The sequence below is a fragment of the Microbacterium sp. Root553 genome (genome assembly GCF_001426995.1).
Lineage (GTDB): Bacteria > Actinomycetota > Actinomycetes > Actinomycetales > Microbacteriaceae > Microbacterium.
On record NZ_LMFY01000001.1, the window covers coordinates 1,585,197 to 1,699,353 of the forward strand.

Annotated in this window: 100 protein-coding genes and 1 tRNA gene (2 of these 101 only partly in view); 60 read left to right on the top strand and 41 right to left on the bottom strand. The window is 67.7% G+C overall.

The window, feature by feature from the left end:
* Both ASD43_RS07345 and ASD43_RS07350 read left to right on the top strand, forming a co-directional pair.
* A protein-coding gene (locus tag ASD43_RS07345; protein ID WP_082539444.1) for a LacI family DNA-binding transcriptional regulator crosses the window boundary here: on the top strand, nt 1-1,012 show its 3' portion. Its footprint begins 47 nt before the window's first position; only the last 1,012 of its 1,059 coding nucleotides appear in the window; the start codon falls outside the window, past its left edge; the stop codon is at nt 1,010-1,012.
* Nucleotides 1,009-2,109 carry a glycerate kinase gene (locus tag ASD43_RS07350; protein WP_056415473.1) on the top strand — a complete coding sequence of 367 codons (1,101 nt, stop codon included), beginning with the start codon at nt 1,009-1,011 and terminating at the stop codon, nt 2,107-2,109. The genes ASD43_RS07345 and ASD43_RS07350 overlap by 4 nt, the downstream gene beginning before the upstream one ends.
* A 514-nt stretch (nt 2,110-2,623) precedes the next feature.
* Here the strand turns inward: ASD43_RS07350 and pgm are convergent.
* The gene (gene pgm, locus ASD43_RS07355; RefSeq protein WP_056415476.1) at nt 2,624-4,267 is read right to left on the bottom strand and encodes a phosphoglucomutase (alpha-D-glucose-1,6-bisphosphate-dependent); all 1,644 of its coding nucleotides are present in this window, start codon (nt 4,265-4,267) and stop codon (nt 2,624-2,626) included.
* 62 nt (nt 4,268-4,329) lie between these two features.
* On the opposite strand from pgm, the gene pheA reads away from it, so the two are divergent.
* The gene (gene pheA / locus ASD43_RS07360; RefSeq protein ID WP_056415479.1) at nt 4,330-5,280 is read left to right on the top strand and encodes a prephenate dehydratase; all 951 of its coding nucleotides are present in this window, start codon (nt 4,330-4,332) and stop codon (nt 5,278-5,280) included.
* 61 nt (nt 5,281-5,341) lie between these two features.
* Here pheA and ASD43_RS07365 read toward each other — a convergent pair whose 3' ends face one another.
* From ASD43_RS07365 to ASD43_RS07375, 3 genes are all read right to left on the bottom strand, one after another.
* Nucleotides 5,342-5,548, bottom strand: a complete 207-nt coding sequence (locus ASD43_RS07365; RefSeq protein WP_235564067.1) for a methyltransferase — start codon at nt 5,546-5,548, stop codon at nt 5,342-5,344.
* A 362-nt stretch (nt 5,549-5,910) separates the two neighbouring features.
* Nucleotides 5,911-6,831: an endonuclease domain-containing protein gene (locus ASD43_RS07370; RefSeq protein WP_056415487.1), complete on the bottom strand. Its 921-nt coding sequence runs from the start codon at nt 6,829-6,831 to the stop codon at nt 5,911-5,913.
* Between the two features lie 497 nt (nt 6,832-7,328).
* Nucleotides 7,329-8,363, bottom strand: a complete 1,035-nt coding sequence (locus tag ASD43_RS07375) for an LLM class flavin-dependent oxidoreductase (protein WP_056415490.1) — start codon at nt 8,361-8,363, stop codon at nt 7,329-7,331.
* Nucleotides 8,364-8,413: 50 nt separating this feature from the next.
* On the opposite strand from ASD43_RS07375, the gene ASD43_RS07380 reads away from it, so the two are divergent.
* Nucleotides 8,414-10,144 carry a cation:proton antiporter gene (locus ASD43_RS07380; protein WP_056415494.1) on the top strand — a complete coding sequence of 577 codons (1,731 nt, stop codon included), beginning with the start codon at nt 8,414-8,416 and terminating at the stop codon, nt 10,142-10,144.
* 87 nt (nt 10,145-10,231) lie between these two features.
* Here ASD43_RS07380 and ASD43_RS07385 read toward each other — a convergent pair whose 3' ends face one another.
* Both ASD43_RS07385 and ASD43_RS07390 read right to left on the bottom strand, forming a co-directional pair.
* Nucleotides 10,232-11,650, bottom strand: a complete 1,419-nt coding sequence (locus ASD43_RS07385; RefSeq protein WP_056415498.1) for a dicarboxylate/amino acid:cation symporter — start codon at nt 11,648-11,650, stop codon at nt 10,232-10,234.
* A 140-nt stretch (nt 11,651-11,790) separates the two neighbouring features.
* Complete coding sequence (locus tag ASD43_RS07390; RefSeq protein ID WP_056415500.1) at nt 11,791-12,135, bottom strand: hypothetical protein; 345 nt, start codon at nt 12,133-12,135, stop codon at nt 11,791-11,793.
* Nucleotides 12,136-12,243: 108 nt separating this feature from the next.
* Here ASD43_RS07390 and ASD43_RS07395 point away from each other — a divergent pair, with 108 nt between their 5' ends.
* Entirely contained in the window at nt 12,244-12,606 is a 363-nt protein-coding gene (locus ASD43_RS07395; protein ID WP_056415503.1) for a YbjQ family protein, read from the top strand.
* Between the two features lie 10 nt (nt 12,607-12,616).
* Here ASD43_RS07395 and ASD43_RS07400 read toward each other — a convergent pair whose 3' ends face one another.
* The 4 genes from ASD43_RS07400 to ASD43_RS07415 are packed head-to-tail and all read right to left on the bottom strand — an operon-like array spanning nt 12,617 to nt 14,881.
* Nucleotides 12,617-12,847, bottom strand: a complete 231-nt coding sequence (locus ASD43_RS07400) for a helix-turn-helix domain-containing protein (RefSeq protein ID WP_045253663.1) — start codon at nt 12,845-12,847, stop codon at nt 12,617-12,619.
* Nucleotides 12,844-13,620 carry a hypothetical protein gene (locus ASD43_RS07405; RefSeq protein WP_056415507.1) on the bottom strand — a complete coding sequence of 259 codons (777 nt, stop codon included), beginning with the start codon at nt 13,618-13,620 and terminating at the stop codon, nt 12,844-12,846. Before ASD43_RS07405 ends, ASD43_RS07400 begins: the two co-directional genes overlap by 4 nt.
* Nucleotides 13,620-14,261: a hypothetical protein gene (locus ASD43_RS07410; protein WP_056415510.1), complete on the bottom strand. Its 642-nt coding sequence runs from the start codon at nt 14,259-14,261 to the stop codon at nt 13,620-13,622. The genes ASD43_RS07405 and ASD43_RS07410 overlap by 1 nt, the downstream gene beginning before the upstream one ends.
* Entirely contained in the window at nt 14,261-14,881 is a 621-nt protein-coding gene (locus ASD43_RS07415; RefSeq protein WP_056415513.1) for a hypothetical protein, read from the bottom strand. Before ASD43_RS07415 ends, ASD43_RS07410 begins: the two co-directional genes overlap by 1 nt.
* Before the next feature lie 228 nt (nt 14,882-15,109).
* Between ASD43_RS07415 and ASD43_RS07420 the strand changes: the two genes are divergently transcribed.
* From ASD43_RS07420 to ASD43_RS07435, 4 genes are all read left to right on the top strand, one after another.
* Nucleotides 15,110-17,635, top strand: coding sequence for an ATP-dependent Clp protease ATP-binding subunit (locus tag ASD43_RS07420; protein ID WP_056415517.1), 2,526 nt, complete (start codon nt 15,110-15,112; stop codon nt 17,633-17,635).
* A 123-nt stretch (nt 17,636-17,758) separates the two neighbouring features.
* Nucleotides 17,759-18,262, top strand: a complete 504-nt coding sequence (locus ASD43_RS07425) for an amino-acid N-acetyltransferase (protein WP_056415520.1) — start codon at nt 17,759-17,761, stop codon at nt 18,260-18,262.
* Between the two features lie 9 nt (nt 18,263-18,271).
* The gene (locus ASD43_RS07430) at nt 18,272-18,928 is read left to right on the top strand and encodes a hypothetical protein (protein WP_056415523.1); all 657 of its coding nucleotides are present in this window, start codon (nt 18,272-18,274) and stop codon (nt 18,926-18,928) included.
* 380 nt (nt 18,929-19,308) lie between these two features.
* A complete protein-coding gene (locus ASD43_RS07435) occupies nt 19,309-19,728 on the top strand; it encodes a hypothetical protein (RefSeq protein WP_056415527.1) in 420 nt (139 codons plus the stop codon).
* An 813-nt stretch (nt 19,729-20,541) separates the two neighbouring features.
* On the opposite strand, the gene radA is transcribed toward ASD43_RS07435, so the two are convergent.
* A complete protein-coding gene (gene radA / locus ASD43_RS07440) occupies nt 20,542-21,909 on the bottom strand; it encodes a DNA repair protein RadA (protein WP_056415531.1) in 1,368 nt (455 codons plus the stop codon).
* Nucleotides 21,910-22,009: 100 nt separating this feature from the next.
* On the opposite strand from radA, the gene ASD43_RS07445 reads away from it, so the two are divergent.
* The 6 genes from ASD43_RS07445 (at nt 22,010) to ASD43_RS16985 (ending at nt 31,308) form a co-directional block, all read left to right on the top strand.
* Nucleotides 22,010-22,654, top strand: a complete 645-nt coding sequence (locus ASD43_RS07445; RefSeq protein ID WP_056415533.1) for a helix-turn-helix transcriptional regulator — start codon at nt 22,010-22,012, stop codon at nt 22,652-22,654.
* 92 nt (nt 22,655-22,746) lie between these two features.
* A complete protein-coding gene (locus ASD43_RS07450) occupies nt 22,747-24,162 on the top strand; it encodes a cytochrome ubiquinol oxidase subunit I (RefSeq protein WP_056415537.1) in 1,416 nt (471 codons plus the stop codon).
* A 16-nt stretch (nt 24,163-24,178) separates the two neighbouring features.
* The gene (cydB, locus tag ASD43_RS07455; RefSeq protein ID WP_056415540.1) at nt 24,179-25,201 is read left to right on the top strand and encodes a cytochrome d ubiquinol oxidase subunit II; all 1,023 of its coding nucleotides are present in this window, start codon (nt 24,179-24,181) and stop codon (nt 25,199-25,201) included.
* Between the two features lie 157 nt (nt 25,202-25,358).
* Nucleotides 25,359-27,026, top strand: a complete 1,668-nt coding sequence (gene cydD / locus ASD43_RS07460) for a thiol reductant ABC exporter subunit CydD (RefSeq protein ID WP_056415544.1) — start codon at nt 25,359-25,361, stop codon at nt 27,024-27,026.
* Nucleotides 27,023-28,714, top strand: coding sequence for a thiol reductant ABC exporter subunit CydC (cydC, locus tag ASD43_RS07465; RefSeq protein ID WP_056415547.1), 1,692 nt, complete (start codon nt 27,023-27,025; stop codon nt 28,712-28,714). Before cydD ends, cydC begins: the two co-directional genes overlap by 4 nt.
* Before the next feature lie 110 nt (nt 28,715-28,824).
* Nucleotides 28,825-31,308, top strand: a complete 2,484-nt coding sequence (locus ASD43_RS16985) for a P-loop NTPase (protein WP_082539304.1) — start codon at nt 28,825-28,827, stop codon at nt 31,306-31,308.
* 105 nt (nt 31,309-31,413) lie between these two features.
* On the opposite strand, the gene ASD43_RS07475 is transcribed toward ASD43_RS16985, so the two are convergent.
* Nucleotides 31,414-32,190: a hypothetical protein gene (locus ASD43_RS07475; RefSeq protein ID WP_056415553.1), complete on the bottom strand. Its 777-nt coding sequence runs from the start codon at nt 32,188-32,190 to the stop codon at nt 31,414-31,416.
* A gap of 128 nt (nt 32,191-32,318) precedes the next feature.
* On the opposite strand from ASD43_RS07475, the gene ASD43_RS07480 reads away from it, so the two are divergent.
* Nucleotides 32,319-32,409, top strand: a tRNA-Ser gene (locus ASD43_RS07480).
* A 157-nt stretch (nt 32,410-32,566) separates the two neighbouring features.
* Here the strand turns inward: ASD43_RS07480 and ASD43_RS07485 are convergent.
* Nucleotides 32,567-33,001, bottom strand: a complete 435-nt coding sequence (locus tag ASD43_RS07485) for a PaaI family thioesterase (protein ID WP_056415557.1) — start codon at nt 32,999-33,001, stop codon at nt 32,567-32,569.
* A 382-nt stretch (nt 33,002-33,383) separates the two neighbouring features.
* Nucleotides 33,384-34,646: an MFS transporter gene (locus ASD43_RS07490; protein WP_056415561.1), complete on the bottom strand. Its 1,263-nt coding sequence runs from the start codon at nt 34,644-34,646 to the stop codon at nt 33,384-33,386.
* A gap of 110 nt (nt 34,647-34,756) precedes the next feature.
* Here ASD43_RS07490 and ASD43_RS07495 point away from each other — a divergent pair, with 110 nt between their 5' ends.
* Nucleotides 34,757-37,684, top strand: coding sequence for a glycosyl hydrolase (locus tag ASD43_RS07495; protein WP_056415564.1), 2,928 nt, complete (start codon nt 34,757-34,759; stop codon nt 37,682-37,684).
* Between the two features lie 26 nt (nt 37,685-37,710).
* Nucleotides 37,711-38,223, top strand: coding sequence for a MarR family winged helix-turn-helix transcriptional regulator (locus tag ASD43_RS07500; protein ID WP_056415567.1), 513 nt, complete (start codon nt 37,711-37,713; stop codon nt 38,221-38,223).
* A gap of 105 nt (nt 38,224-38,328) precedes the next feature.
* On the opposite strand, the gene ASD43_RS07505 is transcribed toward ASD43_RS07500, so the two are convergent.
* A complete protein-coding gene (locus ASD43_RS07505; protein WP_162247491.1) occupies nt 38,329-39,354 on the bottom strand; it encodes a LacI family DNA-binding transcriptional regulator in 1,026 nt (341 codons plus the stop codon).
* 125 nt (nt 39,355-39,479) lie between these two features.
* On the opposite strand from ASD43_RS07505, the gene ASD43_RS07510 reads away from it, so the two are divergent.
* The 3 genes from ASD43_RS07510 to ASD43_RS07520 are packed head-to-tail and all read left to right on the top strand — an operon-like array spanning nt 39,480 to nt 44,436.
* Nucleotides 39,480-40,970, top strand: a complete 1,491-nt coding sequence (locus ASD43_RS07510; RefSeq protein WP_056415571.1) for an MFS transporter — start codon at nt 39,480-39,482, stop codon at nt 40,968-40,970.
* A 5-nt stretch (nt 40,971-40,975) separates the two neighbouring features.
* On the top strand, nt 40,976-41,992 hold the full coding sequence (locus tag ASD43_RS07515) for a Gfo/Idh/MocA family protein (RefSeq protein WP_056415574.1): 1,017 nt from the start codon (nt 40,976-40,978) through the stop codon (nt 41,990-41,992).
* A complete protein-coding gene (locus ASD43_RS07520; protein WP_056415577.1) occupies nt 41,989-44,436 on the top strand; it encodes a glycoside hydrolase family 2 TIM barrel-domain containing protein in 2,448 nt (815 codons plus the stop codon). Before ASD43_RS07515 ends, ASD43_RS07520 begins: the two co-directional genes overlap by 4 nt.
* A 194-nt stretch (nt 44,437-44,630) precedes the next feature.
* Here the strand turns inward: ASD43_RS07520 and ASD43_RS07525 are convergent, their stop codons facing one another.
* Complete coding sequence (locus ASD43_RS07525; protein WP_056415585.1) at nt 44,631-45,215, bottom strand: TetR/AcrR family transcriptional regulator; 585 nt, start codon at nt 45,213-45,215, stop codon at nt 44,631-44,633.
* 103 nt (nt 45,216-45,318) lie between these two features.
* Here ASD43_RS07525 and ASD43_RS07530 point away from each other — a divergent pair, with 103 nt between their 5' ends.
* Nucleotides 45,319-45,993 carry an SDR family NAD(P)-dependent oxidoreductase gene (locus tag ASD43_RS07530; RefSeq protein WP_056415588.1) on the top strand — a complete coding sequence of 225 codons (675 nt, stop codon included), beginning with the start codon at nt 45,319-45,321 and terminating at the stop codon, nt 45,991-45,993.
* Nucleotides 45,994-46,232: 239 nt separating this feature from the next.
* On the opposite strand, the gene ASD43_RS07535 is transcribed toward ASD43_RS07530, so the two are convergent.
* The 3 genes from ASD43_RS07535 to ASD43_RS07545 all read right to left on the bottom strand — a co-directional run bounded on the left by ASD43_RS07535 (nt 46,233) and on the right by ASD43_RS07545 (nt 48,659).
* A complete protein-coding gene (locus ASD43_RS07535) occupies nt 46,233-47,528 on the bottom strand; it encodes a HipA domain-containing protein (protein WP_056415592.1) in 1,296 nt (431 codons plus the stop codon).
* Nucleotides 47,525-48,133, bottom strand: a complete 609-nt coding sequence (locus ASD43_RS07540) for a helix-turn-helix transcriptional regulator (protein WP_162247492.1) — start codon at nt 48,131-48,133, stop codon at nt 47,525-47,527. The genes ASD43_RS07535 and ASD43_RS07540 overlap by 4 nt, the downstream gene beginning before the upstream one ends.
* A gap of 142 nt (nt 48,134-48,275) precedes the next feature.
* A complete protein-coding gene (locus ASD43_RS07545) occupies nt 48,276-48,659 on the bottom strand; it encodes a MerR family transcriptional regulator (protein WP_056415598.1) in 384 nt (127 codons plus the stop codon).
* Nucleotides 48,660-48,774: 115 nt separating this feature from the next.
* Here ASD43_RS07545 and ASD43_RS07550 point away from each other — a divergent pair, with 115 nt between their 5' ends.
* Nucleotides 48,775-49,716 (top strand): aromatic alcohol reductase, encoded by a 942-nt coding sequence (locus ASD43_RS07550; protein ID WP_056415601.1) that lies wholly within the window; start codon nt 48,775-48,777, stop codon nt 49,714-49,716.
* 260 nt (nt 49,717-49,976) lie between these two features.
* Here the strand turns inward: ASD43_RS07550 and ASD43_RS07555 are convergent, their stop codons facing one another.
* A complete protein-coding gene (locus ASD43_RS07555) occupies nt 49,977-50,609 on the bottom strand; it encodes a TetR/AcrR family transcriptional regulator (RefSeq protein ID WP_082068932.1) in 633 nt (210 codons plus the stop codon).
* A gap of 104 nt (nt 50,610-50,713) precedes the next feature.
* On the opposite strand from ASD43_RS07555, the gene ASD43_RS07560 reads away from it, so the two are divergent.
* The 5 genes from ASD43_RS07560 to ASD43_RS07575 are packed head-to-tail and all read left to right on the top strand — an operon-like array spanning nt 50,714 to nt 55,292.
* Nucleotides 50,714-51,052, top strand: coding sequence for a cupin domain-containing protein (locus ASD43_RS07560; RefSeq protein WP_045254177.1), 339 nt, complete (start codon nt 50,714-50,716; stop codon nt 51,050-51,052).
* Entirely contained in the window at nt 51,049-52,365 is a 1,317-nt protein-coding gene (locus ASD43_RS07565; protein ID WP_082068931.1) for a flavin monoamine oxidase family protein, read from the top strand. The genes ASD43_RS07560 and ASD43_RS07565 overlap by 4 nt, the downstream gene beginning before the upstream one ends.
* A 40-nt stretch (nt 52,366-52,405) precedes the next feature.
* Complete coding sequence (locus ASD43_RS17635; RefSeq protein ID WP_327043725.1) at nt 52,406-53,044, top strand: hypothetical protein; 639 nt, start codon at nt 52,406-52,408, stop codon at nt 53,042-53,044.
* On the top strand, nt 53,014-53,886 hold the full coding sequence (locus tag ASD43_RS17640; protein WP_327043727.1) for an APC family permease: 873 nt from the start codon (nt 53,014-53,016) through the stop codon (nt 53,884-53,886). Before ASD43_RS17635 ends, ASD43_RS17640 begins: the two co-directional genes overlap by 31 nt.
* Nucleotides 53,883-55,292, top strand: a complete 1,410-nt coding sequence (locus ASD43_RS07575) for an aldehyde dehydrogenase family protein (protein ID WP_056415604.1) — start codon at nt 53,883-53,885, stop codon at nt 55,290-55,292. Before ASD43_RS17640 ends, ASD43_RS07575 begins: the two co-directional genes overlap by 4 nt.
* 155 nt (nt 55,293-55,447) lie before the next feature.
* Here ASD43_RS07575 and ASD43_RS07580 read toward each other — a convergent pair whose 3' ends face one another.
* Both ASD43_RS07580 and ASD43_RS07585 read right to left on the bottom strand, forming a co-directional pair.
* Entirely contained in the window at nt 55,448-56,611 is a 1,164-nt protein-coding gene (locus tag ASD43_RS07580; protein ID WP_056415607.1) for a GDSL-type esterase/lipase family protein, read from the bottom strand.
* Nucleotides 56,612-56,717: 106 nt separating this feature from the next.
* Nucleotides 56,718-57,911, bottom strand: a complete 1,194-nt coding sequence (locus ASD43_RS07585; protein ID WP_056415610.1) for an MFS transporter — start codon at nt 57,909-57,911, stop codon at nt 56,718-56,720.
* Between the two features lie 292 nt (nt 57,912-58,203).
* Between ASD43_RS07585 and ASD43_RS07590 the strand changes: the two genes are divergently transcribed.
* Both ASD43_RS07590 and ASD43_RS16990 read left to right on the top strand, forming a co-directional pair.
* Nucleotides 58,204-58,776, top strand: a complete 573-nt coding sequence (locus tag ASD43_RS07590) for a TetR/AcrR family transcriptional regulator (RefSeq protein WP_045254175.1) — start codon at nt 58,204-58,206, stop codon at nt 58,774-58,776.
* Between the two features lie 104 nt (nt 58,777-58,880).
* Nucleotides 58,881-62,771, top strand: coding sequence for a carboxylesterase family protein (locus ASD43_RS16990; protein ID WP_162247493.1), 3,891 nt, complete (start codon nt 58,881-58,883; stop codon nt 62,769-62,771).
* Nucleotides 62,772-62,798: 27 nt separating this feature from the next.
* Here the strand turns inward: ASD43_RS16990 and ASD43_RS07600 are convergent, their stop codons facing one another.
* The 5 genes from ASD43_RS07600 to aztB form a co-directional block, all read right to left on the bottom strand.
* Nucleotides 62,799-64,958 (bottom strand): alpha-L-rhamnosidase-related protein, encoded by a 2,160-nt coding sequence (locus ASD43_RS07600; RefSeq protein ID WP_056415617.1) that lies wholly within the window; start codon nt 64,956-64,958, stop codon nt 62,799-62,801.
* 491 nt (nt 64,959-65,449) lie between these two features.
* The gene (gene aztD, locus ASD43_RS07605; protein ID WP_056415619.1) at nt 65,450-66,661 is read right to left on the bottom strand and encodes a zinc metallochaperone AztD; all 1,212 of its coding nucleotides are present in this window, start codon (nt 66,659-66,661) and stop codon (nt 65,450-65,452) included.
* Nucleotides 66,662-66,690: 29 nt separating this feature from the next.
* On the bottom strand, nt 66,691-67,611 hold the full coding sequence (aztC, locus tag ASD43_RS07610; RefSeq protein ID WP_056415622.1) for a zinc ABC transporter substrate-binding protein AztC: 921 nt from the start codon (nt 67,609-67,611) through the stop codon (nt 66,691-66,693).
* Between the two features lies 1 nt (nt 67,612).
* On the bottom strand, nt 67,613-68,836 hold the full coding sequence (locus ASD43_RS07615) for a hypothetical protein (protein ID WP_056415625.1): 1,224 nt from the start codon (nt 68,834-68,836) through the stop codon (nt 67,613-67,615).
* A 75-nt stretch (nt 68,837-68,911) separates the two neighbouring features.
* The gene (gene aztB, locus ASD43_RS07620; protein WP_268776156.1) at nt 68,912-69,763 is read right to left on the bottom strand and encodes a zinc ABC transporter permease AztB; all 852 of its coding nucleotides are present in this window, start codon (nt 69,761-69,763) and stop codon (nt 68,912-68,914) included.
* 55 nt (nt 69,764-69,818) lie between these two features.
* On the opposite strand from aztB, the gene aztA reads away from it, so the two are divergent.
* The gene (aztA, locus tag ASD43_RS07625) at nt 69,819-70,475 is read left to right on the top strand and encodes a zinc ABC transporter ATP-binding protein AztA (RefSeq protein WP_056415627.1); all 657 of its coding nucleotides are present in this window, start codon (nt 69,819-69,821) and stop codon (nt 70,473-70,475) included.
* A gap of 168 nt (nt 70,476-70,643) precedes the next feature.
* On the opposite strand, the gene ASD43_RS17600 is transcribed toward aztA, so the two are convergent.
* Complete coding sequence (locus ASD43_RS17600; protein ID WP_268776157.1) at nt 70,644-70,772, bottom strand: hypothetical protein; 129 nt, start codon at nt 70,770-70,772, stop codon at nt 70,644-70,646.
* Nucleotides 70,773-71,063: 291 nt separating this feature from the next.
* Between ASD43_RS17600 and ASD43_RS07635 the strand changes: the two genes are divergently transcribed.
* From ASD43_RS07635 to ASD43_RS07655, 5 genes are all read left to right on the top strand, one after another.
* Nucleotides 71,064-71,711 (top strand): TetR/AcrR family transcriptional regulator, encoded by a 648-nt coding sequence (locus ASD43_RS07635; RefSeq protein WP_056415632.1) that lies wholly within the window; start codon nt 71,064-71,066, stop codon nt 71,709-71,711.
* Nucleotides 71,712-71,897: 186 nt separating this feature from the next.
* Nucleotides 71,898-72,467: a hypothetical protein gene (locus tag ASD43_RS07640; protein ID WP_056415635.1), complete on the top strand. Its 570-nt coding sequence runs from the start codon at nt 71,898-71,900 to the stop codon at nt 72,465-72,467.
* 72 nt (nt 72,468-72,539) lie between these two features.
* Complete coding sequence (locus ASD43_RS07645) at nt 72,540-73,796, top strand: flavin-dependent oxidoreductase (RefSeq protein ID WP_056415638.1); 1,257 nt, start codon at nt 72,540-72,542, stop codon at nt 73,794-73,796.
* The gene (locus tag ASD43_RS07650; RefSeq protein ID WP_056415639.1) at nt 73,793-74,287 is read left to right on the top strand and encodes a MarR family winged helix-turn-helix transcriptional regulator; all 495 of its coding nucleotides are present in this window, start codon (nt 73,793-73,795) and stop codon (nt 74,285-74,287) included. Before ASD43_RS07645 ends, ASD43_RS07650 begins: the two co-directional genes overlap by 4 nt.
* On the top strand, nt 74,284-74,757 hold the full coding sequence (locus tag ASD43_RS07655) for a DUF3237 domain-containing protein (RefSeq protein ID WP_056415641.1): 474 nt from the start codon (nt 74,284-74,286) through the stop codon (nt 74,755-74,757). Before ASD43_RS07650 ends, ASD43_RS07655 begins: the two co-directional genes overlap by 4 nt.
* Before the next feature lie 25 nt (nt 74,758-74,782).
* Here ASD43_RS07655 and ASD43_RS07660 read toward each other — a convergent pair whose 3' ends face one another.
* Nucleotides 74,783-75,802, bottom strand: a complete 1,020-nt coding sequence (locus tag ASD43_RS07660; protein ID WP_056415642.1) for a LacI family DNA-binding transcriptional regulator — start codon at nt 75,800-75,802, stop codon at nt 74,783-74,785.
* A gap of 147 nt (nt 75,803-75,949) precedes the next feature.
* On the opposite strand from ASD43_RS07660, the gene ASD43_RS07665 reads away from it, so the two are divergent.
* Together ASD43_RS07665 and ASD43_RS07670 are read left to right on the top strand one after the other, a co-directional pair.
* A complete protein-coding gene (locus ASD43_RS07665; protein ID WP_056415643.1) occupies nt 75,950-77,422 on the top strand; it encodes an APC family permease in 1,473 nt (490 codons plus the stop codon).
* Nucleotides 77,419-79,077 (top strand): amidohydrolase, encoded by a 1,659-nt coding sequence (locus ASD43_RS07670; RefSeq protein WP_056415645.1) that lies wholly within the window; start codon nt 77,419-77,421, stop codon nt 79,075-79,077. Before ASD43_RS07665 ends, ASD43_RS07670 begins: the two co-directional genes overlap by 4 nt.
* Here the strand turns inward: ASD43_RS07670 and ASD43_RS07675 are convergent.
* The 5 genes from ASD43_RS07675 to ASD43_RS07695 are packed head-to-tail and all read right to left on the bottom strand — an operon-like array spanning nt 79,037 to nt 84,024.
* Nucleotides 79,037-79,264: a hypothetical protein gene (locus tag ASD43_RS07675; protein ID WP_056415647.1), complete on the bottom strand. Its 228-nt coding sequence runs from the start codon at nt 79,262-79,264 to the stop codon at nt 79,037-79,039. The two genes, ASD43_RS07670 and ASD43_RS07675, sit on opposite strands and share 41 nt — an antisense overlap.
* Nucleotides 79,265-79,314: 50 nt before the next feature.
* Complete coding sequence (locus ASD43_RS07680) at nt 79,315-80,826, bottom strand: glycoside hydrolase family 32 protein (protein WP_268776158.1); 1,512 nt, start codon at nt 80,824-80,826, stop codon at nt 79,315-79,317.
* A 36-nt stretch (nt 80,827-80,862) separates the two neighbouring features.
* Complete coding sequence (locus ASD43_RS07685; protein ID WP_056415652.1) at nt 80,863-81,696, bottom strand: carbohydrate ABC transporter permease; 834 nt, start codon at nt 81,694-81,696, stop codon at nt 80,863-80,865.
* A 7-nt stretch (nt 81,697-81,703) separates the two neighbouring features.
* Nucleotides 81,704-82,642, bottom strand: a complete 939-nt coding sequence (locus ASD43_RS07690) for a carbohydrate ABC transporter permease (RefSeq protein WP_374611378.1) — start codon at nt 82,640-82,642, stop codon at nt 81,704-81,706.
* Nucleotides 82,642-84,024 (bottom strand): ABC transporter substrate-binding protein, encoded by a 1,383-nt coding sequence (locus ASD43_RS07695; protein WP_056415654.1) that lies wholly within the window; start codon nt 84,022-84,024, stop codon nt 82,642-82,644. The genes ASD43_RS07690 and ASD43_RS07695 overlap by 1 nt, the downstream gene beginning before the upstream one ends.
* A 194-nt stretch (nt 84,025-84,218) precedes the next feature.
* Here ASD43_RS07695 and ASD43_RS07700 point away from each other — a divergent pair, with 194 nt between their 5' ends.
* The 9 genes from ASD43_RS07700 to ASD43_RS07740 all read left to right on the top strand — a co-directional run bounded on the left by ASD43_RS07700 (nt 84,219) and on the right by ASD43_RS07740 (nt 95,960).
* On the top strand, nt 84,219-85,244 hold the full coding sequence (locus tag ASD43_RS07700) for a LacI family DNA-binding transcriptional regulator (RefSeq protein ID WP_056419326.1): 1,026 nt from the start codon (nt 84,219-84,221) through the stop codon (nt 85,242-85,244).
* Nucleotides 85,245-85,341: 97 nt separating this feature from the next.
* Nucleotides 85,342-86,346, top strand: a complete 1,005-nt coding sequence (locus tag ASD43_RS07705; protein ID WP_082539313.1) for a LacI family DNA-binding transcriptional regulator — start codon at nt 85,342-85,344, stop codon at nt 86,344-86,346.
* An 84-nt stretch (nt 86,347-86,430) separates the two neighbouring features.
* The gene (locus tag ASD43_RS07710; protein WP_082539314.1) at nt 86,431-88,098 is read left to right on the top strand and encodes an ABC transporter substrate-binding protein; all 1,668 of its coding nucleotides are present in this window, start codon (nt 86,431-86,433) and stop codon (nt 88,096-88,098) included.
* A gap of 95 nt (nt 88,099-88,193) precedes the next feature.
* Entirely contained in the window at nt 88,194-89,168 is a 975-nt protein-coding gene (locus tag ASD43_RS07715) for an ABC transporter permease (RefSeq protein ID WP_056415664.1), read from the top strand.
* Nucleotides 89,169-89,170: 2 nt separating this feature from the next.
* Nucleotides 89,171-90,115, top strand: a complete 945-nt coding sequence (locus ASD43_RS07720) for an ABC transporter permease (protein ID WP_056415666.1) — start codon at nt 89,171-89,173, stop codon at nt 90,113-90,115.
* Entirely contained in the window at nt 90,112-91,941 is a 1,830-nt protein-coding gene (locus tag ASD43_RS07725) for a dipeptide ABC transporter ATP-binding protein (RefSeq protein WP_056415668.1), read from the top strand. Before ASD43_RS07720 ends, ASD43_RS07725 begins: the two co-directional genes overlap by 4 nt.
* A 69-nt stretch (nt 91,942-92,010) precedes the next feature.
* Complete coding sequence (locus ASD43_RS07730) at nt 92,011-93,390, top strand: glycoside hydrolase family 32 protein (protein WP_056415670.1); 1,380 nt, start codon at nt 92,011-92,013, stop codon at nt 93,388-93,390.
* A complete protein-coding gene (locus ASD43_RS07735; RefSeq protein WP_056415674.1) occupies nt 93,387-94,340 on the top strand; it encodes a carbohydrate kinase family protein in 954 nt (317 codons plus the stop codon). The genes ASD43_RS07730 and ASD43_RS07735 overlap by 4 nt, the downstream gene beginning before the upstream one ends.
* Nucleotides 94,341-94,376: 36 nt before the next feature.
* Nucleotides 94,377-95,960, top strand: a complete 1,584-nt coding sequence (locus tag ASD43_RS07740; protein ID WP_235564074.1) for a glycoside hydrolase family 32 protein — start codon at nt 94,377-94,379, stop codon at nt 95,958-95,960.
* A 24-nt stretch (nt 95,961-95,984) separates the two neighbouring features.
* Here ASD43_RS07740 and dinB read toward each other — a convergent pair whose 3' ends face one another.
* Nucleotides 95,985-97,181, bottom strand: coding sequence for a DNA polymerase IV (gene dinB, locus ASD43_RS07745; RefSeq protein ID WP_056415677.1), 1,197 nt, complete (start codon nt 97,179-97,181; stop codon nt 95,985-95,987).
* A gap of 49 nt (nt 97,182-97,230) precedes the next feature.
* Nucleotides 97,231-97,893: an arsenate reductase/protein-tyrosine-phosphatase family protein gene (locus ASD43_RS07750; RefSeq protein WP_082539445.1), complete on the bottom strand. Its 663-nt coding sequence runs from the start codon at nt 97,891-97,893 to the stop codon at nt 97,231-97,233.
* A gap of 116 nt (nt 97,894-98,009) precedes the next feature.
* Here ASD43_RS07750 and ASD43_RS07755 point away from each other — a divergent pair, with 116 nt between their 5' ends.
* The 11 genes from ASD43_RS07755 to ASD43_RS07805 all read left to right on the top strand — a co-directional run bounded on the left by ASD43_RS07755 (nt 98,010) and on the right by ASD43_RS07805 (nt 107,124).
* On the top strand, nt 98,010-98,270 hold the full coding sequence (locus ASD43_RS07755; protein ID WP_056415682.1) for a DUF6458 family protein: 261 nt from the start codon (nt 98,010-98,012) through the stop codon (nt 98,268-98,270).
* 6 nt (nt 98,271-98,276) lie between these two features.
* Nucleotides 98,277-98,948, top strand: coding sequence for a phosphatase PAP2 family protein (locus tag ASD43_RS07760; RefSeq protein WP_056415685.1), 672 nt, complete (start codon nt 98,277-98,279; stop codon nt 98,946-98,948).
* Nucleotides 98,945-99,757, top strand: a complete 813-nt coding sequence (locus ASD43_RS07765; RefSeq protein ID WP_056415688.1) for a DUF1206 domain-containing protein — start codon at nt 98,945-98,947, stop codon at nt 99,755-99,757. The genes ASD43_RS07760 and ASD43_RS07765 overlap by 4 nt, the downstream gene beginning before the upstream one ends.
* Before the next feature lie 119 nt (nt 99,758-99,876).
* Complete coding sequence (locus tag ASD43_RS07770; protein ID WP_082539315.1) at nt 99,877-101,613, top strand: MFS transporter; 1,737 nt, start codon at nt 99,877-99,879, stop codon at nt 101,611-101,613.
* Between the two features lies 1 nt (nt 101,614).
* Nucleotides 101,615-102,070: a MarR family winged helix-turn-helix transcriptional regulator gene (locus ASD43_RS07775; RefSeq protein ID WP_056415692.1), complete on the top strand. Its 456-nt coding sequence runs from the start codon at nt 101,615-101,617 to the stop codon at nt 102,068-102,070.
* Nucleotides 102,071-102,205: 135 nt separating this feature from the next.
* On the top strand, nt 102,206-102,943 hold the full coding sequence (locus ASD43_RS07780) for an ABC transporter permease (protein ID WP_082539316.1): 738 nt from the start codon (nt 102,206-102,208) through the stop codon (nt 102,941-102,943).
* Nucleotides 102,943-103,713 carry an ABC transporter permease gene (locus tag ASD43_RS07785; protein WP_056415695.1) on the top strand — a complete coding sequence of 257 codons (771 nt, stop codon included), beginning with the start codon at nt 102,943-102,945 and terminating at the stop codon, nt 103,711-103,713. The genes ASD43_RS07780 and ASD43_RS07785 overlap by 1 nt, the downstream gene beginning before the upstream one ends.
* Complete coding sequence (locus ASD43_RS07790) at nt 103,710-104,660, top strand: ABC transporter substrate-binding protein (protein WP_056415697.1); 951 nt, start codon at nt 103,710-103,712, stop codon at nt 104,658-104,660. Before ASD43_RS07785 ends, ASD43_RS07790 begins: the two co-directional genes overlap by 4 nt.
* A 100-nt stretch (nt 104,661-104,760) precedes the next feature.
* Nucleotides 104,761-105,294 (top strand): MarR family winged helix-turn-helix transcriptional regulator, encoded by a 534-nt coding sequence (locus tag ASD43_RS07795; RefSeq protein ID WP_056419334.1) that lies wholly within the window; start codon nt 104,761-104,763, stop codon nt 105,292-105,294.
* A gap of 39 nt (nt 105,295-105,333) precedes the next feature.
* Entirely contained in the window at nt 105,334-106,422 is a 1,089-nt protein-coding gene (locus ASD43_RS07800) for an alkene reductase (protein WP_056415701.1), read from the top strand.
* Between the two features lie 66 nt (nt 106,423-106,488).
* Complete coding sequence (locus ASD43_RS07805; RefSeq protein ID WP_056415704.1) at nt 106,489-107,124, top strand: DUF1684 domain-containing protein; 636 nt, start codon at nt 106,489-106,491, stop codon at nt 107,122-107,124.
* A gap of 9 nt (nt 107,125-107,133) precedes the next feature.
* Here ASD43_RS07805 and ASD43_RS07810 read toward each other — a convergent pair whose 3' ends face one another.
* The gene (locus tag ASD43_RS07810) at nt 107,134-108,534 is read right to left on the bottom strand and encodes a threonine/serine ThrE exporter family protein (RefSeq protein WP_056415706.1); all 1,401 of its coding nucleotides are present in this window, start codon (nt 108,532-108,534) and stop codon (nt 107,134-107,136) included.
* 73 nt (nt 108,535-108,607) lie between these two features.
* Nucleotides 108,608-108,952, bottom strand: a complete 345-nt coding sequence (locus ASD43_RS07815) for a DUF7882 family protein (RefSeq protein ID WP_056415709.1) — start codon at nt 108,950-108,952, stop codon at nt 108,608-108,610.
* Nucleotides 108,953-109,182: 230 nt separating this feature from the next.
* Here ASD43_RS07815 and ASD43_RS07820 point away from each other — a divergent pair, with 230 nt between their 5' ends.
* Nucleotides 109,183-110,367: a zinc-dependent alcohol dehydrogenase gene (locus ASD43_RS07820; RefSeq protein ID WP_056415712.1), complete on the top strand. Its 1,185-nt coding sequence runs from the start codon at nt 109,183-109,185 to the stop codon at nt 110,365-110,367.
* A 3-nt stretch (nt 110,368-110,370) separates the two neighbouring features.
* Here ASD43_RS07820 and ASD43_RS07825 read toward each other — a convergent pair whose 3' ends face one another.
* Both ASD43_RS07825 and ASD43_RS07830 read right to left on the bottom strand, forming a co-directional pair.
* A complete protein-coding gene (locus ASD43_RS07825) occupies nt 110,371-111,189 on the bottom strand; it encodes a CPBP family intramembrane glutamic endopeptidase (RefSeq protein ID WP_056415715.1) in 819 nt (272 codons plus the stop codon).
* Nucleotides 111,190-111,324: 135 nt separating this feature from the next.
* Nucleotides 111,325-111,762, bottom strand: a complete 438-nt coding sequence (locus tag ASD43_RS07830) for an SRPBCC family protein (protein ID WP_056415718.1) — start codon at nt 111,760-111,762, stop codon at nt 111,325-111,327.
* 226 nt (nt 111,763-111,988) lie between these two features.
* Between ASD43_RS07830 and ASD43_RS07835 the strand changes: the two genes are divergently transcribed.
* A complete protein-coding gene (locus ASD43_RS07835) occupies nt 111,989-113,284 on the top strand; it encodes a hypothetical protein (RefSeq protein WP_056415721.1) in 1,296 nt (431 codons plus the stop codon).
* 350 nt (nt 113,285-113,634) lie between these two features.
* Here the strand turns inward: ASD43_RS07835 and ASD43_RS07840 are convergent, their stop codons facing one another.
* On the bottom strand, nt 113,635-114,157 hold the 3' portion of the coding sequence (locus ASD43_RS07840) for a hypothetical protein (protein ID WP_056415724.1). The gene runs 35 nt beyond the window's last position; only the last 523 of its 558 coding nucleotides appear in the window; the start codon falls outside the window, past its right edge — the gene reads right to left on this strand; its stop codon occupies nt 113,635-113,637.

Below are 114,157 nucleotides of genomic sequence, written 5' to 3' on the forward strand. Positions count from 1 at the left end.
CCGAGGGGCGGCGCCGACCCTGCACGATGTGGCACGCGAGGCGGGAGTCTCGCTCGCGACGGCATCCCGCGTCCTCAACGGGTCGGAGCGCAAGGTCGCGGAGTCCTTCCGCGAGCGTGTGGAGCAGGCAGCCGCCGAACTCGGATACACCGCCAACGCCTCGGCGCAGGCGACCGCCCGCGGCAGCTCGCCGGTGATCGCCCTGCTCGTGGCCGACATCGCCGACCCGTACTTCGGTCTGATCGCCGCAGGAGTCGCGCGCGGCGCCGACGAGCAGGGACTGGTGGTGACGATCGCGATCACCGAACGCGACCCGGCCCGCGAGGCGCGCATCGTGCGTGCCCTGCGCGGACAGCGGCCCCAGGGACTGATCCTCGCCGCCTCCCGCACCGATGAGCCGACCGATTCCGACACCGCCCGTGAGCTCGCCGAGTATGCGCGCTTCGGCGGACGCGTCGTGACCTTCGGAGCGGGCAGCGCCGAGAACCGCCACGTCGAGATCGACAACCGCGCGGGCGCCGCAGCCCTCGGCCGGCGCATGGCGTCACTCGGCTACCGTTCGGCGATCGCGATCGGCGCCGCCGAGGGAGTGCTGACCTCCGACGAGCGTCTCGCCGGCTTCCGCGCCGGCTTCGAGTCGGGCGGCGGGAGCCTCGACCGCGTGCTCCGGGGCGACTTCCGACGGGAGTCGGGAGCCCGCGCGATGTCCGACGCCCTCGAGCAGGGCGTCGAGCCTGGCACCCTCGTGTTCGGCATGAGCGACGTCGTGGCCATCGGCGCGATGGCGGCGATCCGCGACGCAGGACGCGAGATCGGCTCCGACATCGCGGTGTGCGGTTTCGACGACGTGCCCTCCAGCAGCGACGTGAGCCCGGCGCTCACGACAGTGCGCGTGCCGCTCAGCGAGGTCGGATACCAGGCCTTCCGCGCGACGGTCGACGCCGACTGGGAGCAGGCGCCGCTGCCGCTCGAGGTCACCGTGCGCGCGAGCACCCCCGGCCTCACCCGATGACCCGAGTGGTCCTCGCGCCCGACAGCTTCAAGGGCACGATCACGGCGGCGGATGCTGCGGCATCCCTCGCCGAGGGGTGGGCGTCGGTCGATCCCTCCGCGACGTTCGTGCACCGGCCGATGGCCGACGGCGGCGAGGGCACCGTGGCGGCGTTCGCGGCTGCCGTACCGGGCGCTCGGAGGATGCCGGTCGCGGTCGACGGCCCCACGGGCCACGTCGTCGACACGGGCTGGCTGCTGCTGCCGCCCACCGGCGAGACGCCCGGCGGCAGCGCCGTCGTCGATCTGGCCTCGACCTCAGGGATCGAGCTGCTCGAGGAACTGCGGCCCTGGGACGCCGACACCACCGGTTTCGGGCAGGCGATCGTCGCCGCCCTCGATCACGGCGTCTCGCGCCTGGTGGTCGGCATCGGGTCCAGTGCGTCGACAGACGGCGGCACCGGGATGCTGACTGCCCTCGGCGCCCGATTCCTCGACGAGGGAGGGAGCCCGGTCGCCCGCGGCGCGAGGGGACTCGCCGACATCGCCTCCGTCGATCTGTCGGGGCTGCGCGCCGCACCCGAGGTGCGGGTGCTCACCGACGTGACCAACCCGTTCACCGGCGATCGCGGAGCCGCTGCCGTGTTCGGCCCGCAGAAGGGGCTCGCCGCCGACGACATCGCCGGAGTGGATGCCGCGCTCGCGCGCCTCGCGACCCTGCTCGGCCTCGATCCGGCTCTGCCCGGCACGGGAGCGGCCGGCGGAACCGGGGGAGCACTCGTCGTGTGGGGGGCGACCCTCGCTCCCGGTGCGGCCGAGGTGGCCGACCTGATCGGACTGGCGGATGCGATCGCCGACGCCGACGTGGTCATCACGGGGGAGGGGTCGTACGACGGGCAGTCCGGCGACGGCAAGGTGCCCTCGTTCATCGCGGGCATCGCGACCGAAGCCGGGGCGACGCCTCTGCTCGCTGCCGGACGCATCACCGCCGACGCCGACACGGCGGTCTTCGCGGCATCCGCCTCGTTGACCGACCTCGCGGGGTCGTCCGCCGCCGCGCTCGCCGAACCTGCGCGGTGGTTGCGCGAGGCCGGTGCCGTGCTCGCCCGCTCGCTCTGATCCGGCGCATCCGCATCCGGGCGCATCCGCCCACCAGGCGGGGTCGCCTGCGCATCGCGGATGCCGTGCGGGGTCACTTTCGCACCCCGGATGCCGGGCGGGGTCACTTTCGCACCGGGATCGGCCTATCGGGGTGTGTTTTTGACCCCGCGTGGAGTTCGACCCCGCCGGCGAGCTGTGCAGGAGCGTTTCGGCCCGGCGTTCGCCCCGCCCACCAGGCGGGGTCACCTGCGCATCGCGGATGCCGTGCGGGGCCACCTGCGCACCCCGGATGCCGGGCGGGGTCACTTTCGCACGGCGGATGCCAGGCGGGGTCACTTTCGCACGGGAATCGACCGACTCCGGTGCGAAAGCGACCCCGCACCCGTGGTGAGCGGGAAACCCGCGCCGCCCGCCCGCACGCACCCGCGCCGCCCGCACGCCCGCCGCCCAGAAACTGTTCCCGCCCCCGGATGCACTCTGCCCCCGCACGTGGTGACGTGCGGGGGCAGAGGCGGCGGGACGAGTGCGGGACTCAGCCTCCGAGAGCGGCCGACACCACGGCGCGGGCCTCAGCCTGCACCTCTGCGAGGTGCTCGGGTCCGCGCAGGCTCTCGGCGTACAGCTTGTAGACGTCTTCGGTGCCCGACGGGCGCGCGGCGAACCAGGCGTGCTCGGTCTGCACCTTCAGCCCGCCGATCGCGGCGCCGTTGCCCGGTGCGTGCGAGAGCTTGGCCGTGATGTCCTCGCCGGCGAGGGTCGTCGCCGAGACGGCATCCGGGGCCAGCTTGCCCAGCGTCGCCTTCTGCGCGGGCGTCGCCGGAGCGTCGACCCGCTGATAGGCCGACGATCCGAAGGCCTGCTCGAGTTCGGCGTACCGCTCCGACGGCGTCTTGCCCGTGACGGCGATGATCTCCGCCGCGAGCAGGCACAGCAGGATGCCGTCCTTGTCGGTAGACCACACCGATCCGTCGAACCGCAGGAACGACGCACCGGCCGACTCCTCGCCGCCGAAGGCCACCGACCCGTCGAGCAGTCCGGGAACGAACCACTTGAAGCCCACGGGGACCTCGAGCAGGCGCCGACCGAGCGACTCGGCCACCCGGTCGATGATCATCGACGACACGAGGGTCTTGCCGATCGCGGCGTCGCGGGGCCACTCGGAGCGGTGCGAGAACAGGTAGTCGATCGCGACGGCCAGGTAGTGGTTGGGGTTCATCAGCCCGGCGTCGGGGGTGACGATGCCGTGGCGGTCGGCGTCGGCGTCGTTGCCGGTCAGCACGTCGAAGTCGCCCTTCTTGGCGACGAGCGAGGCCATGGCCGAGGAGGAGGACGGATCCATGCGGATCTTCTCGTCCCAATCCAGCGTCATGAAACGCCAGGTGGGGTCGACCTCGGGGTTCACGACGGTGAGGTCGAGGTCGTACACCTCCTTGATGAGCGCCCAGTACTCCACGGACGCGCCGCCGAGGGGGTCGGCGCCGATGCGCACTCCGGCGTTGCGGATGGCATCCATGTCGATGATCGTCGCGAGGTCGCGCACGTAGGCATCGCGGAAGTCGTAGCCCGGAATCGCATCCCAGTCGACGTCGGCGAAGCGCTCGCGCTTCACATCGACCAGTCCGCCGGCGATCAGCTCGTTGGCGCGGTCGGCGATCCACCCGGTCGCGTCGGTGTCGGCCGGTCCACCGTGCGGCGGGTTGTACTTGAAGCCGCCGTCGCGCGGGGGGTTGTGGGAGGGGGTCACGACGATGCCGTCGGCACGGCCGGCGGCATCCGCGGGAAGGTCGCGATTGAAGGTGAGGATGGCGTGGCTGAGCGCAGGGGTCGGGACCCAGGCGTCGCGGGAGTCCACGCGGACGTCGACCCCGTTCGCGACCAGCACTTCGATGGCGCTGCGCTCGGCGGGCAGCGAGAGGGCGTGGGTGTCGCGACCGAGGAACAGGGGGCCGGTGATGCCCTGACCTGCGCGGTAGTCGACGATCGCCTGCGTCGTCGCGAGGATGTGGTTCTCGTTGAAGCTGCCCGTGAGCGACGAGCCGCGGTGGCCGCTCGTGCCGAACGCGACCCTCTCGGCGGCGACGCCGGGGTCGGGGATGCGATCGTAATAGGCGGCGATCAGTTCGTCGACATCGATGAGGTCAGTTTCCTCCGCGGGGAGGCCGGCACGGCTCGTCATGCAGACAGTCTGCCCCCATCCGGGTCTGCGCGCATCTTCTGGGCGTCTGCGGGTGCCCTAAGGTGAAACGCGTGACTGCACGCCGCTCCTACAGCTATCTCGGCCCCGCTGGAACGTTCACCGAAGCGGCACTCGATCAGGTCGCCGAGGCACGCGGTCAGGACCGGCGTGCCGTGCACAACGTGGGCGAGGCGCTGGCGGATGTGCTCGAGGGGCGCAGCGACGCGGCGATGATCGCGATCGAGAACTCGATCGAGGGCGGTGTCTCGACCACGCAGGATGCTCTGGCCACGCTGCCGGGCCTGCGGATCATCGGCGAATACCTGGTACCGGTGAACTTCGTGCTGGTCGCCCCGCGCGGCACCGTGCTGTCGGACGTGCAGGTCATCGCCGCACACCCCGTGGCTTACGCGCAGTGCCATGGCTGGCTCGGCGCTCACCTGCCGACCCATTCCCATGTGCCCGCCGCGAGCAACGTCGCCTCGGCGATCGGGATGCTCGACGGGAGCCTCCCCGTGCAGGCGGCCATCGCCGCACCCGGCGTCGTGAATCACCTCGACGTCGACGTCCTGGCGGAGGGGATCGGCGACAACGCGCAGGCCGTCACACGCTTCGTGCTCGTGACCCGCACCACCACGGCTCCCGCGCCGACCGGCGCCGACAAGACCTCGCTCATCGTCGAGCTCCCGAACGACCATCCCGGGTCGCTGCTCGAGATGCTCGAGCAGTTCTCGACGCGCGGCATCAACCTGTCGCTGATCCAGTCACGCCCGATCGGGGACGAACTCGGCCGCTACCGGTTCGTGATCGATGCCGACGGGCACATCGAGCACGAGCGCATGGCCGACGCGCTGCTCGGCATCCGTCGGTTCAGCCCGCGCGTGGTGTTCCTCGGGTCGTACCCGCGTGCCGATCGTCAGATCGTGCAGTACCCGGAGCGGTACTCCGACGAGATCTTCGTCGAGGCGCGCGACTGGCTGCGGGGGATCCTCTCGGGCGAGCCCGACGCCTGAGCCTCGGGGGTCGCCTCGCGTCGCTGCGCGCCCGCCTCGCGTCGCTGCGATCGTCCGGCCGTCAGTGCTCTTGGAACCTCGGCCAGGCGCTGCCCGGCCGCATCCGCGCGTGCAGCGCGCCCTTCGCCGACTCGAGGGTCGGGTACACGCCGGATGCGGCGTCGGATCCCGCCATCACGACCGTGTAGCCCTCGTCGTCGTGGCGGACGCTGCCGACCACGCCGTTCGTGCCGTAGGCCACCCAGAGTGCCAGGGTCTTGGTGCTCATCATCGAACCCCTTCCGTTGAGGCTGACGCTACGCCTCGGGGCACCGGAATACCAGCCCCGTGGGACGTGTCGCGCTCACCTCCGCCCGTGCCGGTGCGGGTTCTCACCGCGAGCCGCGACCTGCGCGGGGTCAGTTTCGCATCGGGATCTGCGCGGGGTCGATTTCGCATCGCGATCTGCGCGGGGTCAGTTTCGCATCGGAAAGGGCGCTTGGGGATGCGGAAGTGGCCCCGCACAGACAGCCGGGTGCGGAAGTGGCCCCGCTCGGACAGCCGGGTGCGGAGGCGGCTCCGCTCGGAGAGTCGGAGGGCGGCGGGACGGGGCAGGCAGGGGCGAGGACACGAGGGAGGAGAAGGCGGGAGTCAGCGGCGGGATGCCATCGCGTGCCGGATGCGCTCCAGCAGCGGCCGCGTGTCGGCGAGGTCGAGCTGGGTCACTCGGATGACGATCCATCCGAGACCCTCGAGTTCTCGCTGTCGCTGAATATCGCGCCGCCACTGGTCGCGGCTGGTGCGGTGGCCATCGCCCTCGTACTCGATCGCGATCCTGAGGTCGGGATAGGCGAGATCGCTTCGCGCGATGAGCACGCCGTTCTCGTGGATCTCGTGCTGTACGACGGGTTCAGGAAGACCGCCCGTGACGAGGGCCAGCCGCGTCTCGGTCTCTTTCGGCGATTCCACTCCGTCACGCGCGCGGGACAGCGCGTCTCGGATTCGTCGGGAACCGGGAAAGCGGGCCCAGGCCTGCAGACGCTGCTCGATATCGGTCGTGGTGAGCGTCGGACGCCCCACCCGCAGCCCGGGGTAGTTGTCCGCCGTGGTGATCATCGCGTCGAGCGCGATGACCACCTGATCGTCGGTCAGCGTCCCCGCGCACATGAACAGCGCCGTGACCGGATCGACGATCGGGATCACGCCGATTCGCCAAGGATCCGCGCGTCCCTCTGCCAGGCGTAGGCCGGTGACGCCGTGGCTGCGGACGCGGGCCGAACCGGTCGCCACGACCACGGTGATCGGTGCGTCGATGCTCCACATGCCGGGATGCGGGTATCCCCACACCCGCATCGCCGTCTCCCCGCCGATGAGCTGACCGCGTCGAAGCCGCGGTGCGAGCGCGGCCACGCGCTCGAGCGCCGTCTCCGCCGTCGTGATCGACCGGATCCCGCGGAACGGACGGTCGAGATCACGTGCGGCCAGACGACCACGGCCTACACCTGAGGCCGCAGCCTGCCGCACGGTGAAATGGCGGCCGAGTTCGTCGGGCAGGAGTATCCGATGGCGCATCCGACCAGGATGGACACCTGACGCAACGCTCGGGCATCCTCGTCGCCGGATCCCCGGGGAATGTGGACAAGTCGCGCCTGTGGACAGAATCCGCGGGCAGGGCGTGAGTCGATCGCTTCGGGGCCCGGTGCGGTGCGGGGTCACTTCCGCATCCGGCTGCGCGTGCGGGGCCATTTCCGCATCCGGCTATCGGCGCGGGGTCATTTCTGCATCCCCAAGCGACGTTTCGGGTGCGAAATCGACCCTGCCTGTGCGGGGCCGTTTCTGCATCCGGCCACCGGCGCGGGGCCACTTCTGCATCCAGCGATCGGTGCGGGGTCACTTCCGCATCCCCAATCGACGTTTCGGGTGCGAAATTGACCCCGCCTGGATACGGGCGGACGCCGGCTGGACGCCGTGCGGGCGCGCCGCGAGGGCGTCGGACGGGAGAGCGTCGGATCGGAGGACGCCGGACCGGCCGAGCCCTAGGCCGCCCTCCGGACCGGACCGGACGATCCCTACGCCGCGGCGGCGATGAGCTCGAGTGTCTGAGCGCGACCGGCGGCGCTGTCGCGCGGCTCGGACTCGTACGCCCCGGCGACCGGCGACAGCATGACCTCGTCGACGCCGTGCTTCGTGGCGAACTCTCGCACCTCGGCGGCGACCGAGTCGCCGGTGCCGACGAACCACCGCGAACGCGCAGCCTCGATGACCTGGTCGGTCGCGGCATCCGTCTCGGCGGCCAGTGCCTCTTCGACGGTCTCGAGCGCGACCAGCGGCTTGTTCAGGCGCAGCCTCGCCATCATGCGCAGCTGCGGCAGGGCGCGGGCCTCGGCCTCTTCCTGCGTGGGCGAGGCCACGGCGTTCACGGTGAGGAACGTCTGCGGCTCGGGGTGCTCCTCGCTCGGCTGGTAGCCGGTGCGGTAGAGGTCGAGGGCTCGCTCGAGACCCTGCCCCGAGAAGTGGTTCGCGAACACGTAGGGCAGTCCATGCGACGCGGCGAGCTGGGCCGAGTAGTCGCTCGATCCGAGAAGCCACACCACGGGGGCGCCGGTCGCAGCCGGGGTGGCCCGCACGGTGTATTCGCCGCCGGAGGTGAAACGCAGCGACGCGCCGTCGCCCGACACGAGGGCGCCGATGTCCTGCACGTGGCGGGGGAATTGCTCGACGTCGCTGGTGGTGCCCGATCCGCGCAGCAGCTGGGTGATCACGGGGTCGCTGCCGGGGGCTCGACCCAGGCCGAGGTCGATGCGTCCGGGGGCGATGGCCTCGAGCGCGGCGAACTGCTCGGCCACGATGAGCGGCGCATGATTGGGCAGCATGACGCCGCCGGATCCGAGACGGATCTTCGACGTGCGCATCGCCGCAGCCGCGATCAGCACCGGGGGAGTGGTGGATGCCACGGCGGGCATGTTGTGGTGCTCGGCGAACCAGAAGCGGCGATAGCCGAGTCGGTCGGCGACGGCCGCGAGGGACAGGGAGGCCGTGATGGCCTCGGCGCTGGTCTGCCCGGTACGCACCGGGACGAGGTCGAGAACGGAGAGAGCGGTCACCCCGGTCTCAACGCCGGGTGACAGCGGCGCATTCCCAGTAGCGTGAGGGCATGGATGCGGAGATCTTCTATGTGCTGGTCGGTGCTGTCATCGTGGCGGCCATCGCCCGATGGCGGGGGTGGCCGGCGCCGCTGCTCGTGACGGTGGTCGCGCTCGCGGCATCCTTCCTGCCGTTCGTGCCCGATGTCGAGATCGACGGGCATCTGCTGCTGAACCTCGTGCTGCCGCCGCTGCTGTACTCGGCGGCGCTCGACGTCTCGTTCGTCGGCTTCAAGCGCAGCCTGCCCCAGATCCGCCGACTCGGGATCACGCTCGTGCTGCTCACCTCGGTCGCCGTCGGGCTCGTCGCGTGGTGGATCCTGCCCTCGCTCACCCTGCCCGGCGCCCTGCTGCTCGGGGCGATCGTGGCTCCGCCCGATGCCGTCTCGGCGGCGGCGATCGGCCGCAAGCTCGGGCTTCCGCGTCGCATCATGACGGTGCTGTCGGGCGAGAGCCTGATCAACGACGCGACCTCGCTGACCCTGTACCGGGTGTTCGCGGCGATCATCGCCGGCGCCACGGTGGGCATCGTCGACGGCATCGGCCAGTTCCTGATGGCCGTCGGGGTCGGCGTCGCGATCGGTCTCGTGTTCGGCATCGTGCTGCACCAGCTGCGCATGCGCATCAATGACGCCGTCGTGATCGGCACGTTCGGGCTGCTCGCCCCCTTCGGTGCCTACGCGATCGCCGAGCACCTGCTGGGTTCGGGTGTGCTCGCGGTGGTCGCGATGGGCCTCTACGTCGGATACAACTCCCCCCGTACCGACTACACGACCCGCCAGCAGGAGAAGCCGTTGTGGCTGTCGGCGGACCTGCTGCTCGAGAGCTTCGTCTTCGCGTACATCGGTCTGCAGTTCCCCCGGGTGCTCAGCGACCTCGGTGGCGAGGAGGTGGGCCGCATCCTGCTGCTGTCGGGCGCCGTGCTGCTGGTCGTCCTCGTCATGCGACCCCTGTACGTCTACCCGGCGAACCTGTGGGCGAACCGGCAGGACCGGCGCCGGCTGGAACGCTGGGATCGCTCCGTCGCCTCGGGCGCCTTCGAAGCGCGTCGCCGTGAGTCGAAACGCTGGAAGCAGTACACCCCCGAAGAGCTGCGGTCCCAGATCGTGCGCGATCGCATGGCGGGACTCCAGCTGACGTGGAAGGACAATGCGGTGATCTCGTGGGCGGGGATGCGTGGCGTGGTCACGCTCGCGACCGCGCTCGCCGCGGCCGATCTCGCGGCCCTCGACACCGAGCCGTCGCACGCGATCGTCGTCGTCGCTTTCATCGTGACGGTCGGCACCCTGCTGCTGCAGGGCCTCACGCTGCCGCTGCTGATCCGCGGGCTCGGTATCGCCAGCGATGTCGAAGACGAGGACGACGAGAGGGCGATCGCCGACATCAGGGCCAAGAGCCGCGAGGCGGGTATGGCGTTCCTCGCCGAGAAGCGCGTCGAGTGGGAGGACAAGTACGGCGCGGTGGACCTCAGCGTGTTCGACGCCTTCACCAAGCGCATGACCCGGGTCGAGAAGGACACGGATGAGGCGCAGGAGGTCGAGGATGCGGCGGCGCGGCCCTCGTACGACGACCTCGTCGCCCTGTCTCGGGGGTGGTTGCAGGTGCGCCGCGACATCCTGCTGTCCGAGCGCGACGCCGGCAACCTCGACGAAGAGGTCATGCGCGAGCTGATGACCGCGATGGACGCCGAGGAACTCGCGCTCGACACCCGTGGTGCCACGCGTCAGCAGGGTCGCGCGTAGCGCAGGTCGCCGCATGCACGGACGCCCCGCCCGAGGTGGGCGGGGCGTCCGGTCGGTTCCGTGGTGCGGGCCGGCGAGCGGTGGGGGTCAGCGAGTGCCGACGGGCGCGTTCTCGGATGCCGCGGCATCCGCCTCGTCGTCGTCCGAGTCGTCTGCGAACGGCAGCCCCTCGCGCGGCGCGTTGTAGAGCTCCTCGTCGAGGATGCCCTCGCGCTTGGCGACGATCGCGGGGACGAGCGCCTGGCCTGCGACGTTGACCGCAGTGCGGCCCATGTCGAGGATCGGGTCGATCGCGAGCAGCAGACCGACACCTTCGAGCGGCAGACCGAGGGTCGATAGCGTGAGGGTGAGCATGACGGTCGCTCCGGTGGTGCCCGCCGTGGCGGCGGAGCCGACGACCGAGACCAGCACGATCAGCAGGTACTGCACGAAGTTCAGCTCGATGCCGAAGAACTGGGCGACGAAGATCGCGGCGATGGCCGGGTAGATCGCCGCGCATCCGTCCATCTTCGTGGTCGCGCCGAACGGCACGGCGAACGAGGCGTACGAGCGGGGCACGCCGAGGTTGCGCTCGGTCACGCGCTCGGTCAGGGGCAGTGTGCCGATCGAGGAGCGGCTCACGAAGCCGAGCTGCACGGCGGGCCACACGCCCGAGAAGTACTGCCTGATCGACAGCCCGTGCGTCTTGACGAGCACCGGGTAGACGACGAACAGCACGAGCGCGAGGCCGATGTAGACCGCGATGGCGAACCAGCCGAGGGCGGCGAGCTTCTCCCAGCCGTACTTGACGACCGCGGCGCCGATGAGTCCGAACGTGCCGATCGGGGCGATGCGGATGATCCACCACAGCACGCGCTGGATGACCTTGAGCAGCGACTCGGTGAAGGCGAGGAAGGGCTCGGCCTTCTTGCCCGCCTTGAGCGCGGCGATGCCGACCGCGACGGCGACGACGATGACCTGCAGGATGTTGAAGTTCACGCTCGAGCTGAACGTGCCGTCGGTGGCGCCGGGGTTGGTGCTCACGCTGAGACCGAGGAAGTTCTGCGGGATCAGACCCAGCAGGAAGTTCCACCACGTGCCGACCGTGTACGGGTCGCTGGGTTCGAGGCCCTCGCCGGCACGCGAACCGGGCTGCAGCACGAGGCCGAGCGTGATGCCGATGGTCACGGCGATGAACGCGGTGATCGCGAACCACAGCAGGGTCTGGCCCGCGAGGCGAGCGGCGTTCTGCACCCGACGCAGGTTCGAGATGCTGGCGACGATCGCAGTGAAGATCAGCGGTACGACGGCGGCGCGCAGCAGCGTGACGTACGAGCTGCCGATCGTGTCGAGGGTGGCGGACAGGCCGTTCGGGCTGTCGGCCGTGGCGCCGAGCTGGCGGGCGATCAGGCCTGCGGCGATGCCGAGGACGAGGGCGGCGAGGATCTGGAAGCCGAACGACGTCAGCAGCTTCCGGACGGGACCTCGGGTGTCTGGCGCCTTCGTGGGGCGGGCGGTGGTGCTCATGGGGTGGGGACTCCAGGATCGGTGCGCGCCGTGTGCACGCTATAACGCTCAACGCTATGAGGGCGTGCGAATTCCGAGGCCGACATGACGAAGGATGACGGATGCCGCGGCATCCGTCATCCTTCGTCAGCCGACGGACCTCACTGGGTGAAGCCGCACTCCTCCACGTTGTCAGTGAGGATCTTCGTGGTCAGATCCTTCTCCTTCTCGTTCGCCTGCTTGTCCTCACCGTTCGCGATGTAGCCGAGGGTCTCATTGCTGAGGTCGGAGTCGACGAGCTTCTCGGCGAAGCACTGGGCGACGTCGTCGGTCACGACATCGCCGAGGCCCTGGTCTTCGTACACCTGCTGGATGCCATCGGCGACGTCATCGGCAGAGGGGCGCGAGGCGCCACCGCAGGCGGCGAGCGAGAAGGCGAGGGCCGCGATGGGCAGGGCCATGAGGATGCGGGAAGAAGTGCGCTGGGTGCGGTCGTTGAGGGTCATGGTCACGACGCTAGCGGCCCACAGGCAATTCATAGTGGGGGTTGCATGGGGAGGAGTCCCCACCTGCTCGTGCTGTGCCCGGCGCCCTCGCTCTGCCACGATGGCCTCATGTTCATCGTGACGACCAACGACGTGCCGGGCTACCGCATCACCCAGGTGCTGGGCGAGGTGATGGGTCTGACCGTGCGGTCGACAGACTTCGGTCAGGGGTTCACCGCCGGATTCCGCTCGCTCGGCGGCGGCGAGATCCCCGAGTACACGCAGGTCATGTACGAGGCCCGCCAGGTGGTGATGCAGCGGATGTGGGATCAGTCCCTGCAGCGTGGCGGCAATGCGATTGTCGCGATGCGGTTCGATGCGGGATCGATCGCGAACTTCACCGAGATCTGCGCGTACGGCACCGCCGTCGTGGTCGAGCCCCTCGCGCCGGCGGCTTCCGCGCCGCAGCCGCCGCAGCCGCAGCAGGCCTGACGCCGGCCGGCTAGGCGAGCACCAGCAGGTCGCCGACCTCGCAGGCGAGCGCGTCGCAGATCGCCCGAAGCGTGGAATAGCGGATCGCCCGCGCCCTGTCGTTCTTCAGCACCGACAGGTTGACGATGCTGACGCCCACGCGGGTGCTCAGCTCGGTGAGCGTCATGCCGCGTTCCGCGAGCAGCTCGTCGAGTCGGCAGTGGATGCCGGTGAGCTCGTCGTCGTTCTCCGCCGGGCTCATACGAGGCCTCGGTTGTCGTCGGCGAGCATCTCGTTCTCTCGCTGCAGGGCGTCGCGTTCCTGCTGCAGGCGCAGCCCGTGGCGGAACACCGCGGCCAAGGCCGCGAGCATGAGCGCTCCCGCGAACGGCAGCGGAGTCACCGTCAGCTGGTAGACCGACGGATACCACGCGTAGTCGTCGGGTGCGAAGACCTCGCGCAGCGCCGTCGTCGCGGCGATGCCCTGGAGCAGATCCGAGGCGATCCCGAACACGAGCACGGCGATCGCGCCGCCCGTGAGCGCCCGGGTGATCGTGCGGGAGAATCCGCGGCCCCGCACGGTGTTGACGCAGATGAGCCACAGCATCACGACGGGAGTCGTCGCGAGCGCGAGACCGCTGATCCGCGCGGCTGCCGCGAGCAGTCGGAGTCCGAGCGAGGCGTTGGCGACCGTGAAGTCCGAGAGCGACTCTGATCCGCACCGGAGCATCGCGGACGTGCCGTTCTCGTCGTCGGAGCAGGGGAGGTCGGCGGGCCAGGGCACGGAGACGAGGGAGGTGCCGCCCAGCTCGGCCCAGTTCACCGTGAAGGCCTTGACGACGAAGATGACGAGGCTGACGGCTGAGAGGACGATCCACAGTCCCGTGATCGCGAGAGTGGCGTCGAGCGCGATGGTTTTGCTGCCACGCAGTCGGCCGACGAGCACGATCAGGCCGATGATCACGGCGAACACTCCGAGCGCGATGCCCATGTTCGCGAGGGATGAGTCGAGTGTCTCCGAACCGAACGTGAACATCAGACGAGTCCCTTCGTGTCGTTCGCGAGCGCGGTGTTCGTCTTCTGCAGGCGGATGCCCTGGCGGAACGCCGCGGCGATGAGACCCACGGCGACACCGGTCGCGAAGATCGGCACGATCGACCAGAACTCGATCGGGTGCACGGGTCCGCCGCCCTCCAGGCCCACGGCCGCCGACACTCCGTTGAGGCCGACGTTCTCGAGCATCACGATCAGCATCGGCGCGAGCACCAGAGTCCATCCGATCGTGTCGAAGGCCCGGGCGTTCGAGCGCACGAAGAAGCGTCCGCGGAGGAAGTTCCCGGCGACGACCATGATCCCGACGATGACGATCAGCGGAGCGATCGCCCAGAGCGCCAGCGAGCCGATGATCGCCGCCGTCGACGCGGCATCCACCCCGGTCGCGAACACCATCGCGTGCTGCGCGATCCCCTGCACGGAGACCGCTCCGGAGTCGACCGTGGCGTCGATCGGCTGCTCATCGATGGGGATCGACCAGGCGATGCCCTGGTCTCGGAAGGTCGAGAGGACGCGGAGGACCGTGCTGATCGCCGTGACGATCACGGCGGCGGCGCCGAAGAGGATGACGGTGATCGCGTCGGCGCTCTGCGACCTGGTGGGAGTCGTCGCGAGCCCGCTCATCAGACGAGGCCGTCCGTGTCGCGCTGCAGGCGGTCGCCGATCACGAAGACCGTGCTGATCAGGGCGAGCACGAAGCCCGCGAGCACGAAGGTGAAGGGCTCGACGCTGATCACCGCGTTCTCGACTCCGTTGCCGGTGATGCGGGCGACGGTCGCGTTGGCGAGCATGTTGTCGAAGAAGCGCACTGCGGCGAAGCCGAAGAGTCCGGTGACTCCGGCCGTCGCGACGAGGGCGGTGTTGCGACCGCTGAAGACGCGGCCGGCGAGCACGCTCCGAGCCAGCAGGATGAGGCATCCGATCACGATGACGATGGTCAGGATCTGCGCGATCTGCGCGATGATGCCGGGCACGATCGCGATCATCGGCAGCTCAGGCGCCGTGATGACGGCGCTGTCGAGGCCGACCGAGATGCTGTCCCCGGTGCTGAGCGGCAGGTCGACCGGCGTCTTCGAGCCGATGAACTCGACGAGGACGGGGACGTCGACGCCGCGGGCGAGTTCGATGATCCGGATGATCGAGAACACCGTGATGTAGGCGGCGATCGCGACGCCGGCGATGCAGAAGCCGATCAGCGCTCCCCTGTCGCCGAGGGAGATCGCGCGGGTCTTCGTCGAGGTCATCATCCACTCCTTATCGTTGATCGTTATTACCGATAATCGTTAACATATCGACTGTCGATATGTACGTCAACCCCGCCCGCATCCGCGGCGCTGCGAGGGGCCGTCACGCCGCTATGCCGACGGCGAACACGGGCATACTGCCTCCGCACGGTGGTTACTCTCGATGTACAGGCGCGGAGACCGTCGAGGGATCCTCGCTTCGCCCCAGTGCGAATAAGGAGTCACAGCATGTTCGAGAGATTCACGGACCGAGCCCGTCGAGTGGTCGTCCTCGCCCAAGAAGAGGCGAAGATGCTCAACCACAACTACATCGGCACCGAGCACATCCTGCTCGGCCTCATCCACGAGGGTGAGGGTGTCGCAGCCAAGGCACTCGAAAGCCTCGGCATCTCCCTTGACGCCGTCCGCGAGCAGGTTCAGGACATCATCGGACAGGGTCAGCAGCAGCCCACCGGTCACATCCCGTTCACGCCGCGCGCCAAGAAGGTGCTCGAGCTCAGCCTCCGCGAGGCTCTGCAGCTCGGTCACAACTACATCGGCACCGAGCACATCCTGCTCGGTCTCATCCGCGAGGGCGAGGGTGTCGCAGCCCAGGTCCTGGTCAAGCTCGGCGCCGACCTCAACAAGGTCCGCCAGCAGGTCATCCAGCTCCTCTCCGGAGCACCGGGACGCGAGCCCGCCGCCGTCGGTGCGCAGTCGAACGACACCCCGAGCGCCCAGGGCGGCTCGCAGGTGCTCGACCAGTTCGGCCGCAACCTCACGCAGGCCGCGCGCGACAACAAGCTCGACCCGGTGATCGGGCGCGAGAAGGAGATCGAGCGGGTCATGCAGATCCTGTCTCGTCGCTCCAAGAACAACCCCGTCCTCATCGGCGAGCCCGGCGTCGGCAAGACCGCCGTCGTCGAGGGCCTCGCTCAGGCGATCGTCAAGGGCGATGTGCCCGAGACGCTGAAGGACAAGCAGCTCTATTCGCTCGACCTCGGCTCGCTCATCGCCGGATCCCGCTACCGCGGTGACTTCGAGGAGCGCCTCAAGAAGGTCACCAAGGAGATCCGCACGCGCGGCGACATCATCGTCTTCATCGACGAGATCCACACCCTCGTGGGTGCGGGTGCCGCCGAAGGCGCGATCGACGCGGCGAGCATCCTCAAGCCGCTGCTCGCCCGTGGAGAGCTCCAGACCATCGGTGCCACCACGCTCGACGAGTACCGCAAGCACTTCGAGAAGGATGCCGCTCTCGAGCGCCGCTTCCAGTCGATCCAGGTGAACGAGCCGAGCCTCCCTCACACGATCAACATCCTCAAGGGACTGCGCGACCGGTACGAGGCGCACCACAAGGTGCAGATCACCGACGGCGCCATCGTCGCGGCCTCGAACCTCGCCGACCGTTACGTGTCGGACCGGTTCCTGCCCGACAAGGCCATCGACCTGATCGACGAGGCCGGCGCCCGCCTGCGACTGTCGATCCTGTCGTCGCCGCCGGAGCTGCGCGAGTTCGACGAGAAGATCGCCAAGGTCCGCGAGCAGAAGGAAGTCGCCTCCGAGGACCAGGACTTCGAGAAGGCCGCATCGCTGCGCGACGAGGAGAAGAGCCTCCTCGCGGAGCGCCTCCGCCTCGAGAAGCAGTGGCGCTCGGGTGACGTCGCGACCGCTGCGGTCGTCGACGAGGGTCTGATCGCCGAGGTGCTCGCACAGGCCACCGGCATCCCGGTCTTCAAGCTGACGGAAGAGGAGTCCTCGCGACTCGTCTTCATGGAGAAGGCGCTGCACCAGCGCGTCATCGGTCAGGAGGAGGCCATCGCGGCACTCTCCAAGACCATCCGTCGTCAGCGCGCCGGCCTCAAGGACCCGAAGCGTCCCTCGGGCTCGTTCATCTTCGCCGGCCCCACGGGCGTCGGAAAGACCGAGCTCGCCAAGGCGCTCGCCGAGTTCCTGTTCGACGACGAGGCCGCTCTCATCTCGCTCGACATGAGCGAGTTCGGTGAGAAGCACACCGTCTCCCGTCTGTTCGGTGCCCCTCCCGGGTTCGTCGGATTCGAAGAGGGTGGCCAGCTCACCGAGAAGGTGCGTCGTAAGCCGTTCAGCGTGGTGCTGTTCGACGAGATCGAGAAGGCCCACCCGGACATCTTCAACTCGCTCCTGCAGATCCTCGAAGAGGGTCGTCTGACCGACGGTCAGGGACGCATGATCGACTTCAAGAACACCGTCATCATCATGACCACCAACCTCGGTGCTCGTGACATCGCGGGCGGTCCGGTCGGCTTCCAGATCGAGGGCGTCAACTCGACCAGCTACGAGCGGATGAAGGGCAAGGTCAACGAGGAGCTCAAGCGCAACTTCAAGCCCGAGTTCCTCAACCGTGTCGACGACATCATCGTGTTCCCGCAGCTGTCGAAGAGCGAGCTCGTGCAGATCGTCGATCTGTTCACGAAGCGGCTCGGAGAGCGTCTGCTCGACCGTGACATGACGATCGAGCTCTCGCAGACGGCCAAGGAGCGTCTCATCGAGATCGGGTTCGATCCGGCACTCGGTGCCCGCCCGCTGCGTCGCGCGATGCAGCACGAGGTCGAGGACCGCCTGTCGGAGAAGATCCTGCACGGCGAGCTCAACCCCGGCGACCACGTGAAGGTCGATGCGAAGGACGGCGAGTTCCTGTTCGAGCACGGTCCCCGTGGCGAGAAGGTCGCGGTCGGCGTGAACACCGGCGGAGAGATCTCGGCCACCCCCGACCTGGCGGTCGCCAGCGGGGAGTGATCCCGGTCTGAATCGGAAGGGGCGGATGCGAGCTGCATCCGCCCCTTCTGCGTGTCCGGGGGGGTTCTCGGCGCTCCGCGCGGACTCAGGGTCTCGGGGGTGGCGGGTTCTAGGCTTGACGACGTGAGTGAGTACATCGTCCGTCCGGCGCGCAGCGCGGACATCGTCGGCATCCGCAACCTGCTGCAGCCGATGGTCGAGCAGCGGATCCTCCTCGGCAAGGATCTCGCCGTCCTCTACGGCGCGGTGCAGGAGTTCGTCGTGGCCGAAGCCGACGGGGAACTGATCGGGTGCGGTGCACTGCACGTGTTCTGGGAGGACCTCGGCGAGGTGCGCACTCTGCTCGTCCGAGAGGACTGGCTGCACCACGGCGTCGGCGGAGCCATCGTGGGGCATCTCGAAGACCAGGCGCGGGTGCTCGGTCTCAGCCGGCTGTTCTGCCTCACGTTCGAGGTCGATTTCTTCGGGCGTCGTGGTTACACGCCCATCGGCGAGCAGGTCGTCGACTCCGATGTGTACTCGCAGCTGCTGCGCAGCGGGGATGCGGGAGTCGAGGAGTTCCTCGACCTCGCCCACGTCAAGCCGAACACGCTCGGCAACACCAGGATGCTCAAGGCCCTCAACTAACCTGGGATCATGCCCCGTCAGTCCGCCGCCGTCTACCGTCGTCGGCGTCTGGTGACCCTCGTCGCGGTGATCCTGCTCCTGGCGGTGATCGCCGCCGCCGTGTGGGCCCTGGTCGCTCGTCCGTGGGCGAGTGCGACGGATGCCGGGCCGGCGCCGACCTCGTCGGCGACCGCCGGCGCGACGCCGTCGGCCTCGCCGGACGCGACCCCGTCGGAGTCGCCCGCACCCGAGCCGTCGGCGGAGGAATCGCCGGGGCTCGTCGCGTGCGAGGCGGGCGATGTCGAGGTCGCCGCCGTCACGGACGCCGAGTCCTACCCGGCCGGTGTCCTGCCGCAGCTGTCGATCTCGCTGACGAACCGCGGCTCGACGGACTGCGCGATCGACGTCGGGTCGACGACGCAGCGATTCACCGTGTCGAGCGGCTCCGACGTGTGGTGGACATCGACCGACTGCCAGGAGAACCCGAGCAGCATGATCGCCACCCTCGCCGCGGGCGCCACCGTGACGAGCAAGGTGCCGGTGACCTGGGATCGCACCCGGTCGAGCGTCGAGACCTGCGCGGACGAGAACCGTCCGCGCGCTCCCGGAGGTGGAGCCTCGTACCACGTGTCGGTCGAGATCGGCGGCTTCAAGGGCGCGAGCACCGCTCAGATCCTGCTCTACTGAGCGGCCAGGCGCGTCGCTGGTCGGGTGCGGCAGTGGCCGAAGGTCTCGAATACCGACCTGCACTCAGTTTCGGGCTGACACTGTCCGATATTTGGGATACCATTGGGGTGACCCTCGCAGACTTGCGGCGCATGCCATCCCCAATGGCGTCGAGCTCAGCGTCCCCAGCGCTTCGACATGCCGCCCGAGGGTCCGAGGGCCCTCCCGAGTACCCCAGTCCCCAATGGATGACTCGAGAGGGCCCCACTTCTTGCCCTTCGCGGTGTGAGCGTCGTGCCGCCGCGATGTCGGTGCCGTGCCGCCGCGATGTCGGTGCCGTGCCGCCGCGATGTCGGTGCCGTGCCGCCGCGATGTCGGTGCCGGCTGAATATGCTGGATGCATGGCAGCGAAGAAGGCGAAGTCCGCGAAGTCGGCGAAGAAGAAGCCCGCACCCGAGGATTTCCGGTCGGAGGCGCTCGCGCAGGCGCTGGAGAAGCAGGACATCGCCGCTGTCGCCCTGGCACTGCGTCACGGGGTCACGGTCGTACCCCTGGTGAAGCCGGGGGCGCGAGACAACCCGCTCGACAGCGGCGAGGTGTGGACGTATCGCGATCCGAACTCCGGCGATCTGGCGCTGCTCCTGTTCAGCGACGCCCGGAACAAGCCCGACAATCTGCCGCCAGGCGTGGGCATCTACACGGCGGACTGGCTGCGCGCGTTCCTCGGCACGCACCCGATCACGACCGTGTTCCTCGACATCGCGGGACCGCATCCGATGCAGGCCTCGCCCGACGAGATCCTGAAAGCTCTCGAGGCCTGATCCCGGGCGCACTGCTGCGGGCCCTGTAGCGCGTGTGTGCCCGCCCGCGTCAGCCGCCGGTGCGCGTGGTCGGCGCCTCGCCCGTCAGGTGCGTTGGCGCTTTCGCGCGTGCGGTCCGTGCGGGGTCAGTTCCGCATCGGAAGTCTGGGCGGGGTCACTTCGGCACTGGATGCGGGCGTTTCGGGTGCGAAAGTGGCCCCGGATGGCGGCCCGGTGCGAAGGTGGCCCCGGCTGGCGGGGCGGTGCAGAAGTGACCCCGGCTGGCTCGCGGGGCGGGTGTGGAGTGGGGCTGGGCGGGGTCAGTTCTGCACCTTGGGTCTGGGCGGGGTCACTTCGGCACTGGATGCGGGCGTTTCGGGTGCGAAAGCGGCCCCGGCTGGCGGGGCGGTGCGAAAGTGGCCCCGGACGGCGGCTCGCGGGGCGGGCGTGGAGTGGGGCAGGCAGGGCCGCGCTGGGCGGGGTCAGTTCCGCACGTGAGGGCTGGGCGGGGTCACTCCGGCACCGGGTGCGGGCGTTTTGGGTGCGAAAGTGGCCCCGGCTGGCGGGGCGGTGCGAAAGTGACCCCGCAGGGCGGCTCGCGGGGCGGGGGCGGGCGTGGAGTGAGCAGGGCAGAACAGGCCAGGGCAGAACAGGCCAGGGCAGGCCAGGGCAGGCCAGGGCAGGCCAGGGCAGAACAGGGCAGGGCAGGGCAGGCAGGGCCACGCTGGGCGGGGTCAGTTCCGCATCTGGGGTCTGGGCGGGGTCAGTTCGGCACTGGGCGCGAGCGTTTTGGGAGCGAAAGTGGCCCCGGCTGTCTCGCGGTGCGGCGCCGGGTCAGAAGGGCGGGATGTCGGCGTCGCTGCGGCGGTTCGTGTTTCGAGCCCTGACGTCATTGAGTGCGGCGCGCAGCGTCTTCGACCGATCGTCGACGACCTGCTCGTAGCCGAGTCGCGCGGCCTCGGAGCGACGCTGAGCCGATTGGGTCACGGGACGGATCTCGCCCGCGAGGCTGAGCTCGCCGACTGCGGCGACGGTGCGTGGCACGGAGATCTGCTGGATCGACCCGGCGACGGCGATGGCGATGGCGAGATCTGCGGCCGGTTCCGTGAAGCGCACACCGCCGACCGTCGACACGTACACGTCGAGCGTGCTGGTCTTGATCCCCGCGCGCCGCTCGAGGATCGCCAGCACCATCGCCACCCGCGACGAGTCGAGACCGTGCACGACGCGTCGCGGATTCGGAGCGGTGGTGGTGATCGTGAGCGCCTGGACCTCGACGGGGAGCGCACGGCGCCCTTCGAGGGAGATCGCCACGCACGTGCCCGGCTCGGTCGCGCCCTGCGAGAGGAACAGGCCGGACGGATCGGGGACCTCGGCGATGCCGTCGCCCGTCATCTCGAAGCATCCGACCTCGTCGGTCGGGCCGAACCGGTTCTTCAGCGCGCGGATGAACCGCAGCGACGTCTGCCTGTCGCCCTCGAAGTGACACACGACGTCGACGAGATGCTCGAGCACCCGGGGGCCGGCCACCTGGCCGTCTTTCGTGACGTGACCGACGATGATGATCGGCAGGCCGCGGTCTTTCGCCACGCGGATCAGCGCCGATGCCACCTCGCGCACCTGGCTCGGCTGACCCGCTGCTCCATCGATGAGCGACGACGACACCGTCTGCACCGAGTCGACGATCACGAGCTGCGGCTGCACCTCGTCGATGTGCCCGAGGATCGTCGCGAGGTCGGTCTCGCTGGCGAGGTAGAGCTCGTCGTGCAGCGCGCCGGTGCGCTCGGCGCGCAGTCGCACCTGGGCGGGGGACTCCTCGGCGCTCGCGTAGAGCACGCGCCGGCCCGAGGAGGCGGCCTTGGCAGCGACCTCGAGCAGCAGAGTCGACTTGCCCACGCCGGGCTCGCCGCTGAGCAGGATCGCGGCGCCCGGCACGATGCCGCCGCCGAGCACGCGGTCGAACTCGCCCACCCCGCTCGTGCGACGGGGAGCGTCTTCGGTCGTGATCTGCGTGATCGGTCGGGCGGCCTTCGCCGCCGTCGGGGCGAGGGGAGTGATCCGGCTCAGGATGCCGGTCTGCGCGCCCTGCTCCTGCACGGTGCCCCACTGCTGGCACTCGGCGCAGCGGCCGACCCACTTCGCCGTCGTCCATCCGCACTCGGTGCAGACGTAGGCGGGAGGGGCGGGTTTTCGGGTGGCCATGCTGTCAGGCTATCGCCGGCATCTGACATCCCTATCAGCAGAGGCATTATTCACGGCCGAACCCGTCGAAGTCGCGCAGAGGCCACGGGATACTGGAGTCATGGCCAATGGCGGGCCCGTCTGCGGGCCGATCTCGACGTTCTCCCGAGTGCAGATCCTGCATCTCGTGCAGACGCGCGCGGAGCGGACGATCGACGAGCTGTGCCGGGCCACCGGCCTGCATCCGAACACCGTGCGCGAGCACCTGCAGCGCCTCATCGAAGGCGGCTACGTGATCCAGGCGAGCGAGCACCGCACCACCCGCGGCCGCCCGCGCACCCTGTACAGCGCCGCCACCGGGACGGCCGACGCGTCGAGCCCCATCGCGAGGAACAAAGCCAAGGCCGCCGCCGAGCGCGGCGACCTGCTGCGCCGGGTGCTGCCGGCATCCGCCTCGGCTCTGGGTCGCGACGCGACCTATCAGCTGGACGCCCTGATCGAACACTTGGAAGAGAGCGGCTTCGAGCCCGTCGTCGATGACGAGCAGCTCACCGTCGATCTCAGCCCCTGCCCGCACGCAGCGGGCCGCGCCGAAGACCGTCCGATGCTGTGCACCGTGCACCTCGGCCTCATGCAGGGGGTGCTCACCCAAGCCGGTGGGCCACTCGCTGCCGAGGCCGTGCGCACCCCCGCCCTCCCGGCGGACTGCGCTGTGCCTGCGGAGTGCGTCGTACAGCTGACGCTGACGGAGATGACCGCCGCCTAGGCGCGCATCTGCCTTATTCACGGCCGGCGGCCCCTCAGGGGCGGCGGGCCCGTCATTAGCGTGGCACCAGGGCACGGAAGAAGGAGTGGCTCATGGAATGGCTCGACCCGCTGGTCCTGTCCCGATGGCAGTTCGGACTCACCACCGTCTACCACTACCTGTTCGTGCCGCTCACGATCGGCATGGCGCTCGTCGCCGCGATCTTCCAGACCGCGTGGGTGCGCACCGGCAAGGTGCAGTACCTACACCTCACGCGGTTCTTCGGCAAGATCTTCCTGATCAACTTCGCCATGGGCGTGGTCACGGGTATCGTGCAGGAGTTCCAGTTCGGCATGAACTGGTCGGACTACTCCCGCTTCGTCGGTGATGTGTTCGGCGCCCCGCTCGCCTTCGAGGGACTGCTGGCCTTCTTCTTCGAGGCGACGTTCATCGGGCTGTGGATCTTCGGGTGGGACAAGCTCCCGCAGAAGCTGCACCTGGCCACCATCTGGTGCGTCTCGATCGGCAGCATCCTCTCGGCGTACTTCATCATCGCCGCGAACGCGTTCATGCAGAATCCGGTCGGCTACGAGTACAACCCCGTCACGAACCGCGCCGAGCTGGTCGACTTCTGGGCGCTGCTCACGAACCCCGTCGCCCTCGCGGCCTTCCCGCACACGATCTTCGGTGCGCTGATGTTCGCAGCCGGTGTCGTGATCTCCGTCTCGGCCTGGCACCTGGCACGGGGTCAGCACTTCGACACGATGCGCATCTCGCTGAAGTTCGGACTCTGGGCGATGATCTTCTCCACCGCGGGCGTCGTGCTCACCGGCGACCAGCTGGGTCTCGCGATGTACGCCGCGCAGCCCATGAAGATGGCCGCGGCGGAGGCGACGTTCAACACGGTGTGCGGACCGGATGCCTCCTTCAGCCTGTTCACGCTCGGCACGCCCGACGGCAGCTCCGAGCTGTTCTCCATCCGTGTGCCGTACCTGCTGTCGCTCCTGTCCACGCACACGTTCGACGCCTGCGTGCACGGCATCAACGATCTGAACGCCGAGTACGCCAGCACCTTCGCCGACACCGGTCTCACCGAGTTCGCCCCGATCCTCTGGGTCACCTACTGGGCGTTCCGCTGGATGATCGGCCTGGGCATGGCCGCAGCGCTCGTCGCCGTCGTCGGACTCTGGGTGACCCGCAAGGGCGCCAAGAAGCCGCCGGCTCCGTGGATGTGGAAGCTCGCGATCTGGTCGTTCCCGCTCGCGCTCGTCGCCAACATCATGGGCTGGGTCTTCACCGAGATGGGCAGACAGCCCTGGATCGTGTTCGGCCTCATGACCACCCAGGACGGCGTCTCGCCCGGTGTCAGCGGCGTCGAGGTGCTCATCTCGCTGATCGCCTTCACCGCGATCTACGCGGCGCTCGCCGTGGTCGAGATCCGTCTCATCATCCGCGCGGCCCAGAAGGGCCCCGACACCGAAGAGCAGCCCCACGAGGAGACGGCCCAGCTGCCGTCGGTCGTGTACTGAGAGAGAGGGAACAGTCATGGAATACATGTGGTTCTGGATCGTCGCCTTCCTCTTCGTCGGCTACTTCGTGCTCGACGGGTTTGACTTCGGCGTGGGCATGTCGCTGCCGTTCCTCGGCAAGAACGACGTCTCGCGGCGCCAGGTCATCAACACGATCGGCCCGATCTGGGATCTCAACGAGACCTGGGTCATCGTGGCCGGCGCGTGCCTGTTCGCCTCGTTCCCCGAGTGGTACGCCACGCTGTTCAGCGGGTTCTACCTGCCGCTGCTGCTGATCCTGCTCGCGCTGATCCTGCGCGGGGTGTCGTTCGAGTACCGGCACCAGCGCGAGTCGGCGAAGTGGAAGGCCGGCTTCGATCGGATGATCGTGATCGGCTCGGCCGTGCCCGCGCTGCTTTGGGGCGTCGCCTTCGGCAACATCGTGCAGGGCGTGGCGATCGATGCGAACCACATCTACGTGGGCGGGTTCTTCGCGCTGCTGAACCCGTATGCGCTGCTGGTCGGAGTCACGACCCTGCTGCTGTTCTTCCTGCACGGCGTGCTGTTCGTCGCCCTGAAGACCGACGGGCAGGTGCACGCGGATGCCCGACGCCTGGTGAAGCTCGCGGCGGGCCCGACGGTGCTGGCGGCGGCAGTCACCGTGCTGTGGACGATCGGCATCGCCGGGGAGCGGGACGCACCGCTCATGCTGATGGTGATCGGATGCGGGCTCGTCGCCGCGCTCGCGCTCATCGGCTCGGTCGTGTTCTCGCTGCGCGGCCGCGACGGACGCGCCTTCACCGCGGGTGCGGTGACCGTGGCATCCGCTGTCGTGATGCTGTTCGCGGCGCTGTTCCCCTACGTGATGCCGTCGACGATCGACCCCGCGTTCAGCCTCACGATCGAGAACGCGTCGAGCACGCCGTATACGCTGACCATCATGAGCTGGACCGCCCTGATCGCCCTGCCGCTCGTGCTGGCGTACCAGACGTGGACCTACTGGATCTTCCGCAAGCGGGTCACCCGCAGCTCGATCGAGGGGGCACCGGCGCACGCGTGAATCGGTTGTATGAGGCCGCGTTCACCCGGTCGTCGAGCGAGGCCGCGCGCAGCGGGCCCGTGACCCGGTCGTCGAGCGAGGCCGCGCGCAGCGGGCCCGTGACCCGGTCGTTGAGCGAGGCCGCGCGAAGCGCGCCCGAGACGAAACGCGCTGTCCGATGAAGCCGGTCGACATCCGCCTGATCCGGTATGCGAGCGCCGCACGGGGTTTCCTGTTGCTGTCCGGGCTGATCGGCGTCGCCCAGACCGCGGTCACGATCGCGTTCGCCTGGATGCTGACCGATGCCGTCATCGGCGCGCTCGCCGGACGCGACGTGATGGCGTCGCTGCTCTGGCTGCTCGCGCTCGCCGCCCTGCGCGGGGTGCTCATCGCGGCGTCGGATGCCGCCGGCACGCGCGCGGCGGCGAAGACCGGGATGCAGCTGCGCGCCGCCCTCATCGCCGCCGTCGGCCGTCTCGGACCCGGGTGGCTCGCACAGCGCAACCAGGCCGGTCTCGCCGTCACCGCGGGGCACGGGCTCGAGGCGCTCGATGCGTACTTCGCCCGGTACATCCCGCAGCTGGTGCTCACGGTCATCGCGACACCGGTGCTGCTCGCGGTGATGTGGTGGCAGGACTGGCCGAGCGGTCTGACCGCGCTCATCACCCTGCCGCTGATCCCGCTCTTCCTGATCCTGATCGGCATCGCCACCCGCACCGTGCAGCGCACGCAGTGGCAGACGCTGCAACGCCTCGCCGCCCGCTTCGCCGACACGGTGCAGGGGCTGTCGACGCTGCGGCTATTCGGCCGGGAGCGCCGTGCCGCCGCCCAGATCGAGGCCACGGCCGACGAGTACCGTCGCGAGACGATGAAGGTGCTGCGGTTCTCGTTTCTGTCGGGGTTCGCGATGGAGCTGCTCGCCTCGCTGGCCGTGGCGTTGATCGCGGTGGCCGTCGGGTTCCGCCTGCTGTCGGGCGATCTGTCGCTCGAGGTCGGTCTGTTCGTGCTGCTGCTCGCGCCCGAGACGTTCCTGCCGATCCGCCAGGTGGGCGTGCAGTTCCATGCGGCGGCGGAGGGCGTCGCGGCCACCGAGGACGTGTTCGAGGTGCTCGACGCGGCAGGGGCTCAGGCGGGCGGCGTTCACGATTCAGCACGAGATGTCGGGAAACCGCGTGCCGGTGGCCGTGAGTCCGGCCCCGGAGATCTTCATGCTGAATCGCGAACGGTGGCCGGGGGAGACCTGGTCGTCTCAGGCCTCCGGGTGCGCGACCTTGCGCCCGTCTCGTTCACCGCGACCCCCGGAACCGTCACCCTGATCGAGGGGCCGAGCGGTGCGGGCAAGTCGAGTCTGCTCGCCGCTCTGCGCGGTGCGACCGAGTTCGAGGGGGCCGCCACGGTCGCCGGCGTCGACGTGCGCAGCCTCGCCCCCGCGGACTGGCTGGCCTGGAGCGGACAGCGGCCCCAGCTCAGCCGCGGCACGATCGCGGAGAACGTGGCGCTGGGTGACACCGCTCCGGATGTCGAGGGCATCCGCCGCGCGCTCGACGACGCCTGCGCGAACGAGCTCGACCCGGCATTCGAGCTGGGCGTGCAGGGCAGCGGCCTCTCGGGTGGGCAGGCGCAGCGCGTCGCCGTCGCACGCGCCCTGTATCGACAGGGGCGTCACCCGCACTCCCTGCTGGCTCTCGACGAGCCCTCCAGCGCACTGGATTCCGAGACCGAGGCGCGGCTGTGGGCGTCGCTGCGCGCCCGAGCGGATGCCGGGGCCACGGTCATCCTCGTCTCGCACCGCCGCTCGGCGAGGGACATCGCCGATCGCGTCGTCGCCCTGGGGGTGGGCGTATGATCGTTCGACAGGCTCAGGGACCGAGCGTGGAGGGCCGCGTGCGCGGCATCCTGCGTCTGGCGCAGCCGCCCGTCCGCCGGTTCCTGCCCGGCCTGATCTGGGGGTTCCTCTCGGCCGGTGCCGCGGTCAGCCTGCTCGCGGTGAGCGGCTGGCTGATCGTCAGCGCCTCGATCGTGGACTCTCTCGTCCCGCTGTCGATCGCAGTCGTCGGTGTGCGCTTCTTCGCCGTCTCGCGGGCGGTGACCCGCTACCTCGAACGGTTGAGCGGACATGATGCGGCGCTGCGTCAGCTCGCATCGACGCGCGCCGACATGGTGCGCCGCCTCACGCCGCTGTCGCCGGCGGGTCTCGGGCGCACCGATCACGGACGCGTGCAGTCGGCGCTCGTCGACGACGTGGAGAACCTGCAGAACCTGCCGCTGCGGGTGGTGCAGCCGCTCGCGGTCGCGGGCCTCGTCGCGTCGGGGGCGGTCGTGTTCCTCCTTTTCGTGTCGGTTCCCGCGGCATCGACGCTTCTCGCCTGCCTGATGATCGCGGCCACCGCGGCCGTCGGTCTCGGCTGGCTCTTCGGTTCCCGGGCCGAGGCGGCGGTCTCTCGGCGTCGCGGCGACCTGTCGGCCGCATTGACCGACTACTTCGGCGCGCTCGACGTGCTGCTGGCCTACGGGGCCGAGGCCCAGGCGCGGGAACGGGTCGCGCAGGCGGATGCCGAGCTCCGCCGCGCGGTCGGCAGGGCCTCGCTCGCGCAGGCGATCGCGGCCGGGGTCGTCTCGGCCGTCGCGGGTGCGGCGTCGGTCTGGGCACTCGCCGTCGCCGCTCCCGGGCTCGTGACCGGGGCGATCGACGGGCCATGGCTCGCCGTCGCGGTGCTGGTTCCGATGGTCGTGTTCGAGGTGTTCGGCGCGGTGCCGATCGCTGCCGCGTCGTGGCGCAGTGTGCGCTCCAGCGCGGAGCGGATCGTCGATGTGCTGCCGTCCGAGGCGCCGGCCGAGCTGCGATCCGACGACGGCGAGGACGTCGAGATCGCAGGAGTCCCGGCCCTGCGGTTGCGGGACGTGCGCGCCTGGTGGCCCGGAGGATCGCCGGCACTGCGGGGCGTCGATCTCGATCTGCAGCCGGGGGAGCGGGTGCTGGTCGCCGGGCCGAGCGGGGCGGGCAAGAGTTCTCTGGCGGCGGCGCTGGTCGGCTTTCTGCGGGTCGACGGCGAGTATTCCGTCGGAGGCATGGATGCCTCGAGGATGTCGGGCCCGGCGCTGCGTCGGACGATCGGGCTGTGCGAGCAGACGCCGCGGCTGTTCGACGAGGACATCCGCCAGAACCTGCTCTTCGCGCGAGACACAGCGACGGACGAGGAGCTGCTGGCTGTGCTGGACCGCGTGGGCCTCGGCGCCTGGGTGCGCGAGCGCGGCGGCCTGGACGCTCGGGTCGGCGACCGCGGCGGTCTGGTGTCGGGTGGTCAGGCGCAGCGGATCGCGCTCGCGCGGGCGCTGCTGCGTGGATTCCCCGTGCTCGTGCTCGACGAGCCGACGGCGGGGGTCGATCCCGATGCCTCCGATGCGCTGCTGAGCGATCTGCTGCAGGCGGCGGGGGAGCAGTCGGTGCTGCTCATCTCGCACGTCGAGCCGCCGCGCGGGACGGTCGATCGTGTCGTGCGGATCGAGGACGGTCGCAGCGTGGCGAAACGCTGATGTCTCGGGGTGGTCGGTGGACCAGGCTCCGCTCGGTCTCGTGAGTACATACAGCCACCGCTAGCGAACCTAGAGTTCTCGCGCTGTGCGAAGGCATGCAAGGATGAATCATGTTTGACTTGAAGGCTGTGATAGGGGCAGACAACTTTGATCGCCTCATGCGGGGGCTTGCGCTTGGGCAATATAACGTGCTGCTCGGCGCGGGCGCCAGCGCGGACTCGACTGATAGGTTCGATCGAGGGCTTCCGGTGGGCAATCAATTGCGAGATGAACTTGCCGCCGCATTCGGGATTCCTGACGCGGGGGGCAAGGGCCTGAAGCGGGTCTATGCCCTTGCTTCGGGCGAGACATCTAGTGATGGACGCAGCGTTAGTGACTTTATTCGTGATCGCTTTACCAGCACGAAGCCAGCGTTCTGGCTCGATGACTTCTTGCGCGTTCGGTGGAACTCGCTGTGGACACTAAACGTCGATGATTGCCTCGAAGTCGCCTCCGCGCGGCTCGGCGCTGGTGCTATTCAGAAACTCGTATCGAAGTCGTGGTCCGAACGTCACTACAGGGCAGACCAGAGAACCGGTGAAGTGCTACTCGTTCATCTTCATGGAAAAGCAAGTCGCTCGCAAAAAAAGAACGAGCTCATTTTTGATATTTCTGGGTACACAAACTCGCTGGACGAACAACATCGTTGGTTGAAGATATTTGGCGATGATTTCCCTTCAAAGCCCTTCATTGTGCTGGGTGCGTCGATGGATGAAGAGATCGATCTGCAAGATATCTTCAGCGAGGGACGTCGCGCGGATGCTGAACATCCGTCCTTCATTGTTCTGCGGTCCATTGACAAGTTTCAGGACAAGGAATACAGAAGCCTTGGTTTGGTGCCAATCGCCGCCACCGGAGAAGAATTTACGACTGCAGTTATTGCGGCGCTCCCGAGCTATCTCGCGCAGCTCACTGACGATGAAGTTGGGGTGACAGAAGCGACGCCGGACGAGAGCATTCGCTTTCTCAACCAGTGGAAGAAGCTGCGGCGATCTGAATCGCTCCGGACTCCGAACGGGCATGATCTCTATCTGGGGCACGAACCGGTGTGGCATGACGCTGTAAACTCTTTCATCAGTCGCCGGTCCGTAATCAAGCGTGCCATCGATGAAATTCATAAATCATATAAGTCGCAGACAAGTGGCGCGATTCTACTCAGCGGCGAGGCGTTCAGCGGTAAGTCAAGCGTTCTGCTTAAGCTTGCGAGCGAGCTTATTGACTCGGGGTACAAGGCCTGGCAGTTTGGCGGTGACGAAGCGCTCGATGTTGAGGCGGCACTCCATTGGACGATGAGGGACCCCAAAGCTGTCCTGCTCGTTGACAACTCGTCCGACTTCGCAAAGGATGTTCACGAATTACTGGAGGAGGCAAAGAGTAGAAAAATTGTGGTTCAAGTCGTGCTTGTGGACCGGGCGCGCCGGAGCAAGCATATTTCCGAGATCCTTGCGACAGAGCGCTTTGTAGAACTCAAGGTCCACGGGAAGCTCTCAGCTGAGGAGGTCGATGCGCTCATTGTAACGCTCGATGCGAAGCGGAGGCTCGGAGCGTTGACGAATGAGAGTAAAACTTCGAGGAAGAAATACTTTAACGATCACGGCGAGAAGATATTCTCAGCTATGGCCGCTTTGGAGGACGGTCGCGGATTTCAACAGCGAGTTTCCGATGAATTGGCGCGAGCATCGTCGAAGTCGGCTAGAGCGCTTCTCGCGGCAGTTTCCTTGACAAGTCGACTCGGGTATCCACTTCCGTTCGAGCTCACAAAGACTAGTTGCGGACTTACGGCTGCAGACGCACAGATTTTGGTCGATGGCGAACTCTCCGATCTGCTAGAAGTTCGTTCCGGTGGGATCGCCACGCGCCACCGGATCTTCGGCGAGCTACTAATTGACGAACTTTCGGGTGAGGTGCGTAAAGACGCGGTAGTTCGGCTCGCTCTAGCTGCCGCTCCAAACGTCTCACCCGCCGCTATCCGCGCATCAACAATCTACTATCGTATTGCGCGCGGGCTCATGGGGGCTGAGATTTTGGGGGAGCTTTTCAGATCGCATAGTGAAACGATCTTGGAAGTGTACGCAGATCTTGAACATGCCTACGATTGGAATGCCCGTTATTGGGACCAGCGCGCGTTGGCGGCGGCGGATGCTCATAGGTACGAGAAGGCATATAGCTGGGCGGAACAGGCCGTTGCTCGAAAACGTGACGCTCTTTCACTAACCACAACTGGAAAGGTTCTTATGCTTCGGGCTGTCTCGGAGGCATCGGCGGGAGAATGGCCCACTGACACATTTGAGAAGGCCGAACGCTACCTCGCTGATGCAAAGCAAGTGGAGGGGAGCCGCGCCGAGTATCCAATCGAGACGTTTTTGTATTATGTCGCCAGGCTCGTGCGTATGGTACCCGACAGGGACCCGGCACTGAACCGCCAGATTCGCACCTTGTGGAATTCGTGGTTCGCATCCATCGCGGGTCTGGAGGAGGGCTCCAAGCTCCGGCTCGACCGGATAAGGCGCGAAAGTCTGAGGGACTGGGAGACAGCTGGGTTCGACGGGGCGTGATGTCGAACTCTCGCGCCTAGGTATTTCGGCAACACTGCACTCTCGGATCATTTGAGTTGTGCCTGGCGCGTCCGGCCTGTACTCCGAAGCCGCGCCTGGCCGAGTTTAGACGCTGAGGTCGGCGCGGGGCTCCATGACGATGCCCTGGGCTTCGAAGACGCGGCGGCGCTCCTCGATGCGCCGATGCAGTTCGACCTGGGCGTCATCGACGAGGCGCGGGTCGAGGTCGACGGTCGGGGGATGCGGGTCGCCATGGTTCGCGGCGATGTAGGCATCGAGCTCGGGGCCCGACGTCCACGAGGTGATCAGCGCGAACCGCGGTGCCGCGCCCCGATGCCAGACGGCATGCCAGAAACGCTGGGTGTCGACGATGATCCGCGACCCCTCACGCAGCGGCAGGCGGATCTCGGTCGCCGGGTCGAAGCGGTCCGAGCGCAGCAGCAGCAGCGAGTCGGCGTCGTCGGAGAGGTTGTAGTAGCCCCGCACGACCCAGCCGGTGCCGTCTTCGTTCAGCCGGTTGTTGTCGTCCTGATGCAGGTTGTAGACGGCATCCGCATATTCGTTGGGCTGCAGCTCGATGACCCGGCAGCGACCGACTCCCGCGCCGGGCTCGAGTGCGCGGCGCTGCAGGGTGGGAGCGATCGCGACCTGCGACTCGACCCAGACTCCGTCTTTGTCGCTGCGGGGCGGGGTCTGGTTCCAGAAGCCGTTGCACTCGATCTCGCCCGCGTAGCTCGCCAGAGGGGCGAAGCGCGTCACGCCCGACGAGCGCCAGCCGACGTAGGTGAGGTCGAGCCACTCGGCGGGGTCGGATGCCTGGTCGTGGTCGTCGAGCACCACGTACCCGGTCTCGGCCAGCGCCTCCGATGTGATGAAGCCCATGGTTCGTCCCTCCGTCGCGTCACTTAGGCCATCCTAATCCGGCGGCCGCTGTCGGTCCCGGGGCCGTGCCGGAGATAACCGGACGCTCCGATTCGCGCCGTGGCGCGGCTTGTCGTAAGCTAGTCCGCGGTGACGTGTCCGAGCGGCCGAAGGTGCAACTCTCGAAAAGTTGTGTAGGGTAACCCCCTACCGTGGGTTCAAATCCCACCGTCACCGCCATGGAAACCCCCGAGAAATCGGGGGTTTTTCCGTATCCCGGGTGTGGCGTGGTGCATTCTTGGTGCACATCTGAGCGACCCACACACAGCGGTACCCGCCTCGAGGTGAGGTGTTCACGGTCCTGCGTATCGGAGCGGCAGGTCTCCGAGCACCGCACCTACCGTGTGGAGGGCTCACGCTCTCGAAGAAGATTCGTCACCCGAATCGTGCTCAGGAGCTGCCCGGAGTCGTCGCACACAGAGACCTCATGGACAGTCAACGTCCGTCCGAGTGTGAGGGCGACCGCGGTCGCCCTCATCCAGCCGTCGGCGAGGGAACGGTGGTGTGAGGCGTTCAGCTCGATGCCGACGGCGATTCGATGAGCCCCCGCATGAAGGTTCGCGGCGAACGAAGCCGCTGTCTCTCCGAGCACGCAGTATGCGCCACCGTGAGCGATGCCGAACGGTTGCCGGTTGCCGGCGGCGGGCATCCGGAGCACGGCGCGCTCCGGTGAAGCGTCCACAACCTCGATGCCCATTCGCGCCGCGAGCTCGCCATGCCCGCGCGTTTCGTTGTCCAGGGCGGGCGAGCCTCCCGGCGCATTCGAGTTCATTCCGTTCTCCTGAGCGTCGTGGACGTGACGCGGAATCGGTGGCTGACGCGATCCTCGTGGAGCACGGCGTGATCACCTTCGTCGGAGCGGGCTTCTGCTGCCCTGTCAGCGGGACAGCACGTGCACTCCCGCTTCGCGCACTTCCCTGATTCCTTCAACGCGCGACGAAGTGGAGCAGCGATACGGCGGATCCCGATGCGTGGTCGCCGCGGGCTGAACGAACTGTATCGGGCCGGGGTGGGGTCCCACCCCGCCCGGGGGGTCGGGCCGCGGGATCGCTTGCCCCGCGGCCCGTCCATCGACGCACTTGCCGGAGATCAGGTCCTATATCCGATCGGTGTGAGGAGCTCCAGCATGTACGGCAGGCGGACGCGCGCGCCCCTCAGGCCGAGATCTGCTCTCCGTCGGTCGGGGCCAGCGAGCCTTCTCCGCGTCCTCGTGAGCGGAACGCGAACCAGGCGACGAGCGCCCCGACGAGCACCCCGACCGCGAGGATCGTGTACATCACTCGCGGCGCGGAGAGGAGCATAGGCGTCCACAGGGCGAGGGCCGCTGCGACCACGCGTGCGGCGGCGATGATCGCCCCCTGTGCCGAAGATCGAAGCAGTGTCGGGAAGGACTCCTGCGTCCAGACTTTCATGATGCCCTCGAAAGCGAAGGCCGCGCCGAATCCGAAGAGCAGCTGCGCGACGAGAACTGTGGCCAGGCTGAATCCGAGGAGAGCGGGAACCGCGAACGCGGCGGTCAGGCTGATGACTCCGAAACCGAAGAACAGCATGCGCCGACGACCGTCGACGATCCGCATGAACCAGATGGCAAGAACGATCGACACGGGCAGGGTCAACAAGGAGATGAGCGAACTCTGCTGCACCGTGAGGCCGACGACGTTGACATTGACGTAGGTGCCGAACTGGCCCTTCGTGTTCGCCGCCAGATTGGTGAGCGAGTAGAACACCAGAAGGCTCAGGAAGGCCACCAAGAGATCCTTGCGCTTGAAGATATCCCGGATACGAGCAGTGCGAGCGCGGTAGGTGGCCACGCCCGATTCGCGCTCCGTGCGCGCCTGCTTCCATTCGGACGACTCAGGGAGCCTGAGGCGCAGAATGAGCACCACGAAAGACGCCAGTGCCACATGGCCGAAAACGATCTGGCCGCCCAGGGAACCCATGCCGCCGATGACGAGCTGCAGCGCATACGTGGCGATGATGCCCGAGTACCACAACACTTGCGACAGGCCGACGAGTTTGCCACGGTTGGAGTCGTCTGACGCCTCGGCGATCGTCGCGAGCGAAACCGGCAGGTCGGCGCCGCATCCCAGACCGACAGCGATGACGCCGATGAGCATCAGAGCGAAGTTCGGCGCGAAAACGAGGCCGGTGGCTCCCAGGAAGATGAGGACCATCGTCGCGAGGAAGACTCCTCTGCGGCCGAACCGGTCGCCGAGTCCGCCGCCGACGAACGCACCGACGGCGATGGCGAGAGTCAGCGCCGACGACAGAATGCCGATCTGCGCAGGATCGAGAATGCCCGCGCCCTGATAGAGCACGAGTGCGGTGCCTGTGCCGACGATCGCGGCCGCGTCGATGTACGACGCCATCCCCGCGATCGAAGCGACTCGCCAGGGGGTCGGTGTGCTGCGAACCATCGCTTGTTCTCCTTTGAATAGCTTGCCAGACAGCAAGTAGCGTCTTGTGGGGATGGTATAGTGTCGTGAGGCAACTACACAAGCTCGAAGGAGCAGGATCGGAGTCGATCATGTCGATTGAGGAGCTGTCGTTCCAGATGGCCGCACCCCCTGAGGGCGCGCTGCCCGACGTGCGCTGGTGGCTTGCCGGTGGATCTCACACGGATGAAACTCTGCGACGTGAGGTCGCCGATATGCGACTCGCCGGTTTCGGTGGGGTCGAGTTCCTGGCGATGGAGGAGGAAGGCGTCGATGATGCCCGCTACGGCTGGGGCTCTGAAGAGTGGGCGCACAGTTCGCAGCTCGTGGTTGACGCCGCGAATGAACACGGCATGTCCGTCTCATTCACCTCGGGAACGAATTGGGCCCATGCCAATCTGCCCGACCTCGACCCGTCCGATACGGCGACATCGCAGGAACTGAACGCGTCGGTAGAACTCCTCGACGGCGTGAGTCGACGCGGGCCGCTCCGGCGAGCGAAGTACGTCGACGGACCGGACGCTCACAAGGAACCGTCGTCGCAGACGCTCGTGGCCGTGGTGGCGGCTCGCGTGTCGGGACGCACCGATCGAGGGTGGTCCCTCGATCTCGATTCGATCGTCGATCTCACCGCCGATGCGGGTGACGGGGCGCTCACCTGGACGCCGCCTGCCGGAGAATGGGCGCTCTTCTCCTTTTGGATGCATGGAACCGGGCAGACCGCCGAGCCCTCGGTGACCGTGAACCGGGCCGTGAACTACGTGGATCCGGATGGCTTCGAGGCGGTCATGCAGTACTGGGACCGGGAGGTGCTCACCCCCGCGATGCGCGAGTCCTTGGCGGGCAACCGTCACCCGCAGATGTACATGGACTCTCTCGAGCTGCGGACCTACGGGTGGGGTGGTCTGCTGTGGGGCCACTCTTTCGTCGAGGAGTTCCGCGTCCGTCGCGGCTATGACGTGCGTCCTTGGCTGCCGTTCCTCGTGCGAACGAATTCGCTCATGGCGGTGCACACGCAGCCTCGCAACGAGCCGACGGTGCCCGCGGTGCAGGTCGAGAAGGTACGGCATGACTACGCGGAGACACTCACCGACCTCTACATCGAGAATGTCCTGCGGCCGTTCCGCGCATTCCTGCACGCACGCGGCATTGGGCTGCGGGCCGAGATCTCCTACGGAGCGCCCTACGAGCTGACGCGCCCGGGGCCTGAGGTCGACGGGGTCGAGACCGAGTCCTTGGAGTTCGGTTCGCAGATCGACGGATACCGCCTGCTGTCTGCGCCGGCGCACCTGTTCGGTCGCGTGTTCTCCTCTGAAACCGGGGCGACGCCGAAGAACCATGTGCTGGATCACCGTTTCTACGACCAGATCATCGCCACGCAGCTCGCCGCCGGGGTGACCCGGACTGTGATGCACGGGTGGGCGAGCCCGGCCGGCCCTGCCGATCACACGCAGTGGCCGGGACACGAAGGGATGTGGCCGGCCTTCTCCGAGCGCTTCGACACGCGCCAGCCTTCCACTGAATTCTCGGCCCTGTGGGCGCAGGCCCTTTCGCGCGTGCAACACGTCCTGGGCCGCGGAAGGCCGCGAGTCGATGTCGGCATCGTCCGCACGGGGCACTACACCGACAACTTCGTGGGCCTGAGCTTCATGAAGGACGGGCTTCCTGCCGACGTCGAAGAGGCCTACGGGCGGATGGGGATGCGAGATCGCGTCAACTTCTGGTGGCAGGACATGGCGCTGCAGGATGCCGGCTGGACCTACGAGTTCCTGGATGGTGCTCTGCTCACGCATCCGGATGTGCACGCCGACGGCGTGAGTGTTCAGGAGTCGGGGCCAGGCTACCGGGCGCTGATCGTCTTCCAGGAGACTTTAGCGGTCGAGCCCGCGAAGGAACTGCTCCGTCTGGCCGAAGCGGGATTGCCTATCGTCTTCGTGGACGGAGCGCGGGAGCTGGTCTGCTTGACGCGGGACGAGTTCCGCGGTCATCTTGCCGCAGCCGTGCGAACCCCTGGTCTGGATGGGCGGGATGGCGAGTTGGCCGCCACCGTCACGCGCATCAAATCGCTCCCGAACGTGCGGGTCGCCGCCGAGCCGTCTCGCACGCTCCCTCTCCTGCGCGAACTCGGCGTCGAATCGCAGACCGAGATCGTTGCCGGAACACCGACCTTCCTCACTCGCATCCGCGAGGAGGGGAACCTCTTGCACCTGTACGTCTACAACTATCGCTACCTGGAAACCCACGACTCCGCGGTGACCGTCCGTGTTCCCGCTGAAGGAGATGTCTTCCGCCACGATCTCTGGCAGGGCACGCTGCGCGGCTGGGGCAATGCCCGCTCCGAAAACGGCTCTACGGACGTGACCGTCACGCTCGCGCCTGGTGAGTCGGCGCTGTTCACGATCGACCGGAGTGCTCCGGGGCAGGTCATCGCTCGACCCGAGGAGGCAGTCGAGCTGGCAGTCATCACGCGGTGGAGGATCCGGGTGGAGAGCTGGGACGCCGGATCAGGGGAGACTCTCACAGAGGATCGGGGCCTCGGCTACCGGACCCACGAGTTCCGGCCGACGACCGCGGTCGAGGTGATCGAGTGTGGCGTCAGCAGTCTCGCCCCTTGGCATTCGCTGCCAGAGGTGGGCCCGGAGGTTTCCGGTGTAGGCCAGTACGACGCGACGTTCGCTGTCGATGAGAGTCGGGACGAGGCGGGGCGGATTCTGCTCGATCTCGGATCGACTTGCGGCGGGCTGGGTTCGGTGTCCGTCAACGGGGGCCCGCGCCGAGGCTTCGACACCTCCCGCCCGATCGTCGACATCACTGATGATGTGCGCGCGGGGCCGAACTCCGTCGTCGTGCGCGTCAGCAGCTCGTTGAACAATCGACTCCTCGCGCGTGGCTACTACGATGGGATCCCGGACCGGCCGGCGATGAGGGTGGGCGTCGAGAGGTCTGTTCCCACATCGGTGAGACCATACGGTCTGATCGGCCCGGTGCGAGTGATGGCGGAGAAACCATCCCTACGCTGACTCGATAGGAAGGGAAGCGCGCCCAGATGAGCACGTCGTCCGTCCCGCCTCCCGGTGACCAGGTCTACGCCGGTCTGCAGCGCACGGATCTTCGTCGATCCATGAGTCGTTTTGTCGACTGGGCGACAGACATCAGGCTGCGGCGGCAGATCATGAAGGACTGCAGCTTCCCCTCGGACAACCTCATCGAGTTCCTCGTGGTGAACCATCTCGCCTTCAACGGGCCGATGCGGCCCGTCGACCTGGCGAACGCGCTCAGTCAGAGCAAGACGAACATCAGCAAGGTGCTCAAGCGTGTGGAGGAGATCGGTCTTATCGATCGCCGGTCCACTGACGACGACGGGCGCGGGGTGCTGGTCGTACTCACAGCGCACGGTGCGCAGGTCGGAGCGCGCATCGTCGCGCGAGTGGGCCACGATATCGATTCCGTGTTCGAGCTTTGGGACGAAGAAGACGTGGAGACGCTGCAGCGCCTGATGGCACGTCTGGTGAGCGACCTCGATGCGGCGAGCATCGTGCGTGGGCGCATCGCACGCTGAGGCGGCCGCCTCGGGAGTCATTGTGGCGGCCGTGGGCTATGCCGACGTGCATCCGTGAGTCGATGTGCACACACATCGGTTCATTCCGCGGCGATCGCCGTACTACTACGTCGTTTCTCCACGAACGAGCTCCAGCACACGACGGAGGTCGAGCTCGTCTTGCGGGTCGTCCGCATCGGCACGGCGCGTAGACAGGGTGGCCAGGTCCTGCACGAGCGCATCCATGAGCAGAGGCTGATCGATGGCCACCGTGCTGAGCCGCGGGCTGACGAGTTGGCCGACAGCCGTCCCGTCGACGCCGATGACGGCGACATCTTCGGGGACCCGCAGCCCGAGCCCGCGACTCGCGGCGACGACCGCGATCGCCACGTCGTCGTTGTAGGCGCAGATGCCGAGAGGAGCAGCGCCTGCCTGCTCGCGTACCTCTTTCAGTGACTTCGTGGCGCCCTGGAGGTCGAGCGGGATGCGCGGGGTGAGTGGCGCGTCAAGACCGCGCTCCTGTGCTTCGCGTCGGATGCCCTCGAGACGCGGAGGCCCGAACGGGTCCAAGCGCTTGTCCTCGAGCGCCGCGTAGACCAGGCGACGAGGGCCGTTCCGGAGCAGCTCGCGCACCTGAAGCCGCCCGATCTCGATGTCGATCGGATCGGGATCGGCGTCGGCGCCTTCGGCGACGTACGCACGTCGGGGGACGACGAAAGTCCCGGATGCCTCGATCCGCTCGCGCTGCTGCGGGGTGAATACGCCCATGTCGACGACGGCCGCTGGCCGCAGATCGAGTACGGAGGTGAGAGTCGTCTCATCCTCCATCCTGGCGAATCGCACGACGACGCTCATGCCGGCGGTCGCACTGGTGCCCGTGATTCGATCGACGGAGTCCTGCAGGTGAGACCCGAAGGTCGCGTGGGGGACGACGACCACGACGATGTCGCTGAGGCCGGTGACGAGAGCACGCCCCGCCCGTGACGGGCGGTAGTTCAGAGCTTCCGCGGCGGCCCGTACCCGGTCGCGGGTCTCTGCGGGGAACCGCTCGTCTCCGTTGAGGATCTGACTCACGGTCGAACGGGACACTCCGGCACTCGCGGCCACGTCTTTGCTCGTGGCTCGTCGAGCAGGCCGTGCGTCCGCCGTCATGACCCCAGTCTCGCACATCGCTATTGACACGTGACACTTTGGCAATCTACCGTGGTGACGCGTGTCACTGACACGTGACACCACCGGTCACCGTGACCGGTCCCATTCATGACGAAGGAGTCAGCATGGCGAAGGATTCGACCCGGACCTCGGCGGAGCAACAGCGCGCCGCCGTAGCTGCGAGCGCAGAGGAATCGGTGACGGCATCACTCGCCGCCGTCGCGGTCGGCGAGACGATCGGCGACCCGAGCGGTCAGAAGCTGAAGGTCCGTGAACGGCTCGCGTACGGCGTCGGAGACATCGGCGGCAACCTGATCTTCGCGCCGATCTCCGCATTCCTGCTCTTCTACTTCACCGACACGGTCGGGATCGGCGCAGCGATCGCCGGAACCCTGCTGCTCTTCGGTCGCGTGCTCGACGGCACGATGGATCTCATCCTCGGCACGTTCATCGACCGCACCTCCACTCGCTGGGGGAAGGCGCGCCCCTGGATCCTGTTCTCGACTCCGGTCGTGGTGATCTCGTTCATCCTGCTCTTCAACGTGCCCGCAGGGCTCGGCGAGGGGGCCAAGGAGTTCTATGCCTTCGCCATGTACTTCCTCTGCCTCGGCGTCGGCTTCGTCGGGTCGAACCTGGCGTACCACACGCTGCTCTCGGTGATCACGAGCAACTCGAAGATGCGGGTCTCCCTCACTGTGATCCGCACGTTCTTCGCCCTGGTCACCACGCTGGTCGTGAACTTCGTCACGATCCCGGTCGTCACCGCGAACGGCGGGGGCCAGGCCGGCTGGACCATGATCTCGGTCGTCTACGGCATCATCGCGGCCGTCACGTTCCTCATCGTGTTCTTCGGCACCAAGGAGAGAGTCAAGTCGACGATGAAGCAGGATGACGGGAACAAGCTCCCGCTCGGAAAGTCCCTGCGCATCCTCTTCGGCAACCCCTACTTCTTCCTCGCGTTCGGCTTCTTCCTGCTCAACTTCCTGCTCTCGGGCACGGCGGGGGTCGGCATCTACTTCGCCAAGGACGTTCTCGGCGACCCGAACATCTACAGCTTCCTCGGGCTCGTCCAGCTCCTCCCCCTGATCATCGGCCTGTGGTTCATGCCCGCGCTCATCGCTCGCTTCGGCAAGCGCACGCTCATCCTGGTCGGCGTCATCGTCACGGTCGTGGGCATCCTCATCTCGCTCATCGACCCGAGCAACCTCACCCTCGTGATCGCCGGCGGACTCGTCCGCTCCATCGGAGGCATACCCGCCGCGGCCGGTCTCTTCGCCCTCGTCGCCGACGTGGTCGACTACGGCGAGTGGAAGAGCGGCTACCGACTCGACGGCATGACGTACGCCGCCGCGACCGCCGGGCAGAACTTCGGCGCGGGACTCGGCGTCGCCCTCGTCGGCTGGCTGCTGGCGGCAGGCAGCTACGACGGCCAGGCGGCGACCCAGCCGGCGAGCGCGGTCAGCATGGAGATCTTCCTCTACCTCTGGCTTCCGCTCATCGTCACGGTGCTCATGGGCGTGATCATCTGGTTCCTCAACATCGACAAGAACCTCTCCCGGATCCAGCGCGACCTCGCCGCCAGACGGGTTGCGGCGGAATCCGCGTCGAACGACTGAGCGCTGTGACCACGCACGACACAGAGGTGAACTGGGGGGTCGTCGGCACCGGCTTCATCTCCCAGTCCATCGCGGACGACCTCCACCTCACCCCGGGAGCACGCCGCCGGGCGGTGTGCTCCCGGAACCCGGACCGGGCCCGCGCGTTCGCGGCGGACAACGGATTCGCTGTCGCCCACGGCAGCGTGTCCGCGCTGCTCGACGACCCGACGGTCGACGCGGTCTACATCGCCACCCCGCACTCCACGCACGCGGCGATCGCGATCGCTGCTCTGGAGGCGGGCAAGCACGTGCTCATCGAAAAGCCGATGGCGGTGAGCGCGGAACAGGGTCGGCAGATCGCGAGTGCTGCGGCAGCGAGCGGGCGGTTCGCGATGGAGGCCATGTGGATGCGGTTCAATCCCGCATACCGCGACCTGATCGTGGCCGCGCGCGAAGGGGCGATCGGCGAGGTCAGGAGCGTGCGCGCCTCGTTCGGGCTGCCGTTCGGGCGGGCCGATTCCTCCCGCTGGACCCCGGAGCGCGCCAGCAGCACGCTGCTCGACCAGGGCATCTATCCGATCACCCTCGCGCTCGATGTGCTCGGACGGCCCGCGCGGATACACGCCACCGGTCGCGTCAGGGACGACGGCGTCGACCTCACCGCGCACGCCACCTTCGAGTACGACGATGGGCGATTCGCGCAGCTGAGCGCATCGATGATCGAGTACATCGAGCCGACGGCATCCGTCAGCGGATCCGACGGGTGGATGTCGGTGCCTGCGCCGTTCTGGGCCGCGGATGAATTCACCACGCAGGCAGGACCGATCGCCCGTGCCCTGACCGAGCGGCGCCGGACCCACCACGACCGCCGAGGCAACGGGTATGTGCCGATGCTCGAAGCGGTCACCGTCGCGATCGCCGCGCACCGGACTGAACACCCCACCCACCCCCTCGCAGACAGCATCGCCGCCCTCGAGGTGCTCGACGCCGTCCGCGAATCCCTGAGCAGCCCCACCGCACGACCGAAGGAGACCCGATGAAGCGCACGGCATTCAACGATGGCTGGCAGTTCCGACCGAAGCAGAACCCGTTCGCCGAGCTCGGCGGCGTCAGCATCCCGTACGCCGACGTCACCCTCCCGCATGATGCGCTGATCCACGAGCAGCGCGATCCCAACGGAGAAGGCGCCGTCGCCTACTTCCCCGGCGGCGCGTATCAGTACCGCAGGACGTTCACCCCTCTGGCCGACCTCGCCGGCCAGAGAATCGTCCTCGAGTTCGAGGGCGTCTACCGCGACGCGACCGTGCACATCAACGGCGCCTTCGCAGGTCAGCGTCCATACGGCTACTCGGGGTTCACCATCGACGCCGACAGGTTCCTCCGCCCCGGGGAGGAGAACCTCATCGAGGTCGAATCACGGCACGGGGGAGACTCCCGGTGGTACACCGGAGCAGGCATCTACCGCGACGTCTGGCTGCACGTCGGACCGGCCGTCCACATCCCGGTCGACGGAGTCCGGGTCAGCGCGGCCGACATCGAACCGGATGGTGCCGTGGTGGAGGTCGACGTGGTCGTGGCGAGCACGAGCAATCGTCTCGAGACGGTCGACGTGGCCGTCGCCCTCACCGACACCGCAGGAGCAACCGTGGCACGCGGCACCGTCCCGGTGACCGTCGACGCGAACGGACGGTCCCGCAGTCGGCAGCGGCTCTACGTCCGCTCACCGCAGCTGTGGAGCGCTGAGAACCCCACTCTCTACTCCGCGGCGGTGGAGTTGACCGTCGCCGGAGCGACCATCGACGACGCGTCGGCGGTCTTCGGCATCCGCACGCTGCAGGTCGACCCCGTGCATGGACTGCGCGTGAACGGTGAGGTCGTGAAGCTCCGTGGTGCCTGCGTCCACCATGACAACGGGATCCTCGGGGCGGCGACGTTCGCCGACGCCGAGGAACGCCGGGTGCGTCTGCTCAAAGACGCCGGATTCAATGCGATCCGCTCCTCGCACAACCCGATGAGCGTCGCCATGCTCGAGGCGTGCGACCGGTTGGGCGTGTACGTGATGGACGAGACCTTCGACATGTGGACCTCGAACAAGATGCCCCACGACTACTCGCTCCACTTCACGGAGTGGTGGGAGCGCGACGTCGAAGCGATGGTGACGAAGGACTTCAACCATCCGTCCGTGATCGTGTACTCGATCGGCAACGAGATTCCCGAGACCGGCTCGCCTGCCGGCGGGATCATGGGCCGAGCGCTCGCCGAGAAGGTGCGCGTACTCGACCCGACGCGGTACGTCACGAATGCGGTGAACGGGATGCTCGCCGTGATGGACGACATCAAGAAGCTGGCCGCGCAGCACGGGCAGGGCGACGGCGACGCCGCGGGGATCAACACGCTCATGGCCGGCCCGGGGGAGTTCATGAACCAGATCGGCATGTCCCCGATGGTCACGGAAAAGACCGCCGAGTCCTTCGGCGTGCTCGACATCGCCGGTATGAACTACCTCGACGGCCGTTACGTGATGGACAAGGAGCTGTTTCCCCACCGCGTGATCGTCGGTACCGAGACGTTCCCCACGCGCATCGACCACAACTGGGCCCTCGTCACCGAGAACGCGCACGTCATCGGCGACTTCACCTGGACCGGCTTCGACTATCTCGGAGAGGTGGGGATCGGCCGTGCCCACCACCTCTCAGAAGGCGAGACGCCGAGCCTCAGCGGGCCGTACCCCTGGATCGCCGCCTGGTGCGGCGACCTGGACCTGATCGGCGGCCGCCGCCCGGCCTCGTTCTATCGGGAGATCGTCTTCGGGCTCCGCAAGAGCCCCTACATCGCCGTGTCCCGGCCCGGTCATGAGGACGCGACGTTCTACGCGGGGCCCTGGACCTGGAGCGACAGCATCGGCAGCTGGACCTGGACCGGCCACGAGGGAACACCGCTCGCAGTCGAGGTCTACAGCGATGCGGAGGAGGTCGAGCTCGCTCTCGACGGAGACGTGATCGGCACGGTCGCCGCAGGTGCCGACAACCGTTTCACGGCAGAGTTCACCGTCGCCTACCGCCCGGGTGAGCTGACCGCCACGGCGATTCGCCAGGGCGCGCGCGCCGAGACGTTCTCTCTCTCCAGCGCCGGCGATGCCAGCCGCCTCGAGACGAGGGTGGAGGACGGTCCGTCGGGAGAACTGGTCTTCATCGAGATCGCTGTCGTCGACGCGGACGGACGGGTCAACACCGGCGCAGACCGGCTCATCGAGGTTCGCGTCGACGGCGACGCCGTGCTCGCGGCAGTGGGAAGCGGGGATCCGGCTCCGACGCATGGCTACGACGGACCCGAGCATCAGACGTTCGACGGATTGGCGCTGGCCGTCGTCCGACGCACCGGTCACGGGGCGGCGAGTGTGACGGCCTCCGCGGGCGACATGATCGCGGCAGTGACCGTCGTACTCGATGAAGTGGATCCTCTGCGCGCCGCGGGCAGGTCGTGAGACCGAGTCGCCCTCGGCAGTGAGGAACCGCGCGCCTGCGCAGGCGCGCGGTCCCGGAGCCGCCCGTGAACGAAGCCGTCGAGGAGGCCGCGATCTCAACTTTTGAGATGCTCCCGTGGAACGCGTACCCCGATACGCCAACCTCCTACCGCTGGACGAGAGTCGTCCGCGGGGCAGCGGCACGCGCGTGCGCGTCAGCGACGACGGAGCCCGTCGAGGAACAGTTCTGCGAGGCGCACGGGGTCGCCGATACCGTCGGGGTCTCCCGCGGCCACGATGCCGTGGCTGGCGCGGGTGAGGATCAGCAGGTCGCGGTGGTGAAAATCCTTACGGAGGACGCCCGCGCTCTGCGCCCGTGCGGTGAGCGCGAGTGATGCGCGCAGTGCCCGGTCATGATGATCCCGGAAGGCGTCCGAGCTCGATGTGGGATCCGCGATCACCTCGCTGAATGCCCGGTCGTTCGCCTGCATGTGCACGAGTGACATCACGTGCCCCCGGAACGCTTCCCACGGCTCGGTCTCGGCCTGCACAGCGAACGCTTCGATGCGTTCCGCATAGTCGCGCATGGTGGCCTCGAGAAGCGCCTCGATCAACAGCCCCTTGTTCGGAAAGCGGCGGTACACCGTGCCGACTCCGACGCCGGCCAACTTGGCGACCTCTTCCAACGACGTATGAGAACCTCGCTCGGCGTACACCGTCGCCGCCGCAGTGAGGATCGCTGCACGGTTGCGCTCCGCGTCGAGGCGCAGGGGCCTCGTCTTCTCGGTCGGGGCGGGCATGCCAGCAGTCTACCGGTTAAGTGGAAATCTCACTCCGTTTGTGTGATGATCATCCGGAGCCAAGATTCCATTTAATCTGGTCTCGCTCGAAAGGAATGCTCTTATGCCCACCATCGCCATCGTCGGTGCCGGCCCCGGACTGGGCCTCTCCATCGCCACAGTGTTCGGCCGCCACGGCTTCTCCGTCGCTCTCGTGTCCCGCACCCAGGACACACTCGACCGCCTCGCCGCAGAACTCGGCGAGGAAGGCATCGACGCCGCCGGCTTCGCGGCCGACATCACGGACAGGCCGTCCCTGGCCGCGGCGTTCGCCCGCATCGACGAACGGTACGGTCGCGTCGACGTGCTGGAGTTCTCGCCCTCGCCCGGAATGTCCCTGGATGCCATGGTCGCTCCGCTGGATGCGACGGTGGAGAACATCCAGCCCGAACTGGACTACTACCTCTACGGTGGTCTCGCCGCAGCGCAGCAGGTCTTGCCCGACATGATCGGACGCGACTCGGGAACCCTCCTCTTCACCACGGGCGGATCCTCGAAGAACCCGCTCGCCGGGCCGCCCGAGTTCGGCAACATCGCCATCGCCACCGCCGCCCTTCGCGCCTATGTGATGAAACTGAACCAGGTCACCGCCGGCACCGGTGTGTACGCGGCGCACGTGCCGATCTCCACCTGGATCGGTGCCGCTGGCCCCGAGAGTCAGGCCGACACCATCGCCGAGCACTACTGGGACATCTACACCCGGCGAGACGGCGCCGAACACCCCTATCCTGTGGCGTGACGCAGCGACCTCGACGGCCGCAGAAGTAGCAGCAACAGAGAGGGGATGCCTGGTGCGGAAGCTCCCGGCATCCCCTCTCTCTGTGATCAGCGGTGGATCAGCTGTGGATCAGCCTGCTGCCGGGGCGATCTCGTTCGGCGTCACGTCGAGCTCGGTGCTGGCGAGCACCTCACGCGTTCACGATGTCCTGAAACCAGACACCGACGCCTTTGGAATGCAGCCTCCCGGGGGCGGCTCGGTCAGATGAGGGCGTCGAAGACTCTCAGGGTCTGCGTGTACGTGGCGTGCGGGTAAAGCGCGACGGAGGGGAGCTCGTTCAGGCGATCGGGGATTGCTTCGGTGACGACAGCGACGGCGGGCTGGAGGCCCGCGGCGACCTGGAGGGCGAAGTCGCGCAGATACCCTTCGGTGAGCCCCGCGTCGACTTCGAGGCGTCGAATACTGTCGCCATTGAAGGTGCCGAGTGTGTTCGCGCCGTCGACTGCGAAGGCGAGCTCGACGTCGTCGAAGACCGCAGGTTCGTGGGCGAGGACTTGCTCTCGCTGCGTGAACGGGAGCGAGCTGTTGAGGTCATAAAAGGGGGCGAGCACGCTACGACCGGGCACATGGGTGAGGGAGTAGTTCTTGGAGTGCCCATCGTTGTGACCGATGATCCAGGAGAAGACGTGCAGCTTCGCGAACCGCTCTTTGGCGGTCTTGGCGTCCGCAGCACTGAGGTTGCGGTCGAAGACGGTGAAAATGTCGCGGTAGCCGGGGCCGCCGTCGGATTCGTACTTCTGGACGTGCGACGTCCCGGTAGCTTGAGCGAGGTCTTCCTGGTGGATTCGGCTGATGGCGCCGTTGTCTTCGAAGCGATCGAAGCGTTCCACTATGAGGACGTGCTCGCCGTCGAACTCGGCGATCACGGATGCGGCCGTGTCGATCCCGAGCAGGCGTGCGACCTGCAGCGTGATGTGCTCAGTGACGTCGGAGCCAGGCAGCGGCTGGATGCCCGGCTTGAAGATGTGTGTCGACGGCTGCCGTCCAGACGGCTCGAACCACCGGTTGTCGCGAAGGGTGAGCGCGAACTTCCCCTGAGCGCCGCCGAGCGAGAACCCCTCTTCGACTGCGCGGTGCTGCAACCAGTCGGAATCGTCTCGACGGATCTGCCGGATCCGGTCGCCGATCTCTCTATCGGTGAGCGGCGTCAGGTTCTCCTCCTGCCTGGGTGATGTGCCTGCGGGGTAGAACTCGAGTGCGCCGGCGACATCGGCTCCGTAGACGGAGAGCAGGTCGAAGGTGCTGTCGCTGGTCAGCTTCGCTTCGCGCGCCCACCGGGAACGAACATCAGCGCGGTCCGGCATGAGGTTGTCGAGGAACCGCTTGGTCTCGTCGTTACCGAAGGGAGGACTTACGACGGGGAGTGTCACAGAGATGGGGACTGGGGTGTCCGATTCGACGTATTCGGGCAGATAGCGCAGTTGCAGGTTCTCGCCCCGCCGGGTGATCGTGGCGACGTGGGTGTCGTAGAGGTACACGTTGAGGGCGCGGATCATTCGATACCTGCCTCGGCATGCGGGTCGGCGTCCGTTCGGGCTTCCGCCGTTCGGGCATCCGCGGCTGCTCTGGAGCCGGCTTCCACCGCGCGAGGCGGATCGATGAGGACGGAGCCCGGGACGGTGAGACGCTCGGTGAGTCCGCGGGAGGCTTCGCGGATGGAGGCGAGCGTAGCGGGGCCGAGGTTCGCTTCGATCTGCTTGAGGATGCCAGAGGTGTCGAATTCGGGTGGAAGCGAGGGGGCGATCCGAGGGAGCGAGCCAAGGAGCTGCTTGTCGAGTGCGTCGAGCGTGCCCGAGCCGATCAGCGGTGTGATGCGCTTGGCGAGTGCGTCGGCCGCTGCCTGGGCGGCACCCGTCGCGACGGTCGTGGCGGGAGGGATGCGGCGCTCGGTGGTGGCGTCCAGGTGGATGCCGAGGTGGTCGAGGATGAGCAACACCGTGTCGAAGGAGGTGCCGCCGTTGCCGCGTTCGAGGCGGGCGAGGGACTGACGGGTGATGCCGACAGCGTCGGCGACGTCCTGCTGGGTGAGGTTGCGCTGGACGCGGGCGTTCTTGACCATACGCGCGAGGTCTGATGGTGTCTGCAGCTTCACCGTGGCCACCCCATCTGTGTTCGAAAAATCGCACCGCACGTTTTGGTTATAAAAATATACCATCATCGTCAGGTGCCGTAAAACGAACATGGCGCGAATGTGCCAAAAACTTTACATGGGAAGGTCATTCAGGCCGACTGCCGCGGACCGGTCACGCGGGTGCGGTCGTCAGCAGATCCGCATGGTCGGAGTTCTGGAGATAGCTGATGACAGCCTCGCGGCTCTTCTGCAGGCAGACGATGCGGTTCTCGACCACGCGCAGCTCTCTCGCCAGCTCTTCGGCGGAGGCTCGGCTCTCGTGCGTCGACTGCTGGTTCGGAACAGGCGCCTCGATGTCCAGCACGATCTTGATCATGCGAGTGGAGAGTCCCGCTTCGACGAGTGCACGGACGTGGCGGGCATGATCGATCTGCTCGGCGGAGTAGTCGCGGTACCCGTTCCCCGACCGTGATGCCGCGATGAGTCCCTGCTGCTCGTAGTAACGCAGCATGCGTGCCGGCGCTCCGATCTCTTCCGCGGCTTCGCTGATCTTCATCGCGGTGTGCCCTTCCTCGATGGTGCTGGATTTGACCTTGACAGTGATGTCAAAGTTTACGCTTCGTGAGCGTACGGCGTCCCGATCCTCGAGATGCCGGAGAAAGGAAGAACACATGTCAGTGAGCGGCTGGGGCGGCGCCTCGCGGGAGATCCTCGTCATCGGAGCAGGTGAACTCGGGATGCCCGTGCTGCGCAACATCGCGCGCCGGGCGGCCGATGTGCCGGGAACTTCCGTGGATGTGCTGCTGCGCGCCCATACGATCGACTCCACCGTTCCGGCGAAGCAGCGCGACGTCGCGGAGATCCGCGCCCTCGGCATCGGGATCGTCCCCGGCGACCTGGTCGAGAACACCGTCGACGACCTCGCGGCGATCTTCTCGGGCTACGACACCGTCATCGGCTGCACGGGGATCACCGCAGGCCTCGACACTCCGATGAAGGTCGCGCAGGCCGCGCTGCAGGCGAAGCTCCCGCGGTACTTCCCGTGGCAGTTCGGAGTCGACTTCGATGTGATCGGGCGGGGGAGCCCTCAGGACATCTTCGACTCGCAGCTCGACGTGCGAGACCTCCTCCGATCACAGGACGACACCGAGTGGGTGATCATATCCACAGGCATGTTCATGAACTACCTCTTCGAGCCCGGGTCGGGGATGGTCGACCTGCCGAACGACACCGTGAACGCACTCGGCACCCCGGACACCGCCGTCACCGTGACGACCCCGGAAGACATCGGTGCGCTCACCGCGGCGATCCTGTTCGCCGAGCCGCGGATCCGCAACGAGATCGTCTACGTCGCCGGCGACACGATCACGTACAGCCAGCTGGCGGAGGCGCTGAAACAGGGTCTGGGGCGCTCGTTTGCGCTGCGCGTATGGTCGGAGCCCCTCCTCATGGCTGAACTCGCCGTCGACCCGGACAACATGACCAGGAAGTACCGCGCAGTGTTCGCACAGGGACGCGGCGTGGCCTGGGGGAAGGAAGGCACGTTCAACGCGCGCCACGGCATCCCGACCATGACTCTGCGCGAATGGGTGGAGAGGAACCTCGTCGAGTAGACGACGCTGGTGGTGGCGCTGCCGAGTGCGCCGATCTCGCCGCGAGGCGCTGCCCGCGGCTCCGCTGCGTCCGTCGATGAATCGCCGCTTCGCCAGCCAGGCGTGGATCACCAGGCGATCATCGCTCTTCGTGAGGTCGAGCAGCGAAGTACGCGGAGATCACCTTGACGGCGCAGAACTCTCTCGAGGCGCCGGACGGTCTCGATGACTTCGTCCGCAGCGAGGCGCGTACAGAAAGGTATAGCCCCGGCACGGAGCCATCAGGTTTCGGTGAGCAGACCCACGTCATTGCTGGAGTGGGGCTGCTCGTCGGTCGCGAGTGCGCCGGGCTGAACGCGCGTGTCGTCGCCCAGTAGTCCTTGCCAGAGGTTGTGCAGTGCCGCTCGCAGGAGCTCAGGATCCACACCGGCCATGAATTGCAGGACGACGCCATCCAGGGTTGCGAATGCGGATCGGGCGATCGCGCCGGAAGGATCGTCGATACCGTGTTCGCTGAGGCTCGCCTGGACGACCTCGTTGTATCGGGTGTAGAGGCGACTGACGTACGGCTTGTAACGCGGGTTCCTCCGGGATTCGAGAATCATCTCGTATTGGAATGCCTGCAGTTCGGGACGATCGGCGACGGAGTCGAGCAGGCCATCAGCGAATGCGCCGCTCGTCGCGAGGTCGAGCAGACCCGTCGTCTCGATCGATCGCTCGACGCTCCAGTCGAGTGCGGCTGCGAGGAGCGATTCTCGGTCTCCGAAGTGGTGGGCGATCAGCGAGTTGTTCACGCCCGCTCTCTCCGCGACCGCGCGAAAAGTCATGCCTCGGAGGCCCTTCTCCGCGACGATCCCTACCGTTGTCGCCACCAAGAGATCGCGACCGCTGCCATGAGGGACCTGTCGAACCATGCATCTACTAAACCGCAAAAACCCGCTCTTGTGCCCAGACTAAGCAACTGCTTAGTCTGGGTGCAGGTGCACCAGAAGCGCCGGGACCGTCAAGGAGGACGCCGATGTCTGAACAATTCATCACCGCTGGAAGTGTGGACGCTGCGAAGCGTGAGCCTTTCGAGGTCGGAGAGGTGCAGTGGGTGCGCCGCCCCGGAGAGGGCGAGCGCGACGAGCTCTCGGCCGGCTATTGGTTCATCACCCCGGAGCAGACCCCCGGTCCGATGGTCGTCGTGGCTCATGCGGACGAGACCATCTACATCATCGAGGGACGAGTGCGAATCGAGCCGGAGGGCTCCGCAGCATTCGAAGTCTCTGCTGGCGGATCCGCGTCGATGAACAAGGGCGTCTCCGCGACGTGGACAGTGCTCGAGCCGACCGTCGAGTTCTTCGTCTACTCATGAGTGACATCGACATGGAACAGCCGTACGACACCATCGTGGTGGGAGCGGGGTTCTCCGGCCTCACAGCTGCTCGCGAGCTGTCCCGTGCAGGGCAGTCGGTGCTGGTCCTCGAAGCGCGAGATCGGATCGGCGGCCGCACGTGGCTCGACCGCCGACTCGGCATGGATCTGGAACTCGGCGGAACGTGGGTGCATTGGACCCAGCCGCATGTCTGGGCCGAACTGAGCCGTTACGGCATCGGTCTTGCCCCCAGCCCGGTACCCGAGAACGCGTACTGGTGGGACGGCTCGAAGCTTGTCGCGGGCTCGGCAGACGAGCTGCTCGAGTTGCTCGACGAGCCGAATGAGATTCTCACCGCGCGGTCCAGAGACGTCTTCCCTCAGCCTTTCCGTCCCCTGAGCGCGTCGGTCGAGGCGTTCGACTCTCTCTCGCTCGCCGACGAGATCGCGGCTCTGCCGATCAGCGCGGAGAGGCGCGCACTGGTCGAGTCATTCTGGACTCTCAACTTCAACGGGCGGATCGCAGATGCCGCCTTCACGCAGGCGCTGCGATGGGTGTCGCTGACCAATGGTGATTGGAAGGTGAACTTCGAGGCGTGCGCGACCTACAAGATCGCGGGAGGTACGCGCGCTCTCGCCGAAGCGATTTCTCAAGACACGTCGGCGGACTTCGTCTTCGGGGTCGACGTCCGCCAGATAACGCAGGAGCAGTCGTCCGTGGCGGTGTCGACGGCCGACGGGTCTGAGTACTCCGCTCGTGATGTGATCGTCACGGTGCCGCTGCAGACGTTGCCGCGCATCCACTTCGAGCCGGCTCTTCCCGCACCGGTCCGCTTGGCGGCCGACCGCGGGCAGCTCGGTCTCGGCGTCAAGGTCTGGTTCACCGTCGAGGGTGAACATCGTCCGTTCGTGGCGCTCGGTGGAGCGGATTGGCCGCTGAACTTCTTCCAATCGGAGTATGTGCGCGACGGCCTCACGTACGTCATCGGGTTCGGCCCTGACGCATCAGCCCTCGACCCCAACGATCCGGAGGCGATTCAGCGGGTACTGAGCCGCCTCGTGCCGGACCTGCGCGTCATCGCCAGCGCCGGACACGACTGGGTCGGCGACGACTTCTCCCGAGAGACGTGGCCGATGCACCGAGTCGGCTATCTCTCCGACTCTCTGCCGGCGCTTCAGCAGCCGCTGGGGCGGGTCCGGCTCGCGGGGTCGGATATCGCCGACGGATGGGGCGGTTTCATCGATGGCGCCATCGAGAGCGGCTTGAAGGCAGCACGCGGGGTTCTCACGGCATCCCGCCTGGTGTCCGCCTGATTCAGCAACACCCAACTACGAGAGATCAATGGTGATCATCATGTCCACGAAAAACGAAGTAAGCCCCCCGCACCTCGCGGAGCGAGGTGATCCCGACGACCGCACATCACTTCGCAAGGGTGCAGTCGGCGTGCTCGGCATCCTCTTCTTCGTCCTTTCAGCGCAGGCACCTCTCACCGGCATCGCCGGTGCCCTGCCCCTCACGATCCTGCTCGGCAACGGGGCAGGCGCACCCGGTGCCTACCTGCTCATCGGCATCATCATCGTCATCTTCGCCGTGGGGTTCATCGCGATGTCGCGACGGATCGACGGCAAGGGCGCCTTCTATGCATACGTCTCCGCCGGACTCGGGCGGCGGACGGGCACAGGTTCAGCATGGCTCGCGATCGTCGCCTACGCGACTGTCCAGGCGGCGATGTACGGCCTCTACGGCGCGAGCTTCAGCGGTCTCCTCGCCACAGTCGGCGTCTTCGTGCCGTGGTGGGTCCCGGTGATCGTCACCATCGTCCTGGTACAGGTTCTGGGGTCGCTCAACATCGAGCTGGGTGCGCGGGTACTCGCCGTGCTCGTGGGATTGGAGGTGGCGATCCTCCTGGCCTTCGCGGTGGGCACGCTCATCATGGGCGGGGCCCCGAGGGATCGATCGATGTGGCCTCGAGCTTCTCGCCGGCGGCGGTGATGTCCGGCGCGCCGGGCGTCGCTCTCATGTTCGCCGTCGCCTCGATGTTCGGCTTCGAATCCACGGCGATCTACTCTGGCGAAGCGAAGGATCCTCGTCGCACCGTCGCACGTGCGACCTACCTCTCCGTCGGCGTCATCGCACTGTTCTTCTCCTTCGTGTCGTGGATGTTCATCTCGTTCTACGGTGCGGACGCCGCGGTCGCCGCGGCGGAAGAAGCCGTCGTCTCCGGTGACTCGACCGTGTTCGTCTTCAATGCGCTGGTCGGTATTCTCGGCGCCTGGTCGGGGCCTGTGGCCGGGGTCCTCCTGGTCACCTCACTCTTCGCCGGCATCCTGGCCTTCCACAACGGCATCAACCGGTACATTCACGCGCTGGCGACACAGCGTTCTCTGCCCTGCGCCCTCGCTCGCACCAATCGCCAGAGCGCACCGCACGCGGCCGCGTGGGTGCAGTCGATTCTCGCGGTGCTGATCATCCTGCCGTTCGTCGTGTGGGGGCTCGATCCCGTGCTCACCCTGTTCTCGTGGTTCAGCGGACTCGCCGTCGCCGCGCTCGTGACGCTGTACATCCTGTGCTCCATCGCCGTGATCACCTATTCGGTGCGGCACCCGGGAGGCGGAACGTGGCAGACCAGGGTCGCACCCGCCGCCGCGGCCGTGCTGCTGATCGGCGTCCTCGCACTCGTCGTGACGAACTTCACCTCTCTCATCGGCGGTGACGTGACGACCGCCGTCGCACTTCTCGCGGTCGTACCGATCGCATTCATCATCGGGTTCGCCACCGAGCGACACCGCTCGACCACGGACATCTCAACCACATCCGACAAGGAGACATCATGACCACTGCGACCACACTTCTCGATGCCATCACTGTTCCGGAGTCCGACGGGCGGGCGATTCCGGATGCAGCGACCCGGGAGACGATCGGATACGCACCCGTGCACGGGCTCGAAGATCTCGACGCCGCCGTGGGTGCCGCCAGGGGTGCGCAACCGGCCTGGGCAGCCCTCGGCCACCAGGAACGCAGCCGAATCCTCCATCGCATCGCCGACGACATCGAAGCGCGCTCTGAGGAACTCGCGGTGATCCTCTCCCGGGAACAGGGCAAGCCGCTCGACGGTCCGAACGCCCGTTTCGAGATCGGCGCTGCAGCCGCCTGGACGAGAAACGCCGCCGATACCGTTCTCGAACCCGAGGTCGTGTTCGAGAACGGCGCCTCTCGAGCGGAGGTGCACTACGACCCGCTCGGAGTGGTGGGCGCGATCGGACCGTGGAACTGGCCGATCATGATCTCGGTCTGGCAGATCGCACCGTCCCTCCGGATGGGCAACGCTGTAGTCGTGAAGCCCAGCGAGTACACGCCGCTTTCGGTGCTGGCGCTCGTCGAGGTGTTCAACGCCCACCTTCCCGAAGGTGTTCTGTCCGTGGTCGTCGGGGACCGCGAGGTCGGTGCGGCGATCGCGAAGCATCCAGGTCTCGACAAGATCATGTTCACCGGATCGACGGCGACCGGCAGGAAGATCATCGAGTCCTCCGCCCAGAACCTCGCCCGACTCACACTGGAGCTCGGAGGCAACGATGCAGGCATCGTGCTGCCCGGCACCGATGTGTCGAAGATCGCTCAGGATCTCTTCTGGGGCATCTTCATCAACACCGGTCAGACATGCGCTGCACTCAAGCGGCTGTACGTGCACGACTCGCTCTACGAATCGGTCGTCGATGCGCTCTCCGATCTCGCCTCGACCACGCCGATGGGACCTGGACTCGAGGCGGGAAATGTCCTCGGACCCCTGCAGAACCAGAAGCAGTTCGAGATCGTGAGCCGCCTCGTCGATGAGGCGCGATCCGGAGGCGCCACTGTCGTCACCGGCGGCACGCCCGCCGAAGAACTCGGGCCGCTCTTCTACCGGCCGACCGTCGTCGCCGACATTGCGGACGACGCCTCGCTGGTCGTGGAGGAGCAGTTCGGCCCGGTGATTCCTGTGCTCCGCTTCTCCGATATCGATGATGCCGTCGCACGGGCGAACAGTTCCACGCAGGGCCTCGGTGCTTCCGTCTGGTCTGATGATGTCGACGCAGCCCTGGACGTGGCCGCCCGGCTGCAAGCGGGGACCGTATGGATCAATCAGCATGGCGCGCTCAACCCTCACGTTCCGTTCGGAGGTACCAAGCAGTCCGGGTACGGCCAGGAATTCGGCGTAGCGGGGCTCAAAGCTGTCGCCGCCCCGAAGGTGATCTCGCGATAAGGCACGACAACGATAGATAGGGCGCGATGCGGGGATCGGGCTGGTGCACGATGCGGTCGTCACCAGTTCGACCTCCGTCCCGTGTGCGGTGCGAGGAGTGGAGAGCGTCGAGCTCTGACCGGGAGGAACTTCGCGATCCGTTCCGCCGTGTCGGTCTATCGATCCCGGTCCGTTCCGAACAATTCGGAAAGTGCCCCGTCGGGGCCAGACGCCAACTCGGCGAAGCGATCGGCAATCAGAGTCGTGCCGATGAGATCAGGGTGAAGCCCATCGGTGAGGGTCGGTTCTTCGTCAGGGCCGAGCAACTCCCGGCCGTCGATCGAAAAGATGAGATCGTCGGATCGGCTGGCGATCACGGATGCCAGCAGACCGCGAATATCAGTCAAGCTGAGGGCATCATCTCGTGCGTTCGGCACAGGGTGAAAGCTGCCCGATTCATCCATCTGGATCACCCCTCCGCGGTTCTCATAGGTAGGGCAGAAGAGCGGTGAGATCACGATCAGAGGCGTGTTCGGTTGCCGAAGCCGGAACTGATCGAGCAGGTTGTGCACTGCGGGAACGAAGGTCCTGGAAATGTGAGAGTCCCAGTTGGCCACGTTGATGCCGATCTCCAGAGAAACAACGTCAGCGTCGATCCCCGCCAGTTCTTCCACCACGCAGGGGTCGAGCAGGCTGTTTCCCGGCAGGCTGGCATTGGTCAAGGCGATGTCCAAGCGGCGAGCGACCTGGACGGGCCAAGGGTGCAGAGGGTTCCTCAGATGTCCTCCTTGGCTGATCGAGCTTCCGTGGTGCAACCACCGAACGCGATCCGCCTCGGGACGAGCCGCGACGGGAGCGTCCGCCGCGAGTCCATGAATCACTATCGCTGCGTCGAGCGGAAGGCAGATGTCCACGATGGAGCTCGTGGCGCCCGAAGGTCGCTCAAGCAGCACCTGTCCTCCGGGGCCATCGACTCGACTGACCTGATCATGCTCATCGATGAAGAGTGTGCTCCCGACCTCTGGCTCGATCTCCCCGAGCGACCACACGACTCCGTCCGACACCGCGGCAAACGGCGCCCGCGGTGCGGCGGGTCCGTACGTGGTCCGCTGGGCGGAATAGTCGATGCGGATGCGGCGCGCATCAGTTGCGAGTTCGATCCGTGCGCCACCCGCCGCAGACGCAACGACCGTGAAGACCGGTGACATCACGCGGTCGGTTGCCCAGCTCGTGAAGTGGGACGGTGTTACTCCGCCTTCGCCCGTCTTCACGTGCGCGCTTCCTCGAAGACTCCCGGCGATGGTCGTCAAAGGGAGATCGAACCAGCCATCGTGGTTCATCGTTTCCTCCTCATGCGATCCCTGATCCTCGTGGCACCGGCTCGTCCCTCGAGAAGATCAGGCAGGCTGAGTGCCAGCGGAGATGGCGTGTGTGTGGTCCCTCGCCCTAGCGGACGCTGCGGATGGGGATGACAGCGATCGCACCCACGATGACGATGACCGTTGCGAAGATGAACAGGCCGCTGTATCCGCCGAAGCTGGTGATGATGGTCGCTGCCACGATTGCGCTCAGAGCCTGCGGCAGACCGGTGGCGAGGTTGAGGATTCCGAGGTCTTTCGCAGCGGCCCCCTCGATATCAGGCAGGACCTGAGTCATCAGCGCGGTATCGGAGGCGAGGTACATGCCGAACCCGATTCCCGTGAGTATCACCATGATGACCTGCCCCGTCATGGTCGGCGCGATGTACTGGGACATGAACCCCGCAGCCATCGCGACACAAGCGGCGTACAGGAAGGGCTTGCGGCGGTGCCAGCGGTCGCTCAGCCACCCGGTGACGTACGCCCCGATGAGTGTCGGTGGCAGAGCCACGAGGCCCAAGACGGCGATCGCGGAGTTCGCTCCATCCAGGTCCAAGGCCAGGTAGTCGATCAGGATGAAGAACTGGTAGCCGAAGACGACGTAGTAGCCAAGGATGAACAAGAATCGCGCGACGAACGCCCACGCGAAATCCGGGTTCTTGAGGGGGTTGATCCAGAAGCTGAGCAGAAAGGTCGTCCAGCGGAACTTCTTGACCGGCATGTCGAGGCTGCTCGAATCTCGAGCGACGAGGATGAAGGCGAACCCGACGACAAAAGCGCCGATGCCGAAGATCGTGTAGGCGAGATTCACGTTGGCCGCGAGGTTGCCGGCGATGAACACGCCCACCGCATAGCCGACATTGAGACCGAAGCCGATGAAGGCGGACACCATGCCACGGCGTTCCGGAGGGTACCTATCGGCCGTGAGCGCGGCGAGGGGGGCGGAGATCGTCGCGAAGCCCAACTGGAAAAGCGTGACGAGTCCCACGAGGAAGGCGATCGTCTGCACGCTTCCCAGGCTGACCGTGGACATCGCCATGACGAGGAGTCCGATGAACATCCACGGCGCACGTCTGCCGAAGCGGGACCTGGTGCGATCGCTGAACGCACCGATGATGGGCTGCGCAAGCAGAGTGATCAGGAGTGTGACCGACGAGACGATCGCCAGATTCGTGACCTTGTTCGCGTCATCGATCAGTGCGACCTGGTTGGGCAGGAGGACCACTGTCACGCCCAAGAGGGTCGCGATCAGTGCCGTGTTCACGATGCCGATCGATGGCATCAGGGCTTTTCCCGCGGGGGGTGAAGTCCTGACGCCCTCGGTGAGGGGGCGAGACAGGCGATCGTTGACGGCACCCGAGGCGGGGGTCTCGCCCGGAATTGATAAAGACATCTGTGTCCTTCGGGTCGGTGAAGCGTGGGGTGATGAGCTCGGCGCTGTACAGGTGGCGCGCGGTTCGATCCCATCGTTCTCTTAGTCCAGCTCCCGAAGAGTATCCGATTGGATACACGCGTGCAATAGGGGGCGTGGTGAACCCATTCGCTCCGAAGGTTGCCTCAACTAGTCTCGGAAGATGAGTTCAGATACCTCCGAGGAGAGCACCAGATCCCAGTTGGTGCGCGCCGCAGTCGCCGTGATTTCTTCGAAGGGAATGCGTGGACTCACGTTGCGGGCCGCCGCGGCGCAGGCGGGGTTGACCCACGGCCTGATCGTGCGTCATTTCGGCACACGCGACCGCTTGATCGAAGAGGCGATGGAGTACGCGATCGATCGTTCGCTTGCCGGGTCGGTGCCGTCAGGTCTGGTCGGTACGCGGCCTCAGCTGGGTGACCACCTCGTCGAGGTCGGCCTGGATGACGGCGGGGCGGTTGCGTTTCAGCGCGAAGTGCTGAATGAGGCGCTGCGGAATCCGCGGCTTCGTGGGCTCGCAGTGAAGATGTACGAGAGGTACGAGTCTGCGGTCCGAGAGCAGCTCGAGGGTATGGGTGTGGTCGACCCTGATGTGGTGGTGCTCGTCGGCGCCGCAATGGATGGTCTGGTGCGGCGGCAGATGGACTTGCGGGATCTCGCCTCGACAGAGCGCGCAATGCGCGCCCTGGACGGCATCGTGCGGGGGCTGGGCGTCGGAGCTCAACGCGTCGACTGATCGTCACCCCGCGCGCGCCGGCGTTCGACGGGTGCACGGGGTGACGCCGTCCGATGGGTGCGTTAGTATCCAAATGGTTACAGGCCGACGTCGGGAGGAAAATCATGGATCAGTCCGCGAATCGCACCCATGTTGAAGTATCCACGCCGGTTGGGACGGTTCGCGGGACGAGCGACGGCATGACCGACCGCTTCCTGGGCATCCCCTACGCTGCGGCGCCGACAGGATCGCTGCGCCTGGCGGCACCGTCATCTGTCGAGCCATGGGGCGATGTCCTGGATGCCACGGAGCCCGGTGCCACGCCGCTGAGGGCTGAGGTGGCGGACTTGTTCACCTCGATCCCTGAGCCTGCGGTGCCGGGAAGCTCGATCTTGAACGCATCCGTTTTCACACCTAGCGTTCGAGACGGCGTCGAACTCCTCCCGGTCATGGTCTGGATCCATGGTGGCGGATACATCGGTGGGAGTCCGGCCAGCCCCTGGTATGACGGTGCTGAATTCGTTCGCCGCGGCATCGTGACGGTCAACCTGTCTTACCGATTGGGGGTTGACGGCTTCGGATCTCTGGACGGGGCGCCGACGAATCGTGGGATGCGTGACCTCGTTGCCGGATTGCGGTGGGTCCGGGATCACATCGCCTCCTTCGGGGGTGACCCCGAGAGGGTGACCGTAGCCGGGCAGTCAGCGGGCGGCGGCGCCGTCTTGACGTTGATGGCCTGTCCCGAGGCATCGGGACTGTTCTCAGCGGGCATCGCCCTGTCGCCCGCCGTGGGGGATGTGCCGCTCGTCCGGTCGCGGGAGGCCACGAATACTGTCGCGACAGCGCTCGGGATCCCTCCCACGCGCCATGACTTCTCACAGATCGATGAGAGTGTCGTAGAGCGCGTTCGCATCGACGTCGAGGACATCGACTGGTCGGACTCCATGGCTCTTGCCCGGAGCTTCCTCGACCCCGGGATGGCCTTCGCGCCGGTGATCGATGGCGACCTGCTGCCGCACGGTGCTCTCTGGCCGGCAGGCATTGCGAATGGTGCCGAGAAGCCTCTCCTGCTGGGGGCCACTGACGGCGAGTTCTCCGACATCTTCAGCAAGAGCGAGGACCTCGACGGGCGGAACCCCGCGCACATGCTCCGCGAACTCGGAATCAGCGACCACGCTGCCACCCGTATCCTTCGCGATCATGCGTCGGACAGCCCGGCGCGTGTGCTGGGCCGCGCCGTCACGGACCTCGTCTTCCGCGGGCCGGTCGCTCACATCGCTCGTGAGCGCGCACGTCGAGGTGCTCAGACCTGGCTCTACGACTTCGCGCGGCCCCCGATGGGGCATGACATCACTCCGCACTGCGCAGATGTGCCCGCTTTCTTCGCCGTCGGCGACACCCACCTCGGAAGCGCCGCGGACGGAACGGACTTCTTCGACGACGCCGTCACCTTCATCAAGACTCGCCGAGCTCCGTGGAGCCCGTTCACTCTCGCGGACTCCGTCACGAAGGTCTACGGCAGGCCATCGACGGTCGTCGTGGGTCACCCGTGGCCGCAGGGACCTGCGGCGACAAGGGGCGATGCTCTCGACGCGCACCTACGTTGCCTTCTTGAGCGTCTGACGCTGGAACGGAAGGTCGAGTTGCTGACCGGATCGACATTCTGGAGCACCGCCGCGATCGAGGAGGTCGGACTGCGCTCCATGGTGTTGTCCGACGGCCCATCGGGTGTCCGCGGTGAGTGGTGGGATGAGCGCGACCCATCGGTGAGTTTCCCGTCTGCCACGGCCCTGTCTGCGTCGTGGAACACCGACCTTGCTCGCCGGTATGGCGAACACGCGGCGAAGGAGGCGCGACGCAAGGGAGTGGACGTCGTGCTGGGGCCTACGATCAATCTCCACCGATCCCCTCTCGGCGGCCGGAGTTTCGAATCATTCAGCGAAGATCCTCTGCTGACCAGCGACCTGGCTGCCGCCTACGTCGATGGCGTTCAGTCGCGGGGGGTCGGTGCGACACCGAAGCATTTCGTCGCGAACGACTTCGAGACCGATCGATTGACAGCCTCTGTCACGGTGAGTGACAGAGCACTCCGAGAGCTGTATCTTCGAGCATTCGAGGGGCCTGTGCGCGACAGCAAGGCCTGGCTCGTCATGAGCGCGTACAACGCGATCAACGGAGTGACAGCGACCGAAAGTCCGCTTCTCCAGGAGATTCTGTCCGACGAGTGGGGCTTCGACGGGGTTGTCGTGAGCGATTGGGGTGCAGTGCGATCGGTGGCGGCCGCGCGGGGCCGGCAAGACCTTGTCATGCCGGGGCCGGAGGGCCCCTGGGGTGCTGCTCTCATCGCCGCGGTAGGTGCAGGTGACATCCCTGTGCGTGATATCGACCAGAAGGTGTTGCGCATTCTCCTGCTGGCCGTGCGGGTCGGTGCGCTTGACTCGGTCTCTCCCATGGCCGCAGATCACGTTGCCGAGGATTCGATCTCATTCGTTCGTGAGGCTGCAGCGTCCGGGATGGTCCTCGTGCACAACACGGTGCGAGACACGACGCCGACCCTTCCCCTGAGCCGTCGGCACGGATCGCGTATCGCGGTCTGCGGGCAGGCCGCCCGCTATCCACGAATTCAGGGAGGTGGGAGCGCCACTGTTCTGCCCGAAGAAGTGATATCGCCGTTGGAGGGCATATCTCGCGCCGCTCACGGGGCATCCGTCACGTATGCACCAGGGGTCGCCATTGCGGATGACCTGCTCGACTTTCCCTTGGAGCGCATCAACGTCCCCGGAACGACCCAGAACGGCGTACTCGTGCAGCTCATGGCGGACGGTCGCGAGATACATCGCGAAATACGCGGCGCGAACATGCTCGTGGACCTAGATCCCGAGGCGCCTCTGAGCGACGCGGACATGGTCGTCGTGACGACCGAATTCACGCCTGGCGACACGGGGTGGATGCCGATCGGCTTCGCGGCAGCGGGCCGGACCGTGCTCTCCGTGAACGGGCGTACCGTGTTGGACGCGACCCTCGAGGTCGACGGGATCGAGTTGGGTGCTTCGTTCCTCAGTCCGCCCATCGCATCCTGGCTGAATGAGATCCCCGGAAAAGTCCTGCTCCGGTACGAGCATCACCTGAGCACACGCCCGAGTGACCTCTTCTTCAGTTTTGCCTACGGTCTGGACGCGAGCAGCGACGGCGATCGGCTGATCGTGGATGCTGTCGCCGCAGCCCGCGATGCCGATGTCGCGGTGGTCGTGGTGGGAACCAACAGCCGGGTCGAAGCCGAGGGCTCGGACCGGACCGACTTGTCGCTTCCGGGTCGTCAGGACGAACTCGTCCGCTCCGTCGCCGCGACCGGTACGCCCACTGTCGTCGTGGTGAACTCGGGAGCTCCTGTTCTTCTGCCCTGGCGCAGAGAAGTCGACGCGATCGTGCTCTCGTGGTTCGGCGGGCAGGAGTATGGTCATGCTCTCGCCGACGTGCTCTTCGGCGACCGCGAACCGACCGGGCGCCTGCCCATGACGTGGCCCGACGGCATGGGCGACGTTCCTGTCCTGGACGTGAAGCCCCGCGACGGCGTGCTTCGCTACGACGAAGGCGTATACATCGGGTATCGCGCGTGGCTGCGAAACGCGGTGCGGCCCGCCTACCCCTTTGGATTCGGTTTGGGGTACACCACCTTCGAGATGAGTGCGGAACTCTGTGAGGGGGGCGACGCGGGGACGATTCTCCTCGATGTGTTCGTGCAGAACACCGGCGACCGCGACGGACGGCACGTCATTCAGGTCTACGTTGCGGGCGGACCGGAAGAGCTCGATCTTCCCGCCCGGAGGCTCGTCGCGTTCCAGGGGGTGGTGCTGGCTGCGGGGGAGAGGCGACACGTTCCCGTGGAGGTGGATCGGCGCTCGTTCGCATACTGGGATTCGGAGAAGAACGGTTGGGTCGATCCGGATGGTCCGCTTCGCCTCATCGTTGCCCGCTCCGCCGAGGATGAAGGCGTGGAGATCCCACTGCCCGATTGAACCCGTCCGGCGAGCTGGTGACGTCCATCAGTTCTGGCGCGCGAGGCGATACTCGCCGGGCTCGAGTATCCGCCGCTCGCCCACGCCGTGCACCTCGAGCGTGACCGGTGAGTCGATGAAGATCTCGGGGGGCGTGACCTTCACCGTCAAGGTGCCGCGCCCGGTCACGATCTGAGCCTCTGCTGTGTGGATGAGCCCGAGGCGAGGGCGCAAGCGCCACCGCTCGGCGGAGTAGCCGATGGGGCGTGCACCGATGATGTGCGCGAAAAGGTCGCGCGTGGGGGAGCCGCTCCAGCCGTGACTGTGGGTTCCCCATCCCCAGCCTTCCCCGAAGGTGTCATACCCGTCTGTCAGGAAGCTGCTCCACCCTCGGATCGCGGACACCAGCTGCGGGGATGCTCCCGCGTAGCCGAGCGCGTCGTGAACGACACTCGCCCCGAAAGGCTCGGCACGGATGATCTGCTGGTCGACATTCCAGTCGGGGTCGGGGTGTCGGCTCAGCCACGATTCCAGGGCCGCACCGTCGAAGCCATGGTCGGGATCGCCGAGCCATGTTCTGGTCAGGAGTGCCCGTTCGTCGGAGATCGCTTCGCAGACAGGCATCCAGCGTGATCTCGGTGCGAAGCCGGAGACGATGGCCGCCGCGGAGGCGAGTTGCGAAGCGGCTCGGGAGCGTCGATCACCGTCGTCGACCCGATCGAGGTAGATGCCGCGACGTGCATCCCAGAAGTCCTCGAAGCCCACGCTGGCAGCGTCGTAGAGCCCTCGTGCCCACCGTGCCGACGCGGCGTTGCCTACCGCTTCGCAGAGCGTCGCGTATTCTCGCAGCGCACGTCCCCACAGGCCCGTCAGGATGCTGCTTCTTCCGTCCGTGTAAACGCTCGACCAGTCCACCAGATTCCAACCGGGAACATCTTGCAGCGTCCCTCGTCGATCCCGATAGGGCAGGAACCATCGGAGTACACGCTCGATGACGGGCAACGCTTCCCGCACGACATCGTCGATACCTTCGTGTTGTGCGTAGAGGTGCACGCCGTGGATCCAGTGCAGCGACCACGCGGGGATCGTGGCTGAGCCGGCGTCCTCGACATCACCCGCCACGCTCATCGGCAGGAGGCCATCTGGTCGCGGCGATGCAGCGAGCTGCACGTAGCGCTTCGCCATCGTTCGATCGGCGTTCGTGTAGAGATCGACTTCCAAGTGGACGACGCCGTCTCCCACCCATGCGCGCTGTTCGCGGGTGGGGCAGTCGATGTAGGCGTCTGTGGTCGAGATCGCGACGGTACGAACACCCGCGTCCCAGATGGCGTTGAGTTCATCGTCATCGCTGAAGAACGCGGCGCCGCCGGGACGGTTCGGCCGCTCCTCTCTGACCGTGAGCGTGGGTATTCCTGCGTCGGATGACCCGCGTCCGTGAACGAGCACCGTCGCAACTCGGAAGCCATGGGGTTCTGAGGTCGCGAATCGGTCGTTGGCTCCCGAGGTCAGGTATCGAACGCCGTGTGAAACCGCCGCTGGTGTGAGGCGAGCATCCTCACGAAGATCGATGTCGACGGCCACGCCCGCCGGTGATTGCAGGATGAGTTCCACGACGCCGAAGACGATTCGCCCGAAGTCGTAGACGATCAACGTGCTGTCGGACGGTTCAGTCTCCTGGGCGGCCCGAGCGGAACGAACCCGCTCACTGGGGTGATCGCCATCGCTCTGCGCCTCTCGACCGAGACGTGCGCGGTAGTGATTCACACTGATCGCGACCGCTTCCGAGGACGGGGCGTACGTCCGTTCCACGGACGGCAGGGCCCCGTATGGCTCCGCGGGTGGGCGCGCTCGACCACCACCCGACAGGTGGCCCACGGGAAGCAGCGCGGCTCTGCTCCAGGAGACGTCGCGCGGAAGGTTCATCCAGTCGGCGTCCAGAAGACGCCCGTCGTGGATCTCGGCGGGAATCCCCTCGACGTCGGTGCGAGGAAGGCGGGTTGTCGCATGGCTTCGTGCCACAAGCCAGGTCTGGTCGGTGACGACGACCGGCTCACCGTCCGGCCCGGAGAGTTCCGCGATCATCGCGGCCGATGTGCCGAGCCCTCCCGAACTGCGGGCCGGCATCCACACCGCATTGGGCGTTCCGTAGTACGTAACGCGCACCGCGATCGTGTTCTCCCCCGCGCGGAGGAGAGTCGAGACATCCATCTCGTCGGCCGCGAGTCGCTGAGGCTGAGACCGCAATGGTCCTCTCAGTATTTCGACCCCGTTGATCCACACGACATGCCGACTGTCGGAAGCGATCCTCAACCGGTGGGCTTTCACCGGGCCCGCCAGCACGAAGCTCTTCTGCAGAAGCAAGGTCTCGGCGGGTGCTTGCCTATTCGACCCGTCCATCCCGGGTATCGACCCGGTCGGAAGATCGACGCCCGGTGCTGTGACCCATTCCGCATTCCACGGGCGGATGGCCTCTCGTGAAGCCTTGGCGTCAGCCGTTCCTCCCGCGATGCGATCGTTCGCGAGGGCAGATGATTGGTCCATAGTCGCCGCCTCCAGCTGGAAGAGGATCTTCCCGCGCCCCGTGGTTCTGTATCCGATTGGATATCATCCTATGCCACGTGGAGAACATGCAGCAGCAGCCGAGGGGATGCCGGGGGCGAGTGCTCCCGGCATCCCCTCTCTCTGTGACCAGCAGCGGATCAGCCTGCTGCCGGGGCGATCTCGTTCGGTGTCACGTCGAGCTCGGTGCTGGCGAGCACCTCGCCCGTGGTCAGGTCGACGGCGTGCACGCTGTTCGCCGCGGGCTCGGTGACGTACGCGATGTCTCCCGCGACGACGATGGCCGGGTGGGCGTCCTGCCACTCGGCGGGACCCTCCCAGGCCTCGACGACGGGGAAGCTGTCGGTGATCTCGCCCGACGCCGGGTCGAGCACGTGGATCGCCCCGTCGCTGCTGAGGATGTAGGCGAGGTCGTCCGGTCCGCGGACGATGTCACGGAAGGTGTACTCGACGCCCTCGGGCAGGTCGACGACCTCGAGCGTCTTGGCCTCGGTGTCGATCAGTGTCACCGCGCTGAGCAGGTAGCCCTCGGCGTCGATGTCGTTCTTGTAGTCGCCGACGATGAGGGGGCTGGTCTCGCTGACGTACGCATTGCCCATGCGTCCGTACGGCTGGTCGGGGGCGTCGACCTTGGTGATCTCGCCGTCGTGGTAGATCAGCGCGCCGTTCTCGCAGCCGAAGACGACGGCCTCGTCCTTCGCGGTGCCTTCGCCGTGCACTCCCGGGCACTGGTCCGACGAGGCGATCTCGGTGCCGTCGGCATCCTTCGCCACGATGCCGTTGCGACCGTCGGCGTTGCCCACGGTGGTCAGGAAGGTGCCGTCTTCGAGCACGACCGACACGCCGTGGTGCGCCTCGATGCCGTCGACGGTCTCGACCTCGGGCAGTCCGTCGGCGCTCGCCAGATCGGCGGTGTCGAAGATCGTCGTGTCGCTCGTGCCGTCGGCGTAGAGCACGGTCTTGCCGGCGTGCCGCACCACGTGGCCGGGGGTGTCGGCCTCGAAGATCGTGTCGGTCAGTGCGGGGTCGTCGGAGGATCCCGCTGCGGTGTCGAGCACCTGGAAGCCCTCGCTCATCGTGACCATGACGTGCCGGTCGTCGCCGGCGGCGTTGAGACGCGTGAACGGCTCGGAATCGAAGTCCGCGAGGGTGTCGAGAGTCTCGCCGTCGAGCACGAGGATGCCGCCCTCGTAGGCGACCGCGACGCGGGGACCCGACTGTCCGTCGGATCCGCTGCCGTCGGGGGTGGATGCCGGCGTGGTCGAGCCGCCGGCGGCGCACGACGCCAGCGTGACGACGGCACCGAGCGCCGCGACGCCGATCAGCGCTCGACGAAGGGGGGAGGTTCGCATGTGCATTCCTCTTTCTCTGTGGTGAGGTCTCAGGGGGTGAGACCGGTGGTGATGCGCTCGGTGTTGATGCGCATCATGGTCAGGTAGTCGGGGGCGCCCCCTTCGGGGCCGGTGAGGGATTCGGTGAAGAGCTCGATGACCTCGACCTGCACGTCGGCCTCGCTCGCGAGCGCCTGCACCAGCCGGTCGGGAGACGACGACTCCGCGAAGATCGCGGGCACGCCGGTCTCGTCGATCGCGGCGACGAGGTCGGCGAGATCGGATGCCGAGGGGGCGGCGAGCGTCGTGCCACCAGGGATCACCGCGCCGACGATCTCGAAGTCGAAGCGCTCGGCGAGGTAGCCGAACACATGGTGGTTGGTGACCAGCGCGCGCCGCTCGTGGGGGATCGTCGCGAACGCCTCGGTCATCTCCGCATCCAGCGCCCTGAGCTGCGAGCGATAGTCGTCGACCGTCGCATCGAGGGCCTCGCCATCGATGCCCTCGAGCTCTGCGAGTACGGGCTCGAGGGCATCGACGACGTCGATCATGCGCGCGGGGTCGGTCCAGAAGTGCGAATCCGGCATCCCTGCGGCATCGCCCTCGCGGTAGTCGAGCACCTCGATCGCGTCGCCGGCCACGAACGCGGGCACCCCGTCGGCCGCGTCGAGGTGCTGCTGCAGTCCCTCTTCCAGCCCGAGCCCGTTCGACACCAGCAGGTCGGCGCCCCGCAGGGTCGCGGCCTCCTGTGCCGAGATCTCGAACGAGTGCGGGTCGGCATCGGGCTTCATGAGCGTCACGACCTGCGCCTGGTCGCCGACCAGTTCTCCGACGACGTCGCCGAGGATGTTCGTCGAGACCACGATGGTCGGACGCGTGTCGTCTGTCGCCGAGCAGGCGGCGAGTCCGGTCGCGACGAGGGCGGCGAGGGCGCTGAGCGCGGCGGTCGTGAAGAGGCGTGCGGTGCGCATGTCATCGTCCTGTCTCGGCGACGAATGCCGGTGCGGTGTCGGTGTCGAAGGTGCGGGCGATGCGCGCGGCATCCGCGTAGTCGATCTCGAACAGGCGGTGTTCACTCGGCGCGCTCAGGTAGGCGCGGTGCTGATCGGCGATCAGCACCGGAGCGTTGCCTGTGGCGAGGGACTCGGCGACGAGCGGTGCGGTCTCGGCGATCACCGCTCCGCTCTCGTCATCGAGCACGAGCACACGTCCGTCCTGGGCGAGCGCGAGCAGAGTGCCGTCTTCGTCGTCGACCGCGGTCACCTGCACGAGCGGAGCAGGGGAGGGGAGCAGCGTCCACGACCTCGCGCGCGTGTCGAGGAGCCAGATCCCCTCGGATCCCGCGAGGCCGGCGACGGTGGGACGTCCTTCACGGTTGTCGAAGGACTCGGCGGGAGGCGCGGTCGTCCCGGCCGGGTACGGGATGCGCTCCACCTGCAGTCCATCGCCGTCGACATGCGCGAGCAGCGCGCCGTCCTGGCATCCGATCACCGCGCCGACCCGTGTGGTGATCGTGCCGGCGGGGTCTGTGCAGGGCTCCTCGAGACCGGTCGGCTCACCCTCGGCCGTGTACCCGCGCACGCTCGTGCCGATGCCCGCGGATGCCTCGGTGACCAGGGCGAACGAGCCGACCGGCACGACGAGCCCCTCGTGCGGCTCGCGCTCGATGCGGAAGCGCTCGCTGATCTCGCCCTTCGACAGCGCCTGGGTGTCGAGCAGCACGGCGTCGCCGGAGCCCGCGAACGAGATCCCGGTGCCGCCGGTCGTCGACAGGTTGGTCGTCGCGACCGCGGCCCTGCCTTCGCCGGACACCGAGCCGAGCACGGCGGGGTCAGCGCGGTAGTAGTGGAAGTGATCGATGTGATCCCAGGTCCAGACGCCGCTGTCGACGATCTCGACACCGTCGTCCGCCTGCGCGAACAGGTAGCGGCCATCGGTCGTCAGTGCGCTCGGCGCGGAGATCTCGCCGATGTCCGTGACGCTCTCATCGAGGAGGTCGAGGTGGGTCACGGCCCCGTCGGGATCGATCGATGTCAGCCCGAGCTGGGGTTCGGCCACCTCCTCCGCTCCGGCGACGGCGCCGTGGCCGCCATCGGACGATGCCGTCGCGGCCGGGTCGGCGGAGCCCGCGGCGCAGGCGGACAAGGAGACGGTGAGGGCGCCCGCGAGGGCGAAGAGGGCGAGGCGAGAGCGCACGAGGTCCCTTCCTGTCGGGTGTCGGGTGTGTGGGTGTCTGGCGTGTGGGTGTCGGGGGACGGTCGTGACGGCGGCTCAGGTGCGTCGCGCGCGTGAGGAGAGGGAGTCGACGACTCTCTGCACCGCCCAGGAGAGGCAGGCGAGCAGGATGGCGGATGCCGCGACGGAGGCGCCGGCCGCCGTCGCGGCATACCAGGATGCGAGCAGGCCGAGGAAGACGGCCGCGACGCCGAAGATCGCCGCCAGCGCCATGCGGGTCGGGATGCGGGTCGTCCAGTGTCCGGCGGCGACGGCCGGGGCGAGCAGCAGGCCGACGACGAGCATCGAGCCGACGGCCTGGTACGACGCGACGACGGCCAGGGTCACGAGTCCGACGAGCGCGGCCTGAGCGATCTGCGGGCGCAGCCCCAGCACCGCGGCGATCCGCGCATCGAGCGACAGGGCCACGAACGAACGGTGGAGCGCGGCGGCGGCGATCAGTCCGACGGTCGCTGCGGCGGCGAGCAGCACGAGATCCGTTCCGCTGATCGCGAGGATGTCTCCGAAGAGGATCGCGGTCGCATCGGTGGCGAAGCTGCCGGAGTGCGAGATGACGATGACGCCCAGGGCCAGCATCGAGACGAACAGCAGGCCGATGCTCGTGTCGTACGACAGGCGCGCTCGCCGCTGGAGGGCGCCGATGCCGAGGCTCATCGCGATGGCGCTCAGCGCGCCGCCGACGAGCACGGGCAGCGAGAGCACCGTGGCGAGAGCGACGCCGGGGAGCATGCCGTGTGCGAGCGCCTCGCCGAGGAACGCCATTCCGCGGATGACCACCCAGGTGCCGACGACGGCGCAGAGGATCGCGACCAGGGCACCGCCGAGCATCCCGCGCTGCAGGAAGTCGAGAGCGAAGGGGGCGAGTACACCGGTCGGATGGGAGGTCACAATCAGCGAGCCTAGAGCTTTATGAGAATGATTATCAAACTCATATAGTGGGATCATGCCCGACACCCCCCTCTCTCGCCGCGCTGCCGCCGATCTCGTCGACGTGCACGTGTCGTTCGGCGACCGCGCGGCTCTCGCGGGCGTCGACGTGCACATCCCCTCAGGTGCGGTCACCGTGATCACGGGGCCCAACGGCGCGGGAAAGTCGACTCTCCTCGAGGTGCTCGGAGGCGCGCGGGCGATGACCTCGGGCAGTCGGGCCGTGCCTGGCACCGTGGCGTTCGTTCCGCAGCGGGCCGCGATCCCCGCCGGTCTCCCCGTATCGGTGAGGGATGTCGTCAGTGTGGGCGCGTGGGGCCGGCTCGGACTGTGGCGGCGCATGGACGCCGCAGCACGCGAGCTCGTCGAGAGGTCGATGGACCGCCTCGACATGTGCTCCCTCGCCCGCGCGCCGTTCGCCGCGCTCTCCGGCGGACAGCAGCAGCGGGCGCTGCTCGCCCAGGGGCTGGCGCGGGATGCCGACCTCCTGCTGCTCGACGAGCCGACGACGGGCCTCGACGCGTCGAGCGCTCTGCGCATCCGCGCCGTGCTCCGCGAGGAGTCAGCACGCGGCGTCGCCGTGGTGTGCGTGTCGCATGACCCCGCGGTGATCGGAGACGCCGAGCACACCATCCGGCTGGTCGACGGTCGCAGGGCCGCTCAGGGCAGGTGACCGACGGACGCGGCCGTCACCGCTCGGGGGATGCGATCCGATCCGCCGGTGGGGGGGGGATCGACGGATCGGATCGCGCCGGAGACCTCTCGGGGTCGTCTCCGGCGGGCACGGCTCTGAAGGGGTCGATGCTGACCCGCCTGGGGGTGTCTTCAGAGCCGGCCGGCTTCAGGGGTCGAGGCGCGGCGAGGTCGCGTACCCGGTGACGATCTCATCGGCACGACCCAGGAGGCGTGAAGCGAGCATCCTCATCTTCTCGGGGTCGAGGTTCTCGGCCCCAGGAAGTTCGTCAGGCATGTCGCACGCGTCGAGCAGTTGCTCTGCGGCCTCCCTCAGCGTGTGCGCTCGTCGGGACTGCTCGCGAGGATTCGTGGTCGAGGAGGTGGTGGGGGCTGCGTGAGTGATCCCGTTCGGCGCGGGGCGGAGTGTCATGGCCCCTGCCGCTCAGGTCGAGCTTGCCACTCTCGGTTCACGTGTCCCTTTCATTTCAGCAGACGACCGTCTGCTGACATGAATTTATCAGCGATCACGGCTCCCGCAAACTCGAACCTGCGGAAGCTGACCCGATCCAGCGGGTAGCGTGCATAGGTGGGTTCCCGATCTGATCAGAAGGCGGCGACGAGGGAGAGCATCCTTCTCGCCGCTGCTCAGCAGTTCGCCGAGCATGGGTACTCGGCGACATCGATCTCGGGCATCGCCGCCCGGATGGGCAAGCCGAAGTCCGCTCTGAGCTACAGCCAGTTCCGTTCCAAGCTGGACATCGCCAACGCGATCGTCGAGCGTCAGCTCGAGGTGTGGAAGCTTCTCATCGAGCGCGTCGAGCATGCGGAGCCGGGCCTGCCGCGTCTTCTCACCCTCCTCATCAGCGCCGCGGCCGACGCGCGGACGAGCCCGTTCGGCCCCGCGGCCATCCGCCTCGTCCTCGAAAGTCACGAGCATCACCTCTTCGAGCTGCCCTACACCGGACAGAGCTGGTTCGAGTACGCGTACGCGCAGGTCGGTGAAGCCGTCGCTCTCGGGCAGCTTCCTCCCGCGACGGATCCGAGCGAGGTCGGCTACCTGATCCTGAGCGCGAGCTTCGGGGTCTACGAAGCGAGCAAGAACGGATTCCGCCTCGTCGATCCGGACCGCGCCCTCCGGATGCTCTGGATCGGATTGCTCAGAGAGGCCGGCGTCGCCGACCCGGCTGCCATCGTCGACGAGCTGCACGCGGTCGCGCTCGACGTCGAGTACTGACAGGCGGTCGCTCGGTGGCCCGGTCGCTCGGTCGCTCGGTCGCTCGCTCGTCAGCCTCGGGCGCGTGTGGCTCTCGGGATGAGCGGGGCGCGCGTTCTAGTGTTGACCCGTTCTCCTCCGGACGAGCACCCGTCGGGCTCCGGACCGATCGGATGCCGTGAACACCTCCCACGATTCGAGGATTCGATGACCACGCAGCCGCCTCCGCCGCCACAGCCGCCGCAGTATCCGTCGCCTCCGCCGGCTCCGTATGCGGTGTTCTCGGGCATGCTCGGCGACAACGCCTCCGGCAGCTGGCTCTTCGCTCGCGCGGAGGTCAGCAACGGTCTCATCACCCTCTGGGTCGAGCTGCCGAGCGGCTGGACCCAGTACTTCAGCGTCAGGGCCGACGAGGTCACGGTGAAGTCGGCTGCGCAGCGCATCACGCTGGTCGTCCGCGGACAGAGCTATCCGCTGCTCGCCGACGCCCGCGCCGTGGGCAGAGCCATCGGGCTCGGCGTCGTCGGCGGCGTCGCCGACGTCGTCGGCAAGCCGGGTCTCGAGATCGGAGCCGACCTCGGTCGCGGCGCCAACGTCGCCGGTGCTGCGCGCGCCTTCCAGCAGGGGGGAGGGCCCGAATTCCTCGCTGCGGCGCGGCAGTCGGGTGCGCGAACCTCGAGACTCGGCTACGGCCCCTTGCTCGCGATCGGCTGCGGGGGAGGGCTGCTCGTCGTCGTCGTGGTCACCGTGATCACGGTCCTCGTCATCAATATCTGACCCTTGCGCTCATCTAGTTTTGTTGCAAAACTACGTGGGCGGCTCACGGTGAGTCGCAGCCAGGAGCGATCAATGAAGATCATCATCATCGGGGCGGGCATCGGCGGACTCGCCACCGCGGTCAGTCTGCATGAGGCCGGACTGCGTGACGTCATCGTCTACGAGCGCAGCGCCGCGATCCGCGGCCTCGGAGTGGGCATCAACCTGCTGCCCCACGCGCTGCGCGAACTCACCGAGCTCGGCATCGCCGACACGATCGCCGAGCTGGGTGTCGAGCCGCGGACCCTCGCCTATTACAACCGTGTCGGGCAGCCGATCTGGAGCGAGCCGCGCGGCCTCGCGGCGGGCTACCGCTGGCCGCAGCTGTCGGTGCATCGAGGTCGGCTCCAGCTCGCGTTGCGCGACCTCGCAGAGGCCCGTCTCGCCGAGCCCATCCGCCTCGATCACCGTCTCATCGACATCGTTCGCAACGACGACGGCACCGAGACCGCGCGCTTCGCCACCGGCGGCGGCACGGTCGAGGACACGGCAGACGTGATCATCGGCGCCGACGGCATCCACTCCGCCCTGCGCGCGCTGCGATACCCCGCCGAGGGGGCGCCGCCGTGGAGCGGCCTCACCCTGTGGCGCGGAGTGACCCGGATCCCGGCGTTCCTCGACGGACGCACCATGATCATGGCGGGCGACGGCGAGCAGAAATTCGTCGCCTACCCGCTCGGCCCCGTCGAACCCGACGGACGGATGCCGGTGAACTTCATCGCCGAACGCCGTGCCTCGGGCTCGGGTGATGCGGACTGGAACCGCGCCGTCGACCCCGCGCCGATCGCCGAGCTGTTCCGGGACTGGCGCTTCGACTGGCTCGATGTGCCCGCTGCCATCGCCACCGCGGACGAGATCCTCGAGTACCCCATGGTCGATCGCGACGCCCTGCCGCAGTGGACGTTCGGTCGCACCACTCTGCTCGGCGATGCGGCCCACGCGATGTATCCGAACGGGTCGAACGGCGGCTCGCAGGCGATCCTCGATGCCCGCACCCTCGCCTTCCACCTGGCCACGGCCGAAGGCATCGATGAGGCGCTCGCGGCGTACGAGCAGGCGCGGCGTCCGGCGATGACCGCGCTGCTCGCCGGCACGCGTGCCACCGGACCCGAGCGGGTGATGCAGCTCGCCCGCGAGCGGGCCCCGCACGGCTTCGTCGACATCGACGACGTGATCCCGTACGCCGAACGCGAGCAGATCGCCGCCGACTACAAGACCTCAGCGGGATTCCTTCCCGAGATCCTCAACGAGCGCCCCTCACTCACGCCGGCCTCGGCGGTGACGCCATGAGCGATCTCGACGCGGGCAGGCTCGCCGCCGTCATCTCCCCGCTGCGTCGCGCTCTGCTCGCCGCGACGCGCGCAGAAGCGCGCTTGCCTGAGATGTCGGATGCGCAGATCGACGTGATCCGCGCGCTCCCGCGGGGCACGTCTCGGGGACCTGCCGAGATCGCCGACCGGCTGCGTCTGAGTCGTTCGACCGTGAGCAACCTGCTCGGCGCGATGGAGGGTGACGGACTCGTCGAGCGGACCCCGGCTCCGGCCGACGGCCGGCGCGTCGTGGTGCGCGCCTCGGCGGCGGCGCTCGATCTCTTCGACCGGTTCGACGCCGCGAACTCCGCGCTCGTCGCTCAGGCGACAGCGCGTCTCGACCCCGGCGAGCGGGCGGCACTCGATGCGGCTCTCCCCGTTCTCGAAAGGCTCTGCGCCGTGCTCGCCGGCACGGAGTCGCCGCCCGCCACGCCAGATACGGCTGCCCCAGCTGAGGAGTCGAACCGATGACATCGCACGACGCGCTTCCTGTTCCCGGCCTCGAGTTCGCCTTCGACGTCACCGTCGAGCTCGGTGCGCTCGAAGACCACCTCGCCACCAGCGTCGGTCATCGCCGCGTGGTGCCGATCCTCGGCGGGAGCGTCACCGGTGCGGTCGAGGCCGAGATACTGCCGGGGGGTGCCGACTGGCAGATCGTGCGTCCGGACGGCACGATCGAGATCGACGGTCGCTACACCGCTCGCACCGCAGGCGGCGATCTGCTCCTGCTCCACGCGAAAGGACTGCGCACCGGCACTCCTACGATCCTCGAACGGCTGGGCAGAGGTGAAGAGGTCGATCCCGGCTCGTACTACTTCCGCACCACGGTGCAGATCGAGACGGCGGCGCCGGGGCTCGCGCACCTGCAGAGGGCTCTGTTCCTCTCGGCCGCGCAGCGGCAGGCGAACGCCGTGCGCTACCGCGCCTATCGGGTGAGCTAGCGGCGGGCTCGGGCGTCGGCAGATCTCAGGATCGTGCGTGTCCGACGGGGCGGGTCGATGCGCGCTCGCGATAGATCAGGTCGAACCACTCGGTGCCGTGCACGGAGTCATCGGCCTTCTCGATCAGCGAGATGAGCATCGCGCCTGCACGCATCCCGGCATCCTGAGCGCGCAGATCGAGAGATGAGATCGGCGGCTGCACGATCTGCAGTGCGGGACTGTCGTTGTACGCGACGAGCTGGACATCGTCGGGGACGGAGTGGCCGAGTTCGCGGAGCGTCGAGAGGATGCCGACTCCGAGACCCTCGGGGAGGCACACGATCGCGTCGACATCGGGGTGAGCGTCGTGCAGGCTCCGGATCATCGTGTGCAGTTCCTCAGCCGAAGGGACGCCGTGGAGGTCGATGAACCTGACGGTGATGCCGGTGGCGTCCGCCCAGTCCGCGGCCGCGTCGGCGGCGAGCCGCGCCCACATCTGATCGATCATGGGCCGCACCACGGCGATCGACGTCGCTCCGCTCGCACGCAGCCGATCGAGCAGCCGATCCATCGCGGTGCGATGATCGCCCGCCAGCGCCACGGTGGGTTCGGGCATCCCCGGAGGCACCAGCTCGGAGGTCACGACCGGACGCCCGGATTCGAGGATCGCACGGGCGAGCTCGTCGTCGCCGATCACATCGGTCATCACGAATCCGTCGACGTGGAGGGTTCGAGCCTTGGACGCGGGGAACTCGGCGGGAATGAGAGACACCGTCAGCTCTCGATCCTCTGTGCTCTGCACGACGCCGACGGCGAAGTTCATGTAGTACTCCATGAAGTTCATGCCGCGAGGCAACCAGAGTCCGATCGAGCCCGCCCGTGCCTGGCGGAGGTTGCGCGCTCCACTGTTCGTCGAGTAGCTGAGGGTCTGCGCCGCCTCGAGCACCCGACGTCTCGTCTCGGCGGAGACGCGACCGGTGCCGGCGAGCGCGCGGGATGCCGTGCCTCGCGAGATTCCGCACATATCGGCGACGTCCTGCAGCGTCGCGGCTCGTGTCGATGACATCGTGACCTCCCTGTCGATCCTATGTCGCCGCTGGGTATCAATATTGCCCAATCGATTGCGCAATCGATGTTCCGTGCGCCACACTGTCGTCCAACGACCCGCAGGCGTGTTGAGCAGGTCGGCCACCCGACGGAAGGAAAGCACGCCATGACCCAGCAGACGTCTCTTCGAAACGAGGAGCACACCGGCCAGCTGAAGAAAGCAGCCCTCAGTGCGTGGGGGGTCGTCTTCCTCGTCATATCGGCTGCGGCCCCGTTGAGCGTTCTCGCGGGGATCGGACCCCTGGCTGTCCTGATCGGCGGCGTCTCGGCTCCGATCGTCTACGCCGTCGCGGGCATCGTCCTCGCCGTGTTCGCCGTCGGGTTCCTCTTCATGGCGCGCAACCTCACCGCGATGGGCGGCTTCTACACCTACATCGCGGTCGGCCTCGGCCGCGTGGTCGGACTCGCGGCCGGCTTCCTGGCCTGGATCTCCTACAACCTTCTGCAGATCGGCCTCTGGGGCCTGTTCGGGGTCATGGCGCAGGGCATGTTCGCCACCGTCTTCGGCATCGACGTGCCGTGGTGGCTCCTCGCGGTGATCGGCGCGGTGCTCGTCTTCGCGCTGGCCGTCGCCGGTGTCGATGTGGGGGCGAAGGTGCTGGGAGTGCTCCTGGTCCTCGAGACCATCCTGCTCGTGGTGCTCGCCTCGTCGATCCTCACCCAGCGCGCCGGGCAGCTCGAGTTCGGGACGTTCGCGCCCGAGAACATCTTCACGCCGAGCATGTTCGCCATCCTCGGATTCGGATTCGCCGCGTTCATGGGGTTCGAGTCGACCGTCCTGTACCGCAGTGAGACCCGCGACCCCGATCGTTCGATCCCGCGCGCGACGTACATCGCGGTGGCATTCCTGGCGGTGTTCTACACGGTCACCCTGTGGCTCGTGATCCAGGCCTTCGGTGACGGCGAGGTGCAAGGGGTGATCGCTCAGGACCCCGCGGCCTTCTTCTTCACCGCCATGGGAGCGTATGTGGGGGACTGGGGCGTATCGGTGATGTTCGTGCTCATCGTGACGAGCATCTTCGCCGGCCAGCTCGCCTTCCACAACGCGATCAACCGCTACAGCTTCGCGTTGGCGCGCGACGGGATCCTCCCGGCGGCCTTCACCAGGACCAACCGCATGGGGGCGCCGTGGATCGCCGGCGTGATCCAGAGCGTCGTGGCCGTCATCGTCGTCATCGCGTTCGGCACCGCCGGCCTCGACCCGCTCACGCAGCTCGTCATCCTCGTGAACTCGCCCGGCGTCTACGGCATCATCACGCTGCAGCTTCTCGCCTCGATCGCCGTGCTGATCTTCATCATTCGCAACAGGCACCTGGCGCGCCGGTGGTACGTGCTGCCGGCTGCCATCGTCTCGCTGGTCGCGATGGCCGTGCTGCTCGTCGTCCTGGTGATCACCATCGACTACCTGACGTCGGCGGGTCCCGCGATCAACGCGATCATCCTCGCCGTCGTCCCCGTTGTGCTGCTGCTCGGCGCCGCCTACGCACTCGTACTCCGCGCCCGCCGACCCGAGGTGTTCGCGCGGATCGGCGGTGCCGATCCGGAGACGGCCCGCGTCGAGAACGGAGAAGCCCGATGACGCGCGACGGCATCGCGGACCTGGTGGTCTTCGCGGGCACGGTGGTCACGATGGACTCCGACCCGGCAACCTCCGACGGGGCCGAGGGAGTGGCCATCGTCGCAGGAGAGGTGGTGGCGATCGGGAACAGGACCGCGCTGCAGGCCCGCATCGACGAGACGACCCGGGTGGTCGACCTTCCCGGTGCGGTGATCCTCCCGGGTTTCGTAGACAGCCACATCCATCCGGTGTTCGGCATCGAGCTCACCCGTGGTGCGGATCTCAGCCGATGCCGCACACTAGCCGACGTGGAGTCGGCGCTCCGAGCCGAGGTCGCCGGACTGTCCCCCGAGGACTGGCTGCTCGGCTGGGGGCTCGACCCGAACGTGTTCGGCGAAGAGGCCGTCTCCCACGCGGTCCTGAATTCCGTGGCGGGCGAGCGGCCCGCCCGCATCCGCTTCTTCGACGCCCATGCCGCGCTCGCGTCCGATGCGGCACTCGCGCTCGGCGGCGTCACCGGTCGCGAGGAGTTCACCGACGGCTCCCGCGTCGTGACCGACGAGCAGGGCCGCCCCACGGGCTACCTCCTGGAGCTTCAGGCCATCGACCTCGTGGAGAGAGTGCTCCCCCCGCTGAGCTTCGAGCACCGCGTCGACGCCCTCTACGAGGTGCTCCTGAACATGGCCAGGGGTGGATTCACCTCCGGACAGGTGCAGGACCTCGCGCCCGATGCGATCCCGCTGCTGACGGCGATCGAAGAGACGCGCGACCTTCCGATCCGGTTGCGCATGTCGCCCTGGTACGTACCGGGGACCCCGATCGAAGAGGTGGTCCGGCTGGCCGCACTGCAGGGCGCTCACGGTCGGCACTGGGTGGTCGAGGGGGTCAAGCTCATGATCGACGGCACCATCGACAATGGCACGGCCTGGCTGCATGAACCGGACTGTCTCGGAGAGTCCACCACCTCGCTGTGGCTCGACCCCGACCAGTACCGCAACGCCCTCACCGAGCTCGACCGGCGTGGCATCCCCACCACGACGCACGCGATCGGTGACGCCGGGATCGACTTCGTGGTGCGCGCGATCGACGGTCTGACGGAGCACGCGGCGACGCACCGTATCGAGCACATCGAAACGATGACGGATGCCGCACTCGCCGTCTTCATGTCGTCGAAGGCGACCGCGAGCATGCAGCCGACCCACTGCACGCTCTTCACCCGAGCGGATGAGAGCGACAACTGGTCGCGACGTCTGGGCCATGCCCGCGCGGGCCGCGGATTCCGTACCCGCGATCTCGTCAGCGCCGGGATTCCGCTCGCGCTCGGCTCTGACTGGCCCGTCGCGCCGAGCGACGCCGTGGGCATCCTCGCGGATGCACAACTGCGGCGCCCGCACGACGACCCGACCGCGCAGCCGATCGGCCCGGACCAGGCGCTCGATGCGATGGATGCGCTGCGTGGGTTGACCGTGGAGCCCTATCGCACGATCGGTCGCACCGGCGGTGTTCTGCGGGCGGGCGCCGTCGCCGACATCACGGTGCTCGACCGCGATCCTCGGACGGCTGATCCCGAGAGCCTGGGCGAGGCCGCGGTGCTGTTGACGATCGTCGACGGTCGTGTCGTGGTCGACGCGGGCGTCAGCGGAGTTCGCGGGTCGAGTAGAGGCGGACGGCGGTGATCGTGCCGATGACGATGCCGAGCACGCCGACGGCGACGCATGCGCCGAGCCTGAGGGCGGGCGGTACCGCACCGATGGCGTCGCCGTCGCCGTCGATGGCGCCGGTCGCCTGGGCGAGCCAGGCGGCGATGAACATGGCGACGACGCCGTAGATCAGGATCGAGAGGGTGCGGGCGACGACGACCACCCGTCGGGAGATCGGCGGGATGCGCGAGCCGTCGGCGGTTCGCGTGTGGGTCAGCCTCGGATGTCCACCACGGCGGCTCGCGCCCCGCTCAGCGCTCCGCCGACGGCATTGACGGAGTAGGTGCGGTGCGATGCGGCGGGGATCAGTGCGGTGAGCACCCTCTCGCCGTCCTGCGCGAACAGTTCGACAGAGGAGACCCGCTCGTTGAGCGCATCGATCCACACATCCCATCCGATCGCGGCGGGCTGATCGAGGAGCATCGACGGGGTCCTGGCGAAACCCGGGGGCATCCCCGCGCCGGGGCGATCGAGCTCGAGGCGTCCGCTCGCACGGTCCTGACGGATCACGACCATCTCATCGCGTGACGACGACTCGATGCGCAGCTCGACGCTCTGCGCATCGCCGAACGCCGCGGCGAAGCGGATCCGCGCGGCCCCGGTCAGTCCGTCGGCGAGCACGACGCCGCCGGTCAGGCGGCCCAGCTCGACGTTCTCGGCGGGGTCGACCTCGACCGCCGGCTCCTGCCGCAGCCGCTCGATCCCGTTCTGGTCGCGGGTGAGCGAGAGCCGACGGGGAAGCGTCATCGCGCTGCGATTCTCGTCGGCGTCCTCGGCGGGGATGCGACCGGCGTACTCCCAGTTGTCCATCCAGGCGATGAGGGTGCGGTCGTGTCGACCGAGACCGTCGAACGTGACGCCGGCATAGCAGTCCGGCCCGAAGTCGATCCATCCGATCGCTTCGAGCTCCTCGCGAGACTGACTCCGGTCCGTCAGCATCTCGGGCTCGGGAGCCGGGTGGGGCGCGCTGGGGTGGAACACCGTGCCGTCGAAGTCGCCGACGACGTAGTGCGTGCCGGAGCCCCCGGCGATGCCTCCGGGGTTCAGGCTGATCAGCAGCACCCAGCGCACGTCGTCCTCATCGCCGTCCACGGCGAGCGGGAACATGTCCGGGCATTCCCAGACGCCGCCGACCGGTCCGGCCGGACCGTACGACGAGAGGAAGGTCCAGGTCTTGAGGTCGTCGGACCGATGGAACAGCACCTGGCGGTCCTGCGCCTCGACCGCGACCATCACCCAGTATCCGTCCCCGCCGTCGTCGTAGCGGAACACCTTCGGGTCGCGGAAGTCGCTCGTGCCGCGGTCGAGCACGGGGTTGCCCCGGTACTTCGTCCAGGCATACCCGCCGTCGGTGCTGTATGCGAGCGCTTGTGCCTGATGCCCCGGTGCCGCAGCCGTGTACAGAGCCACCAGCGGCGGTCGCTCAGCCGTGCCGAATCCTGAGGTGTTGCCGTGGTCGACCACGACGGAGCCTGAGAAGATCTGCGCCTCGTCGTCCCAGAGGATCGCCGGATCGTGCTCTGTCCACCGCGCGAGGTCGGTGCTCGTCGCATGGCCCCAGCTGAGGTTCGCGTGCGCGACGCCCTGCGGGTTGCACTGGAAGTACAGGTGGTAGCGGCCGTCGTGGAAGACGAGACCGTTGGGATCGTTCATCCAGTTGCTGCGCGGAGAGAAGTGCGCTCGCGGGCTCGTGGTGCGGACCGGGGGAAGGTCAGTGGGGGTCACCGGGGAGGTCGTCTTTCTACTTGATGGGGGCGTCGGTCACTTGCCGACGCCCGCCGTGAGTCCTTCGCGCAGCGGCTTCTGCCCGAAGAAGAACACCAGCAGCGCAGGGATCATCGAGAGGATCACTCCGGCGAGCACCGTCGAGATGCTGCCGGTGCCGAGATTGCCCTGCAGAGTCACGAGCCCGAGCGGCAACGTGAAGTTCTGATCACTGATGGTCATGATGAGCGGTCGGAAGAACTCGTTCCAGTGATAGTTGAAGGCGAGGATGCCGACGATCGCGAGGGCCGGCGTCGCCAGCGGCAGGTACACGCCGAAGAACGTGCGCCAGGGACCTGCGCCGTCGAGCTGCGCGGCCTCACCCAGCTCCGTCGGGATCCCCATGAAGTACTGCCGCATCAGGAACGTGCCGAACGCGGTGGGCAGGGCGGGCACGATGAGCGCCAGGAGGGTGTCGGCCAGCCCCATGCCCCGCACCAGCATGAACACGGGCACGATCGTGACCTGCAGCGGAACCATCATGGTCGCGAGGATCAGGGCGAAGAGGATCTTCTTACTGCGGAACTCGAACTTGGCGAAGACGTAGCCCGCCATCGCCGCAGAGAGCATCTGCCCGGCGGCGACGAGCATCACCACGAGAGCGCTGTTCCAGGCGTACAGCCAGAGCGGGATCTTGGTGAAGACGTCGGCGAACGCTCCGAAGCCCACCGTGACCTCTTGCGTGACGCTGTCTGTGGGCGACAGTGCCGTGACGAGCGTCCAGACGACGGGCCCGAGAGTGAGGAAGGCCGCCACCCCGAGGATGACGAACTTGCCGCCGGTGCCGAGGCTGTGGACCCATGAGCGCTTCGTGATGATTGTCGTGGTCATGATGGCCTCACCCGTAGAAGACGAATCGGCGGCTCAGCCGGAACTGGATGGCCGTGACGAGCATGATGAGAAGTGTCAGCACGATTCCGATCGCGGAGGCGCCTCCGAAGTCGAGCTCCCGGAAGGCGGACTCGTAGATCACCATGACTGCGGTTCGGGTCTCATCACCGGGCCCGCCTCGCGTGAGCACCCACGGCTGATCGAAGATCTGCAGCGCGTTGATGATGGCCATGACCGATGCGACCAGCAGGGTCGGGCTCACCAGGGGCAGCGTGATCATGCGGAACTGCGTCCATCCGGCGGCGCCGTCGAGGGAGGATGCCTCGTAGACCTCGCTCGGGATCGCGGCGAGGCCCCCGATGAAGAGCAGGAACGTGAAGCCGAAGTTCTGCCACACGTAGACGAGCAGCACCACGACCTTCGCTCCGAACCCGGTCGTCAACCACCCGACGTCGGCGATGCCGATCAGGTTGAGCGTCTGATTCACGAGCCCGAACTCCTGGTTGAACAGGTACGCCATGATCAGGGAGACGGATGCCGCCGACAGGATCAGCGGGAAGAACAGGGACGACCGGAAGAAGGTGCGCAACCATGTCGGCATCTTCGACTGCACGAGGATGGCGAGCACCAGCGCGACCGTGAGCTGCAGGATGACCGCCACGATCACGAAGCCGATGGTGTTCAGAAAAGACACACGCACCGTCGGGTTCATCGCCAGATCGACGAAGTTGTCGACGCCGACGAACACCGGATCGGAGATGATGTCCCACCGGAAGAAGGCAAGGACGAACGATCCGATGATCGGGACGAGGTTGAACAGCCCGAGGCCGATCACGGTGGGGGCCAGGAAGACCCAGATGATGGACCGCCCCGAGCGGGCGACGGTGCCGGTCTCGCCGCGCGCTCCCGGCGGCACGGTCAGGGTTCGCGTGCTGCTCTCCGACATCATCGTCCTCCCAGCGCGATCTCGAGATCTCGCTGCATCGTCTCCAGGCCGCGGCGGACGCCGGAAGGGCCGTTCGTGATCGTCGACACCACGTTCTTCAGCAACGCCGACTCGACCGCGGCCTGCTGGGGAGGCGCCGGCATCGGGCCGGTGTCGGGGAATCTGTCGAGGGTGTCGTAGAAGACCTCCCAGTGGGCGGGGCCCACTCCGGCGCCGTACAGTTCGGCGTTGAGCGAGCGACGAGGAAGCGACGAGTCGGGCTTCGGATGGGCGATCGTCATGCCCTCGACCGACACACAGTACTTGAGCCACTCCCAGGCCTCGTCCTTGCGCGGAGAGGTCTCCATGATCGCGTAGCCGCCGGCGCCGAACTGATGGCGCTGCCCCGCCATCCGGGGGAAGTACGTCACGTCGTAGGCGTCGTTCGCGACGCCCGCCTCTTCGAGGCCGCTCACCCAGAATCCGCCCGCGGGGGTCATGCCGACCGCGCCGGTGGAGAACAGGGAGACCAGCTCGTTCCCGCCGCCCTGTGCGGGGTTCGCCGCAAGACCCTCCGAGACCATGCTCTGCAGCACGGAGAAGCTCTCCTCGACGCTCTCGTTCAGCGCATCCGCCTGCTGCCACACGTATCCTCCGCTGCGGGCCGGCTGGTCGGGATAGAAGCGGTTCCAGAACCAGTCGCCTCCACCGGCCTTCTCCTCGCGGAGGAAGCTGGTGTTGTTGACGTAGAGCCACGGCACGACGCCGCCCCAGAGTCGGTTGTTCCAGAAGTACGGCAGGAACTGCCCCGGCGCGCTCTTCTTCATCGCCCGGGCGGTCGCGAAGAACTCATCCAGTGTCCAGTTGTCCGCGGGGCGCTCGAGGCCTGCGCGCTCCATCGCCTGGGTGCTGTAGAAGACGTTCGCCGCATTGAAGTTGTCGGGCATCTGGAACAGGCTGCCCTGGTACATGAACGCCTCGATGAGCGCCGGGTTCACGTCGTCGAAGTACTCCTGCATCTGCGACGCGTCGCGGCGCACGAAGTCGTCGAGCGGATGCGCGAGACGCGAGGCGAAGAGCTGCGCGCCCTCCGTCGCCACCGTGACGACATCCGGAGGCGTGCCCGCCGCGATCATCGTGAGGATCTTCGCGAAGTACTCGCTCCAGTCCTGTCCCTGGATGGCGACGATGCGCACCTCGATCCCGGGGTGTGCGCGCTGGAAGCCGTCGACCAGCGCCTGGCGGGCCACGGCATCCTGCGCAGTGCCGAAGAGAGCGACCGTCAGGACGTCTTTTCCGCGCCCGGGGATGTCGGCTCCGGTGAGCCGAGGCCACGAGACCACGGTGCCGACGATGCCCAATCCGATGGCACCGAACAGAGCCCTGCGAGTGAGATCAACCACGATGTTCTCTCCTGTTTTCGTGACTCCGCAGGCGGGATGCAGTAGGCGAGCGAAGGTGCTGAATTGATTCAGCAGGCCGAGATTAGCATCGCGGATCGGGAGCTGCAAGCAATTTGCTAAATCAATTCAACGCACGTCGTTCCGGGTCGGGGCTGCACTGCCTAAGCTGGAGATGTCACGACAGGAGGATGCCGGTGCCGAACAACGTCGATCGCAGGCCGACTCTCGCCGATGTCGCCGCACTCTCCGGTATGTCGAAGACCGCGGTCAGCATGATCCTGAACGATCGACCGGGCTCGCGCCTCTCCGTCGACGCGGCGCGACGGGTTCGCGCCGCCGCCGAGGAGCTCGGGTACCGGCCCAATCCCGCAGCTCAGAGCCTGCGACTCGGCAAGACGAAGACGCTCGGTTTCATCTCCGATCAGATCACCGTGACCCGCTATGCCTCCGAGATGATCCGCGGACTGCTCTCTGCGGCCAAGGAGCACGGCTACACCATTCTCATCGCCGAGACCGAGGGCGATGACGCGACGATCTCCGACGAGATCCAGGCGATGATCGACCGCCGCGTCGACGGCATCCTGATCGGGCTCCTCGGCGCGCGCATGATCGAGGTTCCGCAGACGCCGCGCGACGTGCCGGTCGTGATCGTGAACGGCACGTCGACGACCGGGCACCCCTCGGTGCTGCCGGACGAGCGCACCGCCGGTCACGCGATGGCGCACCTGCTCACCGACGCCGGGCACCGCCGCATCGGTGTGATCGGCAACAATCCCCTCGCGGTCTCGTCGCCACGGCACTCGGTCACCATCGGGCCGCGGTTCGATGGCATCCACGCCGCCTTCGCCGAGGCGGGCGTTCAGTCGTTCGTCGTCGACGTTCCGGACTGGAACCCCGATGTCGGCTACACCCGCACCCTGCAGATGCTCGACGCGCATCCCGATCTCACAGCGATCCTGGCCGGCAACGACGGCGTGGCGTTCGGCGCGTACCAGGCGATCGCGGAGCGCGGGCTGAAGGTGCCGGACGACATCTCCGTCGCGTCGTTCGACGACGAAGAGCTGGCGAGCTTCCAACGACCGGGCCTGACGACCGCGCGGCTCCCCTATGACGTGATGGGGCGCACTGCCGTCGAGATGCTGCTCGGCGAGATCCCCCTGGGGGCGGTGCTGATCCCCATGCCGGTCATCACGCGATCGTCGATACGCCGCCTGGGTTGACGGAATTGCCGAGCTGCGGATGGAACGCTTGACACCCGTTCTGTCGCGCGTTAGCTTTGTGTCTCACACGTACTAACGCGCGACAGAACGGTCAACGATGACGAAGCGACCCGTCACCATGAGTGATGTAGCCAGAGATCTCGGTCTCTCCCGCTCGGCGGTGTCCTTCGCGTTCAACGACGAGAACCAGGTCTCCGCCGAGACTCGCGACCGTGTGCGGGAGCGGGCCGCCGAACTCGGGTACCGTCCGAACGCCGGCGCCAGGGCGCTCGCCGGACAGCGCACCGACCTGTTCGGGCTCGTGACCGACATCGTGTCGACGCCCTTCGGCGGCGATCTGATCGCCGGAGCGCAGGACTGGTTCTGGCGCCACGGCAAGTCGCTCATCATCGCGGGTGCCGCGCACATCGAGCGTCCGGACGCCCGGTCGATCGAGATGATGCTCGAGCACCGCGTCGGCGGCATCATCGTCGCCACCACGTGGAACCGGCCCATCGACCTGCCCGCCTCCCTCGACGGAGTGCCTGTCGTCCTCGTCCACTGCTTCGACCCGCTCGGACGCTATTCGACGGTTCTCCCCGACGAGGAGAACGGCGGCTACTCCGCGACGTCGATGCTGCTCGAGGCGCGGCGTCGCCGGGTGGCGTTCATCAATCTGCCGGGCGATCTCGTGGCCGCGGAAGGCCGCGAGGCCGGCTACCGCCGCGCCATGGCCGATGCGGGGATCGCCATCGACCCCGCGCTCATGGTCCGGTCCGGACCCGAAGCCGAAGACGGCTACCGGGTCGCGATCGAGCTGCTGCGCGATCGCGACATCGACGGACTGTTCTGCGCCAACGACCGTATCGCGATGGGCGCGTACGAGGCCGCGAGGGAGCTCGGTCTCCGCATCCCCGAAGACATCTCGATCGTCGGCTTCGACAACCAGGAGATCATCGCCGGATCCTTGCGTCCCGGCCTCTCCTCGGTCGCCCTGCCCTTCCGCGAGATGGGGGAGCGGGGCGCGGAGCTCCTCATGAACGCCGCCGACGGCGAGCCGCCGTCCCACGTGATGGTGGGCTGCCCGCCCATCGCGCGGAATTCGGTCTCGATTCCGACCTGACCCGATCTGACCCGCAGGGTTCCCGCACGATGCGGGCATCCGTCTCGACACCCGAACAGTCCTGTTCAAAGATGAAAGGAAATCATGACTGATTCTCGTTCGCGCCGTTTCTGGCGCGCGTTAGTTGGCGCCACCGCCGTGGTCGGCGCGGCCGCCATGGCACTGTCGGGCTGCGCTCCGGCCCAGTCCGGTGCGAAGTCCGACATGCTCCGCGTCGCCGCTATCGGCAACGCGTCGTTCGTGCAGAACTTCAACCCCTTCTCGCCGACCGCGGTCGCGATGTCGAAGAACGCCGTCTACGAGTCGATGATGGTGACGAACCTCCCCAAGGGCGAGATCGTGCCCTGGCTCGCCTCCGGGTACGAGTGGAGCGACGACGGACTCACGCTCACCTTCACGCTCAACGACGACCTCACCTGGTCCGACGGCGAGGAGCTGACGTCGGAGGACGTGGCGTACTCCTTCGACCTCGCCCGCGAGGTGCTCGGCGAGTCGACCTACGAGTACGTCGACTCGGTCGCGACCCCCGATGACACGACGGTCGCCTTCGCGTTCAACCGTCCCTACACGCCCGGCCTGTATGAGCTGGGTGTTCAGCTGATCGTTCCCGAGCACATCTGGAAGGACGTCGACGACCCGGCGAAGTTCCAGAACTCCGACCCCGTCGCCTCGGGCCCGTTCACCGAGGTCACCAACTTCTCGGCGCAGTCCTTCGACCTGCTCCGCAACCCGCACTACTGGCAGAAGGACAAGGCCGACTACACCGGCATCCGAGTCATCGCCTACGGCGGAAACGACGCCGCGAACATCGCCGCGATCAACGGCGACATCGACTTCGGCCTCGGCTTCATCCAGGACATCCAGAAGACCTACGTGGATGTCGATCCCGAGCACCGCGGCTACTGGTTCCCGGCCGTCGGCTCCACCATCGCCCTGACGCTCAACACCGCGCAGGGGCCCTACGACGACGTGAACCTCCGCAAGGCGATCAGCATGGGCATCGACCGCGAGGCCGTCGTCGCCAAGGGGATGAACGGCTACACGCACCCCTCCGACTGCACCGGCCTGAGCGACGCGTACGACACGTGGCGCGACGAGGCACTCGTCTCGCAGTGCGACTGGACCACCTACGACGTGGATGCCGCGAATGCGCTGCTCGACTCGTCGGGCTACGAGCGCGGGGCCGACGGCATGCGCGTCACTCCCGACGGAGCACCGCTGGAGTTCAGCATCGGCGTCGGGTCCGCCTCGACCGACTGGATCGCGGTCGCCCAGGTGATCTCCGACAACATGACCGAGCTCGGCATCAGCGCACCGCTGAAGGTGCAGGACTGGTCGCAGATCAACCAGGCGCTGTTCGGCGGTACGTTCCAGGGCAACATCGCCTGGAGCGGCGCGGGCGTCACGCCGTTCGAGTACTACCGCAGCGCGATGTCGTGCCGCACGGTGAAGCCCGTGGGCGAGGAGGCGACCCAGAACTTCCAGCGCTTCTGCAGTGAAGAGGCGGACCAGCTGCTCGATCAGTTCGCCGCGGCCACCAGCGACGAGGAGCAGGCGGCCGTCATGGACAAGCTGCAGGCCGTCTACTCGGAGTCCGCGCCCACCATCCCGCTGTTCCCCGGCCCGGAGTGGGGTGCCTACAACAGCACCAACTTCGTGGGCTGGCCGAGCGAGGACGACCCCTACGCGACGCTGTCGGCCAGCGTCTCGAGCACCGTGATGGTGCTGGCGAACATCCGCCCGCGCGAGTGAGGGCTCCCGGTGGCGGCGCCTCCGCGCCGCCACCGGCACCCTTCTCCATCCGTTCCCCGCCCGCGACCAGCGGCGACCACGTTGAGAGGCATCTGATGGCTTTCGTTCTCCGCAGACTCGGCTACTACCTGATCGCGTTCTGGGCATCCCTCACGATCAACTTCCTGCTCCCGCGCCTGATGCCTGGCGACCCCGTCGGCCGCATGCTCGGTCAGATGCAGAACCTGACCGACGATCAGGTCGCGCAGTTCCGGCACCTGTTCGGTCTCGACGACCGTCCGGTGTGGCAGCAGTACATCCAGTACATCGGCGACGTCTTCACCGGCAACCTCGGCCTCTCGATCTCGCAGTTCCCGACGCCCGTCGTGCAGGTGATCGGCGCGCAGCTCGGGTACACGATCCTTCTCGGCGGCACGGCGCTGGTGATCTCGTTCGTTCTCGGCAACCTGCTGGGCATCTGGGCGGCCTGGCGGCGCGGCGGTGCGCTGGACACCATCTTTCCGCCGCTGCTGGTGTTCACCGGGTCGTTCCCCTACTTCTTCATCGCGATGATCGCGCTGTACCTGTTCGCCGTGACCCTGAAGTGGTTCCCGATCGGTCAGGCGTTCACGCTCGGCACCGTCCCCTCGTTCAGCGGGGAGTTCATCGGCGACCTGATGCTGCACCTCGTCCTGCCCGCCGGCACGATCGTGGCGGTCTCGATCGGCGGATGGATGCTGGGCATGCGCAACACCATGATCGGCACCGCCGCCGAGGACTACATCACGATGGCGCGCGCGAAGGGTCTGACCGAGCGGCGGATCATGTACCGCTACGCGGCCCGCAACGCCATGCTGCCCTCGGTGACCGCCTTCGGGATGTCGATCGGCTTCGTGGTCGGCGGCGCCCTGCTCACCGAGGTCGTCTTCGCCTACCCCGGCATCGGCTATCAGCTGCTCCGGGCCGTGCAGGCGCTGGACTACCCGCTCATGCAGGGCATCTTCCTCACCCTGACCGGCGCCGTGCTGGTCGCCAACTTCCTGATCGACATCTTCTACGTGCGGCTCGACCCGCGTGTGCGAGTGAGGTAATCATGTCCGTACAGAATTCCGGATCGAGCATGCTCTCGACGGCGACGACCTCGCGTCCCGGCGTCCCGGTGAAGAGCCCGGTGTACCGCGACCACCTGCTCGCGCGTCTGCTGCGAGACCGTCGTGCGGTGATCGGCCTCGTCATCCTGGCGATCTTCGTCGTCGTCGCCGTCGCCGCGCCGCTGCTGGCACCGGGCAATCCCCGTGCCTCGGTGGTCGCCGGCTCCGAGGCGCCGTCGCTCGCGCACCTTCTCGGCACGACGGCCAAGGGCGAGGACGTCCTCGCACTTCTGATCTGGGGATCCCAGAGCTCGCTCGGCATCGGGTTCACCGTCGGAGCGCTGGCCACTCTCATCGGTCTGCTGGTCGGTCTGGTGTCGGCCTTCTTCGGCCGGGTCGTCGACGACGTGCTGTCGGTCGTGACGAACATCTTCCTGCTGATCCCCGGGCTGCCTCTGCTGATCATCCTCGCCGCCTTCCTCCCGCCAGGACCCGGGACCATCGTCATCGTGCTGGTGGCCACCGGGTGGGCCGGGTCGGCGCGGGTGGTGCGGTCGCAAGCCCTCTCCCTGCGCGGCAAGGACTACACCGACGCCGCGGTCGTGACCGGCGAGCGGGCGCTGACGATCATGTTCCGCGAGATGCTGCCCAACATGGCGTCCATCGTGATGAGCACCTTCCTCGCCTGCGTGATCTTCGGCATCGGCGCCCAGGCGGGTCTCGAGTTCCTCGGCCTCGGCGACGTGTCGGCCATCAGCTGGGGCACCAACCTCTACTGGGCCAGCATCGAGGGCTCCCTCATCCGCGGCACCTGGTGGACCTTCATCCCGTCGGGCGTCGCCATCGCCCTCGTCGCGTTCGCGCTCGCCCTCATCAACTACGCCGTCGACGAGATCACGAATCCTCGACTCGCCGGACGCACCAAGAGAAAGGACCGCCGGCGATGATCACCACACCGAGCGCGCGCGCGACCAGCGCGCAGACACCCGACGCGGCCGACGTCATCCTCGACGTCCGCGACCTCACCATCGCCTACGAGGTGAACGGGCGATCCGTCACCGCTGTCGAGAACGTGTCCTTCACCATCCGCCGCGGAGAGACGTTCGGGCTGGCCGGAGAATCGGGGAGCGGCAAGAGCACGATCGCGAACGCCATCCTCAAGCTCCTCGGCGGCAACGGCCGCATCGTCTCCGGGTCGATCCGCTGCGGCGACGTCGAGATCGAGCATCTGACCGGGGAGGAGCTGCGTGCGTTCCGGTGGAATCGCGTCTCGATGGTCTTCCAGAGCGCGATGAACTCCCTGAACCCCGTGATGACGGTCGGGGATCAGATCGTCGACGTCTTCACCACGCACCGGAAGATGAGGCGAGCGGAGGCGCGTGAGCGGGCGCGGCAGTTGCTCGAGCTCGTGGGCATCGACCCCGACCGGATGACGTCGTACCCTCATCAGCTCTCCGGGGGCATGCGTCAGCGCGCGGTGATCGCGATCGCCCTGGCCCTCGAGCCCGATCTGCTCATCATGGACGAGCCCACCACGGCGCTCGACGTCGTCGTGCAGCAGGAGATCATCAACGAGATCAAGGAGCTGCAGGCCCGCCTCGGGTTCGCGATCCTCTTCATCACGCACGACCTCTCGCTGATGGTCGAGATCAGTCAGCGCCTCGGCATCATGCGTCACGGCGTTCTGCTGGAGGTGGGGGACTCGGCCGAGGTTTATGCGCGACCGACGCACGAGTACACGCGACAGCTCATCGACGCCTTCCCGCCGGTGACTCGCGACCCGTCCGCGCCGGCACCGTCGACGGCCGCGGCCGTGGACGGACCCGCGTCGGATCCGGCCGCGGCGGGCGAGGTCGTGGTCTCGTTCCGCGATGTGACCAAGGACTTCATGGGCGGATCGATGTTCGCGCGTCGCAGCACCAGAGCCGTCGACGGCGCGAGCTTCGATCTGCACGCCGGCGAGATCATGGCGCTCGTGGGCGAGTCCGGCAGCGGCAAGAGCACGATCGCCCGCATCCTCGCACGGCTCGAGCAGCCGTCCGACGGACGCCTGATCGTCGAAGGCATCGATGTGCTCCGCGACGAGCCGCGGCGCGCGTCGCGGCGATACCGGAACACGGTGCAGATGGTGTTCCAGGATCCGTTCGGATCCCTGAACCCGACGAAGCGCATCCGTCACTTCCTCGAGCGCCCGCTCGCCATCTACTCCGACCTCTCCGCCGCACAGCGACGCGAGGAGGCCGCGGCCTTGATGCGCTCGGTCGAGCTCGACCCCGCGCTGCTGGACCGGCACCCGCACGAGCTCTCCGGAGGACAGCGTCAGCGGGTGGCGATCGCCCGCGCGCTGGCGGTGAACCCGAAGGTGATCCTCGCCGACGAGCCCACCTCGATGCTGGACGTGTCGGTGCGGATGGGGGTGCTGCAGCTGCTGAAGCGCCTCCGCGACGAGCGCGGCATCTCGATCCTCTACATCACGCACGATCTCGCCTCCGCGCGTTTCGTCGCGGACACGACGATCGTCATGCTCCGCGGAGCGCTCGTCGAAGGCGGCGCGAGCGCGGAGGTGATGGACGCGCCGCAGCATCCGTACACCCGGCTGCTCGTCTCGGCCGCCCCCGATCCGCTCCGACGCACCCCCTTCGACCGGGAGGATCGCGCCCGCGTCCGCGCGCAGATCCACACGATCACGGAAGGCCGATCGCCGGCGCAGGAGCGGCCGGCGCATCGATTCGTCTCCTCGACGCACTGGTACAGCCAGGACGGCGTCGCGTGAGACCCGCGATCCCCATCCCGACGACCCGCACCACGACGACCACCACGACTTCGAACTGAGAACCACGCAATGACGACGCCCCTCACCGATGCGACCAGTCGCCCGCAGGCCCACTTCGCTCCCGCGGAGAACTGGATGAACGACCCGAACGGCCTCATCCACCACGACGGCCTGTACCACCTGTACTTCCAGCACAACCCCGAGTCGGCGGACTGGGGGAACATGAGCTGGGGGCACGCCACCAGCCGGGACCTGCGGACCTGGCAGGAGCACGCCGTGGCGTTGCGGTTCGACGACGACGAGCAGATCTTCTCCGGCTCCGTCGTGTTCGACGCGACGAACTCGTCGGGCTTCGGCGTCGACGGTCGTGCGCCTCTGATCGCGCTCTACACCTCGGCGACCGATCACGGCCAGGCGCAGGCGCTCGCCCACAGCGCGGACGGCGGCTACACGTGGACGAAGCACGGCGTGGTCCTCGACCGCGGTACCGCGGACTTCCGTGACCCGAAGGTGTTCCGCCACGGCGGCGAGTGGATCCTCGTCGCGGTGGAGGCGCTCGACCGGCAGGTGCACCTGTTCCGGTCCGATGACCTGCTCGCCTGGCAGCCGCTCAGCGTCTTCGGGCCGTTCGGTGCGCCCGAGGGCATGTGGGAGTGCCCCGACCTGTTCCCGGTGGAGAACAGGTGGGTGCTGGCGCTGTCGGTGAATCCGGGACATCCAGGCGGCGGCTCGGGCATGCAGTACATCGTGGGCGACTTCGACGGCACGACGTTCACTCCGTCGCACTGGGACTGGCTCGATCACGGGCACGACTACTACGCCGGGGTCACCTTCAGCGGTCTGGAGGAGCCCGTGATGCTCGCCTGGCTCAGCAACTGGGCGTACGCGCGCGAGGTTCCCACGCACCCGTGGCGCGGCGGCATGGCGCTCCCGCGTCGGCTCTCGCTCCGCGGAGATGTCCTGCTGCAGCGGCCCGCCGTCGAGGTCGACCGTCCGGCCGCCTTCTCATGCGAGCACACCCCCGTCCCCGTGGGCGGGTTCGAGCTGCCGCGGGAGGCGCAGGGAGCCGCACTGCGCATCGAGCTCGCGATCCGTCCCGCTGAGGCGGAGGTCGAGCTGCACGTCCGTGCCGGAGCGGAGCCGGGCGATGCCATCGTGGTGCGGTACGCCGACGGCGTGCTGAGCGTGGACCGCTCCGGCGCGTCGAACACATCGTTCTCGGCTGACTACGGGCTCACCTCGTCGGCGCCCGTGGAGGTGCGCGACGGCGTGCTCGACCTCGACGTCTGGGTCGACAGCACCTCGGTCGAGGTGTTCGCCGACGGGGGCGCGGTCACGATCAGCGAGCAGATCGTGACCACGGACGAGCGGGTCGGCGTCCGCATCGCGGCGAGTCTCCCCGGGGCGACGATCGACTCGCTGGCGGTCACCGATCTGGATCGCCGATGACGGGCGCGGCGGCCGAATCGCTCGATGCCCTCGTCATCGGCGAGGCCCTCGTCGACGTCGTCGACGACGGCATGTCGACGACGGAGCATCCGGGCGGAAGCCCTGCCAATGTCGCCCTGGGGCTCGGACGCCGGGGCCTCGACGTCGCACTGCTGACCGACCTCGGACGCGACGCGCGAGGGAGCCGGATCGTGCACCGCCTGGAGCGGTCGGGTGTGCGCGTGCTGACCGGATCCTTCTCCGATCGCCCCACCTCCACCGCGACCGCGACCATGCGCGAGGACGGTTCGGCGTCGTACCTCTTCGACGTGCAGTGGAATCCCGGGGCGGCGCCGCTGGCGGTCGCCCCCGCACTCGTGCACACCGGATCGATCGGCGCCTTCCTCTCGCCGGGTCGCGCGACCGTGCTCGCACACCTGGATCGGCTCGATGCGCGCCTCGTCACGTTCGACCCGAACATCCGCCCCGCCCTGCTCGGCACCCATGCCGAGACGTTCGCGGACTTCGAGGAGCTGGCCTCCCGGGCGGACGTCGTGAAGATGAGCGATGAGGATGCCGAGTGGCTGTATCCGCGGCTGTCGCCGACCGAGGTCGGCGAGCGGGTGCGTGCCCTGGGCCCACGGTTGGTCGTGATCACCCTCGGCGCCGACGGCGCACTGCTCGTCGCTCAGGGCATCGCCGTCTCCGTCGCCGCATCCGCCGTGCCGGTCACGGACACGATCGGCGCCGGCGACACCTACATGAGCTCGCTCATCGCAGACCTGCTGGCCGCGGATCGTCCTCTCGACCGGTCGACGATCGAGGTCCTCGGCGTCCGCGCCGCCGGGGCCGCGGCGATCACGGTGTCCAGGGCCGGAGCGGACCTGCCCTGGGCGACGGATCTTGCGACGGCCGCTCTGCCGTCGTTCGACGCGATCGGCGGGCGAGCGCCCGCCGTCGCGCACCCCTAACGGCAGCGCCGATGCTGCCCTCAACGGAAGGTGATCATGGACACTCCTCACGCGCTCTCCCGCCGCGCACTCCTCGCAGGGGCGGGGGCCGCCGCGATCGGCGGCTCGCTCGCCCTGGTGGCCGGTGAACCCGCCGCCGCCTCGACACTCGCTCCCGCGAATCCTGCGGCAGCGGGAGGTTCCTCCTCGAAAGGACGATCGCGCATGCGACCGACGTACCACTTCAGCGTGCCCGACAACTGGAAGAACGACCCTCAGCGGCCGATCTACCTCGACGGCGAGTACCACTACTACTACCTCTACAACGCCGACTACCTCGAGGGCGGAGTCGGCACGTCGTGGCGCCGCGCGACGACCCGTGACCATGTCGAGTTCCGCGACCGCGGTGAGGCGATCCCGAAGTTCAGCGACGCCAACGGCGACTGCTGGTCGGGATCGCTGGTCGTCGACGAGCAGAACACGGCGGGATACGGTGCCGGTGCCGTCATCGCCCTCGTCACGCAGGCTCCGGAGGGGCGACAGGCGCAGTACCTCTGGTATTCGACCGACCGAGGCCGCTCCTTCCGCCCGGGTGGCACGGCGCCGGTGCTCGCCAATCCCGGAACGCCGGACTTCCGCGACCCCAAGGTGATCTGGGACTCCGACCGGAACCGGTGGTTCATGGCCAATGCGGAGGGGCAGACGATCGGCTTCTACGCGTCTGCCGATCTGCGCTCCTGGACGCGGGTGGGGGAGTTCGTGCGCACCGACCTCGGCCTTCTGGAATGTCCGGATATCTTCCGGATGACGGCGGACGACGGAACCTCCCACTGGATCCTCGGCACCAGCGGAAACGGCAAGGCTCGCGGCCTTCCGGCCACCTACGCCTACTGGACGGGCCGCTTCGACGGCGCATCGTTCGTCACCGACCGCGACGAGCCGGAGTGGCTCGACTACGGCTTCGACTTCTACGGTGCGGTCACCTACCCGAACCATGACACGACGGGCGCCGAGGATCCGACCCTCCGGCGCGTGATCGGCTGGGCGAACTTCTGGGACTACCCGCACAACACCCCCACGCTCGCCACCGACGGCTACAACGGCGACGACATGATCGTCCGTGACGTCCGGTTGAAGCGGGGGACCGACGGCTACTATCTCGCCTCCGCCCCCACCGCCGCGCTCGCCGACCACGTGACGCGCACGCACAGTCTGGGCGATGTCGAGGTCACCGGGACGCGGGATCTCGATCTGCGGGAGCTGGCCTACGAGATCTCCTGCGAGATCGTCTGGGATGCCGGGTCTCCGCCGGCCAACGTCGGCCTGGAGGTCTGCCGCGCCCCCGGCGGCGGACGCCACGTCGCCGCGGGAGCATTCCTCTCGGGTGGATTCGCGTACGTCAACCGGCGTCCGACCATCAACCCGACCGGCGGCGAGACCCAGACCCCGGTCGATCCCTCGGCCGGGCGGCTGAGCCTGCGGATCCTCGTCGACCGCACGAGCGTCGAGATGTTCGTCGGAGACGGCCGTGCCGTGCACTCGCACCGCGTGTTCCCGCTGGAGGGCGACAACCGCATCCGCCTGTACTCCCATGAAGGGACGAGCACGTTCCGGGGGCTGACGGTGAAGCGGCTCGCGTAACGGCCGCATCTCTCCCCGCGCGCCTCATCGGTGCTCGGGGAGAGTCGGGCTCGACCAGCCCGGATCCCGCCCGAGCTGCGCGGCACGGGAGACGGATGCCGCGCCGAAACGCTCGCGCAGCGTGTCGAGCACGCCGTCGAGACGCTGCTCGTCGCCCCAGTCGATGGGCAGCTCGGGTTGCACGCGCTTGGCGCTGTCGAGCTGCGACAGCGAGATGCCGAGGAGGGTGATGCCGCGGTCGGTGATCTCGGGCTGTGCGGCGGCCAGCAGCCGCCGTGCCGTGGTGAGCAGGATCGCCGTGCGGTCGGTCGGCGTGCCGACGGTGCGCGACCGGGTCGCCTTCGTGTAGTCGCCGAAGCGCAGGCGCAGCACGACCGTGCGGCAGACGCGCTCACCGTCGCGCAGCCGTCGCGCGAGGCGGTCGATGATCTCGGTGAGGAGGAGATCGAGTTCGTCGGGCGAGCGCGGACGGCTCCCCAGGGCGCGCTGCGACCCGATCGAGCGGCGTCGTCGGGCGGTGTCGACCGGGCGGGGGTCTCGCAGGCGGGCGAGCGCATGCAGGTGCGCTCCGGCCGCGGTACCCAGCATGCTCTCGGCGGTCGACGCCTCGAGTTCGGCGAGCTGGCCGACGGTCCGGATGCCGTAACGGTGCAGCTTCTCGGCCGTCACCGCTCCCACGCCCCACAGACGCTCCACCGGCAGCGGAAGCAGGAATTCCTCTTCTCGGTCAGGTTCGACGACGAGCAGCCCGTCGGGCTTGCTGACCGCGCTCGCCACCTTCGCGAGGAACTTGGTGCGCGCCACGCCGACCGAGATCGCCAGCCCGACCTCCGCTCGCACGCGCTCGCGCAGGCGAGTGGCGACCTGCTCGGGTGTGCCGGCGATGCGCCGCAATCCGCCGACCTCGAGGAAGGCCTCGTCGATCGAGAGACCCTCGACCAGAGGCGTCGTGTCGCGGAAGATCGCGAAGACGTCGCTGCTCGCCGCGGAGTACGCCTCCATGCGCGGGGGCACGACCACGGCATCGGGGCACAGGTCGCGCGCCTGCCTTCCGCCCATCGCGGTGCGCACGCCGCGGGCCTTGGCCTCGTAGCTCGCCGCCAGGACGACGCCGCCCCCGACGATGACCGGCCGCCCGCGCAGTGCCGGTGCATCCCGCTGCTCCACCGACGCGTAGAACGCGTCGAGGTCTGCGTGCAGCACGGTCGCCTCGCCCCGCATCCCGGCCTCCCGTCGACGCGCCGATCATCGCACGGACCGGGGACACTGCTCAGACGGGGAGAAGCCGGGACGAGAAGGAGCGGATCCGCCGGAAGAGGGTGTCGAAGGCCGCGTCGAAGGCGGCGGCGGTGCCGACCTTGGCCGGATCCCGGATGGACCAGTGCAGATCGTCGCCGTCGCGCAGTCGCTCATGGGCGTCGTCGCACACGGTGATCACGAGATCTCCGTCCGTGCGCACGTCGTCGATGTGCTGCGGCGGATGGTCGGAGGAGATGGTGAGGCCGTGGCGGGCCGCCGACGCCGTCGCCCCCGGATTCACCGCGACCGCAGGACGCGTTCCCGCCGATGCGACGTCGACCGAGCTCGTGTCGCGCCAGATGGCCTCGGCGAGCTGCGACCGTGCGGAGTTCGCGGTGCACACGAAGAGCACACGCTGCGGCGGCACGATGCTCGGCGGTGCGAGGGTGTCGAAGACCTCGGGGCGAAGGCCGATGTAGTTGCGGCGACGATCGAACTCCGAGCGCGAACGGACGATGATCTGCGCCGACTCGAGAACGCCGAGATGGTGCGCGATCAGATTCGAGCGCAGATCCAGGGCCGTCCCGATCTCCGAGGACGACAGATCTCCGATCGTGAGCAGATCGACGATCCGCAGGCGCGTCTGATCCGCGAGGGCGGCGAAGATCCCCGTTCGGCGTTCCAGATCGGTCATCACCTTCATCACTATCAGACACTCGCAGATGTGTCCACGGCTATTGACTCAACGCCGACTGACCATATCGTGGTCCCACGGGTCCGCAGAGGCGGCCCAGGAGAGGAATCCACATCATGGGTATCGGAACCGGCATTGCGCTCATCGTCATCGGAGCGATCCTCGTCTTCGCGCTCAACATCGACACCGGCGGATTCGTCGATCTCGATCTGATCGGCTACATCCTCATGGGCGCCGGCGCCCTGGTGTTCCTGATCAGCCTCATCTTCGTCACGCGCAGCAGGCGCACCGAGACCGTCGCCCGCACCGCGGTCGACCCCGCGACGGGCGAGCGGGTCACGCGGAGGAGCATCCGCGACAACGAACCCCTCGCCTGACCCCGCGTGTCCGACGCCGCCCGTCGCGACGCCGCGCTCCTGACGGCGGTCTCTGCCGTCGTCGCCTTCGTCGCGTTGCGCAGCGTCGTCGCGATCGGCGGACACCGGCCGCTGGCGATCGACGTCTGGTGGCACGACCTCATGGGGGCAGCGTCGAGTGACGTCGGCATCGTCATCGCATGGGTGCCCGCCGTCATCGGGGGCACCATCGGCATGATCCTGGTCGGCGCCGCTCTGGTCGTCCTCCTGCTCTGGCGCGGACGGCGAGGCGACGCCGTGACGCTGGCGACCGCCATGGTCGCGGTCGTCGCCGTCGGTGCGACGATGGCGGCCGTGATCGGCCGGACGCGCCCCGCGGACTCGCTGGCCGAGAGCATGGCCACCTCCTTCCCCTCCGGGCACACCGCGGTCGCGACGACGGTCGTCGTCGTTCTCGGCATCGCGCTCCGTCGTCGCCTCGTCTGGATGCTGGGCACGATCTGGGTGCTCACGATGATGTGGAGTCGCACCTACCTCTCGGCGCACTGGCTCAGCGATGTCATCGCAGGCATGCTCGAGGGCATCGGCGTCGCCACCCTCGTCTGGGTGTGCGCCGAGGCCGTCCGCGATCGTCATGCCGCCCGCCTGTCCGACACCCCTCCCTTCGAGCACTCCGACGAAAGCGCCGCCACACCATGAATGTCCCCACATCCGCTGCCGGCACCGCCAGGGCAGCGCAGAACAGCACGGCGTTCCGCATCCTCGCCAGAGTCGGCTACGTCGTGCTCGGCATCCTGCATCTCCTCATCGGATTCATCGCCATCTCCCTCGCGACCGGCGGGGGCGGGGGCAGCGCCGACCAGGGCGGAGCGCTATCGCAGATCCAGCAGTCGCCCGCCGGCACCGCCCTGCTCTGGATCATCGTGCTCGGGCTGTTCGCGCTCGCGATCTGGCAGACCGCGGAAGCGGTCGTCGAGCGCGATCCCGATGCCAAGAAGAAGTGGGCTCACCGCATCAAGTTCGCGGGGACGGCCGTGGCGTACGTCGCGATCGGGGCGACCGCGCTCGTGTATGCGCTCGGCGGGCGGTCGGAGTCCTCCGATTCGTCGCAGTCCTTCAGCGCACGGCTGCTGGCCGTGCCCGCCGGGGTCGTGCTGCTCGTGCTCGTGGGCCTCGTCGTCGTCGCGGTGGGCGTCGCGTTCATCGTGCGGGGCGCCACTCGGGCGTTCACGAAGAACCTCTCGCTGCCCAGCGGCGCGGCGCGCTCCGGCATCATCGCGTTCGGCGTCGCCGGCTACATCGCCAAGGGGATCGCGGTCGCGGTCGCCGGCGTGCTGTTCGTCATCGCCGCTCTCACGCACGATCCCGAGACGGCTGGCGGTCTCGACTCCGCGTTGCGCAGTCTCGCCGGGCTGCCTTTCGGCGCGGTCATCCTCTGGGCGGTCGGCGCGGGGCTCGTGGTCTACGGACTGTTCTGCGTCGCTCGAGCGCGGTACGCGAGGATGTGACGCCCCGTCCTGCCGGGGGAGGGTGACGGGGATGGTTGCTCCAGGTCGACAGTTGCGCTTTAGCAACCATCGGGCGTATAGTTGATTCTTATCAACTTTCTACACAGGAGCATCCCACTGTGACCCACGTCTCTTCCTCTTCTCTCGCTGAGCCCACGCGCTCGCCGCGCGAGGTCTTCACCGCGATCTCCGGCCTCGTCGTCGGCATGTTCGTCGCCGTGCTCTCGGGCACGGTCGTGTCGACCTCGATGCCCGTCATCATCGCCGACCTCGGCGGCACCCAGTCCCAGTACACCTGGGTCATCACCGCGAGCCTGCTGGCGACCGCCGTCTCCACCCCGATCTGGGGAAAGCTCGCCGACCTCGTCGACCGCAAGATCCTCGTGCAGATCTCGCTCATCATCTTCACCGTCGGCACCGTGATCGCCGGATTCTCGACCGACACGAACATGCTCATCGCGGTGCGCGTCATCCAGGGCATCGGCGTCGGCGGCCTGATGTCGCTCGTCATGATCGCCGTCGCGCTGATCATCTCGCCGCGTGAGCGCGGCAAGTACATGGGTGTCGTCGGCGGCATCATGGCCCTCGGCACCATCGGCGGCCCGCTGCTCGGCGGACTCCTCACCGACGTGTGGGGCTGGCGCTCCAACTTCTTCGTCGGCGTGCCGTTCGCGCTCCTCGCGCTCGTGCTGCTGCAGTTCACGCTGCACCTGCCCAAGCCGCAGCGCGACACCAAGGTCTCGATCGACTACTTCGGCATCGTCCTGCTCGCGGTCGGCGTCTCGACTCTGCTGATCTGGGTGTCGATGGGCGGCAGCCAGTTCGACTGGGATTCCTCGACCAGCATCATGCTCGTCGTGACCGCCGCGGTCGCGATCGCCGGATTCATCACCGTCGAGTTCTTCGTCAAAGAGCCGATCGTGCCGATGTCGCTGTTCCGCAACCGCACCTTCACGCTCTCCGTCATCGCGTCGATCGCGATCGGCGTCTCGATGTTCGCGACCTCGGTGTTCCTCGCGCAGTACTTCCAGCTGGCCCGTGGCGCCACACCCACGGAGTCCGGCCTCATGACCATCCCGATGATCATCGGCCAGATGGGTGCGTCGATCATCATCGGCCAGCTGGTGAGCAGGTTCGGCAAGTGGAAGGGCTGGATGCTCACGGGCTCCGTGCTCACCACGATCGGCGTGAGCCTGATGGCGACGCTGCGCTACGACACCCCGTTCCCGCTCGTCGCGACGTACATGTTCGTCCTCGGCGCCGGGCTCGGCATGGTGATGCAGAACCTCACCCTCATCGTGCAGAACGACACCGACCCGAGGCAGCTGGGAGCCGCGTCGTCGAACGTGAACTTCTTCCGCACCATCGCGGGCACCATCGGCGTGACCGTCATGGGCTCGCTGCTGTCGACCAGCGTCGCCTCGTACATGTCCGACGCTCTCGAGGGCTTCACGCCGACCACTCCCGACGAGGTCGACGCGCTCACGCACCTCGCCTCGGGCAACGTGCCCAAGGTGACGCAGCTCCCCGACACCATCCGCGCGATCGTCGAGGGCGCCTACGGCCACGGCATCGCGGATGCCTTCATCATCGCCATCCCGCTCGCCGTGATCTCGATCATCGCGATCGCGTTCATCCGCAACAAGCCGCTCTCGACCAAGAACGCCGCGGAGCAGCTGCGTGAGCAGGCCGAGGAGTCGGTGCTCGACGTCTCGGAGGCGGAGGTCGGGGCGAACATGTCGACCGGCACCATCCGGATCTCGGCAGCGCAGGCTTCCACGTCCACCGCCACAGGGTCGGTGACCGTCCTCGAGCACGACCGCGAGGATGAGCAGGGCCGGGAGCCGAGGAACTGAGATGACCATCTCAGACGCGGCGGTGTCCGCGGATGTGGACACCGCCCTCGGCGACCTCCAGACGCATCTGAACCTCATCTTCGCGAGGACAAGGACGCTCTGGCGCGAGTCGGCGGCGCGCATCGACCCCGAGCTGCAGGTCGGCGGCTACAAGCTGCTCGCCTTCATCGACCGCGCGGGCTCGGCCAGCGCCCACGAACTGGCCGAGCGGTTCGAGATGGACAAATCCGTCATCAGTCGGCACGTGCGGATGCTCGAGGAGCTCGGACTGCTGGCCTCGCGGGCGGACGAGCGGGACGGGCGGCTGCGCGTGCTGACGGCGACGCCGTCGGCCTGCGCCGCCCTCGCCGAGCTCCGCAGCGACCACGCCTCGCGACTGCGCACCGTCGTCGCGGAGCTCACGCCGGAGGAGATCGACGCCGCCTCCAAGGTCTTCCGACTGCTCGCCGAGGTCTGAGCGCCGCGCCACACGATCGCGCCGCACGATCACTCCGGATGTCTTCTCGGGTTGTCGATCGACGCCTTCTGTGGTTCAGTCGAATGTCTTGTCCGCGCGAGTCGGCGTCCCAAGACCGGACAGAACGGTGCTTCGGTGAATTGGATCGCCTCCAACCTCGGCCTGATATTCGATCTCACGATCAATCACGTCCGTCTGGCGATCGTGCCCATCCTCCTCGGCTTCGTGATCGCGGTGCCGCTGGGGTGGGTGGCCAGTCGCAATCGCATCGCCAGGACGTTCATCATCACCACGGGCAGCCTGCTCTACACGATCCCGTCGCTGCCGCTTTTCGTCATCCTGCCGGTCATCCTCGGCACTCGGATCCTCGATGACACGAACCTGGTCGTGGCGCTCACGATCTACGCGGTCGCGATCATGCTGCGCTCGGCCACCGATGCGTTCGGATCCGTCGATCGGGCGATCATCGAGTCGGCGAAGGCCATCGGCTTCTCGCGAGGCGGCCGGTTCTGGCGCGTCGAGTTCCCGCTCGCCGGGCCGGTGCTCGTCGCCGGCCTCCGCGTCGTCTCCGTGTCGACCATCGCCCTCGTCTCGGTGGGTGTGATCATCGGCTCGGAGAACCTCGGCTACCTCTTCCAGAACGGCAAGCAGCGCGGCATCCTCGAGGAGGTCGTCGTCGGGATCGTGATGAGTCTGCTCATCGCCCTCGTCTTCGACCTGATCCTCGTGGCGATCGGGCGGGTTCTGATGCCCTGGAGCCGCGCGGTCGGTGGTCGCGCCCAGGGCGGCGATCCCCCCGACAGCGACACCACGGCCGCCGATGCGGGCGCCGGCGGCGGTCGGCTGCTCGCGCCCCCGGGAGCGGGTGTCTGATGGACTTCTTCCTCGACGCCATCGCCTGGATCTTCGATCCCCCCAACTGGGTGCCGGGCTCGCAGAGTCCGCTGCCCATCGGTGACCGGCTCGTCGAGCACCTCCTCTACTCGGGGGTCTCGCTCGCCATCGCGATGCTGATCGCTCTTCCGCTCGGCTTCTACATCGGGCACACCGGGCGCGGTCGACAGTTCGTCATCGGCTTCACCGGCGCGATGCGCGCCCTCCCCACGCTGGGGCTCCTGTTCTTCCTCACGATGGTGCTGCGCTCCGGCCTCAGCACCACTCCGGCCGTGCTCGTCGGCTCCGTCATCGCGTTCGTCCTGCTGGCCATCCCGTCGCTGCTCGCCGGCGCCTACGCGGGGCTCGAGAGCGTCGGCCGCGAGGCGATCGATGCGGCGCGCTCGATCGGGATGACGGAGATGCAGATCCTGCGCAAGGTCGAGATCCCGCTCGGTCTTCCCGTGATCATCGGCGGGATCCGCTCGGCCACCCTGCAGGTCATCGCGACGGTGACGATCGCGTCGTACGTCGGACTCGGCGGCCTGGGGCGCATCATCTCCTCCGGCATCGGCCTCAACGACTACACCGTGATCCTCGGTGGCGCGCTCCTGGTCACCGTCCTCGCCCTCGTCATCGACGGCGTCTTCGCGCTTCTCCAGCGTCTCACCCGTACTCGGGGACAGGCGATGCGTCCCCTCCGCAGCGTTCAGCGAAACAGATCGGATGCCGCCGTGGCGCCGATCCTCGACGAAAGGACCCCCGCATGACCTCTCGAGCCCGCAAGACCTGGTTGACAGCCTCCCTGCTCGCCGTCAGCACCACCATCGCCCTCGCCGGGTGCGCGACCTCCGACCCGACGTCGTCCGGCGGCGGAGACGCCGCCGAGGGCGACGCCATCATCGTGGGTTCGTTCGCGTTCCCCGAGAGCGAGATCCTCGGCGAGATCTACGCGCAGGCGCTCGAGGCCGAAGGCTTCGACGTCTCCACAAAGTTCAACATCGGTCCGCGACAGCAGACGATCCCCGCCCTGCAGGACGGCTCGATCAACCTCATCCCGGAGTACAACGGCAACCTGCTGGCCTACTACGACACGGCCTACGAGGAGCGGACGACCGAGGACGTCGACGCCGCGCTGCCGGATGCCGTGGGTGCAGACGATCTGCAGGTGCTCGACTCGGCTGAGGCCGAGGACAAGGACGCCTACGTCGTGACGAAGAAGACCGCCGAGGAGAACGACCTCACGGCCATCGGCGACCTGAAGGCGCTGGAGCCCTTCTCGCTCGCCTCGAACCCGCAGTTCGGCGAGCTCGGGTACGGCATCCCGGGCCTCCGCGACGTCTACGGGGTCGGCACCGAAGCCGGTCAGGTCACGTTCGTCCCGTACGAGGACTTCGGCGGCCCCGACACCGTGCAGGCGCTCGTCGACGGCACGGTGCAGGTGGCGGACATCTACACGACCTCTCCGGCGATCAAGTCCGAGGATCTCGTCGTGCTCGACGACCCCGAGAACATGATCTCGGCGCAGAACGTCATCCCGCTGCTCTCGAAGGACATCTACACCGACAAGCTCGCCGAGGTGCTCAACGCGATCTCGGCGAAGCTCACCACCGACGACCTGATCGAGCTGCGCGACCGGGTCGAGGGCGACGAGAAGGCCTCGGCATCGACGGCGGCGGAAGAGTGGCTCACCGCCGCAGGCCTGCTCGACAAGTGACCGTGCGGACGGATCGGGCGTCCCTCACCTGATCGACGCCTGATCCGATCGAAGCCCCGCTGCCGCACCGGCAGCGGGGCTTCGCCGTATCATGGCGATCATGAGTGCCTCTTCCGACGACCCCGCCGGACCCGACACGCCCCACCACGACGCCGCGCCCGACGGAGGCGTCGATCTCGACGACGCGGTGTCGCGTGTCGAGCACGAGCTGGGGCGGCTCTTCGCCCGCATCCGCGTGAGCTGGCGGGAGGCGGCGCAGACCGTGCATCCCGACCTCCAGCCCCTCGGATACCAGGTGCTGACCTCGATCGCGACCGGCAAGGCGACGTCGGCCGGTGCGATCATCGAACGACTGCAGACCGACAAGACCGCCGTCAGTCGCCAGGTGCGGCAGCTCGAGCAGCTCGGGCTGGTCGAGAGCGTGCGGGATCCCGACGATCGGCGAGCGCGGGTTCTCGTCGCGACCGCACTCGCTCAGGAGAAGGTCACGGCCGCGCGCTCGCGCTATGAAGCCCGACTGGCCGCGCGACTCGGCCAGTGGTCGCAGGCCGACCTCGATCGCTTCGCCGAGATGCTCTCGGAACTCGGTGGCGGGGCATCCGACGGTGCGGACGGCAAGACTCCGGCATCCTGACCGGGAATACGCGACGAGCGACGCGACTTGACCCTCACTGTGAGTCTTTACGAGCCCGCCGTCTTCGGCGCCCTTCCGCTGTCCAACCGCGTCGTCATGGCGCCACTGACCCGCACCCGTGCAGACGATGACGGCGTGCCCACCGAGACGATGGTGGAGTACTACCGTCAGCGCGCGGGGCAGGGTCTCATCCTCACCGAGGGCACGTGGCCCGCGGCCGAGGGCAAGTCGTACCCTGGACAGCCCGGCATCGTGACGCCCGCGCAGATCGAGGGCTGGCGTCGCATCGCCGACGCCGTGCACGAAGAGGGCGGCACGATCGTGATGCAGCTCATGCACGGCGGTCGCGTCTCGCACCCGGCGATCTCCGGAGAACCCCGCGTGGTCGCGCCGAGCGCTCTCGCCGCTCCCGGTCAGACGCACACGCCCGAGGGCAAGGTCGACATGCCGGTCGCGCACGCTCTGACCCTCGACGAGATCCCCGAGGTCGTCGAGCAGTTCGTGCAGGCCGCGCGCAACGCGATCGCCGCGGGTCTCGACGGCGTCGAGGTGCACGGGGCCAACGGCTACCTGGTGCAGGAGTTCCTCTCGCCCGTGTCGAACGTCCGTGACGACCGGTACGGCGGGTCTCCGCAGAACCGTGCGCGCTTCGCGATCGAGGTCACCACGGCCGTCGCCGAGGCCGTCGGCGGCGACCGGACGAGCATTCGCCTGTCGCCGCAGCACAACATCCAGGGCGTCCTCGAGGAGGACGACGCCGACGCGCTCGCCACCTACCTCGCCGTGGCCGACGGGCTCCGCCCGCTGGGCCTCGCCTTCGTCGACATCCTGAACGCCGCCCCCACGGGAGAGCTCGTCCAGCGCATCCGCCGCGCGCTCGGTGCACCCCTGGTCATCAACTCGGGCTTCGGCGTCGTCACGAGCCGGGAAGAGGCCGAAGGCCTCGTCGCCGACGGATGGGCGGATGCCGTCGCCGTCGGCCGCCCCGTGATCGCCAACCCCGACCTGGTCGAGCGCTGGCGTCAGGGGGCCGACCTCAACGAGGCGCGGCCCGCGCTGTTCTACGGCCGCACCGGTGAGGGCTACACCGACTACCCCTCGCTCGAGACGGTGCGCGCCGACGCCTGAGCGGAGAACGCCTGTCGGATCCCGAACCTGAGCGATCCGACAGGCCGGGCGCGTAGCCTGAACCCCATGACGCTCATGAAAGCTCGCACCGCCGCCGAGGTCGTCGACTGGCGACGCCGTGTGTTCGCCCTGTATGACGCCGTCCGGCAGGCGGAATCGCCGGAGGAGGCGCACGAGCTCTGGCGCATCGAACGCGACGACCTCATGCTGCATCACCCGGCGACTCCGCTGCGTGCGGGCGACAGGGCCCTGTTCGAAGGGCTGCCCATCGCCTCGTACGATCCGCAGTGGCGTTTCGAGCTGCCGATCCTGCCCGCCGATCCCGGCGGATTCGACTTCGCGACCGGAACCGACGGCGTCGTGCCGTTCGAGCGCATCGGCAGGGTGGAGATCCCCGACACCGGCTCTCTCGACATCTGGCGCCTGACGACCTATGGCGGGGGATTGTTCATCCCGGTGCGCGACGCGCTGGCCGGACGCCCCGGCGGCACTTACGGGGGCGGCCGCTACCTGATCGACACGATCAAGGGCGCAGACCTCGGATCGGATGCCGAGCGCGGCACGATCGTCCTCGATTTCAACTTCGCCTACAACCCGTCGTGCGCCTATGATCCGGCATGGGCCTGCCCTCTGGCGCAGCCGGGCAACGTGCTGCCGGTGGCGGTTCCGGTGGGCGAGACGTACGCCGGCACCGCCGACTGACCGCCCGGGTCAGCGCCGGACGCGCGCCCGCGTCTTCGCGACGCTGCTGAGCGTGGCTCGGACCGGCGTGCCCAGGTAGAGGCCGAGCGAGGCGCCGGAGGCGAGCCCGATCCCGATCACGGCGGCGCCGATCAGCGATCCGCCGGTACCGACCACGCCGCTCTGCGTCCCCACGGCGTGCACCATCTCGAGCAGCCCCTGGAACACCGCGACACCGGGCACCAGGGGGACGATGGCGGCGGTCGTGACGGCGACCGACGGCACATGCAGGTTGCGGGCGATGAGCATGCCGATGAAGCTCGAGGCCAGCGCGCCGATCGCGCTCGCCGCGGCCGGATGCAGGTTGAGACCGGTCATCGCCGTGTAGCCGGCGATGGTGACGGCGCTCAGAAGCGCGCTGACGAGGATGATCCTGAGGCCGGCGCCGTTGAAGACCGCGACGGCGATCGCCACGATGATCGCGCCCGCGAACTGGTTCACCAGCGGCCCGAAGGGGGCGGGATCATCGGGGAGTCCCATGGTGAAGCCGAACACCTTGCCGAGCTCGAGTCCGACGAGGATGCCGATCACCACGCCGAGCGTCTGCATCGTGAGATCGAGGATGCGTCCGCCTGCGGTCAGCGCGAAGCCGTCGATCGCGTCCTGCGCGGCGCCGACCACGGTGAGCCCGGCGAGCATGAGCACGATTCCGGACGCCACGATGATCGAGGGGCGGATGCCGACGAACGGCTCGATCCCGGCCGCGCCGAGCGCCGACACCGCCACGGCGACGATCGTGGTCACGAATCCACCGGCGATCTGGCTGAAGAAGAGGGGGACCCTGATGCGGGCGAGGCCGGCCTGGGTCAGTGCGGCGCAGAGAGCGGCCACGAAGGTGAGCCCGACGACGATCGGCGATGCTCCCAGCATGATGCTGACGCCGACGGCCAGCAGCGCCCTGGCCACGATCACCACCGGCTGCTGGTAGCGGAAGGGGAGCCGGCGCAGCGCCTTGAAGGCGATGCGAGCGGATTCGAGGTCGAGCCCGTCGTCGATGTCGGCGACGAGTGCCTGCACCCGCTGCAGCTTCGCATGATCGGGGGCGGCGACGCGCACGACGCGGACGAGGGTCTCGGGCCAGACCTCGCCGCTCAGGTGGAACGAGACGGTGATCGAGTTGTAGGTGACGTCGACCTGCACGTCGCGCATGCCGTACGCCGCGCAGATGCGGGTGATGGCGAGGGTCACCTCGTGCGCCGACGCGCCCACTCCGAACATCGATTCGCCGATGCGGGTGGCGAGATCGAGGACCCGCGGCACCGTGCGCTCGTCGATGACGGGCATGGCCTCGGTGAGGGCCACGGCCGACGGATCGGTGTGCAGGACTCTGCGCACGGAGGCGAGCAGTCGCCGTGGGGGATTCTGGGCCATAGCCTCATTCTCCCGCCTCGGAGACGCGTGTTCCGGCGACCCGCAGGACTGCGAGCGGATCGTCGGGACGACGTCAGGCGAAGGCCGGGGTCGGTGCCTTCTGGACCGGCGCGGAGGCGGGCTCCGAAGGCTCCGGGACCAGGTAGAGGCCGCTGGGGGCGTTCGCGGTGAACGCGAGAGCCTCGATCCAGTTGCGGTTGATCGAGGGCTGCCTGCTGCCGCTGTACTTGAACACGAGCGAGCTGCCGGCGTGCACCCATACGGTCGTGCGTCCGCCGCCCACGCTCATGTCCTCGCGCCAGGTGAACGAGAACGGCTCACCGCGACGCAGCTTGGTGGTGATGACCAGCTGCAGGTGCGTCAGCGCCCGGTCCTCGATCTCCGCCTTGACGCTTCCTTCATAGACGAGCTTGCCCATCGTGATCTCCTCAGTTCGCCACGGAACCCGTGCCACGCGGTGCAATCAGGATGATCACTGGCGGTATTCCAGCTTCCCACAGATACCCACCCCTCGGGCTGCGATCTCTCTCAGGATCAGTGCGCATGGCGTGACGTCGGCACCCGGGTCGAGCGTCTGTCAACCCTCTGTGCCGATCCGCCGGCGGGTGTGGAGTCTGGAAGACCGGTGAACGACGAGGAGGACGCACGATGAAGGCACTCACCTGGCAGGGCACCCGCTCCGTGGCGGTCGAGGAGGTGCCGGATCCCGTGATCGAGCATCCGACGGATGCGATCGTGCGGATCACCTCCTCGGCGATCTGCGGCTCGGATCTGCACCTGTACGAACTCCTCGGGCCGTTCCTCGACCGGGGCGACATCCTCGGTCACGAGCCCATGGGCGTCGTGGTGGAGGTCGGCGGCGCGGTGAAGGACCTGGCCGTCGGAGACCGTGTCGTGGTGCCGTTCACCATCTCCTGCGGGCACTGCTTCTTCTGCCTGCGCGGCCTGCAGTCGCAGTGCGAGACGACCCAGGTCACGGAGTACGGCAGCGGAGCCTCGCTCTTCGGTTACACCAAGCTCTACGGGCAGGTGCCCGGTGGACAGGCGGAGTACCTGCGCGTGCCGCTCGCGGACTACAACCACATCAAGGTCGCTTCTGACCTCCCCGATGAGCGCTACCTGTTCCTCAGCGACATCCTGCCGACGGCGTGGCAGGGCGTGGAGTACGCGGAGGTCCCCGAGGGCGGCACTCTCGCCGTGATGGGTCTGGGCCCGGTCGGCCAGTTCGTGGCGCGGATCGGCACGCACCGCGGATACCGTGTGCTCGCCGTCGACCCGGTCGCCGAGCGGCGCGAGATGGCCGCACGACACGGCGCCGAGGTCTTCGACCTCACCGACGACATCGTCGAGGAGCTGAGGGACCTCACGGGCGGGCGAGGTGCGGATGCCGCCGTCGACGCCGTCGGCATGGAGGCTCACGGAAACCCTGGCGTCTCGCTCGTGCAGAAGGCGGTGGGCCTGCTCCCCGATGCGGCGGCCCGGCAGGTCTTCGACAAGGCGGGCATCGATCGCCTCGCCGCGCTGTATTCGTCGATCGACGTCGTACGACGCGGAGGGACGGTGTCTCTGAGCGGCGTGTATGCGGGAGATGCCGACATCCTGCCGATGAAGACCATGTTCGACAAGCAGATCAGCCTGCGCATGGGGCAGTGCAACGTGAAGCGCTGGATCGACGACCTGATGCCCCTGGTCGAGGACCTCGCGGATCCGCTGGGCGTGATGGACCTCACCACCCACACCGCGCCGCTCGAGGACGCACCGAAGCTGTACGAGACCTTCCAGCGCAAGGAGGACGGCTGCATCAAGGTGGTGCTGCAGCCCTCCACGGTGTGACGGTCAGGCGGCCCCGTACGACGGGGCCGCCTGATCCCGTCCCACCCGCCCGCGGACGAAGAACAGTGCGATGAGCCCGACCACGATCACCGCGGGATTCCCGACGCCCGCGAGCGAGCTCAGGGCTCCTTCCACCGGGTAGGCGGTGTGCAGGAAGATGCTGGGGTCCGTGCTCGCGTGCAGCAGGATCGGCGCGATGATCGTTCCCGTCACCCGCATCGCGAGGTACATGCAGACACCGAAGGCGAACGTGTAGACGAGCTGGAACAGTGTCGCGGGCAGCGACTGGCCCGTGAGGAGGTTGCCGGCGTGCAGCGCCGCGAACAGCGCCGACGAGATCGCCGCCACGACGATCTCGCGCTGCCCGGCCCGGCGGAGCAGCGTGACCACGAGTCCCCGGGTGAGCACCTCCTCGGCGAAGCCGATGAAGAGTCCCGTGAGCAGCCAGGTCGCGACGACCTGCGTCCCCGCGGCGCCGTAGTCGAACGAGAGCAGATGCAGCACGTTGAACAGGAGCACCACGGCGACAGCGATCCACATCCAGCCGCGCCCGCGGATCGGCTGCGGACGGAAGAGCTGATGCAGCCAGCCGACCGACGCGGCGAAGCCGATCAGGAGCAGGCATCCGATCAGGATCGGCGCGGCGTAGAAGACGAGGATGCCCGCTGCGCTGCCCGGATCGTCGATCTGCGTGGCGAGCGGTGTCAGCAGCAGCGAGAGGCCGTTGTAGAGGACGAAGTACACGACGACCAGCACCACGGCACGCCACCAGCCACCGCGGTCCCAGAAGCGGGTCCAGCCCGACCGTGTCGCCTCGCTCATGGATCTCCCGTCGCATCCGCGACGGTCGCGGCCCCTTCGCACGAATATATGGGTTGGTTCCCTCCGCGCGGCAGATGCGGATGCCGGTACGGATCACGCGGTGCGGGGCAGGCGGCGTGGGGCAGGCGGTGCGGGTCAGGCGGCGAGACCTTCGGCGAGGTACGCCAGCCGGTGCAGCGTCTCGGAGTTCCGCCAGCGCAGCAGGGGCGTCGTGAGCACGCCCGGCAGCAGCGTGGCCGGTCCGCTCACGGGCTCCTCGTCGATGCGCACCATCGTTCCGTCGCCGTACGAGCGCACGCGCAGGGTGACGCGTGCTTCGCCGATCGGCCAGCCCTTGGCCCGCATCACCATGCGGTGCGGCGGATCCCATTCCTCGACCACGGTCGTGTCGTCGAGGAGCGCCGGCCAGACCCCCACCGAGTGGTGGAGTTCGGCGCCCGGCCGGGGCCAGGTCTCGTCGACGTCGCGCATCCTCGATGCGCCGACGACCCAGGCGGGGTAGAGCCAGCCGTTCCCCAGAACCCGGAACACGTCCTCCGGGATGCAGCTCATCGTGCGTACGTTCTTCGCCATGTCGACTCCTGTTCTCGGTCACGCGGTCGCGGGTTCTCAGTCACGCGGACGCGGTCCGTCTGCGGCGATCCTCCCTGTATCGTGCGGGCCGGTCACGCCCTTGACCGAGGGGGTTGACGGCCGTGCTGCGTGATGCCCCGAGGGAACGGGCGCCCTGCGATGCGTGCCCGTTCCCTCGGTGGGCCTCCGCCACAGGCCGGGCGCGTGACCGGCTACGGTAGGGCACATGTCGCAGGCCTTCCGGATCTTCGCGCGCATCGTCGCCGGGCACTGGCCCGCGCTCATGGCGTGGTACCTCGGGGGAGAGGCTCTGCACCGGGTGCTCATCGAGCTCGCGGGTTTCGTCGGCGGCCACACCACACTCGGCGGTCTGCTGCTGCTGCCGCTCGCGGTCGCCGCTCGACTCGTCTCGTACGTCGCGATGTACCTGACTGTGCGGCCGTCGCTGCCGCACAGCCGCAGAGAGGACGCCGGAGGCATCCGCGAGTTCGCCTCCGCCACGTTGGCCGCGATCCTGCCCTTCTTCGCGTTCTACACGGCGTGGGGGCTGCTCGACGCAGACCAGATCGAGTTCTTCCAGATCGCGAGTTCGATCGCGCTCGCGGATTCCGGATACGACCTCGCTCAGGTCGGCGACCGAGGCGGCCTGATCGCGGTCGGCATCCTTCCGGTCGCCGTGCTGCTCATCGCCCTCCTCACGCGCGTGCTCTTCACCCGCTACGCCGCACGATTGCCGCGCTGGACCATCGTCCTCGCCACCTATGCCGAGGTGCTGTGGACGTTCATGCTGTTCACACTCGTCGCCCGCTGGTGGACGAGTGTTCTCGGCTGGTTCTCCCAGCGCGAGGCGGTCGGCTGGCTGCAGGGCGTCGGCGACTGGTTCGCCGTCAACCTCGCCCCGGTCGCGATCGTGTGGGAGGGGGCGACCTGGGTCGTCGGCATCCTGGTCGCGGCCCTCATCGTCCCTGCGGCCTGGCTGACGGTCGCAGGCGTGATCTTCGGCACCACCTTCGACTCCACCCCCTCTCTCGGGCGCTGGGGGGGAGCGGCGGCGCGAGGCGCGGCGCGGGGGGCAGCGATGAGCGTCGCGCGCACCCTGGTGATGCGACTGGAAGGGCTGTGGGCCGCCGTCGCGGTGATCTGGCGGGGAGGACCGCTGCTCTACGGCGCCTATGCCCTCTCCTACGCGGCCTGGGCGCTCGCCGAGCAGGCGGGGACCCGCGGCGTGCTGCAGGTGATCGGCGGTCACGAGGCATCGTTCTGGGCCGGACTCTTCCCCCTGGTCACTGTGGCGGTCGCTGCCGTGACCGAGCCGCTCAGGGTCGCGATCGTCGCGACGGCGTACGACGGGGTGATCGGGCGACCTCAGTCAGAACTCGACACCAGGCCCTCAGGGATCGATGTCGAAACGGGCCAGATCGTCGTCGCTGCCCTCGATGTCGAGCCGGAACGGTCCGTCGGCGTCGTCGGGAAGCAGGAAGACGAGCAGGATGCGGTACGCATCCGTCTCGACGGTGCATGAGCTCTCGCCGTCATCGGATGATACTTCGAGGCCCTTTCGCGAGCTGACCCAGGTGCGCGACGAGTCCGGCTCGGTGAGTGTCGATCGTCCGCAGAGCGAGGCGTCGAAACCTCCGCTCGACGACAACCGCACGCTGAGCGTGCGCGAGCCCGACGGAGCCTCGAACTCGCCCCACTCGGTGGCGCCGAGTGTCAGGGTCTGCCCGGCGATGTCGACGCTCGTGTCGGCCTCGACGACCCGGTCGGTCGGACGCGCGCTCGGCAGGATATCGAGCCAGATCGTGACCGCGACCATCGCGACAGCAGCGACGACGAGCGCGATCAGCGCCGTGCGTTGCCTGCGCCACCAGCTCACGGAGTGCTCCATGCGGGGGCCTCGATGTCGAGGGTCGGAACTCGTGGCAGGTCGTCCAGAGCGAGGGATATGGCGATGAGGTCGTCGAGCTCGGCGGTGTAATACGAGGTGGTCAGGCGCAGCTCCGCGGTTCCCGCGACGACGTCGGGAGGCAGCTCGAACGCCAGCATGCCGTCGGTGTCCGTGCCGACCCGCAGCGGTGCACCCTTGAGAGTCGTCGCGACCCGTTCGCTGGAGTGGAACACGCGGTCGCCGATCGCCAGCGCCGCCAGCTGGATCGCGGCATCCGCCTCGGTGGTGGGCGCAGAGGCGGTGACCCTCACCACGAGCCAGTTGCCCTCTGCGCTCCAGTGGGAGGTGGGAACGGCGACCTCATCGGCGAAGGTCGCGTCGGACGCCGTCGCGATCAGAGAGCGCGACTGCACGGCGTCGCCGACCGCCCCACGCAGCAGAAGGGGGCCGATCACCGCGTCGTCGCCGGGGGTGACGGCGGTGAGCGCTCCGGCGCCGAGCAGCAGC

Excerpts from the sequence above, each read along its gene's own strand:
- ASD43_RS07350 (WP_056415473.1), top strand. The coding sequence starts at position 1,009 with ATGACCCGAGTGGTCCTCGCGCCCGACAGCTTCAAGGGCACGATCACG.
- pgm (WP_056415476.1), bottom strand. The coding sequence starts at position 4,267 with ATGACGAGCCGTGCCGGCCTCCCCGCGGAGGAAACTGACCTCATCGAT.
- ASD43_RS07365 (WP_235564067.1), bottom strand. The coding sequence starts at position 5,548 with ATGAGCACCAAGACCCTGGCACTCTGGGTGGCCTACGGCACGAACGGC.
- ASD43_RS07370 (WP_056415487.1), bottom strand. The coding sequence starts at position 6,831 with ATGCGCCATCGGATACTCCTGCCCGACGAACTCGGCCGCCATTTCACC.
- ASD43_RS07380 (WP_056415494.1), top strand. The coding sequence starts at position 8,414 with ATGGATGCGGAGATCTTCTATGTGCTGGTCGGTGCTGTCATCGTGGCG.
- ASD43_RS07385 (WP_056415498.1), bottom strand. The coding sequence starts at position 11,650 with ATGAGCACCACCGCCCGCCCCACGAAGGCGCCAGACACCCGAGGTCCC.
- ASD43_RS07390 (WP_056415500.1), bottom strand. The coding sequence starts at position 12,135 with ATGACCCTCAACGACCGCACCCAGCGCACTTCTTCCCGCATCCTCATG.
- ASD43_RS07395 (WP_056415503.1), top strand. The coding sequence starts at position 12,244 with ATGTTCATCGTGACGACCAACGACGTGCCGGGCTACCGCATCACCCAG.
- ASD43_RS07400 (WP_045253663.1), bottom strand. The coding sequence starts at position 12,847 with ATGAGCCCGGCGGAGAACGACGACGAGCTCACCGGCATCCACTGCCGA.
- ASD43_RS07405 (WP_056415507.1), bottom strand. The coding sequence starts at position 13,620 with ATGTTCACGTTCGGTTCGGAGACACTCGACTCATCCCTCGCGAACATG.
- ASD43_RS07410 (WP_056415510.1), bottom strand. The coding sequence starts at position 14,261 with ATGAGCGGGCTCGCGACGACTCCCACCAGGTCGCAGAGCGCCGACGCG.
- ASD43_RS07415 (WP_056415513.1), bottom strand. The coding sequence starts at position 14,881 with ATGACCTCGACGAAGACCCGCGCGATCTCCCTCGGCGACAGGGGAGCG.
- ASD43_RS07420 (WP_056415517.1), top strand. The coding sequence starts at position 15,110 with ATGTTCGAGAGATTCACGGACCGAGCCCGTCGAGTGGTCGTCCTCGCC.
- ASD43_RS07430 (WP_056415523.1), top strand. The coding sequence starts at position 18,272 with ATGCCCCGTCAGTCCGCCGCCGTCTACCGTCGTCGGCGTCTGGTGACC.
- ASD43_RS07435 (WP_056415527.1), top strand. The coding sequence starts at position 19,309 with ATGGCAGCGAAGAAGGCGAAGTCCGCGAAGTCGGCGAAGAAGAAGCCC.
- radA (WP_056415531.1), bottom strand. The coding sequence starts at position 21,909 with ATGGCCACCCGAAAACCCGCCCCTCCCGCCTACGTCTGCACCGAGTGC.
- ASD43_RS07445 (WP_056415533.1), top strand. The coding sequence starts at position 22,010 with ATGGCCAATGGCGGGCCCGTCTGCGGGCCGATCTCGACGTTCTCCCGA.
- ASD43_RS07450 (WP_056415537.1), top strand. The coding sequence starts at position 22,747 with ATGGAATGGCTCGACCCGCTGGTCCTGTCCCGATGGCAGTTCGGACTC.
- cydB (WP_056415540.1), top strand. The coding sequence starts at position 24,179 with ATGGAATACATGTGGTTCTGGATCGTCGCCTTCCTCTTCGTCGGCTAC.
- cydD (WP_056415544.1), top strand. The coding sequence starts at position 25,359 with ATGAAGCCGGTCGACATCCGCCTGATCCGGTATGCGAGCGCCGCACGG.
- cydC (WP_056415547.1), top strand. The coding sequence starts at position 27,023 with ATGATCGTTCGACAGGCTCAGGGACCGAGCGTGGAGGGCCGCGTGCGC.
- ASD43_RS16985 (WP_082539304.1), top strand. The coding sequence starts at position 28,825 with ATGTTTGACTTGAAGGCTGTGATAGGGGCAGACAACTTTGATCGCCTC.
- ASD43_RS07475 (WP_056415553.1), bottom strand. The coding sequence starts at position 32,190 with ATGGGCTTCATCACATCGGAGGCGCTGGCCGAGACCGGGTACGTGGTG.
- ASD43_RS07485 (WP_056415557.1), bottom strand. The coding sequence starts at position 33,001 with ATGAACTCGAATGCGCCGGGAGGCTCGCCCGCCCTGGACAACGAAACG.
- ASD43_RS07490 (WP_056415561.1), bottom strand. The coding sequence starts at position 34,646 with ATGGTTCGCAGCACACCGACCCCCTGGCGAGTCGCTTCGATCGCGGGG.
- ASD43_RS07495 (WP_056415564.1), top strand. The coding sequence starts at position 34,757 with ATGTCGATTGAGGAGCTGTCGTTCCAGATGGCCGCACCCCCTGAGGGC.
- ASD43_RS07500 (WP_056415567.1), top strand. The coding sequence starts at position 37,711 with ATGAGCACGTCGTCCGTCCCGCCTCCCGGTGACCAGGTCTACGCCGGT.
- ASD43_RS07505 (WP_162247491.1), bottom strand. The coding sequence starts at position 39,354 with ATGACGGCGGACGCACGGCCTGCTCGACGAGCCACGAGCAAAGACGTG.
- ASD43_RS07510 (WP_056415571.1), top strand. The coding sequence starts at position 39,480 with ATGGCGAAGGATTCGACCCGGACCTCGGCGGAGCAACAGCGCGCCGCC.
- ASD43_RS07520 (WP_056415577.1), top strand. The coding sequence starts at position 41,989 with ATGAAGCGCACGGCATTCAACGATGGCTGGCAGTTCCGACCGAAGCAG.
- ASD43_RS07525 (WP_056415585.1), bottom strand. The coding sequence starts at position 45,215 with ATGCCCGCCCCGACCGAGAAGACGAGGCCCCTGCGCCTCGACGCGGAG.
- ASD43_RS07530 (WP_056415588.1), top strand. The coding sequence starts at position 45,319 with ATGCCCACCATCGCCATCGTCGGTGCCGGCCCCGGACTGGGCCTCTCC.
- ASD43_RS07535 (WP_056415592.1), bottom strand. The coding sequence starts at position 47,528 with ATGATCCGCGCCCTCAACGTGTACCTCTACGACACCCACGTCGCCACG.
- ASD43_RS07545 (WP_056415598.1), bottom strand. The coding sequence starts at position 48,659 with ATGAAGATCAGCGAAGCCGCGGAAGAGATCGGAGCGCCGGCACGCATG.
- ASD43_RS07550 (WP_056415601.1), top strand. The coding sequence starts at position 48,775 with ATGTCAGTGAGCGGCTGGGGCGGCGCCTCGCGGGAGATCCTCGTCATC.
- ASD43_RS07555 (WP_082068932.1), bottom strand. The coding sequence starts at position 50,609 with ATGGTTCGACAGGTCCCTCATGGCAGCGGTCGCGATCTCTTGGTGGCG.
- ASD43_RS07560 (WP_045254177.1), top strand. The coding sequence starts at position 50,714 with ATGTCTGAACAATTCATCACCGCTGGAAGTGTGGACGCTGCGAAGCGT.
- ASD43_RS07565 (WP_082068931.1), top strand. The coding sequence starts at position 51,049 with ATGAGTGACATCGACATGGAACAGCCGTACGACACCATCGTGGTGGGA.
- ASD43_RS17635 (WP_327043725.1), top strand. The coding sequence starts at position 52,406 with ATGTCCACGAAAAACGAAGTAAGCCCCCCGCACCTCGCGGAGCGAGGT.
- ASD43_RS07575 (WP_056415604.1), top strand. The coding sequence starts at position 53,883 with ATGACCACTGCGACCACACTTCTCGATGCCATCACTGTTCCGGAGTCC.
- ASD43_RS07580 (WP_056415607.1), bottom strand. The coding sequence starts at position 56,611 with ATGAACCACGATGGCTGGTTCGATCTCCCTTTGACGACCATCGCCGGG.
- ASD43_RS07585 (WP_056415610.1), bottom strand. The coding sequence starts at position 57,911 with ATGCCATCGATCGGCATCGTGAACACGGCACTGATCGCGACCCTCTTG.
- ASD43_RS07590 (WP_045254175.1), top strand. The coding sequence starts at position 58,204 with ATGAGTTCAGATACCTCCGAGGAGAGCACCAGATCCCAGTTGGTGCGC.
- ASD43_RS16990 (WP_162247493.1), top strand. The coding sequence starts at position 58,881 with ATGGATCAGTCCGCGAATCGCACCCATGTTGAAGTATCCACGCCGGTT.
- ASD43_RS07600 (WP_056415617.1), bottom strand. The coding sequence starts at position 64,958 with ATGGATGTCTCGACTCTCCTCCGCGCGGGGGAGAACACGATCGCGGTG.
- aztD (WP_056415619.1), bottom strand. The coding sequence starts at position 66,661 with ATGCGAACCTCCCCCCTTCGTCGAGCGCTGATCGGCGTCGCGGCGCTC.
- aztC (WP_056415622.1), bottom strand. The coding sequence starts at position 67,611 with ATGCGCACCGCACGCCTCTTCACGACCGCCGCGCTCAGCGCCCTCGCC.
- aztA (WP_056415627.1), top strand. The coding sequence starts at position 69,819 with ATGCCCGACACCCCCCTCTCTCGCCGCGCTGCCGCCGATCTCGTCGAC.
- ASD43_RS17600 (WP_268776157.1), bottom strand. The coding sequence starts at position 70,772 with ATGCCTGACGAACTTCCTGGGGCCGAGAACCTCGACCCCGAGAAGATG.
- ASD43_RS07640 (WP_056415635.1), top strand. The coding sequence starts at position 71,898 with ATGACCACGCAGCCGCCTCCGCCGCCACAGCCGCCGCAGTATCCGTCG.
- ASD43_RS07645 (WP_056415638.1), top strand. The coding sequence starts at position 72,540 with ATGAAGATCATCATCATCGGGGCGGGCATCGGCGGACTCGCCACCGCG.
- ASD43_RS07650 (WP_056415639.1), top strand. The coding sequence starts at position 73,793 with ATGAGCGATCTCGACGCGGGCAGGCTCGCCGCCGTCATCTCCCCGCTG.
- ASD43_RS07655 (WP_056415641.1), top strand. The coding sequence starts at position 74,284 with ATGACATCGCACGACGCGCTTCCTGTTCCCGGCCTCGAGTTCGCCTTC.
- ASD43_RS07660 (WP_056415642.1), bottom strand. The coding sequence starts at position 75,802 with ATGTCATCGACACGAGCCGCGACGCTGCAGGACGTCGCCGATATGTGC.
- ASD43_RS07665 (WP_056415643.1), top strand. The coding sequence starts at position 75,950 with ATGACCCAGCAGACGTCTCTTCGAAACGAGGAGCACACCGGCCAGCTG.
- ASD43_RS07670 (WP_056415645.1), top strand. The coding sequence starts at position 77,419 with ATGACGCGCGACGGCATCGCGGACCTGGTGGTCTTCGCGGGCACGGTG.
- ASD43_RS07685 (WP_056415652.1), bottom strand. The coding sequence starts at position 81,696 with ATGACCACGACAATCATCACGAAGCGCTCATGGGTCCACAGCCTCGGC.
- ASD43_RS07690 (WP_374611378.1), bottom strand. The coding sequence starts at position 82,642 with ATGTCGGAGAGCAGCACGCGAACCCTGACCGTGCCGCCGGGAGCGCGC.
- ASD43_RS07705 (WP_082539313.1), top strand. The coding sequence starts at position 85,342 with ATGACGAAGCGACCCGTCACCATGAGTGATGTAGCCAGAGATCTCGGT.
- ASD43_RS07710 (WP_082539314.1), top strand. The coding sequence starts at position 86,431 with ATGACTGATTCTCGTTCGCGCCGTTTCTGGCGCGCGTTAGTTGGCGCC.
- ASD43_RS07715 (WP_056415664.1), top strand. The coding sequence starts at position 88,194 with ATGGCTTTCGTTCTCCGCAGACTCGGCTACTACCTGATCGCGTTCTGG.
- ASD43_RS07720 (WP_056415666.1), top strand. The coding sequence starts at position 89,171 with ATGTCCGTACAGAATTCCGGATCGAGCATGCTCTCGACGGCGACGACC.
- ASD43_RS07725 (WP_056415668.1), top strand. The coding sequence starts at position 90,112 with ATGATCACCACACCGAGCGCGCGCGCGACCAGCGCGCAGACACCCGAC.
- ASD43_RS07730 (WP_056415670.1), top strand. The coding sequence starts at position 92,011 with ATGACGACGCCCCTCACCGATGCGACCAGTCGCCCGCAGGCCCACTTC.
- ASD43_RS07735 (WP_056415674.1), top strand. The coding sequence starts at position 93,387 with ATGACGGGCGCGGCGGCCGAATCGCTCGATGCCCTCGTCATCGGCGAG.
- ASD43_RS07740 (WP_235564074.1), top strand. The coding sequence starts at position 94,377 with ATGGACACTCCTCACGCGCTCTCCCGCCGCGCACTCCTCGCAGGGGCG.
- dinB (WP_056415677.1), bottom strand. The coding sequence starts at position 97,181 with ATGCGGGGCGAGGCGACCGTGCTGCACGCAGACCTCGACGCGTTCTAC.
- ASD43_RS07750 (WP_082539445.1), bottom strand. The coding sequence starts at position 97,893 with ATGACCGATCTGGAACGCCGAACGGGGATCTTCGCCGCCCTCGCGGAT.
- ASD43_RS07755 (WP_056415682.1), top strand. The coding sequence starts at position 98,010 with ATGGGTATCGGAACCGGCATTGCGCTCATCGTCATCGGAGCGATCCTC.
- ASD43_RS07765 (WP_056415688.1), top strand. The coding sequence starts at position 98,945 with ATGAATGTCCCCACATCCGCTGCCGGCACCGCCAGGGCAGCGCAGAAC.
- ASD43_RS07775 (WP_056415692.1), top strand. The coding sequence starts at position 101,615 with ATGACCATCTCAGACGCGGCGGTGTCCGCGGATGTGGACACCGCCCTC.
- ASD43_RS07785 (WP_056415695.1), top strand. The coding sequence starts at position 102,943 with ATGGACTTCTTCCTCGACGCCATCGCCTGGATCTTCGATCCCCCCAAC.
- ASD43_RS07790 (WP_056415697.1), top strand. The coding sequence starts at position 103,710 with ATGACCTCTCGAGCCCGCAAGACCTGGTTGACAGCCTCCCTGCTCGCC.
- ASD43_RS07795 (WP_056419334.1), top strand. The coding sequence starts at position 104,761 with ATGAGTGCCTCTTCCGACGACCCCGCCGGACCCGACACGCCCCACCAC.
- ASD43_RS07805 (WP_056415704.1), top strand. The coding sequence starts at position 106,489 with ATGACGCTCATGAAAGCTCGCACCGCCGCCGAGGTCGTCGACTGGCGA.
- ASD43_RS07810 (WP_056415706.1), bottom strand. The coding sequence starts at position 108,534 with ATGGCCCAGAATCCCCCACGGCGACTGCTCGCCTCCGTGCGCAGAGTC.
- ASD43_RS07815 (WP_056415709.1), bottom strand. The coding sequence starts at position 108,952 with ATGGGCAAGCTCGTCTATGAAGGAAGCGTCAAGGCGGAGATCGAGGAC.
- ASD43_RS07820 (WP_056415712.1), top strand. The coding sequence starts at position 109,183 with ATGAAGGCACTCACCTGGCAGGGCACCCGCTCCGTGGCGGTCGAGGAG.
- ASD43_RS07825 (WP_056415715.1), bottom strand. The coding sequence starts at position 111,189 with ATGAGCGAGGCGACACGGTCGGGCTGGACCCGCTTCTGGGACCGCGGT.
- ASD43_RS07830 (WP_056415718.1), bottom strand. The coding sequence starts at position 111,762 with ATGGCGAAGAACGTACGCACGATGAGCTGCATCCCGGAGGACGTGTTC.
- ASD43_RS07835 (WP_056415721.1), top strand. The coding sequence starts at position 111,989 with ATGTCGCAGGCCTTCCGGATCTTCGCGCGCATCGTCGCCGGGCACTGG.